Below are 113,646 nucleotides of genomic sequence, written 5' to 3'. Positions count from 1 at the left end.
GCAGGGTTTCGTTCAGGCATGGCAGGAGGCATCACATGCGTTCACTTCTTTTGCTGCTGATCGGGTTGGCCTGCGCACCCGCGCTGCTGGCGGCGCCGAGCGCGGAGCTGTCGGAGCCGGTGGGCGGCTGGCGCTATCACGGGCTGCTCGATCGCACGGAAAACCCGCAAGTCGCCTATCCCACGCCGCCGATCGATCGCGGCATCCAGCGCAATCGCACGATGATTGAAGGCCAGCTCAAGGCGATCGGCCATTTACGTCCGCCGCACAGCCTGGCGGTGAATGGCAATCCACTGAATCTGTACACCGACGACCAGGGCCGTTTCGCCCGGCCGTATGCGTTCGGCGCCGGTTCCAACAGCGTCGAGGTGATCAGCGCCGACGGCCAGTCGCTCAAGCGCGTTCAATTCTACGAAGCCAACAACCTGCGCACGCCGGCGCGGATCCGCGTGGTGCTCGGTTGGGACGACCCTAAAGCCGAACTCGACCTGCACGTCATTACGCCTGACGGCCAGCATGCCTTCTGGGCGCGTCCGGCGATGAGCAACGGTGGTGGCCTCGATCCGGACGGCGTCGATGGCCCTGGCCCGGAAATGTTCACCATGACCGCGCCGTTGCACGGCACCTATCTGGTTTACGTCAACTATTGGGGCAACTTCGGCAACGGCGGCTATAACTTCGAGGAGACCAGCAACCAGAACGAGGTCATCACCTCGCAGATCACCCTGGTGCTGAACGAAAACACCGTCGACGAAAAACGCGAAACGTTCATCGTACCCCTGCGGGCCATCGGTGATCTGCTGCTGGTCAAGACTTTCAACTATTAAGCATCCCGCACCACGGATGAACTGCCGAGCTTTGGGAACATGAGCGAGAAGATGAGCGATAACACTGCGACCCCGGCTACCGATGCGTTCGCCGCCAAACCTTCCCGGCGCTGGCCGTTGCTGGCGGTCGGGCTGTGCCTGGTGGCCGGCGTGGCGGGCGGGCTCGGCTGGCTGATGCACAAACCGAAGGCGCCGCCGGCGGAACTGGCCAGCGACAAGCTTGGCTTGAGCCGCCCGGACGCACTGCTGGAAACCCGCTCCCTGAGCCAGTTGCCCAAGGACTTGCTGACGGTGCCGTTCCTCAAGGCCACGCTCACTGAGGATTTCGTCTTCTATTACGAAACCCACGCCGACCGTCTCGGGTTGATCGGCAGTCTGCGGCGGATCATCTACGAGCATGACCTGAAGCTGCAGGACAGCCTGATCGAGCAGCTTTTCGACCAACCGGCTGACGTGGCGCTGTGGCGCGGCGCCGACGGTCGGCTGAAGGATTTCCTGCTGGTGATGGATCGCGGCGGGCTGGCCAAGGTGCTGGAGCCGCTGGCGAAAGTCGCGCTGGATGATTCGCAACTGAGCGTGTTCAGCACCCTGAAGGTCGGCGGCGATGAAGTGCCGCTGTATCAGCTGACCTACAACGCCGGCAAATCCCTGCTGTTCGCCTCCCGTGGCGACAAACTGGTGGTGCTGTCCAATCCGGCCAAATTCTACGATCCGGAAAGTGGTGCTTCCGAGGAGTCCGGCCATGTCTCGCCGCAAGCGCTGGCGGCGCTGCTCAACGGCGAAAAACTGTTCCCCGAAGCGTTCGGGCTCACGGCCAAGACACCTGAAACCAAACAGCGCCTGTCGGTCAATTCCAGCGTCTTGGCCATGGGTTACCAGCGTTTCATCCCGAACTTCGCCGGCCTGCGTTTCGACATGGACGACAAGGGCTGGCACAGCTATCTGGCCATGGATGAGCTGGAGAACCAGCCGGACTTCGATTTCAAACCGGTCTGGCAAGCCATGCCGCTGGGCGCCAGCGCCTGCGTGGCCTTGCCGGTGGCGGCCGAGCCGCAGAAACCGTTGCTGGTGAAACTCGGCGCCGAAGAAGCCGTGGCGCAGAAACTCACCGAACACGTGGCCGGCGCGGCGGGCCTGTGCTGGTACGCCGATTCGCGGTTGTACACACCGTTGCTGGTGGCCAGTCTGAACGACGAAGACAACGGCAAACTCGACGCTGATATCGGCACGCTGTTCGATTCGATGGTCGGCGCTTACGAAGGCAAGGTCGACGAGCACGCGTTCCCGGTGGTGGAAAAACAGGAAGGCCAGAGCCACCTCTGGCAGCGTCAGGTCAGTTCCAACTTCGGCCCGTACGCGGCCAAGGATGCCGAGAACCCGGACGCGATCACCGGCCGTGCCTTCATGAAAGTCAGCCTGGCGCGTCATGGTTCGACGCTGCTGTTTTCCCTCGACGACAAACTGGTCGACAAGGCCCTCGGCACCCTCGACAAGCGCTTCCCGCCGATGGCCGATGTGCTGCCGAAAGACGTGCTGATGCCGATCTACTTCGGCCCGGATTCAATGGCGCAACTGATCCAGCAGGAAACCCTCGACAGCCTGCCGCAGGACATGGAGCCGGTGTTCTACAACGCCGCGCAAACCTACCTGATCCCGAAACTGCGCACCCTCGGCGGCATGGGCAAATACGCCCTGACGTTGCCGGAAGGCAGCGAGCCTGACGGTCACTGGCAATGGCTGCCGCTGGAGTGGAAAGCGCTGTGACCGGACTCATTCGCAGCCTTGGCCTTCTGGCGCTGTTGCTCAGCGCCGGTGCCCGAGCCGTTGAGACTCCAGCCCTCGATCCGCAGCAATCCCAGGTGTTTCGCGCCTGGTTCGTGCGCATCGCTCAGGAGCAGTTGAGCAAAGGCCCGAGCCCGCGCTGGTATCAGCAGGACTGCGCCGGGCTGGTGCGGTTTGCCGCCAACGAAGCGCTGAAAGTCCATGACGACAAATGGCTGCGCAGCAATGGCGTGTCCAACCGCTACCTGCCGCCGGAGCTGGACCTGAGCGCCGATCAGCGCAAGCTCGCCCAGCAATGGCAGCAGGGCGGCGGCAAGGTCGGGCCCTACGTCAACGCGATCAAACTGATTCAGTTCAACAGCCATCTGATCGGCCGCGACGTGTCCCAGGCACGGCCCGGCGATCTGATGTTTTTCGATCAGGGCGACGACCAGCACCTGATGATCTGGATGGGCCGCTACATCGCCTATCACACCGGCACGACCACCCCAACCGACAACGGCATGCGTTCGGCAAGCCTGCAGCAACTCATGACATGGAAGGACACCCGATGGATACCCGACGCAGCCAACCCCAACTTCATCGGCGTCTATCGACTGAACTTTCTCTCCCAATGACCGGTGCCCGCATGTTGCGCTTACTGCCTTTTCTGTTGCTGTCAGTCCTGCCGTTTTCGGCCGTGAATGCCGAAGACACCGTCGAGCCGAGCGGCTATACGCCGGTGTCCGGTGAGAGCTTTTTCCTGCTGGCCGACAGCAGTTTCGCCGCCGACGAACAGGCGGTGGTGCGCCTCGAAGCGCCGGGCCGTGACTACCGTCGCTTCCGGATGGAGCCGTACGGCGGCGCCGATATCCGGGTGTACAAGATCGACAAGCCGCTGGACTTCCTCAAGCGCCAGAAAAACCTGCACCGCGTGGTCAGTGACGGCCAGTTCAAGGGCGAAGGCCTGTCGAACACCCTCGCGTACCTGTGGGATAACTGGTACCGCAAATCCCGTCGGGTGATGCAGCGTGCGTTCTCTTACGAGTCGCGCCAGCAAGTCACCGAGGAGGTGCCGGAACTGAAGATGGGCAATGCCATCGCCGCGCCGACCCCTTACGACGCGCAACCGCAATTCGCCCTGATTCCGGGTCTGCCGGTGGTCAGTCAGTTCCGTTATCCGCTGTGGCAGGCCAAACCGATTCAGCCACCGACAGGCGTCAATCTGGCCGGGTCTTCCAGCGAGTTCGTCAGCGTCGCGCCGGGTAACGTCTACATCCCGTTGGGCAATCTGAAACCTGGCCTGTATCTGGTCGAAGCGCTGATCGGCAAGTACCGCGCGACCACCATGGTGTTCGTTTCCAACACCGTGGCGGTGAGCAAGATTGCCGGTGATGAATTGCTGGTGTGGGCCGCACGCAAACACGAAGGCAGCTCGGTGCCGAAGGTCAATGTGCTGTGGACAGACGGCCTCGGCGTGATGAGCAGCGGCGCCACCGACACCGATGGTCTGCTCCGCCTGAAACACGTCAGCCCGGAGCGTTCGTTCGTGATTGGCGAGGACGAAGAGGGTGGCGTATTCGTCTCGGAAAACTTCTATTACGACAGCGAAATCTACGACACCAAACTCTACGCCTTCACCGACCGGCCGCTGTATCGTCCGGGTGATTGGGTGTCGCTGAAAATCGTCGGCCGTGAATTCAGGAACGCGCGGGATTCGGTATTGCCGGGCGCGGCGGACGTCAATGTCAGCGTGCTCGATGCTACCGGCACCGAGTTGCAGCGGCTCGATCTCAAACTCGATTCCAAGGCTGGCACCCAGGGCCGTTTCCAGTTGCCGGACAATGCGGTGGCCGGTGGTTACGAGCTGCGTTTCAACTACAAGGATCAGGCCTACAGCAGCGCGTTCCGGGTGGCGGAGTACATCAAGCCGCACTTCGAAATCTCGCTGAATCTGGCCAAGCAGGATTACCGCACCGGCGAACCGGTGAAGGGCAGCCTGGTGCTGCTTTACCCGGACGGCAAACCGGTGGCGAACGCCAAACTGACCCTGAGCCTGCGCGCCCAGCAACTGTCGATGGTCGACAACGAGCTGCAATACCTCGGGCAATTCCCGGTGGAACTGACCAGCACCGAACTGACTACCGACAGCAAGGGCAACGCGAGCCTCGACCTGCCAGCCGCCGACAAACCGAGCCGCTACATGCTCACCGTGTTTGCCAGCGATGGCGCAGCGTATCGGGTCAAAACCACCAAGGAAATCCTCATCGACCGCGGTGCCGCCAGCTTCCGCCTGACTGCGCCGCAGCGCTTCAGCGCGGTGGGTGACAAGGTCGCGTTCAGCTACGCCAACGAGGGCGGCAGCCAACAGGCGCAGGCCGTTGTGCCGAGCAGCTACAGCTGGGTGCGTCTGGAAGACCAGACCACTGGCGAAGGCAAACTGGCGGCGAAAGACAAAGGCTTCAGCGTGGCGTTTGATCGCCCGGGCACCTACAACCTGTCGCTGAAGGATCAGCACGGCCGAGTGCTGGGTGCGACCGGTCATTCGGTCACCGGCGCCGGCGTCAAGGCAGTGCCGGGCACCGTGGAAATCGTCCTCGACAAACCCGAGTACAAGGCAGGCGACGAAGCGCTGGCGCTGATCACTTTTCCCGAGCCAGTCAGCGATGCACTGCTGTCGCTGGAGCGTGACAAGGTCGAAGCCACCGCGCTGCTGGCCAAGGGTGGCAACTGGCTGAAACTGGAAAAACTCAGCGACACCCAATACCGCGCACGCATTCCGGTGAAGGACAACTTTGCGCCGAACCTGACGTTCTCCGTGCTCTACACCAAAGGCGGTCAGTACAGCTTCCAGAACGCCGGGATCAAGGTTGTTGCGCCGCAGATCGACGTGGCAATCAAAACCGACAAAGAGACCTATCAGCCGGGCGATACCGTGACGGTCGACCTGACCACGCAGTTCGCTGGCAAGGCAGTGCCGGCGCACCTGACGGTCAGCGTCGTGGATGAAATGGTCTACGCGCTGCAACCGGAAGTTGCGCCGACCATCGACCAGTTCTTCTACCACCCGCGCCGCAACAACGTGCGCACCAGCGCCAGCCTGTCGTTCATCAGCTACGACGTGGCGTTGCCGGGCAGCCCCGGCGCGCCGGGCAAGGCCAACCGCAGCGAACGCGGGGTGAAAGTGCTGGAGCGGCCGCGCCGCGAAGACGTCGACACCGCTGCGTGGCAACCGGAATTGCTGACCGATGCCGACGGTAAAACCCGTTTCACCTTCAAGATGCCGGACTCGCTGACCCGCTGGCGCATTACCGCGCGGGCGATTGCCGATGACGGTCAGGTCGGGCAGAAGAAGCAGTTTGTCCGCTCGGAAAAACCGCTGTACCTGAAGTGGAGCGGCCCGAGCAAATTCCGCAAGGGCGATCAGCCGCAACTCGGCGTGTTCGCCTTCAGTCAGGCCGAAAAACCGGTCAAGGCTGAGCTGGTGACGCATTACGCCGGCGCCGAACAGCGCCTGCCGGTGACCCTCAACAACGGCATCAACTACCTGCCGCTACCGGCCTTCGCATTGGCCTCCGGCGAATGGACCGCCGAACTGGTGCAGGACGGCAAGACCGCCGACGCCCTCGCGGTACGCCTGACCGCCACCGGCGAAGGCTGGCAAGTGACGCAGACCCAGAGCCTCGATGTGGCCAGCGGTGACACACCGCTGAGCCTGCCGGCAGACGCCACCGACATTCGCCTGCGTCTGGATGACAGCCCGCAAGCGCTGTTCCGTTCGGCCCTCGACGATCTGCTCAGCTATCCGTACGGCGGCGTCGAACAGACCGCCAGCCGCTTGCTGCCGCTGAGCATCGCCTATCCGTCGCTGGCGTCGAGCCCGCAGATCCGCGACCGCTTGCGTCTGATCATGCAGAACAGCCGTCTGCGCCTGGTGCAAATGGCCGGGCCGTCGGCGAGTTTCACCTGGTGGGGCTTTGATGGTGAGCCGGATGCGTTCCTCACCGCTTACGCCTATTACGCCGACTGGAACGCCAGTCAGGTGCTGGATCTGACCTTGCCGCCGGAGCACTGGCAGCGGGTGCTGGAGGTCTACGCCAAGCAGGCGCCGAACACGCCGTTGCTGCAACGGGCACTGATCCTGTCGTTCGCCAAGCAGATGCATCTGCCGGTCAACACGCTGCTCAGCGGTTTGATGGACGATCTGGCGAAGACCGGGGAAGGCAATGCCGAAAACCTGATAGACGACGGCGAAGACAGTCTGGTGATGGGCGATCCGGATTCGGCGCTGGGTCTGGCGGCGGCGCGGGTCTTGACCGCATCGCTGGCGACCCAGTCGAAAGTTGCTTTGCCGGACGCGTTCAATCGTCAGTTGGGCGCAGCGCAACAGCGCTTGTCGGTCAGCTCCCAGCCGTTTGCCGAAGCGCTGAACCTGTCGCTGCAACCGTTCGATCAGGCTCGTGCGAACGCGCTGCTGCAACGCCTGTTGCCGCAGCAATCGACCCTCGAACGTGCGCTGGCGCTAACCTGGCTGCAACGCAGCATCGCCCAGGCATCGCCGACCATCGCGCTGGCCCCGGGCGAAGGCTGGAAGAAAAACTACGGCGCGACCGGCGAGATGTATTGGACGTGGCAGGGTGCTGCGCCGGTGCCGAGCGTGTTGTCGGTGTCGGGCACTCAGGAGCGTCCGTTGCGTGCCGCGCTGAGCTTCCAGACCCAACAACCGGCGGTCGATCCGATGGCGGTGACCATCACTCGTCGCCTGTCGCGTCTGGTGCCGGGTGACGAAGCCTTTACCTTCAAACTGGAGCCGGTCGGCAGCAAGCCGTTGTCCAGCGACAGCCTGTATCTGGACGAGGTGATCATCACCAGCAAGGCACCAAAACCGCTGCGCTACGGCATGCTCGAAGTACCGCTGCCGCCGGGTGCGGATGTCGAGCGCACCACGTGGGGCATCAAGCTGCAGGGCAAGGACGGCACCGAACCGACTGCGCTGGAAAAAGCACGGTTCGAACCGGGCCAACTGGCCTACGCGGTGCCGGTGGATGCGCTGAGCGGTGAATTGCGTCTGCGGCATCTGGTGCGCTTCTCGCAGAAGGGCCAGTTCAACCTGCCGCCGGTGCGTTTCACTCAGGTCTACGCGCCGCAGCATCAGGCCCGCGAAGCGAAAGCGGCCCTCGGTCAGGTCACGGTCAACTGACATGACCCGGCCGCTGGTCTGGCTGCTGATGTGTGTGATTCCTGCGCTGGCGACGGCGCAGGATGAACCGTTGCGCGTGGCCTACAAGGGCGAATTGCTGTCGCTGAACCCCACGCAACTGACCGCCCGCGAGCCATTGCCTTCGTCGCTTGATACGCCGCTGGGCAGTTTGTGGAAGGTGTTCGTCTACGCGTGGCTGGTGGATACCGGCGCGCAGGAACCGGCTTATGAATGTCGCGGGCAGTCGAAGGAAGAAGTCTATTGCTGCACGGCGGGCGGGAAGATCGAGCGTGATCAGGCGCTGGTAAAATCCTGCGGGCTGTATTTCGAGCCGGCGCGGTTGGGCATAACCGCTGGCGATTGGAGAACCTATTGGCAGGCGCGACAGGCGCCGTCGTGGTTGCTGGATTTGCCATCGGTGCAACCGGCTACTCGGGTGTCCGTGGCTGACTTGTTGAAGGTTTTATCTTGGCTGCCGGCTCAGGATCAAATGCGCCGTGTGCTGCTCGACGTGGTGCTGAACGCGGCGGACGGTAATGTCGTCGGTGAACTCGGCGGGCGCTTGCGGGTGAAAACCTGGAGCTGGCTCGGCGATCAGGATCCGCAATCACGTCAGGGCGGATTCGCTGGCTGGACGGCGGACGGCTCGCCGATCTGGGCCGGTGGCCGGGGCACCAGTCAGATGGTTCTGCGGCATTACGGTTCGGCGTTGGCGACGGTGTTGCCCGCATCATGGCCAGCGGAAGCGGGGCGATGCGTTGAGGTCGGACTGTTCTCGCGTTATCCGGTTTCGCGGGTTCTGGTCGGTGATCGAGTGGTGAGCTCCGGCCCGTTGCAGGGCGATTACCGCGTCGAATTCGTTAATGGCAATACGCTGGATATCCACAGCGATGGCGAGCTGTTTCTGCTCAACGACAAGCTTGTGGCTCGGCTGGATCGCGAAGAGTACGTCGCCCGTGTGCTGGAGCGTGAAGCCAAACCCGAGCCGGCCGAAGCCGCCAAAGCGTTGGCCGTGGCGATCCGCACGTATCTGCTGCAAAACGCCACGCGCAACGGCGAATGCCTGAGCATCGACGACAGCAGCACCCGCCAACGCGTCGCCCCGCGCCCGGCTTCCGCCGAATCCCGCAACATCGCCGCATGGACGTCGGATCTGGTATTGGCCGGCAGCACCGTCACCTATCACTCCGATCAACCTGGCCCCGACAAACTGGCCTGGCAACAAGCCGTCGAGCAAGCCAATGCCGGGCAGCGTTACGACGCGATCCTGCTGCACGCCTATCCACGAGCGAGCCTTAGCCGCTGGGACAACCCGGTGGCGTCCTGCGAAGCACTGCCCGCCGCGCAGGACTGGCTGCAAAAACAGCGGCGCGGCTGGCGTCCCAGGCTGGAAAGCGAAACCGGCTACAACGAAGTCAGCACGTTCGCCGTCTGCAAACTCGCCTTCGGCCGCCCCTTCGTCGACCGCGAACGCCAGCGCATCTATGTGCGCGGCGTGCTGTCCTTGCAGGACCGCCTCGACCTGACTCACGAATACCTGCACCTGGCCTTTGAAGCACATCCCAACGGCCAGGATGAAACCTATATCGAAGGGCTCGCCCGTCACCTTTTGCTGGAATAGACCATGACACTCCGTTATCCACAGGTCTTGCTGTTCCTCTGCGCGCTTAATGCATTGCCAATGGCGATGGCCGCCGACAGCGTCAAACTCGACACCCCGGTCGGCGGCTGGCGCAGCGGCGCACCCGAGGGCGAAGGCGAAAACTTCCGCCAGACCGTCAACTATCCGGCCTCCTCGGTGAATACTCCGCTCGGCCAGGCCAACACCGCGCGCATCAGTGGCGAAATCAAAGCCACCCCGAAAAACAAAGAGCCCGGCCGCCTGATCGTCAACGGCGTCAGCATGCCGCTGAAAATCGACGACAGCGGCCGCTTCGACCGCCCGTTCTCCTTCCCCAACGGCAGCAACAGCGTCGAAGTCCGTAGCCCCGACGGCCAGCAACGGCACCGCACGCAATTTCTCAACACCAGCGGCGGCGCTACTCCGGCGAAACTGCGGGTGTTGCTGGCGTGGGACAGTGACGGCACCGACCTCGACCTGCACCTGATCACACCCGACGGCGCGCACATCTGGTACGGCGATCGCGTCGCGCCCAATGGCGCTGCTCTGGATGTCGACGTGACCACCGGTTACGGCCCGGAAATCTTCGCCATGCCGGCGCCGATCAAGGGTCAGTATCTGGTGTATGTGAATTATTTTGGCGGTGGGTATCGCGGGGATGATGAGGGTGGAGAAGAGGCGGTGCAGCCGTTGACTACCGCGCAGGTGACGGTGATTACGGAGGAGGGGACGCCTAGCGAGAAGATGGAGACTTTCATCGTGCCGATGCGGGCGGTGGGGGAGTTGACGTTGGTGAAGTCGTTTAGTTATCCCTGAGCAGGAGCCTGCTCAGGGTTGCATTAGAAGCCGGGTGGAATGTAGCCGGGCACGAACGGAACGTTGATGCACTTCCCGTGAATGATCTTCCCGTCTTCAATCCTGAACAGCACGATCTTCTTGGCCTTATTGACGGTGGCCTCCAGTTTGCAATCCGAACTGTGACCGACTGTCTCGTAGTACTCGGTGTAAACCATGCCGTTGCCGGTATGGTTCATTGAAGTCCCGGCCGCTTCTGTAGTGGTCCAGCTGGAGGATTTGAACCAGGTGAGAACCGCCAGATTCTCACCGTTGGCACCGGTCTGTTTTTTCATCGAGTCGGGTTTGCCGAACAGGTCGAGTGCTTCCTGGACATCGCGTCCTTCCCATCGAGACTGAGCAATCAGGTGGCAGCCATGCAGCAGCAATAGTGTGGGTGTCAGCAGCACCGCCAGTAACGTTTTAGTCCATTGATTCATCATGCGTTCCGCCGCTTACTTGTTACCGAGGATCGAATCCAGGTTGTCCATCATCTGCCCCTTCTCCTGAATCGGTGCCAGCTTGAAGAACATCTGTTGCATGCCCTGAATCATCTGCAAGGGCTCCATCTTGCCCAGCGCGATCATGTCCTTTTTAGCGGGGGAGCAAACAAACTCGGCGGCGCGCTGTACCCAGAACTCCTTCGGCTGCTGCCATTGGTCGTTAACTTTCAGGTGCCGCATCATGTAGGCAATGCGATCTATGGATTGCCCATTAAGAAAGCGGACCTTGTTCGTCGAGCACTGCACTTCGAGGTTGTAGGCATCGATCATCGGTTTGCCGGGTTCTTCATACACCAGCGTCACGGCCACCAACTTCGCACCCTTGGTATGGTTCGACGGCACCACTGAAGTGCTGTCGGCTACATACATGATGTTCTTGTTGGGAATGCCGTTGCCGTAAATGATCCACCAGTCACCGACGGGGTTCGGTTCTTCTGCCTGCGCGCAAATAGTGGCGGTCAGAAGTGCGGTTGCTAGAACAAGGGATTGATTGAGTTTGAAAAACGACAACATGGTGTTGCTCCATTCCTTGGTGCTTTTGCAATGCACAAAAACAGAATGGAAATTTAGTGGCGAGGTTGGGTGAGGGGCAATTAGGGCAGATGTGCTAATGGCTTATTGCGATGGTTCAATAATCGCCTGAGCCGTCTACTCATTGCACGTGCCAAGCGGACAGGCAAACTCGCATTTATTGTCTGCGTCAGGCCGCTATTTTCGGGCTGAAACTGCTGGAGATCAGGCGATTAATCGCGATTTCAAGAGCTTGATCATCGAATAGTTTATTTTTGCGCACCGCAGCTCCACCCCCGCCGTCCCAGTTTCTCAGTGCTTCACGTACCGCAGAAACGGTCGGAACAACCCCTTCCTTAATCAGCAACCAATCGACGGTCGCGAGTAATTCCATTCCGAAGGGGGATTCAAAGCCATCGATTAATTCAGCTGTGCGCTCTAAAGCTTGGGAATATTCCCTGGCTTCAGTCTTTAGGTAGGTCTGCAAAAAAGCCTTGCGATCTTGATCAAACCAAATCACATCGGTGATTTCCGCATCACTGATACGCTTGTCGCAATGTAGATAGCTACCATCCAGATTGTTGAGCAGATGCTCCAGTCGATTGGCGTATGGCCCGAATTTATGAGCGATAAATTTCAGGTTTAGCGGGTTCTCTGTACTTGGAAGTTTTTCAATTGCCCGCTCAAGAAACCAAGCCAGTTTTTGAATCTCGAGCAGACTGCATTCCATGCCCAACACCCAATAGCGTCGAACCAGTTCAGCGATAAGGGCACGGGCCGGCGTGAGCGTCTCTACACCGTTGCGCTTGGCGACATTCAGATATTGATTGGTCGGCTCGAACACCAGCACGTCGACATCCAGATCCCCCAAAACCTCAACGATCTGTTCGCGGACTTCAGGCCACTTCAATCCACCGTTACCAGCACCCAGTGGCGGGATAGCGACTGATTTCACGTCATTCTCAATTAGAAACCGACGCAGGTCGTGCAGACCTTCTGTTATCCAGGCCATTTGCGAAGGTGAACGCCAGTGACGTTTGGTCGGGAAATTGACGATCCAGCGAGGTCCTTCAAGTTCGTTGGTGGCGGTCACGTGCATCTTGCCGGTTTCAACTTCCTTGGCCTTGCACGCCGCTGCGTAAAGACGATAGTTCTGCGCAAAGCGTTCTTTGAACATCAGCGCGATGCCTTTTCCCATCACGCCCACGGTGTTCACCGTGTTGACGAGGGCTTCGGTCTTGGCTTCCAGCAGGTTGCCTTGGGTAAATCTGATCATTGGAAATACCATTTGGGACGCGCATGGACAGACAACGTCAGGCCTCGAGCGGCGACGTCTTGTTCTATGCGTTCTTTCATTGCATCGGTGTGGCACATGATGCCCAGTAGTCCCGTAATCGGTAAGTGATGGTGGATCAGCGCTTCCGCTTGATAACGCTCTATTTTACGAGGGTCATCAGGATCGCGCTTGAAGTCGCGCCGTTGAAGGATAGTCCAATCGATCTGGTCGAGATTCGCCAGATCGCTGTAATAGTCTGTCCAACTCGGATAGGCATGTGCGTTTGTAAAGACAAACGGTAGGCCGAGCTCTTCAACGCGATGGAGGCTTGAGACCAGAATGACGATCTCGTCATTGCTGCGTTGCTGCACGCTCCACCCGGAGTGGATGTTCTGCATCATCACCGAGAAGGGCGTGAAATAGAAGGGCACGTAGTCGGCCAGGACGCCTTCGGGTGCGATAGGCACCTGACGGGAACGGCGCTTGTCGATCAAGTCGACGTTGCCGATGTTCACGTAATGAGGTGCCTGTACTTCCGAGTTTGCGCAATGCAGGCCGTTGTCCAGAATCCAGGGCAGGTTATCGCGATGGACGATACGCCAAATCAGAGCTTTCTCTGGATTCAGGCTGGTGTAGTTCATTGATAAAACATTCTCTGATTCACGCTGGTCTGCACATTAACATCCGCTGCCTGCAATTTAGCTACGCAAAGTGCATCGACTTCTTCGCTGGGGGTAAAGATTTTGAAGAAGGCCTCAGGTTTAACAACCCCCGGTGCGAGACACTCGGCCATGCAGATGCTTTTGCAATGAGGGTCCAGGTAATCGCGACTGCTCATGACATCCCACTCGATGGCTTCGAAACCCTGTTCGTAATCAAGTAGCTGTATTGAGTCGCCTGCTAACGGGTGGCGTGGAATGATTTTCCAGCCGTATTGCCTGGCCGTTGATCTGTAGACCGAGATCAGTACAAATTGGGCCTCTGGCCTGTTGCGCTGGACGCTTCCGTCAAATGGATTCTTCGCAAACCAGTGGAAGGGCACGTAATTGTCGAGCTGCAGAGCCTGCCGCTTTTTCAGGATTTCAGCATCTGCGACGTCTTTGAAACCCGAGAGGCCAGCGCGAGGTTTCAAACCATCCTTGAAAATTCCATCCAGGTTTTCAACTGAAGTGAGATGGTAGAGAAGCTTCTGATCCTTGATGCTTTTAACGTCCGACATAGTGGTCTCCTTGACCTGCACATCAACCTAAACTGGATTCAGTTCCGGCCTCGCCCCGTGCTGATGTAACCCTCGATCCGTAGGGGTTGGTAGAACAATCGCTGCGATTCTAGTGTGCCATCACTTTTGGCCACAAGCCCACTAAGGAAATTGGTTAGCAGGGTAAAGCAGCAACACGCCCGAACTCACTCTTCATCAAAATAATCGCGATCCAGCGTCGGCAACCGCAACAAACGCGATGTCACGCCCACCTCATGATCCATCATCAGATGCACCAGTCGCGTCCCGTCTACCAGCACAATACCGTCCACCGATTTGGCGAAGTCGACGGCGTGCGCCGTAAAACCAGAGGTGGTAATGAACACACCGCGCTTGGCCTTTTGTCCTGCGAGCGCGCCATAGAACGCCTGTAACTCAGGTCGGCCAACCGTGTTCTGCCAACGCTTGGCCTGTACGTAAACCTTCTCCAACCCCAATTTATCGAGCGAGATAATGCCGTCGATGCCGGCATCACCGGAACCTCCGACACGTTGCAAGTCGTTGCGACTGGCGCCGTAACCCAAGCGATGAAGAACATCCAGCACGATTACTTCAAAACGGTTAGGGCTTACTTGCAGCAAGTTGTCCAAAAGGTCGGCCGCCGTGGCATCGCGTAATTCCTTAAGCGCTCGCTCCAGTCGGTCGTCGGGGCTCTCGGTGGCGGAGGCTAGATCGGGCTCCACATTTGGTTGGTCATCCAGTGGCTCGGCGTCAGGCGCGACTTTCAGCTTCACATTCATGTAGCCGATTGCTAAGTGCTCCACATCCGTGGTCGACAGTGGAAATGCATGCTCCTTGGCGTACTGCACGCCTGCGTCGGTCAACTTCCAATAACCGCGTTTGGCACTGCTGGAAAGACCTGCGCGCTTGAGTCGATCGTGTGCCCAGCCTGATCGGTTCTTGTAGGTAGCCTGACCACTGGCGATCAGTTCTTCGCGCTGAGCTTCACTCAGTTGCAGCATTTTTGCTGCTGATTCATGAGCGTCCCGAGCGATTGCACCCTCGGGTTTTGTGGCGAGAAAGCGAAGGATCGGCTCAATGAACTGATCGTAGGTTGGAACGGACATGGGCGCATCCCTGTGCTGAAAGTGTTTTCGTGCCGATCGGATGGCGATTGTAAATCAACGGTGGATATGGAGGGCTTCGCGACTAAAGCGTCTGCAGGTGAAAGCGTAAGTCGCTATGTCAGTTTCACCATCAATCCGCAAAAACACCGCAAAGCGCATTGCCTTGGTAACCATGAACGATCGGTCCCAACATCATGAATGGGCCGCAAGCGTAGAAAGGGGATGGGACTTTTTGCTGCGAGTCGAGCAGAACGGCTTCGTTTCCGAACTCGTCGTTGCCGAAGGACTGCTCGAAATACGATGTGCACACCGGTAGTTTCAATGGCACCGGAATGATCAGTGCCCAAACGGTGATCCCGCACCATTCCCGTGTAGGCGTCGACGTGACCGTTCTGCTGATTTGCGGTGTGATTGATCGATAGCTTTGCGCTTTGTAAGCGTCTGTCTTGACGGTTGTTTTTTCCGGGAGCGATACGATTGCTCCAACACATCCTGAAAGACAAAGGCACGAGGCGGCTGTCAGGCCAACTGATTTCATGTTTGAAGTGATGGTTTTGGGCATGAATGTTGAACGTCCTTGTGGGGTGACTTGAGCAATCTAAGTTGCCGTCGCTTCCAGCAGGCGGGGCTCTGTTATGCGATGAGTTGTGCAAGCACCATTACACAGCGCTCTGCCCGTAAACCGACCCCCGGCCGGTTTTTCAGCAGGCATTAAAAAGCCGGCTTGTGGCCGGCTTCTCGGGGACTGGCTTGGTTTATTTTTGGTAAACCGCGCCAGCCTTCAAAACGTACATCCGGATCTTGCGTCCGGCTGTGGGACTTGGTCAGACAGTGGTCTGCCGCGTCAGGCGTCATCCGGGCCGCTTGGCGGGCCGATGCGCGAATGTGGGGCGCAGGATACTGAGTTTTGTCGGGGATTCCCAGTCTCAAGTGCGGAATAGAGCGATTTCTGCGGCAGGAAGCAGGGATTTGTACCTTGTATCCGGGCCTCTTCGCGGGCAGCCCCGCTCCCACAGAGTTTTCTGCAGGGGGCGGGAGTGACGGAGGGTCAGAGAAACGGCACCACCGGCCGCCGCTTGCCCAGCGTCGACCACCAGAACACCCACCCCAATACATGAATCCTCTGCTCCTCGATCTGCGCCGCGCGGAAGATCTCGTCCGGGTATTCGGCGCTGTTGTGGCTGCGCAGGCGCAATGCGTTGCCGGGCATGCGGTGCAGGTATTTGATGCGCAGCATGCCGTCGTGTTCGATGGCGTAGATTTCGCCGTCCACCACCTGGGTGAGGCCGCGGTCGATGGCGAGGGTGGAGCCGTCTTCGATTTTCTCGGCCATGCTGTTGCCGATCATGTGGGTGCAGATGGCGTCGGTGTGGCGGATCTCCAGTGTTTCTAGGTGGCTGCGGGGCAGGCGGATGGTTTGTTCCGGGTCTTTGATGACATGGGTTTTGTCGGAGCCGGGGGCGACCGGGGTTTCTTTGTAGAGCGGCAATTCGATGTCGTTGGTTTCGAGCACCGTGTAGACGCCGCGAATGGCATGCGCATCGAGGATGTCGCCCGAGTCCGTATGCAGGTGCGGGGCGTCTTTCGGGCCTTCGCCGGTCTTCAGCCATTGGCTGTTGACGGACAACAGGCGCGCAACTTCTTCCATGCGGTACGCGGGTACGCCCCGGGTGTACCAGTTATGAACGTTTTGGGCTTCCGTGCCCCAGAACTTTGCGAATCCCGTGGTGGTGATGTTCGCAGCTTCCAGGAGTGCCTTGAATCTTGGACCGCTAGTGTTCTTTCTCATAAACACGAGTCTACGACCGGCCTAGAGCGGTTTGAATAAACCTTGCGTTCAAAATCAGGGCAAATTTTGCGACGGGATGTAAGACGTCCTTGTGGGAAATTACACACACCAAAACTTTTCTGTAGGTCGCTATAAACAGGCTGTTTAAGCACTTATCTGGCAGGCACAAAAAACCCCGGATCAACCGGGGTTTTCTTCAAGCGTGTCGCAGGTCGCGAGACTTAGCCTTTGTAGGCAGCAACCGACTTGGTGATCGCGGCGCGGGCAGCGTCAGCGCCGTCCCAGCCTTCGATTTTCACCCATTTGCCTTTTTCGAGATCTTTGTAGTTCGCGAAGAAGTGCTCGATCTGCTGGATCAGCAGGGCTGGCAGGTCGGTGTATTCCTTCACGTCCACGTACAGCTGAGACAGCTTGTCGTGTGGGACTGCGATGACTTTGGCATCGCCGCCGCCGTCGTCGGTCATGTTCAGGATGCCGACTGGACGCGCGCGGATCACCGAACCTGGAGCAACCGGGTAAGGGGTTACGACCAGCACGTCCAGGGGATCACCGTCGTCAGCCAGGGTGTTCGGGATGTAACCGTAGTTGGCCGGGTAGAACATCGGGGTGGCCATGAAACGGTCAACGAACAGGCAATCGCTGTCTTTGTCGATTTCGTATTTGATCGGCGCGTGGTTGGCCGGGATCTCGATCGCGACGTAGATGTCGTTCGGCAGGTCTTTGCCAGCCGGAATCTTGCTGTAGCTCATTGGGCGTTGCCCCCGTTAGTTGACCAAAAACACTTGGCCGGATTGACCAAAAAGTGGCGGCGATTATAGGCATATTCTGCCGTGGACGCCATGTACCGGAAGTCGTGCAGACCTTTACTCGTGAGCCTGATAGACCGGGTCGCTGGCCTGAAGTTGCTTCAGGCGCGCCAACGGATCCTGGCGGTAGAAAAGCCGCAGCTGCGCATACACCTGTGGATAAGCTTCGTGCAGCAGATCCGGAGCGCTGAAGAAGTACTCGCTGGTGACGGCGAAGAACTCGGCCGGGTTCTCGGCGGCATACGGGTCGATGGCGGTTTCGGCGTCGGGATGGCGGTCGAGCTGGCGATTGAGGTCGTCGTACGCCGCCTGCATCACCTCGGCCCAGTCGCTGACCCGCATGTCGGCATGCAGCGGTGGCAGGCCGTTGGCGTCGCCGTTGAGCATATCGAGTTTGTGCGCCAGTTCGTGGATCACCAGGTTGTAGCCTTCCCAGCCACCACTGGCCATCACGCCCGGCCAGGCGAGAATGATCGGCCCTTGCTGCCACGCCTCGCCGCTGTGTTCGCCGTCCCACTCATGCTCGACGCCGCTGGCATCGCGATGGCGCTGGGGGCTGAGGAAGTCGTCGGGGTAGAGGACGATTTCGTGAAAACCCTGATACCAGTTCAGATTGCCGAGATGCAAAAGCGGCAGTTGCGCCTGGGCGGCGAGCAGCAGGCGTTGTTCCTGATGCAATTCGACACCGGGCAGGGCGGTCAGGTGTTTGTCTTCGAGGAACAGCACGCTGGTTTCGCGCAGCCACTGGTCTTCAGCGGCAGTGATGCCATCGAGAAAACTCAGGTGATGGCGCACCCGCTGCCACATATCGTCGGCAATCGGGTACTTCGCCAGAATGCGCCGGCGTCGCCAGGCGCTCAGCGACCACATCGGCTTAGTGCGATTGGGCTTTGGTGCCGCCGAAACGGCTGCGAACCACGCCGATGATCATCGGAATCAGCGACAGCAGAATGATGCCGACCACCAGCAGCGACAGGTTCTTCTTGATGAACGGCACGTTGCCGAAGAAGTAGCCCAGCGTCACCAGACCGCCGACCCACAGGACCGTACCGAACACGCTGAAACCGAAGAACCGCGGGTAAGGCATCTTCGCGACACCGGCGACGAACGGGGCAAAGGTACGGATGATCGGCAGGAAGCGCGCCAGGGTTACAGTCTTGCCACCGTGTTTGTCGTAAAAGTCGTGGGTCTGTTGCAGATAGTCGCGGCGGAAGATCTTCGAATTCGGATTGCTGAACAGTTTTTCACCGGCCGTTCGTCCGATCACGTAGTTGGTGCTGTCGCCGAGGATCGCCGCGAGCATCAGCAAGCCCGCCAGCAATACCGGATCCATACCGCCGCCCGCAGCCACTGCGCCGGCGATGAACAGCAGGGAATCACCCGGCAGGAATGGCATCACCACCAGACCGGTCTCGCAGAAGATCACCAGAAACAGGATGGCGTAGATCCAAGGCCCGTAATTATTCACCAGCAGGTCGAGGTAAACATCGAGATGCAGGATAAGGTCGAGCGGGTTGAAATCCATGGAGGCACCTGTGGTGATGGCCTGACTCGGCAGACCTGTGCGGATGACTTCGTGTAAGCCTACAAGCGGGTGTAGTTTTTCTTACAAGCCGGAAAGATCGGGATTATACGGGCAGAGGGGTGAAAAGCGCGTTGGTTTTGTAGCGGGGGATGTCGGTGTGAATAAATGTCGGGTTGGCATTCATTTTGGGGAGGGAGTCTGCTCCCTCCCCGCAGGGCACCCCGCGATCAGAGTTCTTCGCTGATCGGCAGCACGTAGTTCTTGAACTCGGTGTCTTCCTTGAACCCGATGGATTCGTAGGTTTTCTGCGCCACTTCATTGTCGGCGCTGGTGGAGACGCGCATGCGCACGGCCTGGGTTTCCTTGGCCATTTTCTTCGCGGTGCGGATCAGGTTGTCGGCTACCAATTGGCGGCGGGCGTCCTCGGCGACATAGATGTCGTTGAGAATCCACACGCGCTTGAGCGACAGGGAGGAAAAGCTCGGGTAGAGCTGGCAGAAGCCCATGAGCTTCTTGTCGTCGTCATCGGCCAGGGCCAGGTAGATCACCGATTCCTTGCGTCGCAGGCGCTTTTCGAGAAAGGCCCGGGACGAGTCCGGGTAGGGCAGGGAGCCGTAGAACTCGCGGTACTTAACGAACAACGGGGTCAGCAAATCCAGGTGTTCGAGGGTCGCTTGGATAATCCGCATGGTAGGTCTCGTCCTTCAAGTGGCTGTCTTCACGTGGGGCTGACGGCAACGGAAACCTTGGGCGGCCGTGCGTCGATCCTGCCTCAAACCGGCGCAGAAAGGCAATGCGGAAACGGTTCAGGCTGGGGGCGGATCGAGTAGGAAATTACTCTTCATGTCTGCACCGGCTTCCGATTCCAGCGTCCGAACCTGCGCTTCGTCCTTCAGATTGACGCCCGACAGCTGTCGCCGACAGGCTTCGCGCATCAGGTACAGCAAGCGATGCGCCGCCATGCCGTAACTGAGCCCTTCCAGCCGCACATTGGAGATGCAGTTGCGGTAAGCATCCGTGAGGCCGACCTTTGGATTGTAGGTGAAATATAAACCCAGGCTGTCCGGCGAACTGAGGCCCGGACGCTCTCCAATCAGCATCACGACCATTTTGGCGCCCAGCAACTGGCCGATTTCATCGCCAATCGCCACCCGGCCCTGTTCCACCAGAACCACCGGCGCAGTCGACCATTCGTCGGCGCTCATCTGTTCTTCCAGGCGGGTGAGAAACGGCAGGGTATGCCGATGCACCGCCAGCGCCGACAGACCATCCGCCACCACAATCACCAGATCCACACCGCCCGGATGCGCCTGGGCGTAGTCGCGCAGGGTCTGGGCCGATTGATCGCTCAATTTGCGCCCCAGGTCCGGGCGTTGCAGGTAGCTGTTGCGATCCACCGCCGCGCTGTGCAGCAGCAGGCTGTCGCGCTGGCGCTCGGTCAGTTGGGCGCTGAGCCCGGCGTGATCGAACGGCAAATGCACCGCGTCCCGAGCCTGGGCGTGGGCGAACTGGAAATCCAGCTGTGCACGGGTCGGCAGGCTGGTGCCGGTGCGGCCGAGGGCAATGCGCGCCGGGGTCAGACGACGCAGCTCCAGCCACGGGTTTTGCGGATCGACGGGCGGTTTTTCCATCTGACTCATCCCAGTTGCGCCAAGGCCTGGCGGAAGGCCGGCGGCAGGTTGTTGCCAAAGCGGACCTTGCCGTCCGCCTGGGTGAAGATGCCCATGTTCGCCAGCCACTGTTCGAATTCCGGCGCCGGTTTCAGGCCAAGTGTCTGGCGCGCATAGAGCGCGTCGTGGAACGAGGTGGTCTGGTAGTTGAGCATGATGTCGTCGGAGCCGGGGATGCCCATGATGAAGTTGATCCCGGCCACGCCGAGCAGGGTCAGCAGGGTGTCCATGTCATCCTGGTCGGCTTCGGCGTGGTTGGTGTAGCAGATGTCGCAGCCCATCGGCACGCCGAGCAGCTTGCCGCAGAAGTGGTCTTCGAGGCCCGCGCGGATGATCTGTTTGCCGTTGTACAGGTATTCCGGGCCGATGAATCCTACGACGGTGTTCACCAGAAACGGCTTGAAATGGCGCGCCACGGCGTAGGCCCTTGTCTCGCAGGTCTGTTGATCGACGCCGTGGTGGGCATTGGCCGACAGGGCGCTGCCCTGGCCGGTTTCGAAATACATCAGGTTCTGCCCGAGCGTGCCGCGATTGAGGCTCAGACCCGCTTCATAACCTTCCTGCAAGATGTTCAGGTTGATGCCGAAACTGGCGTTGGCCGCTTCGGTGCCGGCAATCGACTGGAACACCAGATCCAGCGGCACACCACGGTTGACCGCTTCTATAGAGGTGGTGACGTGGGTCAGCACGCAGGCCTGGGTCGGAATGTCGTAGCGCTGGATGATCGCGTCGAGCATTTCCAGCATTGCGCAGATCGAGGCGATGCTGTCGGTGGCCGGGTTGATGCCGATCATGGCGTCGCCGTTGCCGTACAGCAGACCGTCGAGAATGCTCGCCGCGATGCCGGAAGGTTCGTCGGTCGGGTGATTGGGTTGCAGCCTTGTGGATAACCGCCCACGCAGGCCGAGGGTGCCGCGAAATTGGGTGACGACGCGGATCTTCTGCGCCACCAGCACCAGATCCTGCACGCGCATGATCTTCGACACGGCAGCGACCATTTCCGGTGTCAGGCCGGGGGCGAGGGCGCGCAGGCTCTGCTCATCGGCCGCTTCGCTCAGAAGCCAGTCGCGAAAGCCGCCAACCGTGAGATGGCTGACGACTGCGAAGGCCTGTTTGTCATGGCTGTCGATGATCAGTCGGGTGACTTCATCGGATTCGTAGGGGATCAGCGCTTCCTGCAAAAAATGCGTGAGCGGGATGTCGGCCAGCGCCATTTGCGCGGCCACCCGTTCGCCATCGTTGAGCGCGGCGACGCCCGCCAGGAAGTCCCCGGAACGTGCAGGGCTGGCCTTGGCCATCACTTCCTTGAGGCTGTCGAAGCGATAGGTCTGGGCGCCGACGGTATGGGCAAATGCAGCCATGGGGCGCGTTCCTCCTGAATGAATGCTTTTAGTGCGGGCACCGAGCCCGAGGCCCGATGCCGGTGCAGCTCAGTTAGCGTTTAGATACCTTCGAGCATAGCGTCTGCCGGTGCTTCGGAGCGTTGCTTGGCGGTCAACTGGAAGTACAGGTAGCCGGCGGCCATGAAACCCAGGAACACACAGCCGATCAGCGTGTTGAACCAGGCCATCGCCACCAGGCACACCACCGCCAGGAACAGCGCGATGGCCGGCACCACCGGATAGCCCGGTGCGCGGAAGGTGCGCTCCAGATTCGGCTCGGTTTTGCGCAGTTTGAACAGGCTGAGCATGCTGATGATGTACATCACGATGGCGCCGAACACCGACATGGTGATCATCGCCGCCGTCAGGGTCATGCCTTGCAGGTTGACCAGACCGTCGCTGTAGATCGCCGCGATGCCGATCACGCCGCCGGCCAGAATCGCCCGGTGCGGGGTCTGGAAACGCGAGAGTTTGGCCAGGCCTTTCGGCAGATAACCGGCCCGGGCCAGGGCGAAGAACTGCCGCGAGTAGCCGAGGATGATCCCGTGGAAACTCGCTACCAGCCCGAACAGGCCGATCCACACCAGCATGTGCATCCAGGTCGAGTTGTTGCCGACCACCGCTTTCATCGCCTGCGGCAGCGGGTCGTTGATGTTCGACAGTTGGCGCCAGTCGCCGACACCGCCGGCCATCACCATCACGCCGATGGCCAGGAATACCAGGGTCAGGATGCCGCTGACATAGGCCCGTGGAATGGTGCGTTTCGGGTCCTTGGCCTCCTCGGCCGCCATGGCCGCGCCTTCGATGGCGAGGAAGAACCAGATCGCGAAGGGAATCGCCGCGAAAATGCCCGGAATCGAGCCCATCGTGAACTCATTGGCACCCGACCAGCCGTTCAGCACGAAGTTGCTGAAGCTGAAGCCCGGTGCGACCACGCCCATGAACACCAGCAATTCGGCGACGGCGAGCACGGTCACTACCAACTCGAAGGTCGCGGCGATGCTGACGCCAAGGATGTTCAGGGTCATGAACACGAAATACGCGCCGACCGCCGCGAGTTTCGGATCGAGCCCCGGATATTGCACATTAAGATAGGCGCCAATGGCCATGGCGATGGCCGGCGGGGCGAATACGAATTCGATTAGGGTGGCGATGCCGGCGATCAATCCGCCTTTCTCGCCGAACGCCCGACGGCTGTAGGCAAACGGCCCGCCCGCGTGGGGAATCGCGGTGGTCAGTTCGGTGAAACTGAAGATGAAGCAGGTGTACATGGTCGCGACCATCAGGGCCGTGACCAGGAAACCCAGAGTTCCCGCCGTGCCCCAGCCGTAACTCCAGCCGAAGTATTCGCCGGAAATCACCAGGCCGACGGCAATGCCCCAGAGGTGCAGGGTGCCGAGTGTGGGTTTGAGCTGTGTGGTGGAAGTCATAAGTCCTCTCTGTCTTTTTTATTGTTCGATCTGTTGGACTTTCGGGTGCAGCGGTTGAGTGGGTGGATGCTGTTCACGCAGCGGCAGTGTTCACGCAAATCCTGAATGACGGGTACGCAAGGCCCGTGCCAGAGCGGCCAGGCCAGGAAGTGTCATCGGGATTAAAAGGGCGACACCGATATTTCGGTGCCGCCCTTGGTTTTTAGAAGAAGCCCAGCGGATTGATGTCGTAGCTCACCAGCAGGTTTTTGGTCTGCTGGTAGTGGTCGAGCATCATCTTGTGGGTTTCACGGCCGACGCCGGACTTCTTGTACCCGCCGAACGCGGCGTGCGCCGGGTACAGGTGGTAGCAGTTGGTCCACACACGACCGGCCTTGATGGCGCGGCCCATGCGATAGGCGCGGTTGATGTCGCGGGTCCAGAGGCCAGCACCCAGGCCGAACTCGGTGTCGTTGGCGATCGCCAGGGCTTCGGCTTCGTCCTTGAAGGTGGTGATGCTCACCACCGGGCCGAAGATTTCTTCCTGGAACACGCGCATTTTGTTGGTGCCCTTGAGCAGGGTCGGCTGGATGTAATAACCGGAAGCCAGGTTGCCTTCGAGTTTTTCCACCTTGCCGCCGGTCAGCAGTTCGGCACCTTCGCCCTTGGCGATTTCCAGGTACGAAAGGATCTTGTCGAATTGCTGCTCGGACGCTTGGGCGCCGACCATGGTGTCGGTGTCGAGCGGGTCGCCACGTTTGATCTGGCTGACCTTCTTCATCACCGCTTCCATGAACTGCGGATAGATCGATTCCTGAACCAGTGCACGGGACGGGCAGGTGCAGACTTCGCCCTGGTTGAAGAACGCCAGCACCAAGCCTTCGGCGGCCTTTTCAATGAAGCTTGGCTCGGCCTGCATGATGTCTTCGAAGAAGATGTTCGGCGACTTGCCGCCCAGTTCAACGGTGGACGGAATGATGTTTTCGGCGGCGCATTTCATGATGTGCGAGCCGACCGGTGTCGAACCGGTGAAGGCGATCTTGGCGATGCGCTTGCTGGTGGCCAGGGCTTCGCCGGCTTCTTTGCCGAACCCTTGCACCACGTTGAGCACGCCCGGCGGCAGCAGGTCGCCGATCAGTTCCAGCAGCACGCTGATGCCCAGCGGGGTTTGCTCGGCAGGTTTGAGCACCACGCAGTTGCCGGCGGCCAAGGCCGGGGCGAGTTTCCACGCGGCCATCAGGATCGGGAAGTTCCACGGGATGATCTGGCCGACCACGCCCAGCGGTTCATGAATGTGATAGGCCACGGTATTGCCGTCGATCTCGGCGGCGCTGCCTTCCTGGGCGCGCAGGCACCCGGCGAAATAGCGGAAGTGGTCAGCGGCCAGCGGGATGTCGGCGTTGAGGGTTTCGCGGATGGCCTTGCCATTGTCCCAGGTTTCGGTAATCGCCAAAGTTTCGAGGTTCTGTTCGATGCGGTCGGCGATTTTCAGCAGGATCAGCGAACGGGCCTGGGCGGAAGTCGAGCCCCAGGCATCGGCAGCGGCATGGGCGGCGTCCAGGGCCTTTTCGATGTCTTCGGCCGTGGAGCGCGGGAATTCGGCAATGGGCTGGCCATTTACTGGCGAGGTGTTGGTGAAGTACTGACCTTTGACAGGCGCGACGAACTCGCCGCCGATGTAGTTACCGTACTTGCTCTTGAACGAGACTTTGGCGCCTTCAGTACCGGGGTGAGCGTAACGCATGATGTTCTCCTTGGCTGTTGTACTTATCAGAGAGACGCGCATGAGCGCTTGCTATAAGCGTAGAGCAAAGGTCGGGCCACTGCCGTGCAGGTCAGGCAAATCAAGGCTTTGCGAGATTTGTGTCGGACAAGTGGCAAGCGTCTGTGGCGGTATCGGTACAGCCTGGGTGACAGTTTGTACCGCTTCTGGCACAACCCGTGACCGGGCGGTCTTGCCAGCATTGCAAAGACCGGTTGGCTGGAGGATGCTGGGCACCACTTCACGCATGGGCCGATGAGCCTCGGGGAGAATAATAAGAAATGCACGACAACCATTTGAGTCGCCATGCCCAACAGGTTCTCACCGTCACCCAGGGTAAGTCGCACCTGCATGGCCCCGGTGCCGACCCGTCGATTGCCCGCTCGTGGCTGCGTTGTCTTGAGGACTATCACCTCGACCCGGCCCTGACCATGGCGCCGACCGTGCTAGAACACGGTCGTGTCCTCGAAAGCCGCGAACGGCTGCAACAGGTGTTGCAGATCGCCGGCAATGAAATGAGCAGCCTGCATCAACAACTCTCCGGCGCCGGCCACGCGGTGCTGCTGACCGACGCGCGCGGGGTGATCCTCAACTGCGTCACCGCCCCCGCCGAACGCAAGATTTTCGAACGCGCCGGCCTGTGGTTGGGTTCCGACTGGAGCGAGGCCTGCGAAGGCACCAACGGGATCGGCACCTGCCTGGTGGAACGTCAGGCCCTGACGATTCATCAGGACGAACACTTTCGCGGTCGTCACACCGGCCTGACCTGCTCGGCGAGCCCGGTGTTCGACCCGCACGGCGAGCTGCTGGCGGTGCTCGATGTTTCCTCGGCTCGGCATGACGTCTCGCGCCAGAGCCAGTTCCACACCATGGCGCTGGTCAATCTGTCGGCGAAGATGATCGAGAGCTGCTACTTCCTGCGCTGCTTCGATAACCAATGGTTGTTGCGTTTCCACCTTCAGGCTGAGTCCGTCGGGCTGTTTAGCGAAGGGTTGCTGGCGTTTGACGGGGAAGGGCGGATCAGTGCGGTCAATCAGAGTGCATTGAACCTGCTCGGGCACATCCGTGGCGGCTTGCTCGGTAAACCGGTGGAGGCGTTTTTCGATTGTTCGCTGGATGAGTTGCTCGGGCGCGCCAGTGCCAATGCCAGCGCCAGTTGGCCGCTGCGTACTCGCGATGGGCGGCATCTGTTTGCGGTGCTGCGCGGCGAAACCCGTCGGCCGCTGCCAGCAGTACCGGTTCCGGCGCCTTTGGAAGCGCCGCGTCTTGCGGGCATTTGCCTTGGTGATGCGGCGTTGCAGTCGGATTTCCGCAAGTCGCTGCGGGTGTTCGAGCGTGACGTGCCGCTGCTGATCAACGGCGAAACCGGTTCTGGCAAGGAAGCATTCGCCAAGGCTGTGCATAACGCCAGTCAGCGCGCCGGCAAAGCGTTCGTCGCCCTCAACTGCGCGGCAATTCCCGAAAGCCTGATCGAGAGCGAACTGTTCGGTTATCGCGGCGGCAGCTTCACCGGCGCGCGCAAGGACGGCATGCGCGGCAAGCTGCAGCAGGCCGATGGCGGCACGTTGTTCCTCGATGAAATCGGCGACATGCCGCTGGCTCTGCAGACTCGCCTGTTGCGGGTGCTGGAAGACCGGCAGGTGGTGCCGATCGGCGGCGAGCCGGAAGCGGTCAACGTGCGAATCATCAGCGCCACCCACCGCAATTTGCTGGAGCGGGTCGGTGATGGCAGTTTCCGGGAAGACCTTTACTACCGGCTCAACGGGCTGGAAGTGGCGCTGCCGCCGTTGCGCGAGCGCAGTGACAAGTCGCAGCTGCTGGATTTCCTGCTGGCCGAAGAGGCGGGCGGGGAAACGATCCTGATCGACGAACCGGCGCGCCAGGCTTTGCTCGGGTTCAACTGGCCGGGCAATGTGCGGCAGATGCGCAATGTGCTGCGCACGCTGGCGGCGTTGTGCGATGAGGGGCGGATCGGGCTGGATGATCTGCCGGCGATGTTTCGGCATGTGCAGCCGCTGTTGGTGAAAGCCGATGAAACTGCATCCGAACATCCGCTGGAAGATGCCGAGCGGCTGGCCTTGCTCAGTGCGCTGGAGCAAACGCGCTGGCACATGACCCACACGGCGCAGCAACTGGGCGTCAGTCGCAATACGCTCTATAGAAAGTTGCGCAAGCACGGGATTGAGCGGCGTGTCAGTTAAAAGCCCCTCACCCTAGCCCTCTCCCAAAGGGAGAGGGAACTGACCGCGGTGTCTTTTGGCATACATCGACCTGAGCGACCGAGTCGATTATGGATTCGGGCCGGAGTTCACCGTGATGTGTCAGGTCGGCGTACCTCGAGAGAACACGACGGTCGGTTCCCTCTCCCTTGGGAGAGGGCTAGGGTGAGGGGGCGATCTCAAGTCGGACACAAGTTCAGACCTCCACCCTCAATCACCTAAAGAGTGCCATTTCCCCCTCCCTGCGCTAACCTGCGGCCATGTTTTACGAGGTCGACTATGCACATTCATATTCTGGGTATCTGCGGGACTTTCATGGGCTCGATGGCGGTTCTGGCCAAAGAGCTGGGCCATCACGTCACTGGCTCCGATGCCAACGTCTATCCGCCGATGAGCACCCAGCTCGAAGCCCAGGGCATTCAGCTGACCCAGGGTTACGACCCGGCGCAGCTTGATCCGGCACCTGATCTGGTGGTGATCGGCAACGCCATGTCCCGCGGCAATCCGGCAGTGGAATATGTGCTGAACAAAGGCTTGCCGTACGTGTCCGGCCCGCAATGGCTGGCCGACCATGTGCTGCAAGGTCGTTGGGTGCTGGCGGTTGCCGGTACGCACGGCAAGACCACCACCAGCAGCATGCTCGCCTGGGTGCTGGAGTACGCCGGCATGAGCCCGGGTTTCCTGATCGGCGGCGTGCCGCAGAATTTCTCGGTATCGGCGCGTCTGGGCGGCACGCCGTTCTTCGTGATCGAGGCCGATGAATACGACAGCGCGTTCTTCGACAAGCGTTCGAAGTTCGTCCACTACCGTCCGCGCACGGCGATCCTCAACAACCTCGAGTTCGATCACGCTGACATCTTCCCCGATCTGCCGGCCATCGAGCGGCAGTTCCACCACTTGGTGCGCACCATCCCGAGCGAAGGCCTGGTGATTCACCCGACCACCGAACCGGCCTTGCAGCGTGTGATCGAGATGGGTTGCTGGACCCCGGTGCAGACCACCGGTGCCGGCGGTCAATGGCAGGTCAAGTTGCTGAAAGACGATGGCTCGGCGTTCGAAGTGATGTTCGAAGGCGTGTCCCAAGGCGTGGTCGAGTGGGAATTGACTGGCCAACATAACGTTGCCAACGCCCTGGCCACTCTGGCCGCAGCACGTCACGTCGGCGTTGTGCCGTCGATGGGCATTGCCGGATTGAGCGCATTCAAGAGCGTCAAACGCCGGATGGAAAAAGTCGCGGAAGTGCGCGGCATCACCATCTACGATGACTTCGCCCACCACCCGACCGCGATTGCCACCACCCTTGATGGCTTGCGCAAACGTATCGGCGATGCGCCGCTGATCGCGATCATCGAGCCGCGCTCCAACTCGATGAAGCTCGGCGCCCACCGTGACGGTCTGCCGGACAGCGTGGTCGATGCCGATCAGGTGATCTGGTACGCCCCGGCCAACCTCGGCTGGGATCTGGCAGGCACCGCCGCACTTTGCACCGTGCCGTCGATTGTCAGCGATTCGCTGGAAGGCATCATCGAACGCGTGAAGAGCCAGGCTCAGCCCGGTACTCACGTGGTGATCATGAGCAACGGCGGCTTCGGCGGCCTGCACGGCAAACTCGCCGAGGCGCTGAAATGAACACTCGTCTGGCGAGCAATGGCCCGGAACGCATAACGCTGGCGATGACTGGCGCGTCCGGCGCCCAGTACGGCTTGCGCCTGCTGGATTGTCTGGTGCGCGAGGATCGCGAGGTGCATTTCCTGATCTCCAAGGCCGCGCAACTGGTTATGGCCACCGAGACCGACGTGTCGCTGCCGGCCAAGCCACAAATGATGCAGGCGTTCCTCACCGAATACACTGGCGCGTCCGCCGGGCAGATCCGTGTGTACGGCAAGGAAGACTGGATGTCGCCGGTGGCCTCGGGCTCTGGCGCCCCCGCCGCCATGGTGGTGGTGCCGTGCTCGACCGGCACCTTGTCGGCCATTGCCACCGGCGCCTGCAACAACCTGATTGAGCGGGCGGCGGACGTCACCTTGAAGGAGTGTCGCCAGTTGATTCTGGTGCCGCGCGAAGCGCCGTATTCGAGCATTCACCTGGAGCACATGCTCAAGTTGTCGAACATGGGCGTGACCATCCTGCCGGCCTCGCCGGGCTTCTATCACCAGCCGCAGACCATCGATGACCTGATCGATTTCGTGGTGGCGCGGATTCTCAATCTGCTGGGCATTCCCCAAGACATGCTGCCGCGTTGGGGCGAACACCATCTGAGCAGCGATGAATAAGCTGCTGGCGATGCTGCTGATCTTGCAACTGACCGGCTGCGCCACCGTGCGCACGCTCGATGCCGCCAAGTCCGGCGCGCCGGTGGTGTATTCCGGCACGCGGCTGGATCTGTATGCGATGAATGGCGGATGTTGCGCGATGGATCGATTCGGCGCCGAGGCACCGAGCTATCCCGGTGTGGATCTGCCGGCCAGCGCATTGCTCGATACGCTGCTGTTGCCGTTGTCGTTGCTGACGGTCATCGGTGTAGGGTTTCAGGCGACTGGCGGGTTATGAAAATCAATGGCACGACCCCGCAGGGGCGTGCCATTGAAGCTCCCTATAACGTGATCGTTTCGGGCGGAAAGACGATGTCGTCAGAGAATATGTCCTGTCCCGCCGGCAATTCGATAACGCGCTTGCCGGCGTTCGCCACTTCATCGATCAACCCGTCATATTCGTCCCGGTTCAATTCTCCTGCCCGCGTGCGGGACTCAATGGCGTCGGCAGGGTTTTGATCCGATCCCGTGGCGTGCTTCAACGCCTGCAAATGGATATCTTCCACTGTCGCCGCGCGGGTCATGCCCGAGTTGACCAGCCAGACGCGCCTCGACGTGAAACCGATCGACGACATCGAAACATGCCCCTCCATTTTCATGCTCGGGAACCACGTTTTGCCGTCCGCGGGGCTTCGTTCGAGCCGCGTCGGGTTGTAGACGCGATTGTCCTGTCCCGCAACGACTTCCACATTGCGGGTATCGAGCAGGTAGCAAAACCGGATGCGTTGAGCGGGGGGCGTCGAAGTGCCGCTGGTTGTCTGGTGCGCCTCTATGCCTGTCACTCCTCTGGTTTCATTCGCAAAGTCCATGGCGGTCTTCAGGCTGAACATTGCACTGACGGGTGTCTCGCTCGTGGTGCCCACAGCCGATACCACGCGTGGGACCATGGCCCCGGGCCGGGCTATTTCGAAAGGTGTCCGGTCATCCACTTTGAACACGGCAGGAATGTCGGTTCTGTACAGATAATTGTGCGTGTTGCGCTTGAAGCCGCTGAGCCGCAACAGCTCCTGAAAGAAGGGTTCGGTCAGACTCGCCTTCAGCAGGCTGGTGCCTTCTCCCTGATTTCTCAGCTGAATGATTTCAGCATCGATTTCCGGCAGAAACGGTTCGAAGAGTTTTTCGTTGGTTACCAGCCGGGTGCGATCCTGATAGGTCTTGACCCATCCAGGCATTTCATCATTGATCAGGTTCTTGAACTGCCCTGTCGGCGACAGCTCCTTGCACAGTCGTATTAGTTGCTGGACGGAAAGATTGTAGGGCTGGAACCGGGCGAGGATTTGCTCTCGTGTTTTGAGCGGAGAATCAGGGTTGGTCCACAGCCGCAGGTAGTCGAACAGTTGTTCACGCTGGGAAGGGTATTCCCGTTGTTTGACCCAGGCAGGCGGTTTCTGATGGCGCGCAACCTCCCGACGAAAGCGCACGATGTCGGGTCCTTCGATTCTGTAAAGGTTCCAGATGTCGATGTCCCGCCAGAACGGGCGCAGAACATTCTCTTTGTAGATCGGATAATCGGTGGCTTTGACGACAATCAGGCTGGCGCCTTCACGAAACGCCAGTTGGGTGAGAGGTCCATGATTGTCATTCAGGCCAGGCTTGCGCTGCATCTCGACATAACCATGGAAATTCGACTTGTCGAGATCCCAGGTGTAGTGGCGCTGATCACCGTAGGCAATCATGGCGTCCGCTGTCCTGGACGTGTCGGGTGATGATGGGCGTGGAGAGGGCGAGCCGGGTGTTGGCGGGCTTGGCAATGGCGTTTGTGGGCCAGATGGGCTGCGGTGCAAGGTGACGGACTGGAGGTGTTCTGCCCATTGGGCTGGGGTGCGGTTCTGATGGTTCAGGAGGCTGTTGAACAGGTCGCGATCCATGTCCATGCCAGACCAGCGGTACAGCTCGTCAAACAGGTAGGCGTTTTCCATCCGTTGTGTCCGAACGGTAGCCCATAGAGGTTTCTTCCCGGTGCTGTGCGCTTCGCTGCGGAAGCGGGTGATTTCTGCGCCCTGTATCCCGTAGAGATCCCAGATATCGCGGTCTGTCCAGGCTGTTAACAGTTCGGCTGGCTGATCGATTCGCGAAGCGGAAGGCTCGACACTGACAAATGAGCCGCTTTCGTCCATGAATGCATGATGCAGCGGCGGTCCGACCTCTTCGGTCCGGCGCATTTTTCGGTGCAGGACCACATAGCCATGGTGATTGTTGGCCTTCTCGTTCCATACGTAATGTTGGGTATCGACGTAAATCGGTGCAGTGTTCGGCTGCGTCCTGGCCGGTCCCGGCAGGTGGGGCTGTGCTGCGTTATCGTCGGTATTGTCTGCCTGCCGGTGTACCGTGGACTCGAGGGCCTGACTGATAACCCGCGGCTCAGCGACCCGCCAGGTATTGCTTTCGGTGTCGAATTGCAGGACGGGGCCCGACGCCTGCGCTTCCTGTGGGCGCATAGCTCGGTAGGTGCCGAGGCCTTCGTCCCAGGCCACCATGACCGTCGTGGTCGTGGTGTATTGCACCTCGGCATAAATGCGTCCCCTGTGAACCCGCAACCCTTCGGTGTTGACGGCGGGTAATCGCGTTCGCAGTTGCGCCGGTAACTCGTAGTGACGGATCGATCCGCTCGCGTGTGGGTCGCTGGATGAGCTTCCTTGAGTGTCTCCAGCCGGGTGGGTCAGATCCTGAATCTGTATCGCGGGCAATGTGTCACTTGAAGAAAGTGGGGCAGGCGCCTCCGTGGGGCGGCTGGCGCTGTCTGTTTCCGGGGATCGAATCAAACCCGGGAAATCATGACGCTGGGTCGGCGATGTTTCCGGAGTCGACCTGTCGAGGGTGGGTGGCGTTTTGCTGGTGCCTTTCGACGTTTTTGTTTGCGGTGCCATCAAGGAGTCCTTTCATTGATTGCCTGACGTGCTGTGGTGTCATCCCATGGCGGAATGGCCGTAGACGCAGGTGTGCTGGAGGGCACGTTATCCATGAAAGGGAAGGGGCACGTGGTAGATAGCTACGACACGCGGGTTGATTCGATTCACTTTATTTCGAATGTCGGCCAGTTCACGCAAGATCCTCAGGCTTCATTGGAAATGGTTACCCGGGATCCGCGTTGAACCGCTGTGGCGAGTGAGCTTACTTGCCGAGTTTTCTCAGTTCGTCCGACTCGACAATCCGCACACCATCCTGCTCCTCCAGCGCCAGACGCCACATGGCGCGGGCCAGTTGGCAGGCTTCGATGCCACGGTATTTGCCGGGGATCAATTTAGAGAATGGCGCGGCGAGCTGTTCGCCCAGACGGGGCTCGCTGCGTTCGCCGAGCAACAGCGATGGCCGGCAGATGGTCAATTGCGGCCAGTCCTGCGCGCGCAATGCGTATTCCATTTCGCCTTTTACCCGGTTGTAGAACACCGAGGACCGGCGATCGGCCCCCAGGGCGCTGATCACGATCAGGTGCCGTGCTCCCATCTCCCGGGCGCGCTTGGCGAACGCCACCACCATGTCCAGATCCACGGCGCGAAACGCCTCTTCGGAGCCGGCCTGTTTGATCGTGGTGCCGAGACAGCAATAGGCAATGTCGACCCGACCGGCCAGTTGCGGCAGGAAGGTCTGTGGATCGCCGACCGGGTTTTCCAGATGCGGATGTTCAGCCAGCGGCCGGCGTGAGGGGGCAAGGACGCGGCTGATCGTCGGCTCGTTGAGCAGGCGGTCGAGCAGATGTTCACCGGTCAGTCCGGTGGCTCCGGCAAGCAAGACATGCTGAGGCGTCAAGTACATAGTGTCTCTCCCTTGATACTGTTCAGCTTAGTTGCTCTTTATCGCTCCGTCGTTCAACGCAGCACTTTGCAATGCTTTTCTCGCTTGCTGTTTACGCAGCAGTTGCCAGTGCGCCAGCACGGTTTTCGGCGCCCAGATCTGCGGTTCAGAGGCTTCGAAGTTGTCCGCCAGTTCCCGTTCGGCGACGGTGGCCTTGGCCAGTTTGAAGGCTTGCTCCAGGTCGTCGGTCTGGTTCAGCGCCTGGGCAAACAGGGCATCGCCGAAGTAGGTGAAGTTGGCCTCCTCGGAGCAACCGAACGACACGCGATCGGCGCGCGAGGCGGTCATGATCAGCGTGCGCTCGTCCTTCAGCGCCGGAATGAAGCCGCCGGAATAGCACGAAGAGATGACGATGATCTTGTCGCGATTCTTCAGCGGTGCGAGCACGGCGGCGAGTTCGTCGGCGGGCAGGTCGGCCAGTTCCATGCGCGGCTGGTCGAGCACCAGTTCGTGTTCGGCGGTGCCGTGGCTGGTCAGGTAGATGAACACCAGATCTTCCGGGCCGCTGCGTTCGGCCAGGGTCAGGGCTGCGCGGCGCAGGTTCTCGCGGGTGGCCATCGGCCGGTCGCCGAGGTGGTCGCGATGGTTGACCAGGCGAATCTGGCCAAACGCGCCGAAACGGCTGGTGAGCATGTTGGCCACGTAATCGGATTCGCGCAGGAACACGCTCTGCTTGCCGTCGCCGCCGAGGGTCAGGGTGTACAGCTCCACTGCCGGGGTCGAGGCCGGCACATTGGCCAGCGCTTCATCGAGGAGGCGACCCTGGGCCAGCAGGCCGAGTTCTAGGGTGTCCGGCAGCAACTTGCCGTCGGCATCGCGTACCCGCTGGCCGTTGATCCAGGTGCCGCTGAGCACGCTGCCATCGGTGAGCACCAGGGTGCCGCGTCCGGAATAACTGTCGCTGTCGAATCCACCGACGTAGAAGCTGCCATCGGACAGGTTCAGGCGACCCTGACCGCTGAAGCGCCAATCATTGAAGTAACCGATGTAGTGGCTGCCGTCGGCGCCGATCAGTTCGCCCTTGCCGGTCAGCGCGCCTTCCTTGAACTGCCCGAGCCAGACATCGCCATCGGCGTTTTCGTAGCGACCCTTGCCGTGCAGTTGATTGTTCTTGAAGCCGCCGACGTAGATGTCGCCGTCGGCACTGTTGAAGGTGCCGTTGCCTTCGAGCTGGCCGTTGACGAAGTGGCCGGTGAACTGATTGCCGCTGGCATCGCCGCGCTGGCCTTCGCCGTTGGGTTTGCCGTGGGCGAACTGGCCCTGATAGGAACTGCCGTCATCCAGCTCGAGGCGACCGAGCCCGGAATACTGGTCGGCCTTGAATTCGCCGCGATAGGTCATCGCGTTTTCTTTAAGGGTGCCCTCGCCGTCACGTCGGCCCAGCTTGAAACCGCCGGTGTAGCTGCCGGCCGTGGTGGTCAGCGTGCCCTGGCCGTCGAACAGCCCTTGCTGGAAGTTGCCGCGATAGACCTCGCCATTGCTGCCGTGCCATTCGCCCTGACCATGCCATTGCCCCTTGTCGAACGCCCCGGCGTACCAGCTGCCGTTGGGGTAGTCGACCCGGCCCTGGCCTTGCAGCAAACCATCGACCAGTTCACCGCGATAGCGGCCGCCGTCGGGCAGGCGCGCATCCGGCGGCAACAGCGATTCGCCGTCGCCACACGCGGCCAGCAACAGGGTCAAGGCAAGGGGAGCAAGAGGAGCGAATGAGCGCATAGCGGGATCCGGGCAATTAGGCGACCGAGTATGCCGCAGCTATGTGACCTAATACAGCCGGCGGGGAGGAGCGGATGCGAAACAGCGTGAGCCGCTTCGCATCCAGGCGCTTAAACGAAGCAGAGCGACAGCGGTTCGGCGATGTAGGCCGGTTTGTCCGAGCCTTCGATCTCCAGGGTGGCGGTGGCCTTGAGCAGCCACTGGCCAGGTTTTTTCTCGGTCACTTCACCGAGGTCGACCTTGAGCCGGACCTTGGAGTTGACCTTGACCGGCTGGATGAAACGCACGCTGTCCAGGCCGTAGTTGACCACCATCTTCACGCCTTGCGGCAGGATCAGGATGTCTTCCATCAGTTTGGGGATCAGCGACAACGACAGGAAACCGTGTGCAATGGTGCTGCCAAATGGCGTTTGCGCGGCTTTGACCGGGTCGACATGGATGAACTGGTAATCCCCGGTGGCTTCTGCGAACAGGTTGATACGCTCCTGATCGATGGTGAGCCATTCGGAACGTCCGAGTTCCTTGCCGACATAATCTTTGAGCTCTGCAACTGGAACATAGGGCATTGAGACTCTCCTTGGGTTCATCGGTTTTATAGTTTTTCAGGTGGGGGATTTGACCGCCCTGCGAACCACTGTAGATCATCATGGCGATTTGCTCAGGTCAACCGACCATGCTTTTGGCGAATGCCGATCCATAGCGCAGGCGTGCTTATAATGCGGGCGACTTGCGAGGCGAAAAGTAAGACGGAGATGACGGATGTTGCTACGCGGCCTGACCATGCTGGTGCTGTTTCAATTGCTCGGCACGGCCCTCAATCATTTGCTGTTGCCGGTGCTGCCGGGGCCGATCATCGGCCTTTTGCTGTTGCTGGTATTTCTGATCGTGCGCGGTGAAGTCGGCGAGCCGCTGAACCTTGCGGCCGGCAGCCTGCTGCGTTATCTGCCATTGCTGCTGGTGCCGCCGGCGGTGGGCGTGATGGTGTATGCCACGGCGATTGCCGCGGATTTCTGGGCCATTGTCGGTGCGCTGGTGGTCTCGCTGATTCTGTCGATGGCCTTCGCCGGCGTGCTGATGCAACGGCTGGTCAAGCGCCACGCGCCGCATTCGGAGGAGTCCTGATGCTGTTCGACTGGCAAGGTGCCTGGGCTTCGGTGATTCACCATCCCCTGTTCGGCATCGGCATCACCCTCGGTGCCTATCAACTGGTGCTGGCGGCGTTCGAGAAAACCCGCTGGATCTTTCTGCAACCGGTGCTGGTCTCGATGCTGTTGGTGATCGGCGTGCTGGTCGGCTGCGGCCTGACCTACGCCGAGTACCGCAAGAGCACCGAGATCCTCAGTATTCTGCTGGGCCCGGCGACCGTTGCGCTGGCAGTGCCGCTGTATCTGAATCTGCGACGCATCCGGCAATTGTTCTGGCCGATTTTTACTACGCTGGTGATAGGCGGCGTGGTCGCCACGGGCATGGGCGTGGCGCTGGGCTGGTGGTTCGGTGCCGATCACATGATCCTGATGACCATGGCGCCCAAGTCGGTGACCTCACCGATCGCCATGCTGGTGGCCGAACAGATCGGCGGTGTCGCAGCATTGGCGGCGGTGTTCGTGTTGATCACCGGGGTGATCGGCGCGATCTTCGGCCCGGCGTTGCTGACCCGTCTGGGCGTGCACAGCCCGGAGGCGCGCGGCATGGCGCTGGGCATGACGGCACATGCGGTCGGCACCTCGGTGGCGTTGCAGGAAAGCGATGAGTGCGGCGCCTTCGCGGCGCTGGCGATGAGTCTGATGGGCGTGGCCACGGCGGTGTTCCTGCCGTTGGCGGTGTCGATGGTGGTGTAAGGAAATGTCTATGAGTCTGCCGCTTTTTCCGCTGAACACGGTGCTGTTTCCCGGCTGCAATCTGGATCTGCAGATCTTCGAAGCACGCTACCTGGACATGATCGGCCGCTGCATGAAACAGGGCGGCGGGTTCGGCGTGGTGTGCATCCTGGAAGGCAGCGAAGTCGGCGTCGCGCCGGAAGGTTTCGCCATGGTCGGCTGCGAAGCGCGCATCACCGATTTCCAGCAGCAGGACAACGGACTGCTGGGCATCCGGGTGCAGGGCGGGCGGCGCTTCATCGTGCAGAGCACCGACGTGCAGCGCGATCAATTGATCATGGCCGAGGTCGAGTGGCTGGACGAAGAACCCGAGCAACCGCTGCAGGATGAAGACGCCGATCTGGTGGCGCTGCTCAAGGCTCTCGCCGAGCACCCGATGGTCGAGGCGTTGAACATGGGCATCGAAGCGGCGGGGCAGCAATCACTGGCCAATCAGTTGGCGTATCTGCTGCCGTTCGCCGAGGAAGACAAGATCGATTTGCTGCAACTCGACGACCCGCAGCAGCGACTGGATGCGATTCAGGCGCTGCTCGATGAATTGCAGGGCGAGTTGTTCGCTTAAGACTCGACCCGGTTATACGGGCCAGACGATGTCATTGGCGAACCAGTCCCGGCCACCTGGAAATGCAAGGATCGGCTTGCCGGCCCTGGCCACCGCATCGATCAAAGCGTCGTATTCATGTTGATTGGAAATGCCGCTGTGGGTCCGCGCCTCGATGTCATTGCCGATGTAGCTGGTTTGGGCTTGAGCGGCGACATCGTCGACCTTGGCGGCACGCGTGAAGGTCGAGTCGAGCAGCCACAGACGCTCTGATTCGATACCTCGCTTGGACGTTGAAATCAGGGCTTCGAGTTCGTCATCTGGAAACCAGGCATTCTTTTCCCGTGCCGCCAGATTGAGCAAATGGTTCTCTTCGTTGAGGACCACCTCCATCCTTCGGGTATCGATGACGTAAGAGAAGATGAACTGCTGATCGTGGCGGATCGTCGCGTAATTGCGTTCGGTGTCCAGTTCTACGTCCGATGCATCGGACCAGTCGTTGTCGGAGTTCCCTGACTCGTTGTCCGATTCACCCGGTTTTTTGCCGGGATATTTGTTTCTCTGGCTGTTGTAGCGCAGGTACTCCGGATCGGGAGCCTCGGTGCCCCTGGCGCCATATCTCTTGACCAACTGATGGCTGACCGTGGCACTGATCGGTTTTTCGGTCGTGGCGCCGCGCGGGTGTTTCAGGCGAGGCAGCATGCGTCCGTCGTTGTAGAACTCGAAAGGCGTGCGTTCATCGGCCCTGAACAGACCCGGAATATCCGTGCGATACAGGCAGTCGCTGCTGTTGCGCAGGTAACCGAGTCGGGTCAGAAAGGCGTCGAGAAATTCCCGGGTGACGCTTTTGTCGAAGTCGATCAGGTCGCTGCGCAGTGTTCCGTTCCGCACGGGCAGTAGCAGCGGTTCGATTTCTTCATACAGTTGATCGAAGCGGGTCGGATCGTTCTCGTCCCGAGAGCGTAAGTGATGCTGCTCGGCCCACTCCGGCATCACCCAGGGATTGGCGGTCAGATCACTGTGCAACCGGATGTGTTGTCGTGGCGACAGGTTATAGGCGCGCAAAAACTCGACGCGCTGGCCGAGCGTCATCAGTGGATGCATCGTGAGCAACGAGTCGTTCAGCAGTCGGGTGGTGGCTTCATGCGCCGACAAAGGAGAGGTCTGCGCTTGTTTGGCTGGCTCCGGCGTATCAACGTCACTGACCTGGGAATGGGGGCGTTTCGAGGGGGTATGTGAGGCCGGGCTCCAGGTCGATTCACCGGTATTTCTGTAGAGCGCCGGCCCGGGAGACAGCTTTTTGTACAGATCCATGGCCCGAAAGGTGCCCAGGTTCGCATCGAATTCCACATACACCGTGCCGCTGTCTTTCACATCGACGAACGCGCGTCCGACGATGTAGCGCAGACCCTCCTCGTTGACCGGTTGCAGGTTGCGCAGCAATCCGGGGTTCAAACGGTAACTGTCCAGTCCGGTCGCCGTTTCACGGGAGGCGACCGGCAGGTCAGACACTTCGATTTTCGGTGTGTCAGCGAGGGGCGGGGTGTGTCCCGGGTTTCGCGGATGCGCGGCTGTCAGGTCTGGCAACGAATGCGGTAGCTGTGGGTCTGGCGCTTGCGGTCGCAATCGTGGGAGTTCAGCAAGCGAGTCGGCGGGCGTATTACCCTTGGAAAAGCCTGGCGGCGAGGGTGGTTTTGGTCGCATGGTGTCATTCCTTGACGATGATCAGGTGCTCGACAGGTATCGAGCGGGTCGGAGCGGTTTCGCTGCTCCAGACGTTGGTGGCAACGTTGTATGAAATCTTGCCGGCAGCGGTTTCGCTCAGGCGAATGTGGTGAACGGACACTTCGTCGGACTCAAGCTCTTCACGCCGTTGATGCTCACGAATGTCCTGGGCGATGGCCTGAACCGATGGGTAGGCTCGGGCATTGATGGCGCACAGACCGATCACCTCGAACAGTGCATTGATCCGATAACGGTTTCCCGAGGAGACCACGACTTCGATGGTTTCCAGTGGCGTCAGCGGATCGTTGCTGTCCGGCAGTTGAATCCGGATGCTGCCGATTCTGAGCAGGTTGTCCTTGATGGAAAGATCGCGGTGGCTGATCTGCTCTTGCAGATGTTGCGTGTGAATGAACCAGGTGGAAGAGCCCGAGACGTTGGCATCCGCTTCTGCGGTGGACAGCCGGATGGACGTGGCGCTGGCGGGAAACAGTTCATAGCTCGACGATCGTCCCTCCAGCCAATAGGTCGCATTGTGCTCGGCTGCCTGAAAGTCTACCCGCTGCGAGGTTGCCTTCAGCGTGCGCTTCTCGACAGAGGGCCTGACGAAAATATACCGGCCGGCTCGCTCGCGCAGCGAGGTGCGGCTTTGCACTACGGTATAACCCGGGTTCCTTGCGTCGTTTAGATACGTGGGATGCGGAAAGTCGAGGTGATAGGAAATCCCGTCTCGCATGACCAGCGTCATCGGGTGAATCATCTGCCAGCCGGAGGCCAGGATTCCGGCTCCCATGTCGCGTTTCTTGCCCGGATTTTCTCTTGCAGCACCGTGCAACGAGAGCAAGCCACCACTTTCGTGGAACGTGATGGTGTGGTGAATGTCCGTGTAGCTGAGCAGCGTGAATGCGTTTGGCCTGGTTTTGGTAACGGTATAAATCGCCCGCACTTCATCGATTTCCGTGCTGTCGCGGTCGACGTACAGAGTGCTTCGGGTCGGATTTGCGTGTGGTGTTGCCATCAGGATTGCGTGACGGATCTGGCGCGAGATGAAGTAGTACGAGTGCGGTTTGTTGGAAATCCTGCAAGGACGATCATTGACCGGTACCGGCGAGGTTTTCGTCGTGCCGACAGTCAGAACGGTCACTGTCACGGTCAGGTCGGCCAGGTCCGGGGTATCGGCAGGCCACGCGGGCTGCAAGTGGTAGCCGTCCTGTGTAATGAACGTCCATTTGTCGTTGCGCAAGGTGCGTTTGCCATCGACCGTCCGGTACACCGCCTCCAGCACCAGTTCCCGCATGGGCGACCGGATGTCGTCGTCGCGCAGGGATTCAATGACCAGCGCGTCATTGCGCACGTACCAGCGCTGGATGGCTTCGAGCGTCACGCCCAGATAGACCGTGCTCGGTTCCTGACCATCCTCGTGGAGGGAAACCTTGAGGCAGTTCGGGGCAATTTCGTAGGTGTCGCGGCCGCTGCCTCCATCGACGGTGCCACGAAGGCCGCGGACGGCGATGCGGTCATCGCCGGCTCCGGCATCGACGCGGTCATCGCCATTGGCGGCAATGGTGTCGGCGTGGTCGGAACCGGTCACGCGGTTGAGCGCGCCGGCCAGTGTCTCGACCTTTTCGATGGACCTGAAGGTTGAATGCAGCACCGGCGCACGCGCCGGATCGACAGGACGCACCGCCAGCCTGCCTTTTTTCAGGTCGACATCAAAACCGATATGGCGCGGCGGGCTAGCGAGAGGGTCTTCGTTTTTATGTTTGCCTTGCAGCCAGAGCAGGTCGGTGCCGTCACCACCGGACAGCTCACTGACGGTGGTCGGGTCATCAGACAGCGCTTCGGAAGCCGACTGAAACAGAAAGGAGTCATCCTTGTTGCCGCCGTCCAGGGTTTTACGGCCACTGGCATAGCTGAAGAAATTCGGCTTGTCCTCGACGCCTTGCACCGTGTCATGGCCGCCGCCCAGGTTCCAGAAGACCCCTTTCGCCGGGTCGCTTTTCCCACTGGCGATGACAGCGTCGGAGTCGGGTAATCCTTTCCTGGCGTCGTAGGTGTCATCCGTGTCGCTGACGACAGGGCGGTTTTCGCTGGTATAGGGCGTTTCGCCTTTGCTTTCATCCCATTGGAAACGATGGAGGCGAGTGGGCTGCAACGTAACCTCGAAACGGCCATTGACGATCACATCGACGCTTTCCTTGAACTCATTGTCGAGCCAGCCGAGACTGCGCGTCTTCAAGGCTTTGGCGTAGTCGCTTGTGGTCTTGGCGACCAGGTAGCGCTCCATCAGCGCCTTGTCCTGGCTTTGTCCGGTGAACGCGAACCAGCCGGCACGCCAGCGTTCGTGCACGGTCAGTTCGATGTAATCGTCGATGTCGTCGACCATGCGCGCGGCGCCGTAGATTCGGGCACCGACAATCATGATCGCCGCTGCTGCGATCCCCACCGGGCCAGCAGCTTGAAAGCCCATCAGTGCTGCGCAGCCAAGGGCAATCGACAGGGCGCCGCTGAACACGCTCAAGCCGCCGGTGACGTACAGATCCTGAGCTTCCTTGCCCTGGGCCCTGGCCGCATCGTTGAAGGATTTGATGGCGGTGTAGATATCGAAGGGCAACGTCAGCACGCTGGCGATCAGGCCTGCGCCCCGGCACAGCCATTTGCCCATGGTGGTCTTGCCGAATTGTTCGAGGGCCATGGAACCCTCACGGATCATCTGTTCGCCGGTCTTGTTCAGCGCGTATTCGAGGCCCAGTGAAGTGATCTCGGCGAGAGCGCCGCCCACATTGATCAGCACTTCTCCCATCTGACCTTTCTTGAGGCCGTCGATGGCGCCCATGTAGGCGCTGTACAAACCGTAGGCCTGCAGCCCGGCGCCCATACTGGTCATGCCGCGACTCTTGGCCTTGTCTACCCAGCCCGGCAAATGTTCGGGCAGCGGGCTTCTGTGGATATCCAGGTGTTGGGTGGCGGTCAGCAGTTTGCTGATTTTCTGCATGGGGTGCTCAGCATCACTGGCGGATATTTCGCGCAGAAGCGGTGCTGCGTCGGGGGAGCGCAGAGTGACGATTTCGTAGAGTAATTCCGGGACCCGTTGGTGCTCCTGACCATCGACTGACTTGATCCGCTGCTCAACCTGGGCGGGATCGAATTGCAGCCCATCGATAAAGGCCTGATCGGGCTCGGGGAAGTACGTGTTGGCTGCTGTAATGGCCTCGCCGTTGACCCGGGCACCCAGCGCCTGAAGTGTCTGGCGGCTCACGGTCAGTTCGCCAAATCGCAGGGGCCCGAACAGTTTGTCCAGATCGTTCAGGTCCGACATTTTGCCGGACGGTACATCGGTTTCCGCCGTTGCTGAATTTGATGGAGTGATAATGTCGGAAATTGTTATGGGGGCTGTAAGAATAGTTTCAGAGTTGATGTTAAAAGGTTTGGCCAAAATCAATACTCGTTGATGAAGTGTCTGGAGACTTTGGCATGTTGAGCAGGTGTGTTCGGTTGTTATTGTTTTTCCGTTTGTATTGTTGTTTTTTGTATTGTCTTTGAAGTGGTTTGTCGGGTGCTTTTGATTTAGCGTTGAACCCGGCTCGCAGGAAGCGGGTTTCATGAACAAGGAGAACAATGTGACAATTTATGAAGATGAATGGGCGTTCTGGGATGATATTGCCGGGAAGTATATTTTTAAACATGCAGGCGTTGATCTGAATACCGACATTGTCCTCAAGGCCGCCGGCTACTACGCGGATTCCATGGTGCTTGAGCGCCGCAAACGCAGACGTGTGAAGAACGATCCGGCCCAGGCTGCTGGTAAATGAAATCCTGTCTGTTGTTCAGTCCGTTTTTAACAAGAAGAGAACCTTCACATGTCTGATGCCAATAATATTACCTTCACGGGGCAACTGTTCGCGGATGGACTTCCGCTGGTGCTCAATTATCAAGTCATGGAACAACGTTTGAAGCAGCCGCGGATCACCACGGGGCAGAGGTTGAATGCGGAGATTTCCCTGAATGACGAAATCAGTTCGCCAATCGTGACACTCGCGGATCATGATGATGCCGAGCCGCTGTTATTGGAGTTTGTTCCGGATTATCAGGGGCGATATGCCCTTAATGTCAAAACGGCCGGTCGTTACTTTAATTGGCAGCTGCGACTTGATCAAAGTACAAGGCATCTTCTGGCCGCGAAAAGTGGCGGTAGTTACTTTGAGCTGGAAACGTATGCCGGAAAGCTCAAGTCGTTTGGTGACCTGCCGTCCAATCCGGTTTCTGTGGCGCTGTTCAGCGTAGAGAAGAAGATGCGCCTGTTTCAGCATGAGACAAAGGAAGGGCTCACCTACTTCCTGGACAAGAATCCGAACGACACCGGGCACAATGCCTACAACCCTTCGTCGGTGTCGTTCGTCTTGAGGACCAATCCTTCGCTACTGTCTGCCGTCGCCTAGTACGAATAGCGCAGCAAGGTATGCGGTAAGTGTCGCAGCACGAAGAAACCGAACAGGGCGACCAGCGCCGGCAACACCAGCCACCAGACTCTCTGCGGCATGGCGCCGAGCGGTGATTGCCGTTGGCTGAGCCAGAGCCCGGCGGCGCACACGCACGCGGCGAGCATGGCGCCGGCCAGCACATCCGTCGGCCAGTGCGCGCCCAGATACACCCGCGACAGGGCAATCGCCAGTGCCGGAATACAGCCGACCAGCAACCAGGTCAGTCGCAACCTCGGCGGCTGCCCGCGTCCGGCCAGCACAGCCAGAGTCAGGAACAGCGCGAACGATCCGGACGCATGGCCGCTGGGCATGCTGTAACTGGTGAGCGGGTCTGTCAGTACTTCCGGGCGCACCCGGGCGAAGAACATCTTGGTGCCGGTGTTGGCCAAGGCCGTGACGAGCAGGGTGCCGCCCACGAAGATCGCGTGGCGCCACTGGCGGCACAGCAACAGCAGCGCAGTCAGCAGGGCGCTGAAGAGCAGCATGTTGCGGAATTCACCGATCAGGGTGAAAACCACCGCGACTTCATCCAGCGCCGGGCGGCGGTGTTCCTGCACCAGGGTCATGACGCCCTGATCGAGGGCGGTCAGGTACGGGTAACCGATGAACAGGCCGATCAGGATCAACAGGCTCATGCTGCTGATCCAGATCGTCGCCCGCCGATGGCGGCGCAGGCTGCTGTTGGCGCTCAGGCCGACCATCACCGCGATGCTGCCGGCGACAATCCCGGCCTGCAGCCAGAAACCTTCCGGCAACGGCAGGCGAATCGCCGCCCCGGTGGCCCAGCCCGGCAGCAGGTAGGCGAGGCTCCAGCCGGCCGCTGCCAGCAGACTCACGGCCGCGAAGCGCGGGAAGGGCATGTCGCACATCCCGGCGACCATCGGCAGCATCGGCCGCAGCGGGCCGATGAAACGTCCGACCAGCAGGCTGGCGATGCCGTAGCGTTGGAAGTAGGTTTCCGCGCCGGCCATCCATTCCGGGTGATGGCGCAGGCCCGGCAGACGCCGGATGTTCTGGTGGAAGTGGCGGCCGAGGAAATACGAAATCACGTCGCCGAGAATCCCGCCGAGGAAACCCAGCAACAGGGTTTCGCTCAATGACAATGCACCGCTGCCGGCCAGCACCGCCACAGCAAACAGCAGCACCGTGCCGGGCACGATCAAACCGGCAATCGCCAAGCATTCCACGCAGGCCACGACAAACACTGCAGCGGCCAGCCACTGCGGATTGGCGGCCAGCCATCCGGTCACGCTATCGAGCCATGGGCCCATACAAACCACTCCATTTCATTGATGTCCCTGATCGGCGAGCCGAAGGGTGTGCATTCACAGCAAAAAATAATCGCGACCTTCGACCTGACCCCGACGCAGCGGGTTCCGCGTGCACCACTGGGCATAGGCGGCATCGACGAAGCGATACATCAAGTGTTCGTCACGGCCATGGGGAATGCCCAGTCGGGTGGTCTGAATGACGTGGGTCGGAGCCGGTCCGGTATCTTCCACCAGCAGGATTTCATGGTCGAAGCGCTTGGCATCCCACACCGGCACTTTCAGCCCCAGCGCCTTGCACAACAGCGTCTGTCCGGCACAGAGTTTCTGCGACGGACGCGGGCGCCCCTGGGCATCGGGGTTGTTCAGCAGCATCTGCGCCAGACTGGCCGGGCCACTGATCTCGTCGACCCACGGATAGGCCGATTTGATCAGCACTGCATTGCCCGGACCCTGCGCGCTGAAGTTCAGCGAATCGCCGCCACGGGCGTAGTACATATAGATGTGGCCGCCGTCCAGAAACAAAGCCTTACGCTTTTCTGTGTAGCCGAGGGACGCGTGGCTGCCTTTTTCCTCGCGGTAATAGGCCTCGGTTTCGATGATTCGGGCGCTGAGCCACAAATCGCCGACGCGGTGGCGGATGACTTTGCCGAGCAGATCGCGGGCCAGTGTCTGGGCGTCGCGGTCGAAAAAGGCGTCCGCAAGGCCGACAGGCTGGCGCGCGGAGGTGGCGCGAACGGTCAGGTTGGACATGGCAAACAATGTTTATCCAGGCGAAGGAGGTCGTGATGATAACAATTGACGGCTTAATCCCGGCTGAACGTCGGCAAATCGCCGTCCATTTCGACCATCCGCCCGTCACCGCTGTTAGTCCCGGGACGCGACAGCTATAATCTGCCGCTTTCCTCTTTGCCAAGACCCCAGCAGACCATGACTGAGTCCGTTCTTGACTACATGACCCGATTGGGTCGCGCCGCCCGCGAAGCTTCCCGCGTCATCGGCCGTGCCAGCACCGCGCAGAAAAACCGCGCCCTGCTGGCTGCCGCCAATGCCCTGGACGCCGCCCGCGCCGAGCTTGCGGCAGCCAATGAACAGGATCTGGCGGCCGGTCGCGCCAACGGTCTGGAGCCGGCGCTGCTGGAACGTCTGGAACTGACCCCGGCGCGCATCGACGGCATGATCGTCGGTCTGCGTCAGGTCGCAGCGCTGCCGGATCCGGTCGGTGCGATCCGCGACATGAGCTTCCGTCCGTCGGGCATTCAGGTCGGCAAGATGCGCGTACCGCTGGGCGTGATCGGGATCATCTACGAATCCCGTCCCAACGTGACCATCGATGCCGCGAGCCTGTGCCTGAAGTCCGGCAACGCGACCATCCTGCGCGGCGGTTCCGAAGCGATTCATTCCAACCGCGCGATTGCCGCCTGCATCCAGCGCGGTCTGGCTGAAGCCGAACTGCCGGCTGCCGTGGTGCAAGTGGTGGAAACCACCGACCGCGCCGCCGTCGGCGCGCTGATCACCATGCCTGAATACGTCGACGTGATCGTGCCGCGCGGTGGCCGTGGCCTGATCGAGCGCATCAGCCGTGACGCCCGGGTGCCGGTGATCAAGCACCTGGACGGCATCTGCCACGTCTATGTCAGCGAACACGCCGACCTGCCGAAAGCCCAGCGCATCGCCTTCAATGCCAAGACCTATCGCTACGGCATCTGCGGTGCGATGGAGACCCTGCTGGTCGATCAAAGTGTTGCGAAGGATTTCCTGCCGTCGATGGCGAAGCAGTTCCGCGAAAAAGGCGTCGAACTGCGCGGTTGCGAACGCACCCGGGCGATCATCGAGGCCGTAGCGGCAGCGGAGGAAGACTGGAGCACCGAGTACCTGGCGCCGATTCTGTCGATCCGCGTGGTGGATGGCCTGGATCAGGCCATCGAACACATCAACCATTTCGGCTCCCACCACACCGACTCGATCATCAGCGAAAACCTCGCCGACACCCGTCAGTTCGTGGCTCAGGTCGACTCGGCGTCGGTGATGATCAACACCCCGACCTGCTTCGCCGATGGATTCGAATACGGATTGGGTGCCGAGATCGGCATTTCTACTGATAAGCTGCACGCCCGTGGCCCGGTGGGCCTGGAAGGACTGACCTGCGAGAAGTACATCGTGGTCGGTGATGGCCAGTTGCGCGGCCAGGCGACGGTCTGACTTGTCCGACCTCGACCTGAAAGCGCCGAAATCCGGCAAGAAGTCCCGTCCCCGGCGCATTGGCGTACTGGGCGGGACGTTCGATCCGGTGCATGTCGGCCATTTGCGTGGCGCGCTGGAAGTCGCCGAAGCGCTGGGGCTTGATGAGCTGCGCATGATGCCCAGCGCCCGGCCGCCGCACCGCGATACGCCGCAGGTGTCGGCGCAGGACCGGCTGGCAATGGTTGAATGTGCGGTGGCCGGTGTGCCGCCGCTGGTGGTGGACGCCCGCGAATTGCAGCGGGACAAACCGTCCTGGACCATCGATACCCTGGAGTCGCTGCGTGCCGAAATGGCCGCCGAGACCCAGGTTTTTCTGCTTCTGGGCTGGGACGCATTTTGCGGCCTGCCCACTTGGCACCGCTGGGAAGAGTTGCTCCAGCATTGCCACATCCTGGTGCTACAGCGCCCGGACGCCGACAGCGAACCGCCGGATGCCTTGCGCAACCTGCTGGCAGCGCGTTCGGTGAGCGACCCGCTGGCCCTGAAGGGGCCGAGCGGACAGATTGCATTCGTCTGGCAGACACCGCTCGCGGTTTCCGCCACCCAGATCCGTCAACTGCTGGCCAGCGGTAAGTCGGTACGTTTCCTGGTGCCCGACGCGGTCCTGGCCTACATCGATGCGCACGGTCTGTACCGTGCGTCGAACTGAACAAGGCGTGCTTCACTGATACGAATCCACGTGTCGCCAAGCCGCCGAAAATATGAGCAAAACGAGTTTTATATGACTGACAAAGACCAAACCAAAGTAAAGCGCAAAGGCACATTCAAGAGCGCCCCGCTGCCAGAACCGGTCAACACCAACGAACCGCTGAAGGGCGACGAGCTGGTCAAGGTGGCCGTTGCAGCCTTGGAAGACGTTAAGGCCCAGGATATCCAGATCATTGATGTGCGCGACAAGCAGAGCATCACCGACTACATGATCATCGCCACCGGTACTTCCAACCGCCAGATCAACGCGATGCTGGACAAGGTTCGCGAAGAGGTCAAAAAGAACGGCGCCAAGCCGCTGGGCGAAGAAGGCAAGGGCGACAGCGACTGGGTGCTGCTGGACCTGGACCTGGTGATCGTGCACATGATGACCGCCTCGGCACGTCAGTTCTACGACCTGGAGCGCCTGTGGGCCGGTGCCGAGCAAAGCCGTGCGGCGGACGCCAAGCACCACAGCCCGGAAAACACCCACGAGCATTTCACCAAGCTCAACAAAGACCAGCTGTAAGGGATTGCTGTGCGACTGCGACTGATCGCCGTCGGTTCACGCATGCCCAAGTGGGTGGAAGAAGGCTGGCATGAATATGCCAAGCGTCTTCCGTCCGAACTGGCGCTGGAACTGGTGGAAATTCCGCTCAATACCCGTGGCAAGAACGCCGACGTGGCCCGCTTCATCCGTCAGGAAGGCGAAGCCATGCTGGCCAAGGTCGGGCCGAACGAGCGGATCGTCACCCTCGAAGTTCATGGCAAGCCGTGGAGCACCGAGCAACTGGCGGTCGAACTCGATCGCTGGCGCCTGGACTCGCGCACGGTCAACTTCATGGTCGGTGGCCCGGAAGGGCTGGCGCCGGAAGTCTGTGCCCGCGCGGATCAGCGCTGGTCGTTGTCGCCGCTGACGCTGCCGCACCCGCTGGTGCGCATCCTCATCGGCGAGCAGTTGTATCGTGCCTGGACCGTGCTGTCCGGCCACCCTTACCACAAGTAATCCGCCCTCATGTCTCAGCCGATCCGCATCAAGGACCACGAAAAAGACGCCCGTCTGGTGCGTGGTCGCGTCGTGTTCGGCGCAATTGCGGTGGTGGCGCTGATCTGCGTGCTGATTGCGCGGCTGTATTACCTTCAGGTGATTCAGTACGAATATCACTCGACCCTGTCGGAAAACAACCGGGTGCATGTCCAGCCGATCCCGCCGACCCGTGGCCTGATTTTCGACCGCAACGGCGTGGTGGTGGCGGACAACCGTCCGAGCTTCAGCCTGAGCATGACCCGCGAGCGCTCCGGCGACTGGCAGCAGGTGCTCGACGTGATCGTCGAGGTCTTGCAGCTGACGCCGGAAGACCGGGTGATCTTCGAAAAACGCATGCGTCAGGGTCGCCGGCCGTTCGAACCGGTGCCGATCCTGTTCGAGCTGAGCGAAGAGCAGATCGCCCGGATCGCGGTGAACCAGTTCCGTCTGCCGGGCGTCGAGGTGGTCGCGCAACTGGTGCGTCATTACCCGCAGGGCGCGCATTTCGCGCACTCGGTGGGTTACATGGGGCGGATCAACGAGAAAGAGCTGAAGACCCTCGATCCGGTCAACTACAGCGGTACCCACCACATCGGCAAGACCGGCATCGAGCGCTTCTATGAAGCCGAGCTGCACGGTCAGGTGGGTTACGAAGAGGTCGAGACCAACGCCCGTGGCCGCGTCCTGCGCGTGCTCAAGCGTACCGATCCGGTGCCGGGCAAGGACATTGTCCTGAGCCTCGACATCAAGTTGCAGGAAGCTGCCGAGGCTGCTCTGGGCGGTCGACGTGGGGCGGTGGTGGCGCTTGATCCGAAAACCGGCGAAGTGCTGGCGATGGTCAGCCAGCCGAGCTTCGACCCGAACCTGTTCGTCACCGGCATCAGCTTCAAGGCCTACGCCGAGCTGCGCGATTCGATCGACCGGCCGCTGTTCAACCGCGTGCTGCGCGGTCTTTACCCGCCGGGTTCGACGATCAAACCGGCGGTGGCGATTGCCGGTCTCGACGCGGGCGTGGTGACGGCGTCGAGCCGGGTATTCGACCCCGGTTACTACATGCTGCCCAACTACGATCACAAGTACCGCAACTGGAACCGCACCGGGGACGGCTTCGTCGACCTCGACACGGCGATCATGCGTTCCAACGACACCTACTTCTATGACCTGGCACACAAGCTGGGCATCGACCGGTTGTCGGCCTACATGAACAAGTTCGGCATCGGCCAGAAGGTCTCGCTGGACATGTTCGAAGAGTCCCCCGGCCTGATGCCGTCCCGCGAGTGGAAACGCGCGACCCGGCGTCAGGCGTGGTTCCCCGGCGAAACCCTGATTCTCGGGATCGGCCAGGGCTACATGCAATCGACCCCGCTGCAACTGGCCCAGGCCACGGCGCTGGTGGCCAACAAGGGCGTGTGGAACCGCCCGCACCTGGCCAAATCCCTCGAAGGCGTGAAACCGGTGGATGAGAATCCGATGCCGGACATCATCCTGCGCGATCCGTCGGACTGGACCAAGGTCAACCATGGCATGCAACAGGTGATGCACGGTGCACGGGGTACGGCGCGTAAAGCGGCGATCGGCGCGCAATACCGGATCGCCGGCAAGTCCGGTACGGCGCAGGTCGTGGCGATCAAGCAAGGTGAGAAGTACGACCGCTCCAAGGTTCAGGAACGCCACCGCGACCACGCCCTGTTCGTCGGTTTCGCGCCGGCGGATGACCCGAAAATCGTGGTGTCGGTGATGGTCGAGAACGGTGAGTCCGGTTCCGGCGTCGCTGCACCGGTGGTGCGGCAGGTCATGGATGCCTGGCTGCTGGATCAGGACGGACGGTTGAAGGCCGAATACGCCAGCCCTATCAGTGCGGAGGCTACGGCCCGTGATGAATAATTTCGATCGCATGCTCTCCAGCGAGGATGTGATGCGTCGCCGTGCGACGCTGTTGCAACGTTTGCATATCGACGGCCCGTTGCTGGTGCTGCTGCTGATTCTCGCGGCCGGCAGCCTGTTCGTGCTGTATTCGGCCAGCGGCAAGAGCTGGGATCTGCTGGCCAAACAGGCCACGTCGTTCGGCATCGGCCTGGTGTCGATGATCGTCATCGCCCAGTTCGAGCCAAGGTTCATGGCGCGCTGGGTGCCGCTCGGCTACGTGATCGGGGTGGTGCTGCTGCTGGTGGTGGACATCATGGGCCACAACGCCATGGGTGCGACCCGCTGGATCAACATTCCCGGGGTGATCCGCTTCCAGCCCTCGGAATTCATGAAGATCCTGATGCCGGCGACCATCGCCTGGTACCTGTCCAAACGCACGCTGCCGCCGCAGCTCAAGCATGTCGGCATCAGTCTGCTGTTGATCGGCGTGCCGTTCGCCCTGATCGTGCGTCAGCCGGATCTCGGCACTTCGCTGCTGATTCTGGCCGGCGGCGCCTTCGTACTGTTCATGGGCGGGCTGCGCTGGCGCTGGATTCTCAGCGTGCTGGCGGCGGCGATTCCGGTGTCGGTGGCGATGTGGTTCTTCATCATGCACGACTACCAGAAGCAGCGAATCCTGACGTTCCTCGACCCGGAAAGTGATCCACTCGGCACTGGCTGGAACATCATCCAGTCGAAAGCCGCCATCGGTTCCGGCGGCGTATTCGGCAAGGGCTGGCTGCTGGGCACCCAGTCGCACCTGGACTTCCTGCCGGAAAGCCACACCGACTTCATCATCGCCGTGCTCGGCGAAGAGTTCGGCCTGGTGGGCATCTGCGCACTGTTGCTGATCTATCTGTTGCTGATCGGTCGCGGCCTGGTGATTACCGCCCAGGCGCAGACGCTGTTCGGCAAATTGCTTGCCGGCGCTCTGACCATGACGTTTTTTGTTTACGTTTTCGTCAACATCGGTATGGTCAGTGGCCTGTTGCCGGTGGTGGGGGTGCCGTTGCCGTTCATTAGCTACGGCGGAACTTCGCTGGTGACGCTGCTGTCAGCGTTTGGGGTTTTGATGTCGATCCATACCCATCGCAAGTGGATCGCACAGGTTTGAATAAGGTGAAGAGTTCAATGCAAGTAATGCGTGACTGGGCGACACGATACGCACCGTGGCTCGGCCTGGTAGGCATCCTTGGCAGCGCGCAGGAAGCGTTGGCCGGCGATTACGAAGGCTCGCCCCAAGTGGCCGAGTTCGTCGGTGAAATGACCCGCGACTACGGTTTTGCCGGCGAACAGCTGATGGCCGTGTTCCGCGAGGCCCAGCGCAAACAGGCGATTCTCGACGCCATTTCCAAACCCGCCGAACGGGTCAAACAGTGGAAAGAATACCGGCCGATGTTCATCACCGACGCGCGCATCGCCCGCGGTGTGGACTTCTGGCGTCAGCACGAGGCCACACTGGCCCGCGCCGAGCAGGAATACGGCGTTCCGGCCCAGGTGATCGTGTCTATCATCGGTGTTGAGACCTTTTTCGGACGTAATACCGGCAATTACCGGGTGATCGATGCCTTGTCCACGCTGGGTTTCGACTATCCTCCCCGTGCCGAATTTTTCCGCAAGGAGCTGCGTGAGTTCCTGCTGCTGGCGCGCGAAGAGCAGGTCGACCCGCTGACCCTCAAGGGTTCCTACGCCGGGGCGATGGGTCTGCCGCAGTTCATGCCGAGCAGTTTCCGCGCCTATGCGGTGGATTTCGACGGCGACGGCCACATCAATATCTGGAACAACCCGGATGATGCGATCGGCAGCGTTGCCAGCTATTTCAAGCGTCACGGCTGGGTCGCCGGTGAACCGGTGGTCAGTCGCGCGGATGTACGCGGCGAGCAGGTGGATGAAGGCCTGACCACCGGCATCGAGCCGACGAAAACCGTCGGGGAGTTGCGAGCGCTGGGCTGGTCGAGTCATGATGCGCTGCGCGATGACATGCCGGTCACCGCATTCCGCCTGGAAGGCGACAATGGCCCGGAATACTGGATGGGCCTGAAGAATTTCTACGCGATCACGCGTTATAACCGCAGCGTGATGTACGCCATGGCCGTACATCAACTGTCTGAACAGCTGGTACAAGCACGGGGCGTCAAGTAATGCGGGCATTGCCTATCAATAAACCCCTGAAGCTGGTGGCTTTCGCTGCGTTGGCGGTGCTGGTCGCCAGTTGTTCGACCAGCCGTTCGCCGAGCCAGAAGCCGACCACCGCCGTTCGCTCGCAGCCGGGCCTGGACATCAACCGGGCCCACAAGGACGGCGCGCCGTGGTGGGATGTCGACGTATCGCGCATCCCGGATGCCACGCCGACCCTGCACACCGGCCCCTACAAGGCCAACCCGTACACCGTGCTGGGCAAGACCTACTTCCCGTTGCAGGAATCCAAGACGTACGTGGCTTCCGGCACCGCGTCCTGGTACGGCACCAAGTTCCACGGTCAGAACACCGCCAACGGCGAGGTCTACGACCTGTACGGCATGAGTGCCGCCCACAAGACATTACCGCTGCCGAGTTACGTTCGGGTGACCAACCTGGACAACAACAAGAGCGTGATCCTGCGGGTCAATGACCGCGGGCCGTTCTACTCGGACCGGATCATCGACCTGTCCTACGCCGCCGCCAAGAAGCTCGGTTATGCCGAAATCGGTACAGCGCGGGTCAAGGTCGAAGGCATCGACCCGCAACAATGGTGGGCCGCCAAGGGCCGCCCGGCGCCTTTGATGCTCAACGAGCCGCAAGTCGCGCAGAATAGCGCCCCGGTGATCACGGCGTCGGCCGGCACCGTCGAGCAATGGACTCCACCGCCGCAGCAGCACGCCGCGGCCGTCGTGCCAGTTCAGCTCGATGCAAAAAAAAACGCTTCTGCACCAGCGTCTGGCCAGTATCTGCAGGTGGGCGCGTTCGCCAACCCGGACGCTGCAGAACTCCTGAGGTCGAAGCTCAGCGGGATGGTGAGCGCTCCGGTGTTCATCAGCTCGATCGTGCGCAATCAGCAGACCCTGCACCGGGTTCGCCTGGGACCGATCGGTTCGCCGGGTGAAATTGCCCAGGTACAGAACAGCGTGCGCCTGGCCAACCTGGGTTCGCCAAGTGTGGTCACCGAGTAAACGTAGGACTTGATTGACGGTTCACCAGCGATTGGGGGGTGAACCAGGTTGTTGGCTCGTCGAAGAACAAAAGCCCGGCAAGGGTGACTGGAGTGAGCAACTGAACACGCGATGGCCCGTTAGAAAGCCATCTGATTAATTTTGCCCGCAAGGGCAGTTTCCATTAGCGATTTCGAGAGACGGATGAACATCACCACCTTTGCCAAACGCCTGTGTCTGCTAGTCCCGCTGCTCCTCTCGCCTGCCGCGTTCGCGGCCGAGATGATGCCGTCGCCACCACAACTGGCCGCCAAATCCTACGTGCTCATGGATGCCAACAGCGGCAACGTGCTGGTGGAGAACAACGGTGACCAGCGCCTGCCACCGGCCAGCCTGACCAAGCTGATGACTGCGTACATTGCCACGCTGGAAATCCGTCGCGGCCAGATCGGTGAAAACGACCCGGTGACCGTCAGCGAAAACGCCTGGCGCACCGGCGGTTCGCGGATGTTCATCAAGGTCGGCTCACAAGTCACTGTCAGCGACCTGCTGCACGGCATCATCATCCAGTCCGGCAACGACGCCAGCGTCGCGGTGGCTGAACACATCGCCGGCAGCGAAGACGCGTTCGCCGACCTGATGAACAAGACCGTCGCCGATCTGGGCATGACCAATACCCACTTCATGAACCCGACCGGTCTGCCGAACCCTGAGCACTACTCGTCGGCTCACGACATGGCGATCCTGGCGCGCGCGATCATCCACGAAGACCCGGCTCACTACGCGATCTACTCGCAGAAAGAGTTCTTCTGGAACGGCATCAAACAGCCTAACCGCAACCTGCTGCTGTGGCGCGACAAGACCGTCGACGGTCTGAAAACCGGTCACACCGACGAAGCCGGCTACTGCATGGTGTCCTCGGCCGTACGTGACGGCATGCGCCTGATCGCCGTGGTGTTCGGCACCAACAGCGAAGTGGCCCGTGCCGCCGAGACCCAGAAGCTGCTGACCTACGGTTTCCGCTTCTTCGAAACCCAGACCTTCTACCAGAAGGGCACTGAACTGGCTCAGGCCCCGGTGTGGAAAGGCACCACCAGTCAAGTCAAGGCCGGCCTGGCACAAGACCTGACCATGACCCTGCCGAAAGGCCAGCTGAAGAAGCTCGCTGCCAGCATGACCATGAACCCGCAACTGACCGCGCCAATCGCCAAGGGCGACGTGATCGGTAAAGTCGAAGTGAAACTGGACGACAAGGTGGTGCACAGCGCCGACCTGATCGCCCTGGACGCTGTCGAGGAGGGTGGTATCTTCCGCCGCATGTGGGATAGCATCCGTCTATTCTTCTACGGCTTGTTCAACTGATTCGAGTTGACCTGCATGGCCCCGTTCCGGTCCGGAGCGGGGCCTTGTTCGTTACCGGGCTTACGCTTACGAGGCCGTTACGCCATGACCGATACCGAAGTAAAGGCGCCAAAGATCGAATTTCCCCAGGTTGATTATCCGGTTAAGGTGATCAGCGATACGGGCGTCGGCAACAAAGACAAGATCATCGACATCGTCAAGAAACACGCCAAGATCAACGATGAGCGTGTCGACGAGCGTCAAAGCAGCAACGGCAAGTACACCACCATCCAGTTGCACATCGTCGCGACCGACCAGGATCAGCTGTACAACATCAACAGCGAACTGCGGGCCACCGGTTTCGTGCACATGGTGCTGTGATGCCGGGCACGCTGGGCTTTCGCGAGCTTGGCCAGATGGCTTACGAGCCGGTCTGGCAGGCCATGCAACGCTTTACCAACGAGCGTGGCACCACGGCCCCGGACGAAATCTGGCTGGTGGAACACCCGCCGGTGTTCACCCAGGGCCAGGCCGGCAAGGCCGAGCACCTGTTGCTGCCGGGGGATATTCCGGTGGTGCAGGTCGACCGCGGCGGTCAGGTGACCTACCATGGCCCAGGCCAGTTGGTAGCCTATCTGCTGCTGGATGTGCGCCGACTCGGTTTCGGCGTGCGCGATCTGGTCAGCCGCATGGAGCGCTGCCTGATCGAACTGCTGGCCAGCTACGGCGTGACCGCCTTGGCCAAGCCGGATGCTCCCGGCGTCTACGTCGACGGGGCGAAGATCGCTTCTCTGGGTTTGCGGATTCGCCACGGTTGTTCCTTTCATGGCCTGGCCCTGAACGTGGACATGAACCTGGAGCCGTTTCGACGGATTAATCCCTGCGGCTATGCCGGGCTGGCGATGACCCAGCTGAGCGAGCACGCAGGATCGATTGAATTTGCCGAGGTAAGTGCCCGGCTGCGCGCGCAGCTCGTCAAACACCTCGACTATGCTGAGCAGACGACCCTGACGGGCGGAATCGACTGATATGACTACTGATGCAGTGCAAACCATGATCCCGACGCTCGACGTGACCGAGCGCCCGGCCCCGCGTCCCAAGGTTGAAGCCGGCGTCAAGCTGCGCGGCGCCGAGAAGGTTGCACGCATCCCGGTGAAGATCATTCCGACCACCGAACTGCCGAAGAAACCCGACTGGATCCGCGTGCGCATCCCGGTTTCGCCGGAAGTCGACCGCATCAAGAGCCTGCTGCGCAAACACAAGCTGCACAGCGTCTGCGAAGAGGCGTCCTGCCCGAACCTGGGCGAGTGCTTCTCCGGCGGCACCGCGACCTTCATGATCATGGGTGACATCTGCACCCGTCGTTGCCCGTTCTGTGACGTTGGCCACGGTCGTCCGAAGCCACTGGACGTCAACGAGCCGGAAAGCCTGGCCATCGCCATCGCCGACCTGAAACTCAAGTATGTGGTGATCACCTCGGTTGACCGCGACGACCTGCGTGACGGCGGTGCCCAGCACTTTGCCGACTGCATCCGCGAAATCCGCAAACTGTCGCCGAACGTGCAGCTCGAGACCCTGGTCCCGGACTACCGTGGCCGCATGGACATCGCCCTGGAAATCACCGCGGCCGAGCCGCCGGATGTGTTCAACCACAACCTGGAAACCGTACCGCGCCTGTACAAGGCTGCGCGTCCGGGTTCGGACTACCAGTGGTCGCTGACCCTGCTGCAACGCTTCAAGCAGATGATGCCGCACATCCCGACCAAATCCGGCCTGATGCTGGGTCTGGGCGAGACCGACGACGAAGTCATCGAAGTCATGAAGCGCATGCGCGAACACGACATCGACATGCTGACCCTGGGCCAGTACCTGCAACCGTCCCGCAGCCACTTGCCGGTGCAGCGTTTCGTGCACCCGGACACCTTCGCCTGGTTCGCCGAGGAAGGTTACAAGATGGGCTTCAAGAACGTCGCGTCCGGCCCGTTGGTGCGTTCTTCGTACCACGCCGACGAACAGGCGAAACTGGTCAAGGCCGAGCTGCTCGGTTCCTGATTCAACGCTGAATAAAAAATGCCCGCCGGGGTTTATCGCCCGGCGGGCATTTTTTTGCCTGGCTTACACTCGTTACTGACTTTTCCTGCAATTTGCGGCGCGGCCGAGCCTCTTCTGTTTGTCGCCGTTCCTGACTACTGTGTGAGCATGACTTCACACAGGGAGATCCATGGATGACCGTTCGACCGACCCACACCCTTTTTCCGCACAAGCCCGTGCCCGCGCTGCCGTCGGAAGGGCTGATAGGCGTCATTGCGCCCGCCGGCCCCGGCACGCTGGATACCGAAAAGGCCGTTCAGTGGATGCGCGCCCGGGGTTACGGTTTGCGGGTGTTCCCTGGCGTCTACGAGAAGGATGGCTATCTGGCCGGCAGCGACGAGGTGCGGCTCAACGATCTGCACGCGGCGTTCGCTGACGAGGAGGTGGATGCAATCATTTGCCTGCGCGGTGGTTACGGCACGCCAAGGTTGCTGGACCGGATCGACTACGACTTGCTGAGCCGCCATGCCAAGCCCTTCGTCGGTTACAGCGACATCACCGCTCTGCACCTGGCCATCAGTCGCTACGCCGGGTTCGTGACCTTTCATGGGCCGTTATTGAATGCCGATCTGCTGGGTGACAAGGAACCGCCGACGGTGACGTCGTTCTTCGCCATGCTGCGCGGTCAGTTGAAGGCCGGCAGTGTGCTGAGTCATCCGGCGGCTTATCCATTGACCACCGTGGAGCCCGGCATTGCTCACGGGCGTTTGCAGGGTGGCAATCTGGCGATGATCGCCGCGACCCTGGGCACGCCTTACGAAATCGACGTCGAAGGGGTGATTCTGCTGATCGAGGACATCAACGAGCCGCTGTACCGGATCGACCGCTTGCTGACCCAGATGCGTCTGGCGGGCAAGTTGGCCAGATTGCGTGGCGTGCTGGTCGGGGATGTGGCGGGCGTGGATGTCGAGGCCTTGAACCGCTTGCTCAAACAGACCTTTGAACCACTGCGGATTCCGGTGCTGTCCGGCTGGCGCAGCGGACACTGCGATCCGAACCTGACGCTACCGCTGGGGGCGCTGGTTCGACTGGATGCGGGTAAGAAGGAATTGATGCTGGAGCAGGATGTGGTGATTCGCTGAGCGAGTCACAAAAGAAGACCGCCGCCTGAAGAGGCGGCGGTCTTTTTGTTTTTACTGGTTGCGCAGGCTTTCCAGCAGCTTGTGCGTCGGATAACCGTCCGCCGGCCAGCCGAATGACTGCTGCGCAGCGCGAATCGCCTTGCGCGTATTGGCACCGATGATGCCGTCGGCGGTGCCTGCGTCGTAGTTGCGCGCGGTCAGCAGGTTTTGCAGTTCGATCCGTTCGGTGCGGCTCAACGGCAGATCGTCTTTTGGCCAGCTGCCATTGATCAGGCCGGCACCGTTGAAGCGCTCGGACAACAGGCTGACGGCCAGTGCGTAGGACGACGAGTTGTTGTATTTGAGGATCGCCCGGAAGTTATCGAGGATCAGGAACGCCGGGCCGCGGTAGCCGGCCGGCAGCAGCAGGGCGGCGGACAGTTGCTCGGAGCCGGCCGGCACCTGGCCGCCGTTCGGCAGGATCACACCCAGTTGCCGCCATTCGGCGACGCTCTTGCGAATTGCGCCGTCAGCCAGGGTGTAGTTGAAACCGCTCGGCAGCTGCACTTCGAAGCCCCACGGCTGGCCACGCTGCCAGCCGGAGCTTTGCAGGTAATGCGCGGTGGAGGCCAATGCGTCAGCGGGGCTGCCCCAGATGTCGCGGCGACCGTCACCGTCGAAATCCACGGCATGAGTGTTGTAGGTGGTCGGGATGAACTGGGTCTGGCCCATGGCGCCGGCCCAGGAGCCGAGCATTTTCTCCGGCGTGATGTCGCCCTGTTGCAGGATCTGCAGCGCCGCAATCAGCTGCGCATGGGCAAAGCCCGGGCGGCGGCCTTCATAGGCCAGGGTCGCCAGCGAGTTGATCACCGACTTGCTGCCCTGGAACTGGCCGAAGTTGCTTTCCATTCCCCACACCGACACCAGTGCCTGACGATCGACGCCGTAACGCTGTTCGATGCTTTGCAGAATATCGGCGTACTGGCTGATCAGCGCCTGGCCTTTGCGCACGCGCAAGGGCGAAAGCGCGCCGTCCAGGTACTCCCAGACCGGCCGGGCGAATTCCGGCTGGCTGCGGTCGGCGCGAATCACGCTGGCATCGAAGCTGACATTGGCGAACGCGCGGTCGAACAGGTCGGCACGAATGCCGGCAGCCAGAGCTTCCTTGCGGAAACCGGCCTGCCATTCGGCAAAGGTCTGGGTCGGTTGCAGGTCGAGGTTGTCACCGGACGGCACTACCGGCGGGATGACCGCTGGGGCTGTGGCAACGGGAACGGTCTGAAGCGGTTGAGCGTCGGCGGCGGTGGGTTTTTCCGCGCAGGCGACGAGCAGTACGAAGCTGGAGGCAGCGATCAGTTGGCGCAAGGGCCAACGACGGGAAAGACTGAGGGGCATGCACAGGTCCAGGGGATACGAATCAGGTGCAGACCTTAACATGAGGAAGGGGTGCTGTGCTTCAAGCGGCCAGAAAGTAAGAAGCCTCCCAGCTGTCAGACTGGAAGGCTTCGCGGCGGTAGCTGCCCTTACCCTTGGTTGGTCGTTCCTGGCGGCTGCGGAACAGGGGTTGGGCGACGATGGATTTGGCCTTGTTGTGGCCATGTTTCGATGGCTTTTTGCTCATGAGGATTCTCTCGATTGAGTGGGTCTTTGCGCGGCAGATAATCTGCCGATCTCGAACGTCTGTCTATAGGACCGAGGGCGGGATGTTCTGTAGGAAATGGCCTGGATAAAAAACGGGATCGCAGAGCGCGATCCCGGATTTCATTCGGCAGGCAATGTCAGACGCTGACCGGCCATCAGCAGCGCCAACCGGCTCAGGCTCATCCACGGCGAACCGGCCGCCTGGCCCTTGATCTGCGCATCGATGCGCTGGGCTTCGAGCAGCAACTGCGCCCAGCGTTGCGCCGAGTAGCGTTGCAGGGCCTTGCTCATCAGCGGTTTGCGCTTGTCCCAGACCGGCGGCTTGGCCTGACTGAAGCACTTGTCCAGCGGTGTGCCCTGACTGTATTGCAACGAGATGTTGGCCAGCAGGCGCAACTCACGGGCCAGGGCCCAGAGAATCACCGGCGGCTCGACCCCTTCACCGCGCAGCCCTTCGAGCATGCGCAGGGCGTGGGCTGGTTCGCCGTTGAGCACCGCGTCGGTCAGGCCGAACACGTCGAAGCGCGCACTATCGGCCACGGCCGCCTGCACGGTTTCGACGGTAATCTGCCCGCCCTCGGCCATCAGCTTGAGCTTTTCGATCTCTTGCGCAGCGGCCAGCAGGTTGCCTTCGACCCGCGCGGCAATCAGCTCGACCGCGTCCTGGCTGGCTGACAGGCCGGCCTGGGACAGGCGCTGACGAATCCAGCTCGGCAACTGGTTGGCGTCCACCGGCCAGATCTGCACGAACTGGGTCTGCTGACCTTCGACCAGCGCCTTGCCCCACTTGGTTTTCTGCGCGCTACCGTCCAGCTTCGGCAGGCTGATCAACAGCACCGTGTCTTCTGCCGGGCGCGAGCAGTATTCGATGAGGGCGGCCGCGCCCTTGTCACCGGGCTTGCCCGAAGGCAGGCGCAGTTCCAGCAGGCGTTTTTCGGCGAACAGCGACATGCTGGCGCCAGCCTGCAGCAACGTCCCCCAATCGAAATTGGCGTCGGCGGCAAAGACCTGGCGTTCGTCGAATCCTTGCTGACGGGCGGCAGAGCGAATGGCGTCGGCAGCTTCCTGGCACAGCAGCGGGTCATCGCCGCTGATGATGTAGACCGGCGCGAGAGCGCCTTGCAGGTGTTTGCCGAGTTGGGCGGGAGCGAGCTTCATAAGAGAGGGCGAACGGGGCGCCTGAGCGCCCCGAACGTCTTACTGCTGCGGCAGTTCGAGCGGCGACTGGCGCGGGGTTTCCGCTTCAGCCTTCTGTGCCGCTTCGAGGGCGTCGGCTTCTGCCTTGGCCCGTGCATTGGCGGTTTGCTGCAGAGCGTCAAGCTGTGCCGGCGTCAGTTGTTGCAGACGCAGCATCATGCGCTGTACCAGCTCGCGGCGGGTTTCACGGCGGGCATCGTTGGCTTCCTGGTCGGAACCCACCAGGTTGTTGCCGTCGTGGATGAACACTTTCTGCACTTCAAGCTTGTCGCTTTTCAGCAGCAGATCTTTTTCGCCACGGATATCGTAGGTAAGGACGGTGCTGACCTGGTACTCGCCGGTACGACCGGCGCCGGCGTAGCTGAGAATCCGCTGGGATTCCTGCTCATCGGCCAGATACAGCTTGTACGGTGCACCGGTAACGACCTTGACGCCGCTGGACTCCAGCACCTGACGCAGTTGCGTCACGGTTTCGCCGTAGGCGTTGCGGGCGCTCAGGTCGAGCTCCTTGATCGATAGCTCATTGGTGCCGGTGCCACGCAGCTGGAAACCGCAGGCGCTCAACAGGACGGCGAGGCCCATCACCAGCAGATTGCGTTTGATCATTGTGTTGCTCCCCTTGAAACCATGTGGGCCGACTCTGTGGCCCGAAAGGTTTTACTGGGCGTCAGGCACACCTGACGCCCGATCCAATTAGCTGGCGACGATATTGACCAGTTTCCCGGGCACTACGATCACTTTGCGAATCGTCAGGCCGTCAACGAAACGCAGCACGTTTTCGTTGGCGCGCGCTGCCGCTTCGACTTCTTCACGGGTGGCGGCGGCCGGCATTTCGATCTGGCCACGCAGCTTGCCGTTGACCTGGATCACCAGGGTCAGGCTGTCCTGGACCAGCGCGCTTTCGTCCAGCACCGGCCAGCCGGCGTCGATCACCGGATCGGCGTGGCCCAGACGGTTCCACAGCTCGTGGCTGATGTGCGGCGTGATCGGTGCGAGCAGCAGCGTCACGGTTTCCAGACCTTCCTGAACCAGTGCGCGATCCTGTTCGGTCGCTTGCGCGGCTTTTTCCAGCACGTTCATCAGCGTCATCACCTGGGCGATGGCGGTGTTGAATTTGTGGTTCTGGCCGACGTCGTGGCTGGCCTGCTTGATCGCCTGGTGGATCGCACGACGAATGACTTTCTGTTCGTCATTCAGTGCGGCGATGTCCAGTTTGCCCGGCAGACCCTGAGTGACATGGGCCTGAGCCAGACGCCAGACGCGCTTGAGGAAGCGGTGCGAGCCTTCCACGCCGGAGTCCGACCATTCAGCGCTCATGTCAGGTGGCGAGGCGAACATCATGAACAGACGGCAGGTGTCGGCGCCGAACTGGTCGATCATCGACTGAGGGTCGACGCCGTTGTTCTTCGACTTGGCCATCTTCTCGGTGCCGCCGATTTCCACCGGCAGGCCGTCGGCGATCAGCTTGGCGCTGATGACCTTGGCCTTGCTGTCGCGCTCGAGTTCCACGTCCGCCGGGTTGAACCAGGTGTAGGCACCGTTGGCTTCGCGACGATAGTAAGTCTCGGCGACCACCATGCCCTGGGTCAGCAGGTTCTTGAACGGCTCGTTGGAGCTCACCAGGCCTTCGTCGCGCATCAGCTTGTGGAAGAAGCGCGCGTAGAGCAGGTGAAGAATGGCGTGTTCGATACCGCCGATGTACTGATCCACCGGCAACCAGTGGTCGGCCGCGGACTTTTCCACCAGGCCGCCTTCGAAGTGCGGCGAGGCGTAACGGGCGTAGTACCAGGACGACTCGACAAAGGTGTCCATGGTGTCGGTTTCACGCTTGGCAGGCTGACCGCATTTCGGGCAGGCGCACTCGTAGAACTCGGGCATGCGCGCCAGCGGCGAACCGGCGCCGTCCGGCACCACGTCTTCCGGCAGGACGACAGGCAGTTGATCTTCCGGCACCGGCACGTCACCGCAGGCATCGCAGTGGATGATCGGGATCGGGCAACCCCAGTAGCGTTGACGGCTGATGCCCCAGTCGCGCAGGCGGAACTGGGTGCGCGAGGCGCCGAGGTTTTTCTTGATCAGGGCGACTTCCATGGCGTCGAACGCGCCAGCGAAGTCCAGGCCGTCGAACTCGCCGGAGTTGATCAGCGTGCCGTGCTCGCCGTAGGCGTCCTGCCATGGCGCCGGGTTGGTTTCACCGGAGCTGGTGCGCACCACGGATTTGACCGGCAGGTTGTACTTGTGGGCGAATTCGAAATCGCGCTCGTCGTGCGCCGGCACCGCCATGACCGCGCCGTCGCCGTAGTGCATCAGCACGTAGTTGGCGACCCACACCGGCAGTTTTTCGCCGGTCAGCGGGTGCTCGACGAACAGGCCGGTCGGCAGGCCTTTCTTCTCTTGGGTGGCGACGTCGGCTTCGGCGACGCTGCCGCCCTTGCATTCGGCGATGAACGCTTGCAGCTCAGGGTTGTTCTTCGCGGCGAGAGCAGCCAGATGATGCTCGGCGGCCACGGCAACATAGGTTGCGCCCATCAGGGTGTCCGGACGGGTGGTGAAGACTTTCAGGGTGCCGCTTTCGCCGATCGAATCGACGTTGTACGGGAACTGCACTTCCATCCCGCGCGACTTGCCGATCCAGTTGCGCTGCATGGTCTTGACTTGCTCGGGCCAGCCGGTCAGTTCGTCGAGGCTCTCCAGCAGCTCATCCGCGTAAGCGGTGATCTTGAAGTAGTACATCGGGATTTCGCGCTTTTCGATCAGCGCGCCGGAACGCCAGCCGCGACCGTCGATGACCTGCTCGTTAGCCAGAACGGTCTGGTCGATCGGGTCCCAGTTCACGGTGCCGTTCTTGCGGTAGATCACGCCTTTTTCGAACAGGCGAGTGAACAGCCATTGTTCCCAGCGGTAGTAATCCGGTTTGCAGGTGGTGACTTCGCGCGACCAGTCCACCGCCAGGCCCAGGCTGCGCAGCTGGGACTTCATGTAGGCGATGTTTTCATAGGTCCACTTGGCCGGAGCCACGTTGTTCTTCATCGCGGCGTTTTCCGCCGGCATGCCGAAGGCGTCCCAACCCATCGGTTGCAGAACGTTCTTGCCGAGCATGCGCTGGTAGCGGGAGATCACGTCGCCGATGGTGTAGTTGCGCACGTGCCCCATGTGTAGCTTGCCGCTGGGGTAAGGGAACATCGACAGGCAGTAGTAAGTCTCCTTGCCTGGCTGTTCACTGACTTCAAAGGACTTTTGCTCGTCCCAGAAGGACTGGGCGGCGGCTTCGATTTCACGGGGCTGATATTGTTCGTGCATGGCTACTTTTGTACTGGATAGGGGTGGCCTAATCCTCTTCAATGCGACGTTCGGGACGTGCCGAACGAGCTGGAAGTGGAGTTACAGGAAGCGCCGTAGCATACATGACCGCGCTCGGCCTAGGGAAACCCTGATTGCAGCCGTTTGACCGGCTGAAATTGCGGCGAGGGCCGTTGGTCGCGGCGTGCAGCCGGTTTGTGCAGCGAAGCTAAGCTCTAACTGGGGAGTGAGTCTTATCTTCAATGAGGTGAGGGATGGTGGAGTCACAGCAAAAAAACGTTACCAAACCCGAGTTGTACGAGCGGTTGATCGATCGTCTGGGTATGGCCCTGGACGCGGCAAAAACCGCTGGAAGGCTGCGCGACGAGCGCCCCCTGGAGCTGGAATTGCGTGGCTTGAGTCCCGCCGAGTTCAAACTGGTCAAGGCCTATCTGGATCGCAGTGAGCGTGAAACCCACGGATACCTGTCACAAGCCGTGAAACAACTCGATGCAGCCCATACGGCCAAGGTCATCTGGCTCAAGGACAAGGCGCCCGGCAGAGACCCCGTCAAGGTTCGGACTCTGCAGGCCAAGTAAACGCATGGCAGGTCAAAAAGCGGATCTTTTTCAACGGGATCCGACCCTACTGGTTGTCGCGCTGCATCAACCCACTTAGGCTTCGGGCATCTCTGGAGATGCTCGATGCCTTTTCGTTATTTCATTAAACAACTTCTATTGCCGCCCGGCCTTCTTTTGCTGCTGTTGCTGGCGGCCTGGTGGCTGCGTCGCTCGCGGCCACGGCTGGCGGGGCTGTGTTTTGCCCTGGGGTTTGGCGGTTTCTGGCTGATGAGTCTGCCGGTGGTCGTGCAGTGGGGCGCCAAGGCGTTGGAGCGTGAGCCGCCGCTGGCCCGGGAAGCATGGACAAGTCTGGCGCAGCGCGCGGATGCGATTGTGGTGCTGGGCTCCGGTCGCGAACGCGGCGATGTGGCCTGGGGCGAAGATCAGCCGACTGGTGTCGGGCTTGAACGGCAGCGTTACGCGGCGCGACTGGCCAAGGCGTCGGGGTTGCCGATTCTGACCAGCGGTGGCCTGCATTACGGTACGCCGCCGACCGAAGCCAAATTGATGGCCGATTCGCTACGCGATGATTTCGGTGTGACGGTGCGTTGGCAGGAAGGGGAGAGCCGCACCACGTGGGAAAACGCCGAATTCAGCGCCAAAGTGTTGTTGCCGGAAGGCGTCAAACGCATCGTGCTGGTGACCCAGGCCTGGCACATGCCGCGAGCGGTGTGGAGTTATCAACAGGCTGGATTCGAAGTGGTGCCGGCGCCGGTTGGTTTCCTCGGCACGGACAATGCCCGGCCGTTTGGCGGCTGGCTGCCGGAATTCAAGTCGATCTGGCAGAGCGGGCAGTTGATGAACGAGGCGGTGGGGCAAATCGGTTATTCGCTGTTCTATCGAGGGGATGACAGCGCCGATTGATCACTCCCGCGCAGGACGCGGGAGTGAGCAGGTTTTCAGAGCGTCTTGGACATCCGATTGGTCATCAGCGCCCAGCCGAACAGCACCACGCACAGGATGATCAGCGGCCACGAGCGCCATTGCAGATACGGCGTCAGGTTGTGCATCGGCACCACTTCGCCGTACAGCACGCCCTGTTCGAACTGCGGGATACGCTCGGTGATCTGCCCGAACGGGTTGATCAGCCCAGTCACACCGTTGTTGGTCGCACGAATCATCCAGCGTCCGGCCTCAAGCGCGCGCATCTGCGCCATTTGCAGATGTTGCAATGGGCCGATGGACGTACCGAACCAGGTGTCGTTGCTGATCGTCAGCAGCAGATCGCTGCGTGCCGCCAGGCCTGCGGCGAACTCCGGATACACCACTTCGTAGCAGATGAACGGCGCGATCTGATATCCCTTGGCCTGCAACAAGGCCTGATCGGCAGGGCCGCGGGCGAAGTCGGACATCGGCAGGTCGAAGAATGCGATCAGCCCGCGCAGGATGTCCTGCAACGGTACGTACTCGCCGAACGGCACCAGTTTTTGCTTGAGATAGGTGCCATCGCCTTCGCCAACCACGGTGATGCCGTTGTAGAAGCGTCTCTCGTGGTGAACCATTTCGCGGATCGGTACGCCGGTGATCAGCGCCGATTTACGCTCGGCGGCGAAGTTGCCCATCATGGTCAGGTAGCCCTCGGCGGACTCCTTGAGCACCGGGACGGCGGTTTCCGGCCAGATCAGCAGGTCCACCGGTTTGGAGCGGAAACTCAGGTCGCGGTACAGCGCCAGTTGCGCATTGAGTTCGGCCGGGTCCCATTTCATGCTTTGCGCGACGTTGCCCTGAATCGCGGCAACGGTCAGCGGCGCGCCCGCCGGGCTGGTCCAGGCATGGCCCTTGAGCGCAATGCCCGCCGCCCATGGCCCGATCAGCAATACCAGGCCGGCAGCGATGAAGGCTTTGCGGCGGGTTTGCAACAGGCGCGGTGCGTTGTAGATCAGTGCAGCGGTCAGTGCCAGGACGAACGACACCAGCCACATGCCGCCTACTGGCGCGAGCCCGGCCAGCGGGCCGTCGAGCTGGCTGTAACCGGAATACAGCCACGGGAAACCGGTGAGGAACCAGCCACGGAAAGCTTCCTGACCCACCCACAGCGCCGCGAACGCCAGGGCGTCGGCCACCGGCGCTTCATTACGCCGCAACCAGCGCGCCCAGAGCCACGCAGGCAGAGCGAAGAACCAGGCAATGGCCGCCGTGAAGATCAGCATCAGGAACCCGGCCAGCAGCACCGAAGCGCCGCCGAAGTGGTGGATGCTGTAATAGATCCAGCTGGTGCCGGCGCCGAACAGGCCGAAACCGAAGCACCAGCCACGGCCCAGGGCTTGTCGCGGGCTCAGCTCGCGCAGGCCGGCATAGAACAGGCCGACCGCCAGCAAGGCCAGCGGCCAGAGATCGAACGGTGCCAGAGCGAAGGTGGTGATTGCACCGGCCGCCACGGCCAGCAGGTTACCGGGCCAGCCGGGGCGGGTTGTCCAGCGCATTTCAATCCTTAGATTTTTTACCGGGCGATTGGGGTCAGTCGCAGCAAATGAATCCGACGGCTGTCGGCATTCAGGATGCGGAAACGATAGGCGCCGATTTCAGTGATTTCGTTGCGCTTTGGCAAGTGCCCGAACGCGCTCATCACCAGCCCGCCGACGGTGTCGAACTCGTCGTCGGAGAATTCGCTGTCGAAGAACTCGTTGAAGTTCTCGATCGGCGTCAGGGCCTTGATCAGGAAATCACCGCTGGGCAGCGGCTTGATGTAGCTGTCTTCTTCGACGTCGTGCTCGTCTTCAATGTCGCCGACGATTTGTTCAAGCACGTCTTCGATGGTCACCAGACCGGCCACGCCGCCGTATTCGTCGATCACGATGGCCATGTGGTTGTGGTTGGCGCGGAATTCACGCAGCAACACGTTCAGACGCTTGGACTCCGGCACGAACGTGGCCGGGCGCAGCAGGTCCTTGATGTTGAAGCTGTCGCCGTTCTCCTTGAGGATCAGTGGCAGCAGATCCTTGGCCAGCAGCACGCCCATCACGTCGTCATGGCTTTCGCCGATGACCGGGTAGCGCGAGTGGGCCGAGTCGACCACGGCAGGGAGGAATTCGCGGGGTGTCTGGGTCGCCTTGATGCTGATCATCTGCGAGCGCGGCACCATGATGTCGCGAACCTGCAGGTCAGCCACCTGGATGGCGCCTTCGACGATGGCCAGCGCTTCGCTGTCCAGCAGTTTGTTCTGATGTGCATCGCGCAGCAGCTCAAGCAGCTCCTGGCGGTTCTTCGGCTCGTGGGCAAAAGCCTGGGTCAGTTTGCCCAGCCATGACTTTTGCCCGTTGCTCGATCGATCTTCGCTCATAGCGATTACTCTGAATCCTTTGTTGTAACAGTAGGGGATGTTTCGGTTTCGTCGTCCGCGTACGGATCGGGATAACCCAATTCGGCAAGCAACTCGCGTTCCAGTGCTTCCATTTCCTCGGCTTCCTCGTCATCTGTATGGTCGTAACCCAGCAGATGCAAGCAGCCGTGAATGACCAGATGTGCCCAGTGGGCCTTTAGTTCCTTGCCCTGTTCGGCGGCTTCGCGCTCGACCACCGCCACGCAGATCACCAGATCGCCCAGCAGCGGGATGTCTAGGAACTCGTCGGGCACTTCGGCGGGAAAGGACAGGACGTTGGTCGCGTAATCCTTGTGGCGCCAGGTGTGATTCAGTTCGCGGCCTTCTTCCTCGTCGACCAGACGAATGGTCATTTCCGAGTCAGCGGTGCGCTGGCGCAGGGCCAGTTCGCACCATTGGCGGAACTCGGCTTCGGTCGGCGCAGACGCTTCGGTCGCGATTTGCAGGTCAAGCTCAAGCATCGTGGCGGGTGTCCTTTGGCGCTTCATCAGCAACACGCGTCTCGAAGCGCTCGTAGGCTTCGACGATGCGTTGCACCAACGGGTGGCGCACCACGTCTTTGGGCTGGAAGTGGGTGAAGCTGATACCCGGCACATCCTTCAGGACTTCGATGACGTGATGAAGTCCGGATTTGGTGCCGCGCGGCAGGTCAACCTGGGTGATGTCGCCGGTGATCACGGCCGTGGAGCCGAAACCGATCCGGGTCAGGAACATCTTCATCTGCTCGACGGTGGTGTTCTGACTTTCGTCGAGAATGATGAAGCTGTTGTTCAGCGTGCGACCGCGCATGTAGGCCAGCGGCGCGACTTCGATCACCTGACGCTCGATCAGCTTGGCCACGTATTCGAAACCGAGCATCTCGTAGAGCGCGTCGTAGAGCGGGCGCAGGTACGGGTCGATCTTCTGCGACAGATCGCCGGGCAGGAAGCCGAGTTTCTCACCCGCTTCGACCGCCGGACGCACCAGCAGGATGCGACGGATCTGTTCACGCTCCAGCGCATCGACGGCGCAGGCGACAGCCAGATACGTCTTGCCGGTACCGGCCGGGCCGATGCCGAAGTTGATGTCGTTGCCGAGAATTTCCTTCACGTAGCGCAGCTGATTCAAGCCGCGTGGGCGAATCATGCCTTTCTTGGTGCGCAGGGCGACGGAGGCTTCAGCGGGGGCGTGGTTGTCCAGCTGCTCAACGGCCGATTCCTGAAGGAACAGGTGAACCGTATCCGGCGACAGCTCTGAACCCTTGGTTTCCCGGTACAGGCGGCGAATCAGGTTTTCCGCGGAAGTGGTGTGCTTGGGTTCGCCGATCAGCTCGAACTGATTGCCGCGGTTGCGGATCTCGATGGCCAGGCGCTGTTCGATCAGGCGCAGGTGCTCGTCGAACTGCCCGCAAAGATTGGCGAAGCGGCGAGCCTCAAAGGGCTCGAGGATGAAACGATGTGGTTCGATGGGTGCGTTCAAGGTCGTATTTAGCCGCCCTGGGGCAATTAGGATGAAATCAAGGATAACGCCAGCGGCGTGGGTGCGAAAGCTCTTAAATTGATGCCGTTCCTGTGGGAGCGAGCCTGCTCGCGATGGGCATGAATGCGGTTCATCTGAAAAACCGCGTCATCGTTCATCGCGGGCAGGCTCGCTCCCACAGTTGAACAAAGGGTGTTACTGGATCAGCGAGCCGCGCAGCGAGTGCGGTTGCGCCGCGTCGATGTGGACGTCGGCGAACTGGCCGATCAGGGTCGGATTATCGCAGCGGAAGTTGACGATACGGTTATTCTCGGTGCGCCCTTGCAGCTCGCCCGGGTCTTTCTTCGAATAATCGGTCACCAGAATGCGCTGGACCGAACCGACCATTTGTCGGCTGATCTCGAACCCTTGCTGATTCAAACGGTGCTGCAAGGCGTTCAGGCGTTCTTTCTTCAGTTCTTCCGGGGTGTCGTCGGCCAGATCGGCGGCTGGAGTGCCCGGGCGCTGGCTGTAGACGAACGAGTAGGAAAAATCGAAACCGACATCGGCAATCAGCTTCATGGTCTGTTCGAAATCTTTCTCCGTTTCCCCCGGGAAGCCGACGATGAAATCCGAGCTGATGCAGATGCCCGGCACGGCGGCGCGCAGTTTGCGCAGCTTGGATTTGTATTCCAGCGCCGTGTGGTTGCGCTTCATCGCGGCCAAAATCCGGTCCGAACCCGACTGCACCGGCAAGTGCAGGTGCTTGACCAGTTCCGGCACTTCGGCGTGGGCCTGGATCAGGCTGTCGGAGAATTCCAGCGGGTGCGAAGTGGTGTAGCGGATGCGGTCGATGCCATCGACCGCCGCGACGACGCGGATCAGTTCGGCCAGGTCCGCCAGGCGACCGTCGTGGGTCAGCCCGCGATAGCCGTTGACGTTCTGGCCCAGCAGGGTCACTTCACGCACGCCATGTTCGGCCAGGTGGATGATCTCGGCGATCACGTCGTCGAACGGTCGGCTGACTTCTTCGCCGCGGGTGTAGGGCACCACGCAGAACGTGCAGTACTTGCTGCAGCCTTCCATCACCGACACGTAGGCGCTTGGCCCATCGATGCGCGGCTCGGGCAGATGGTCGAATTTTTCGATTTCCGGGAACGAGACGTCGACTTGCGGCAGCTTGCTGATGCGCGCGGCGTCGATCATTTCCGGCAGGCGGTGCAGGGTCTGCGGGCCGAACACCACGTCGACGTACGGGGCGCGATCACGGATCGCCGCGCCCTCCTGGCTGGCCACGCAACCGCCGACGGCGATCACCATGTCCGGGTTGGCCAGTTTCAGTTCGCGCCAGCGGCCGAGCTGGGAATACACCCGGTCCTGGGCGCGTTCGCGGATCGAGCAGGTGTTGAGCAGGATCACGTCGGCATCTTCGGCGCGCGCCGTGACTTCCAGGGCCTGGTGTTCGCCCAGCAGATCGACCATGCGCGAGCTGTCGTACTCGTTCATCTGGCAACCGTGGGTTTCGATGTAAAGCTTCTTGGCCATGGAATAGGGTCGTCACGTGGTTCAAAGAACCGCGCATTATAGGGAACATGTCCCCAGGTTCCTACCGCTGCGCGTCCGGTGGCTATGCTATAGTTCGCGCCCTCATTTTTACCCCGATGTCGTCCGCCCGCCATGACCAAACGCGAAGCTCCAATCTACAAGGTGATTTTCCTCAACCAGGGCCAGGTGTTCGAAATGTACGCCAAGCAGATCTATCAAAGTGATCTGTGGGGTTTCCTGGAAGTGGAAGAGTTCGTCTTTGGCGAGCGCACGCAAGTGGTCGTCGACCCGAGCGAAGAAAAGCTCAAGGCGCAGTTCGAAGGCGTGGTGCGCAGCTTTGTGCCGATGCACTCGATCGTGCGCATCGATGAAGTCGAGCGACTGGGGACGCCAAAGATCAGTGAAGCCCGTGGCGGTGTTGGCAATGTGATGCCGTTTCCGGTGCCGATGCCCGAGAAGTAAAACCGGGTTTTATGGAGGTGATCGTTCCCATGCTCTGCGTGGGAATGCCGCCTTCGACGTTTCGCGTCGGTGACGAAAAGCGCGGGAACTATCGTTAGTCAGGGCAGGGGCGAGAACGGCGTACGCCCGTCGGCGCTCTGCAGTTCCATCAGGTATTTACGGAAAATTTGCCCGAGCACCTGGGTCGCGGTTTCCAGGTCTTCGCGGGACATCTTTTCAGACACTTCGTCGGCGGTGTCGAGCGCGTCTTCGGCGCCGTTGACCGCGGCCATCTTCAGCACGATATAAGCCTGAATGTTGTTGGCCTGCACGCCTTCACCGTGGAAGAACATGGTGCCGAGCTTGAATTGCGCCTGGGCGTGGCCTTGCAGCGAGGCCTTTTCGAAATAGCTCAGGGCTTGATTGAGGTCGCGCGGCGCATTCTTGCCGTCGTAGTAGAACTCACCCAACTCGTATTGCGCTTGCGCATCCCCCTCATCCGCTGCCTTTTGGCAGGCGGCGAGTGCCTGCGTGACATCTTGCGGCTGAGTATTGAGGGTGCAGCGACCCATCGCCGGGATCAACAACGAGTTGCCGCCTGCTTGTGCATGTGCGAGCAGCGGCTGAAGGAGCAACAGGCAGCCCAAGGCAAGGGTGCGGCCGGTGCGGTTCATGGGAATCGACTTACCTCTGAAGGGCGCGCGGACCCGTCGAGGGATCCAATAAGCGCGCATTATGAAATAAGCAGGGCCATCCTTACAAAGTCTTTACTCGATTTTCTGCTGCGCGGGAAATATATCGCCCACTTTATGGGGGATTTTTGGCAGGCGTGTCGGAAAAGACGTGCGGATGTAGGAGAACGCTGACGCTGGCAATGGCCAACGTCAGCGGCGGGGCGTTTTACTTCAATTTGGCGAAGGCGCGCTCAGCGGCGTCGAGGGTCAGTTTCAGCTCGGCTTCGCCATGGGCGATCGAGGTGAATCCGGCTTCGAAGGCGCTCGGTGCCAGGTACACGCCACCTTCCAGCATCAGGTGGAAGAAGCGGCCGAACAGCGCCGCATCGCTGGCCATCACGTCTTCAAAAGTAACAATGTCGTCGGCACCGCTGAAGTACAGACCGAACATGCCGCCCGCCTGGGTGGTCACGAACGGAATGCCGGCGGCATCGGCGCGCTGTTGCAGGCCGTCGAGCAGACGGGTGGTGTAGTCGGTCAGCTCGGCGTGGAAACCCGGACGGCTGATCAGGCGCAGGGTGGTCAGGCCGGCGGCCATCGCCAGTGGGTTACCCGACAAGGTGCCTGCCTGATAGACCGGGCCCAGCGGCGCGATGCGCTCCATGATCGAGCGCTTGCCGCCGAAGCAGCCGACCGGCATGCCGCCGCCGATGATCTTGCCGAAGGTGGTCAGGTCCGGGGTTACGCCGTAGTAAGCCTGGGCACCGCCGAGGGCGACGCGGAAACCGGTCATCACTTCGTCGAAAATCAGCACCACGCCGTGCTTGTCGCACAGGCTGCGCAGGCCTTCGAGGAAACCCGGCGCCGGCGGCACGCAGTTCATGTTGCCGGCCACTGGCTCGACAATGATGCACGCGACGTCCTGGCCGACTTCGGCGAGCATTTTTTCAACCGCGTCGATGTCGTTGAACGGCAGGGTCAGGGTGTGTTTGGCGAATGCCGCCGGTACGCCGGCCGAGCTTGGTACGCCCTGGGTCAGTGCGCCGGAACCGGCCTTGACCAGCAGACTGTCGGAGTGGCCGTGGTAGCAGCCTTCGAACTTGATGATGCTGTCACGGCCGGTGAAGCCACGGGCCAGACGGATCGCGCTCATGGTCGCTTCGGTGCCGGAGCTGACCATGCGCACCATCTCCATCGACGGCACCAGCGAGCAGACCAGATCGGCCATCTCGGTTTCCATCGCGGTCGGCGCGCCGTAGGACAGGCCGTGTTGCAACTGGTTGCGCACGGCGTCCAGTACGTCCGGGTGGCTGTGGCCGAGGATCATCGGCCCCCAGGAGCCCACGTAATCCACATAACGCTTGTCGTCTTCGTCAGTGACGTAGGCGCCTTCGGCGTGCTTGAAGAACAGCGGCGTGCCGCCAACGCTCTTGAACGCGCGCACCGGCGAGTTCACGCCACCGGGAATGTGTTTCTGGGCGTTGGCAAACAGGGTTTCGGAACGAGACATGATCGGGCTCTCAGACTTTTAGTAATTCATTGAAGGCGCGGGCGCGGCGGGTCACTTCGGCGGTGCTGTCGGCGCCGAACAGGCCATGGACCACGGCCAGCAGATCGACACCGTGGGCCACCAGTGGCGCGGCGTTGTCGAGGGTGATGCCGCCGATCGCGCAGATCGGCAGGTGCAGGGTACGTTTGGCCTCGTCGAGCAGATCGAGGCTGCAACTCGGTGCACCGGGTTTGGTACTGGAATTGAAGAAGCGACCGAAGGCGACGTAACTCGCGCCTTCTTTGGCGGCCTGTTCGGCCAGTTCAAGCTGTGCGTGGCAGGTCGAGCCGATGATCGCCTTGGAGCCGAGCAGGGCGCGGGTCGGCGACAGCGGGCCGTCGGTCTGGCCCAGGTGCACGCCGACGTTCAGGCGCGCGGCCAGTTCGGCGTCATCGTTGATGATCAGTTGCGTCTTGTAGCGTTCGCATAGATCGCGCAGGGCTTCGGCCTCACGCAGACGGCGGGCCTCGTCGCTGCTCTTGTCACGGTATTGCAGCAGGGTGACGCCGCCTTCCAGCGCCGCCTCCACGTAGGACAGAAACTTGCCGGCCAGCAACTGGCTGTCGGTGATGGCATACAGGCCACGTAGTTTCATCGCGCAGACCTCAGGCTCGAAACATCAGGAACAGAAATCCAGCGGCAGGCGACGCGGCACGAACTGGCCTTTGCCCAGCTGTTCGGCATCGCGCAGGGTGCGCCAGGTGTAATCCAGCGCAGTACGCACCGCGCTCGCAAGGTTTTCGCCCAGTGCCAGGCGACCGGCGAGGGTGCTGGCCAGGGTGCAGCCCGAACCGTGATAGCTGCCCGGCAGGCGCTGGCACTTGAAGGTTTCGCGCAGCCCATCACGGCTGTACAGGCGGTTGTGGATTTCAGTTTCGTCGCCGTGACCGCCGGTGATCAGCAGGTTCTTGATGAACGGCAGAAGTTTTTCAGCGCACTCGTCTGCGGTGCCTTCTGGCAGTTCGGCGAGGATCCGGGCTTCGGGAAGGTTGGGGGTGGCGATGATCGACAGCGGCAGCAGGCGTTCGCGCATGGCGTAGCCGACTTCGTCCTTGCCCAGGCGTCCGCCGCCGCCGGCACGCAGCACCGGATCGCAGACCACTGGCAAGTGCGGGTGCGCCTGAAGCAGTTCGACGACGGTGTCGACCATTTCCAGAGAACCGAGCATGCCCAGTTTCACTGCCGCGACTTCGGAGTCGTTGAGCACGGCATTGGCCTGGGCCAGTACCCACTCACGGTCGAGGACGCGAAAGTCAGTGACGTTGACCGTGTCTTGCACGGTCAGGGCGGTGACGGCCGGAGCCGCATGGCAACCCTGAGCGAGCAGGGCTTCGATATCTGCCTGCAGGCCGGCGCCACCACTGGGGTCGTGGCCGGAGAGACAGAGGACAACGGGGCGTGAGCTGTAGATATTCATGGTGCGCGAGCTTACCACCAAACCTGTTTTGCGGGTGTTGTGGCGCAGCGCGCGGCCGATAACCCGGGTAGCGAGATCCACAGCGCTTGTCACAATCTGACCGAGCCAACAGCTCTAGCCCGGTGTTTTGCTCTGGAACGCCCGTTCTAGAGCCTTCCTTGGAAAAATTTCCATGGTGCTCAATGGCCATCAACGGCTATGCTAGAGTGGATCCAAACCAATAACAGGTAATACCGGTTTTACGTCATCTCAAAGGGAATGGGGGGCTTCCTGACACAACCGGCCAAGCCACGCTGGGGCTTCAATGCGCTATTTGTTGATGTTGCTGTTCTGCTTGCCCCTGCTGGCAAGCGCCGTCGAGTTCGACGAGTTCACCCAGAGCCTCCCGCTGGGTCGATCCCTGCAAGTGTTCGAAGACCCGAGCGGTCTGGCGAGCATTGCTGACGTCCGCGCGCAAGCCGCCGCTGGAAACTTCAAACCCCATGACAAAGCCACGCTCAATGCCGGTTATTCGCGCTCGGCGTTCTGGCTGAAGATCGACCTGCATTACCGCCCGACCAATCCGTCGGCGCAGCGCAGCTGGTTGCTGGAGCTGGCGTATCCGCCGCTCGATCATCTCGACCTGTATCTGCCCGATGCCGCCGGCGACTACCGTCTGGTGCGGCAGACCGGCGACGCTTTGCCGTTCGCCAGTCGCGAGATCCGCCAGAACAATTACCTGTTCGACCTGGCGTTCAAGCCGGATCAGCAACGAACCGTTTATCTGCGGTTGTCCAGCGAAGGCTCGATCCAGGCGCCGGTGACGTTGTGGTCGAGCACCGCGTACCTCGAAGACCAACCGGTGCGCCTCTACGTGCTGGGGATCATTTATGGCGTGCTGCTGGGGATGCTGGTCTACAACCTGTTCATCTACCTCAGCGTGCGCGACACCAGTTACCTCTATTACATCTTCTATATCGCCTCGTTCGGCCTTTATCAGCTGTCGGTCAATGGCGCGGCGGTCGAGTATTTCTGGCCGGACAACCCGTGGTGGGCCAACGCCGCCACGCCGTTCTTCATCGGTTGCGCGGGGCTCTTCGGCAGCCAGTTCGCCCGCAGTTTCCTGCAGACGAAGAACCACAGCCGTTGGCTCGATCGTCTGTTGATCGCCCTGATTGTTTTTGGCGCCGTGGTGATCGGTCTGTCGTTGATGACCAGTTATGGCCTGGCCCTGCGTCTGGCGACGACCCTGGCACTGACCTTCACCGTGGTGATCTTCGCCGCCGGGATCCTCGCTTGGTGGCGCGGCCTGCGGGTGGCGCGCTATTTCATCATTGCCTGGTCGGCGTTCCTGATCGGCGGCATCGTCAACACCATGATGGTGCTGGGCCTGCTGCCGAATGTGTTCCTGACCATGTACGCCAGCCAGATCGGCTCGGCCATCGAAGTGGCGCTGCTGTCGCTGGCCCTGGCCGACCGCATCAACGCGATGCGCGAACAACAGGCGCAGACCCTGTTCGACGCCGGCCAGAAACTTGAAGTGCTGAACCAGCAACTGGCCCACAGCAACAAGCTCAAGGACGAATTCCTCGCGACCCTGACCCACGAACTGCGCACGCCCATGAACGGGGTGATCGGTTCGCTCGAGTTGATGCAGACCGTCGAACTCGATCCGGAACTGGAGCAATACCAGCAGACTGCCGCCGGTTCGGCGCGGGACATGATGCGCATGGTCAACGGCATCCTGACCCTGACCGAATTGCAGGCCGGCAAGCTCAAGGCGACGCCGGGCAGTTTCAGCCTGCGCGGGGTGGTCGAGGCGTTGCGGATTCAGTTCGATGGCAACGCTTCGAGCAAGTCGCTGGACTTCAAGGTCGACGTGCTGCCGACCCTGCCGGATCGCCTGCATGGCGACAGCGCCAAACTCGCGCAATGCCTGGAGTGCCTGCTGGACAATGCGATCAAGTTCACCCGCGTCGGCGGTCTGGCATTGCGGGTGACGGGCAAACCGTCGACGGACAATCGGCTGGCGCTGTCCTTTGCGGTGATCGACACCGGCATCGGTTTTACCGATCTGGGCGAGGCGACGATGTATCAGCGCTTCTTCCAGCTCGACGGTTCGATGACCCGCGAATACGGCGGGCTGGGCGTCGGTCTGGCGATCTGCCGTCAATTGGTGGAGTTGCTCGGTGGCAAGCTCACACACCGCTCCGAACCGGGGAGTGGCAGCCGCTTTCAACTGGATGTCGAGTTTGAGTTGCCGGAAGTGGAAACCGTGCCCGCGTTCAGCCGCGACACCGTGCGTGCGCCGCAGGATTGCACCGTGCTGCTGGTGGACGACAACAGCGTCAACCAACTGGTGATGCGCGGCATGTTGCTCAAGCTCGGTTTCCGCGTGCGCACCGCCGACCACGGCGCGGCGGCGCTCGACTGTTTGCAGCGCGAGCGCTTCGATGCCGTGCTGATCGACTGCCAGTTGCCGCCGCTCGATGGGGCATCGCTGTGTTGCCAGATTCGTGACCTGCCGGGATGCGCCCATCTGCCGGTGTTCATGATCGCGCTGGGGGCGGATCGCGAGCATTGCGCGTCGGGTGGCTCGATCGATTATCTGAGCAAACCGGTGAAATTCGAGGATCTGCAGGTTGCGATGCAGCGGCGGGTGTTGAGTTGCTGATAGGGTGAAAGCGCCGGTATTTAGGCCGATATGACACTTTGATCGGTTCGGGGGCGGTGCTTAACTGAAGCTCTGGCCGATCAAGGAGCCCCGTCATGAACCTGCATCAGTTCGCCGAAACTCACGAAGTCACCAACCAGCCACCGTCGCTGGACGGCACCAATCTATACCGCATCGACCTGCCGTTGCAGGAGTGGTCGCGGCGGTTCGGTGCCGGCTGGGCCGAGTCGCGGATCGACGCCTACGGCGCGCTGGCCGGCGGGCCGCTGATGGAGGCCGGGTTCCTCGCCAACCAGAACAAACCGGTGTTCGCCAGTCATGACCGCTATGGACATCGCATCGACCTGGTGGAGTTTCATCCGGCGTATCACGAGCTGATGCGCATCGCCATTGAACATGGCTTGACGTCGTTGCCCTGGGCTCATCCACAGGACGGCGCCCATGTCGCCCGCGCTTCCATGTCCTATCTGCACAGTCAGGCCGAAGCCGGCAGTGGTTGCCCGCTGACCATGACCTTCGCCAGTGTCCCCGCGATGCGTTTGCAGCCGAATCTGGCTGAGCAATGGCTGCCGAAAATCCTCGCCACCGAATACGACCCGCGCAATGTCGGCATGGCCCACAAGGCGGGCGTCACCATTGGCATGGCGATGACCGAGAAACAGGGCGGCACCGACGTGCGTGCCAACACCACCAAAGCTTATCCGGTCGGCGCCAGCGGCCCGGGCCAGGCCTATGAACTGGTGGGGCACAAGTGGTTCTGTTCGGCGCCGATGTGCGATGCGTTCCTGACGCTGGCGCAAACCGACAAGGGCTTGAGCTGCTTCCTGCTGCCGCGCCATCGCCCGGACGACACGCGCAATCAGTTCTACATCCAGCGCCTGAAAAACAAGCTCGGCAACCAGTCCAACGCTTCCAGCGAAGTGGAATTCCGAGGCGCGCTGGCGTGGATGGTCGGCGATGAAGGGCGCGGCGTGCCGACCATCATCGAGATGGTGGCCATGACCCGTTTCGATTGCATGGTCGGCTCCAGCTCGCTGATGCGTCAGGCGCTGACCCAGGCCAGCCATCACTGCGCCCATCGCAAGGTCGGTGGCAAACTGCTCAGTGAACAACCGCTGATGCAGAACGTGCTGGCCGATCTGGCGCTGGAAAGCGAAGCCGCGCTGGCGCTGAGCCTGCGCATGGGCAAGGCGCTGGATCATCTCGATGAACGCCATGAAGCGCAGTTCGCCCGGTTGGTAACAGCGGTGGGCAAGTACTGGATCTGCAAACGCGCGCCGGGGATGATCAACGAAGCCGCCGAGTGCATGGGCGGTGCTGGCTATGTCGAGGAGAGCATCCTGCCGCGGCTTTACCGCGAAGCGCCGGTGAACTCGACGTGGGAAGGCTCCGGCAACGTGCAATGCCTCGACGTGCTGCGGGCGTTGTCGAAAGAGCCGGGCGTGCTTGATGTGTTGTTCAGCGAGTTGGGTGATGGCCATGGTGACAAGCGACTGGCTGCGCACATCCAGCAATTGCAGGCGTCGTTCAAGGACACCGGTGACATTCAGTACCGCGCTCGGCAACTGACTGAAGACATTGCTCTGGGACTGCAAGCGAAGTTGCTGCTGGAGGCCGGGAATTCGGCGGTCAGCGATGCGTTCATCGCCAGTCGTCTGAACGGAGGCGGGCGGGCCTACGGCGCGTTGCCGCGTGGACTGGATGTCGAAGCCATCGTCGCCCGCTCTACGCCGCAAGGTTTCTGAAGGGGGAGCGCGACAAAGCCACAACGCCACTGTTTCCGTGACGCCACGATGCAGGCAAGATGAAGCTCTGCAAGTCAGAACACAGGAAGCTGATCGTGACCGAAGCGTTTATTGTCGTTCAAACCGCCGAACAGGCCGTGGATCGTCTCGCCGAGCTGCATGAGCGGGCCACCACGGCGCTGAACTCGGCGCTCAAGCGTTATCTCAAGGATCGCGTCGAGCCCGACGCCGAGCAACGTGCCCTGTTCCGTTATCCCGAACTGCGTCTGACCTACCACTGCCAGGGCGAAGTCCCGCAGACCACCCGCGCTTACGCCAAGGTGCAGTTGCCGGGCACCTACAGCGTGACCGTTACTCACCCAGCGGCGTTTCGCAAATACCTGCTGGAACAGCTCACGCCGCTGATGCACGACTTCACCGTGACCGTCGAAGTCGGGGTCAGCGAGCAGAACATTCCGTACCCGTACGTGGTCGAGCAGGGTGATGAACTGGCCGGATCCGGTGTCACCGCCGCCGTGCTGGCGCGGGTGTTCCCGAGTACCGACCTGTCCGCCGCCACCGATGGCATCGCCGACGGTCTATACGACTGGGAAAACACCGATCCGCTGCCGCTGGCGCTGTTTGACGCCGCGCGCGTCGACTTCTCGCTGCGTCGTCTGGTGCACTACACCGGCAGCGACTGGCGCCATGTGCAGCCGTGGATTCTGCTGACCAACTACCACCGTTATGTCGACCAGTTCATCGTCCATGGCCTGGAACAACTGCGCCGCGACCCGCGTTTCGTACGCATGGTCTTGCCGGGCAACGTGATCATCGAAAAGGGCATGGATCACGGCGAAGCCTCGGCGATTGCGGCCGGTGTGGTCTGGCACCGTTACCAGATGCCGGCCTATCACCTCATCGCCAGTGATGGCCACGGCGTGACCTTGGTGAACATCGGCGTCGGCCCGTCCAACGCCAAGAACATCACTGACCACCTGGCCGTGCTGCGTCCGCATTGCTGGCTGATGATCGGCCACTGCGGCGGCCTGCGTCAGTCGCAGACCATCGGCGACTACGTGCTGGCTCACGCCTACATGCGTCGCGACGGGATTCTCGACCGGGTGGTGCCGCCGAACATTCCGATTCCGGCCCTGGCCGAAGTGCAACTGGCGCTGCAACAAGCGGCGGCCAACATCACCGGCGAAAAAGGCGAAGAGCTGAAGAAGCGCCTGCGCACCGGCACTGTGCTGACCTACGATGACCGTAACTGGGAATTGCGCTGGGCTCAGGAACGACCGCTGATCAACCTGTCCCGCGCCGTGGCCGTGGACATGGAAAGCGGCACCATCGCCGCCCAGGGTTATCGCCTGCGGGTGCCGTACGGCACGTTGCTGTGTGTATCGGACAAGCCGCTGCACAGCGAAATCAAGCTGCCGGGTTCGGCCAACGCGTTCTACGAGCGTGCGGTCAGCCAGCACTTGAAGATCGGCATTGAAGCGGTGGATCTGCTGCGCACCGAACTCAATTCGCTGCACTCGCGCAAACTGCGCAGCTTCGACGAGCCGCCGTTCCGCTAACGGTTTGTCGTGGTCATTTGGCGGTCGGGGCACTAGCATTGTCAGCCCTGATCGCTAAATGTCTGCTCTCTTATGTCCTGTCCTCAACGTCCACCTTCCCGCCGCCACGGCGCGAAGCCAGCTTCTTCAGCCCCGCGCCGGGTCGCCAAGGCACCACCGGCCGAACCGAAGCTGATCCTGTTCAACAAACCGTTCGATGTGCTGACCCAATTCAGCGACGGCGAAGGGCGGGCGACGCTCAAGGATTACATCGACATTCCGGGCATTTATCCGGCCGGACGGCTGGACCGCGACAGCGAAGGTTTGCTGCTGCTGACCAACGACGGCCAGTTGCAGGCGCGGATCGCCGACCCCAAGCACAAACTGGCGAAAACCTATTGGGTACAGGTCGAAGGCGTGCCGACAGCCGAGCAGTTGCAGCGCCTGCGTGACGGCGTCGAGTTGAATGACGGCATGACCTTGCCCGCCGAAGCGCGGCAACTGGATGAGCCCGAGCTGTGGCCGCGCAAGCCACCGGTGCGCTTTCGCGCGACCATTCCGACAACTTGGCTGGAACTGGTGATTCGCGAAGGACGCAACCGCCAGGTGCGGCGGATGACGGCGGCGGTCGGGCTGCCGACGTTGCGGCTGGTGCGGGTCAGGATTGGTGACTGGACGATCGAAGGGCTCGATCAGGGACAGTGGAAAGAAGTGCCGGCGCGCTTATAAAGCGCCGGATTCAATCAGGCCGATCACCACGCTCTTGATGATGAATGCCGCCACGCCAAGGCCCAGCACGAAGAACAGAATGAACGAGCCAAAGCGCCCGGCCTTGGACTTCTTCGCCAGATCCCAGACGATGAAACCCATGAAAATGATCAGGATGCTGACCAGACCGGTCATCATCCATTCTTCAAATACTGCTGGATCCATCGGGTTCTCCGGCACGCACGGGGCTAAAAGGGCGCGGCGAGTATACGCCAAGGGGGGCGGGGTGGCATTGATCTGGGTCTGATCCGACGACTGGCCCTCACCCTAACCCTCTCCCGGGGGGAGAGGGGACTGACCGAGGTGTCTGGCGTCATACATCGACCTGAAATTTCCAGTCGATTATGGATTCACAGCAGGGCGTTCAGGTCGGCGTACTTCTCGAGCAACCCACCGTCGGCCCCCCTCTCCCTACGGGAGAGGGCTGGGCGGGCGGCGTTCCGATGAGGGCAGCTCTTGATCAGCTACGCAGATGCGTGAGAGGCAATTCGGTGCTATTGAGCACCTGATTCAGCACAAAGCTCGAGCGCACACTGGTTACGCCTTCGATCCGGGTCAGATGCCCCAGCAGCAGCTTCTGATAGTGATCCATGTCCGGCACCACCACTTTCAGCTGATAGTCGGCATCCACCCCGGTCACCAGACTGCATTCCAGCACTTGCGGCAAGGTGCGGATCGCCGCTTCGAAGTTCTCGAAACGCTCCGGCGTGTGCCGGTCCATGCCGATCAGCACGTAGGCGGTCAGGCTCAGGCCGAGCATCTTGCGATCAAGTAGGGCGACCTGACGCGAGATATAGCCGTCGTCCTCCAGTTGCTTGACCCGGCGCGAGCACGGGGAGGGCGACAGACCGATGCGCTCGGCCAGTTCCTGGTTGGAGATGCGGGCGTCGCGCTGCAATTCCGCCAAAATACTGAGGTCGTAACGGTCGAGTTTGCTCATCAAACGGTCCTTTGTCTTAACTATTGCGGCGGATTATCTATCCAGGGTTAAAAATTGCGCAAGTGATGTTTATTTGAGCAATCTTCGCAATCATCTGTCGCGCCGCCGAGCCTATTCTTATCACCAGAATCACTGCTCGGTAACACAGTCCACGCGGCCCGCCCAATCCGGCCTGCCGCGGCCGCCACCCCCACCGGGGTTGTGCCGGCCCCCGAGCTGCACACTGTCCAGAAGACGGCGTGAGGTGAGCCGACGTCAAAAGCGTCGAGCCAGGACGAAGTTCTCTAGAAGGGAGGCCGACGGGTCTCCCTTTTTTCTTGCCCGCGATTTGACTCTTCTCGCTCAATAAATAAATGACGTGACTGATAACCTGTAGCAGAACCCGGTGTACTCATCCCCGGTCTTAGCTACACGCCCTCTTAATTTCAGGCTCTAGTCCGCAGTGAGGAATTTCATGAAGTCGCGCATCTGGCGTCTGGCCAGTGTTGGTTTGCTGTGTGTGAGTGTCGGTGCGCAAGCGCTGGCGGATGAACCGCAGAATCGCGGCCCCGACGGCGGCGGACGCGGGCCGGAGCATCAGGGCAACAATCAGGGCCATGGCGGCGGCAATCAGCAGCACGGCCAAGATAATCCGCAGCGGCAGAACAACGACATCATTCGTGGCGACAACAGCCGCCAGTTCGAGCACAACGGCCAGCAGAATCACGGCCAACCGAACAACGGCCAGTGGCAGAACCAGAACCAGCCACGTCCGGCCTACAACCCCAACCCGGTGCGCCAGCCGCCACCGCCGCCGCAACTGCCGGCCAATGACCTGCCGATCCAGCCGCGCCCCGACACCGTGCGCCAGACCCAGGAACCCCGTCAGGGTTACTACCGCGACGAGCGCCCGCAGAACGGCTATCACCAGAACTGGCAGACCGGCAACCGCCCCAACGACAATCGCTGGCCGGGTCGCCCGGACGGGCATGGCAACGGCTGGGGCCCGGGTCCGCAATACCGGCCGGGTCATGTGATCGACCGTTTCCCGGATCGGGATTACCGTGTGCCGTATCGCGGCCAGGACTATTTCTACTCCGGCGGCTACTGGTATCGCCCGCAAGGCCCGCGCTACATCGTGGTTCAGCCGCCGCGCGGGATTCGCATCCAGTACCTGCCGGATTACGCTCGGGAAGTGTGGATCGGCGGTTCGCTGCTGTTCCTCGCTGCTGGCTCGTACTACGCGTATCAGGAAGCGACCCAGGATTACGTGGTGGTCGAGCCGCCGGTGCAGCAGCCACCGCAGCCGACCGGCAATGGCTATGACGTGGAAGCCTATCCGGCCAACGGTCAGTCACCGGAGCAGGTTCAACGCGACGGGTACGAGTGTTATCAGTACGCGGTGCAGCAGAGCGGCTTCAATCCGCGCACCGCGACTTATCAACCGGCACCCGAAGTGGTGCAGGCCTACCGTCAGGCCCAGGGCAATTGCCTGAGCAGTCGCGGTTATCAGGTCAACTACTGAGCCCGAGCGGCTTTGACCACTTCCTGCGGGTCGGCGTGCACCAGCACTTCGGCCCGTGGGTAGGCTTTGTGAATCGCATCCGCCGCCTGATCGCTGATGCCATGGGCGACTGACAGCGTCAGCTCCCCCGGCAATTCCAGGTGCAACTGCACGAACCAGTGATTGCCGGAAATACGCGTGCGCAAATCATGCGCACCCAAAACGCCTGGCACGCCGCACGCCAGTTCGAGCATGTGCTGACTGACATCCGTCGGCAGCTCTTCATCCATCAGCACCGAAAAACTTTCCCGGGCGATCTGAATCGCGCTCCACAAAATGTACGCCGCAATTCCCAGACCGAACCACGCATCCAGCTGATCGAACCCCAATCCGGCCAACACCAGCGCAATCAGAATGCTGCCGTTGAGCAACAGGTCCGAACGGTAATGCAGCGAATCCGCCCGCACCGCGTTGGACCCGGTCTGCTTGATGACCCGATGCTGCAGCATCAACAGCGCGACAGTCAGCAGCAGGGAAAACACGATCACACCAATGCTCAGCCACGGCGCGCCGAGCGGCTCCGGATTTTTCAAACGCTCATAAGCCTGAAACGCGATCAGCACCGCACTGCCACCAATGAATAACGCCTGTGCCATGCCCGCCAGAGACTCGGCCTTGCCGTGCCCATAACGGTGATCATCATCCGCCGGGCGCAGCGCGTAATGCACCGCCAGCAGATTGAGCAACGAAGTGACGCCATCGAGGGCCGAGTCGGTGAGGCCGGCGAGCATGCTCACCGAACCGCTCAGCCACCAGGCGATGGCTTTGGCGATGATCAGCGTACAGGCCACCGCCACCGAGGCGCGGGTCGCCAGCCGCAGCAGGCGGGCGTGTTCGGTGCTTGTGGTCATGGGTGCGTCTATTCCTTAAGCGGCAGGTTGCAGGCCGAACATCGCCAGTTGCTGGGTGCTGCCCTTGTGCTGGATCAGGCGCGGGTCGTCCAGCGGCAGATTGCGGCCCAGCTCCGTTTCGAGAATAGCCTGCAACTTCAAGTTATCGACCTGACCGTCCGGGCCGATGGCTTGCTTGAGCTTGGCCGGATCGACCTGCGCCGTGTGGCCCGGTTCGAAGTAGATCGCGCCGGTGGCGAAGTCCACGGCAAACGCGATCACGCCGGGAAGGATATAGAACAACAGGCCCACGGCATCGAGCACGGCAATCGCCGGGTCGATCTTGCCGTCGATCTGGCCGCGCCGGTCTGGGTAGAAAATCGAACCGCACGCGGTGATCTGAGTGAGCAGGGTGGCAACCAGTACACCGCCGATCAGGCGAAAAGGTAAGCGCATGGGAATCTCCTGAGTCATCTGTTAACGAAGCGTCATCGTGTGAAGTTAAGACCCTGACGAACGCGTGGCAGTTCGCCGTTATACTCGCCGCTCTGTTTGGGAGCCAGCATGATTTCTTTGCCGATCGACGAAGTTTTACCCGCCCTGCGTGAAGCGTTGGCGACACGCCACGAAGCCGTGCTCGAAGCACCGCCCGGCGCCGGTAAAACCACCCGCGTGCCCTTGGCCCTGCTCAATGAAGCGTGGCTGAACGGGCAGACCATCCTCATGCTCGAACCGCGTCGACTGGCGGCGCGTGCAGCGGCGGAGCGGCTGGCCAGCGAGCTGGGCGAGAAGGTCGGTGAAACCGTCGGTTACCGCATCCGCCTCGACAGCAAGGTCGGCCCCAACACACGCATCGAAGTCGTCACCGAAGGCATCCTCACCCGGCGTCTGCAGGACGACCCGGCGCTGGAAGGCGTGGGCCTGCTGATCTTCGACGAATTTCACGAACGCAGTCTCGACGCCGATCTGGCGCTGGCCCTCAGTCTGAACGGTCGCGAGCTGTTTCGAGCTGAACAACCGCTGAAGATTCTGCTGATGTCCGCCACCCTTGAAGGCGAACGTCTGGCCGGGTTGCTCGACGACGCGCCGATCCTGCGCAGCGAAGGCCGGATGTTCCCGGTGACGATGCGCTGGGGTCGGCCATTCCAGCCCGGCGAATACATCGATCAACGCGTCACGCAAACGGTGCTCGAAGCGCTGCACGATGAAACCGGCAGCCTGTTGGTGTTTCTGCCGGGGCAGGCGGAAATCCGGCGGGTTCATCAGCAACTGGCGGACGTCATCGGTGAGCGCAGCGACGTGATGCTCTGCCCGTTGCACGGCGAACTCGACCTGAATGCCCAGCGTGCCGCCATCGACCCGGCGCCGGCAGGTCAACGCAAAGTGGTGCTGGCCACCAACATCGCTGAGACCAGTCTGACCATCAACGGTGTACGCGTGGTGATCGACGCCGGGCTGGCGCGAGTGCCGCGTTTCGATCCGGGCAGCGGCATGACCCGCCTCGACACTCAGCGCATCTCCAAAGCCAGTGCCACCCAGCGCGCGGGTCGGGCCGGGCGTCTGGAGCCGGGCGTGTGTTATCGGCTGTGGTCGCAGGATCAGCATGAACAGCTGGCGGCTTATGGCAGCGCGGAAATTCTGTCGGCGGATCTGGCTGGGCTGGCTTTGCAACTCGGTCGCTGGGGCGTGGCGCCGAGTGATCTGATCTGGCTGGACGTGCCGCCGGCCGCCGCTTATGCACAGGCTCAGGATTTGTTGCAGCGCCTCGGTGCGCTGGACGGTGAAAGCCTGAATCGCCATGGACAGGCCATGGCCGAATTGCCGGCGCACCCGCGCGTCGCTCATTTGCTGTTGCGCGGTCAGGCACTGGGGCTGGCGAACATGGCGTGCGACGTCGCTGCATTGCTCGGCGAACGGGATATTTTGCGCGGTGCGGGGGCTGATCTGCACAGTCGTCTGGTGCTGCTGTCCGGTGAAGAACGCGCGGCGCGCGGTGCCCAGGGCGGCGTGCAGCGCGCCCGGCAACTGGCGCGGCAATATCGCGGCTATCTGCGCGGCAAGGCCAGCGAACCAGTTGCCGATCCGGATCACCCGCGCTGGCTCGGCGCCTTGCTGGCGCTGGCCTACCCGGACCGCGTCGCTCAGCAGCGGCGTGCCGGTGGTGCCGAATATCGTCTGGCCAACGGCCGCGCGGCGCTGTTCGCCGAAGCCGACAGCCTGATGAAGGAACCGTGGATCGTCATCGCCGACCTTGGCAGCCGTCAGGGCCAGCGTGAGGAACGGATTTATCTGGCGGCAGATTTCGATCCGGCGCTGTTCGATTCGGTGCTGGCCGAACAAGTGCACAACGTCGATCAACTGGATTGGGACGAACGCGAAGGCGTGTTGCGCGCCGAGCGCCAACGCAAGGTCGGCGAACTGATCCTCAGCCGCGAACCGCTGACCGGTCTCGACGAAAACGCCCGCAGCCAGGCGCTGGTCAATCTGGTACGGCGCAAAGGTCTGGAACTGCTGCCGTGGACTCCGGAACTGCGCCAGTGGCAGGCGCGAGTCGCCTTGCTGCGCCAGCTCGACCTTGACGCCAAGGGCGACAGCCAATGGCCGGATGTCAGCGACGCCACCCTGCTGAAAACCCTCGAAGACTGGCTGATGCCGTACCTGGGCAAGGTCTCGCGCCTCAGTCATTTCGCCAACCTCGACCTGTCGAGCATCGTGCGCAATCTGCTGCCATGGCCACTGCCGCAACAGCTCGATGAACAGGCACCGCATCACCTGAGCGTGCCGTCGGGCTCGTCGATTCGACTCGACTACAGCGAACAGCCACCGATTCTCGCCGTGCGCTTGCAGGAGCTGTTCGGCCTCGCCGACACACCGCGCATCGCCGGCGGCCGGCAGGTGGTCAAGCTGCACCTGCTGTCGCCCGCACGGCGTCCGGTGCAGGTGACGCAGGATCTGGGCAACTTCTGGCGCAGCACCTATGCCGAGGTGAAGAAGGATCTGAAGGGGCGGTATCCGAAGCACTATTGGCCGGATGATCCGCTGGTGGCTGAAGCCACCGCCCGGGCCAAGCCGCGCGGTACGTGAGGGTCAGCGACTGGCCTTCGCGGTCAGCTGCTCCCGACAATAATCGGCAAACAACTGCGCCGGTTTGGTCAACTGTCCGCGTTTGAGCCATGCGGCCACGAGGCCTGAGCCGGTGACGTCTTCGACGATGTCCACGCACACGACTTTCTTGCCGTCGTAGGTGCATTCCGAGTGCGGGCGGGTCACCAGGATCGAGAAGCCGAAACCCTGGCCGACCATGCCGCGCACCATTTCGATCGACGGCGAGCTGAAATCGATGCGTGGCGACAGCCCGAGTTCTTCGAACAGGCTGACGAAGTAGGTGCGGCTCGGTTGCACGTCGAGCAGGATCATCGGTTCCAGGCACAAGTCCCGCAGCGAAACCTGCTTGAGCTGGGCGAAGCGGTGATCTGCCGGGAGCAGGGCGTAAGGCCGTTGGGCCGGCATCAGGGGTTCGGTTTCGATGGTGGCGTCGAGGTCGTGTTTGTAGAGGATTGCCAGGTCGAAGGTGCCCGAGGTCAGGCCTTGCACCAGTTCCTGTTGTTCGCCGTCGCGGATGCGGATCTTCACCCCCGGATACAGCGCCGAGAAGCCGGCAATCAGTTGCGGCAGGTACAGCGGCGCCACCGTTTCAAAACAGCCGATATCGATCTGCCCGGCCACCACGTCGTTGTCGGCGAGGGCGTTCTGTTCGAACTCCTTGGCCATGCGCAGCAGTTCCTGGGCCTTGCGGAAGAACCGCGCGCCGCTAGGCGTTAGCGACACGCCTTGGGCGTGATGGCGGATCAGCAGTTGCACGCCGAAGCTGTCTTCCAGCCCCTTGATCGCCGTGGAAATCGCCGGTTGCGCGATGTACAGCTTGCGCGACGCTTCGGCGACGCTGCCGCATTCGACGGTGGTGATGAAGTATTTCAACTGACGCAGGTTGTAAGCGGCCACGGTGAACCTCAAAGCGAACGGATTTCACATCCAAGCAATTTGTAAGCCGCCGGCCTCCGTTCTGTCGGCGGTTTTTTTGTCCCTGAACAATAGCCCCATACGCGCGCGAAGGGGCCACCGGCTGGTTACCTTTTTTATTGTCTGCGAAGACATTTTTACTGGTTTTAGCTCGCACGGGCCTGAGCGACTATCGACTGCGCAGTGTTCGCAAAAGAATAAAAGTCCAAGGAGCAACCACCGTGTTCGAGCTTGCAGACTGGCAGCGCAAGGCCGCTGAATTGAGCTATCCGTACCAGGCCGTGATCAACGGCAAACTGCGTGCGGCGCAGTCGGGGCAGACCTTTGCCGCGATCAACCCGGCCACCGGCCAGCTGCTGGCAAACGTCGCCGCGTGCGGTGAAGAGGACGTCGACGCGGCGGTGCAGAATGCGCGGCAGGTGTTCGAGGCAGGCACCTGGGCCGGGCGTTCACCGACCGAACGCAAGCAAGTGCTGCTGCGGCTGGCGGATCTGATTCTGGCCCATCGCGAAGAGCTGGCGCTGCTCGATTCGCTGAACATGGGCAAGCCGGTGATGGACGCTTACAACATCGACGTCCCGGGCGCCGCCGGGGTGTTTCGCTGGTACGCCGAAAGCCTCGACAAACTCTACGATCAGGTCGCGCCGAGCGCCTCGAATGTACTGGCGACCATCACCCGCGAAGCGCTGGGCGTGGTCGCCGCCGTGGTGCCGTGGAATTTCCCGCTGGACATGGCCGCGTGGAAACTCGCACCGGCGCTGGCGGCGGGCAACTCGGTGATCCTCAAACCCGCCGAGCAATCACCGTTCTCCGCATTGCGTCTGGCCGAGCTGGCGCTGGAAGCCGGGCTGCCGGCCGGTGTGCTGAACGTGCTGCCGGGGCTTGGAGAGCAGGCCGGCAAAGCTTTGGGCCTGCACCCGGATGTCGATTGTCTGGTGTTCACCGGCTCGACTCAGGTCGGCAAATATTTCATGCAGTACTCCGCGCAGTCGAACCTCAAGCAGGTATGGCTGGAGTGCGGCGGCAAGAGCGCCAATCTGGTGTTCGCCGACTGCAAGGATCTGGATCTGGCGGCGCAGAAGGCCGCGTTCGGGATCTTCTTCAATCAGGGCGAAGTTTGCTCGGCCAACTCGCGGTTGCTGGTGGAGCGCTCGATTCATGATCAGTTCGTCGAGCGCCTGAAGGCTCAGGCCGAACGTTGGCAGCCGGGCGATCCGCTGGACCCGGCGAGTGCGGCCGGGGCAATCGTCGATACTCGTCAGACCGAAAGCATTCTGCGCTTCATCCATCAGGCTGAGCGTGAAGGCGCGACCCGCGTCTGCGGAGGTCGGCAACTAAGTTTCAACGGTTCGGGCAACTTCATTCAGCCCACGATTTTCACCGACGTGCAGCCGCACATGACCCTGTTTCGTGAAGAAGTGTTCGGCCCGGTGCTGGCGGTGATTCCGTTCGATGACGAGGCCCACGCCCTGCAACTGGCCAACGACAGCGTCTACGGTCTGGCGGCGTCGCTGTGGACCGATGATCTGCACCGCGCGCACCGGGTGGCGCGGCAATTGCGAGCCGGTACGGTGTCGGTCAACAGCGTCGATGCGCTGGACGTGACCGTGCCGTTCGGCGGTGGCAAGCAGTCCGGTTTCGGCCGCGATCTGTCGCTGCACTCGTTCGACAAATACACCCAGTTGAAAACCACCTGGTTTCAACTGCGCTCATGACAGCCGCTCACAACAAGAAAGGAGATCCGGCGATGACCACCTCACGTGAAACCCGCGACTACCAGGCCGCCGATGCAGCGCACCACATTCATGCGTTCGTCGACCAGAAGGCCCTCAACGACGAAGGCCCACGGGTGATGGTGCGCGGTGACCGCCTGCATCTGTGGGACAACGATGGTCGGCGTTACCTCGACGGCATGTCCGGGCTGTGGTGCACCAACCTCGGCTACGGGCGCAAGGATCTGAACGCCGCGGCGAGCCGGCAACTGGAGCAGTTGCCGTACTACAACATGTTTTTCCACACCACCCACCCGCAGGTGATCGAGCTCTCCGAGCTGCTGTTCAGCCTGCTGCCGGGGCACTACAGCCACGCGATCTACACCAACTCCGGCTCCGAGGCCAACGAGGTGCTGATCCGTACCGTGCGCCGTTACTGGCAGGTGCTGGGCAAGCCCGAGAAGAAAATCATGATCGGCCGCTGGAACGGTTATCACGGTTCGACCCTGGCGGCGACGGCCCTCGGCGGCATGAAGTTCATGCACGAAATGGGCGGGATGATTCCCGACATCGCGCACATCGACGAGCCGTACTTCTTCGCCCACGAAGGCAACCTGACCCCGGCTGAATTCGGCCTGCGGGCGGCACAGCAACTGGAAGCGAAGATCCTCGAGCTGGGTGCCGACAAGGTCGCCGGGTTCATCGCCGAACCGTTCCAGGGTGCGGGCGGGATGATCTTCCCGCCGGAAAGCTACTGGCCGGAAATCCAGCGCATCTGCCGCAAATACGACGTGCTGTTGTGTGCTGATGAAGTGATCGGCGGCTTCGGTCGCACCGGCGAATGGTTCGCCCACGAATACTTCGGTTTCGAGCCGGATACCTTGTCTATCGCCAAGGGTTTGACCTCCGGTTATATCCCGATGGGTGGTTTGATCCTGTCGAAGAAAATGGCCGACGTGCTGGTGGAGCAGGGCGGTGTGTTCGCCCACGGCCTGACCTATTCCGGGCACCCGGTGGCGGCGGCGGTGGCGATTGCCAACCTCAAGGCCTTGCGCGATGAAGGCGTGGTGACGCGGGTCAAGGATGACATCGGCCCGTACCTGCAACAGTGCCTGCGCGAGGTGTTCGGCAATCACCCGCTGGTGGGCGATATCCAGGGCACGGGCATGGTCGCGGCGTTGCAACTGGCCGAAGACAAGGCCACGCGCAAGCGCTTCGCCAATGAGAACGACATCGCCTGGCGCTGCCGCACGATCGGTTTTGAAGAGGGGGTGATCATTCGCTCGACCTTGGGGCGGATGATCATGGCGCCGGCGCTGATTGCCAGTCGTGAAGAGATTGACGAGTTGGTGGGTAAGACGTTGAAAGCGCTGGATCGTACGGCGCAGGAATACGGCCGGCTCTAACTCCCCCGATCGCTCGTTCCGTGTCCTGATCGTTCCCACGCTCTGCGTGGGAATGCCTCAAGGGACGCTCCGCGTTCCAGCTCTCGAATGGGACGCAGAGCGTCTTGGGCTGCACTCCCACGCAGAGCGTGGGAACGATCTCCGCCAGACTTTTTCCCAATCTGCACCCACCTCGGGCACCCCCGCTCGACGCGCCCTTTCGCGGTGCGCACTACCCAGTTTTTTCATCGTTCGCGTCTAACTATTTCCTCGTTTTCCTGACGCCAAGCCTGGGTCAACATCGATTTCGCCAGCCAAGGCATTGCCCGCCAGAGTCCAGCAGAGACCGCAGCGTGCAATCGCGACACCACGGCTGGCCGTACTGCCCATGACAACTAAATCAACAGCGTTGGGAGTGCTCCATGAACAAATCCTTGTTTACCCGTCTTGCAGGTCCTCTGGCGATTTCCGCCCTTTGCGTCACCGCCGCTCAGGCCGGCACCTTGTCGATCGGCCACACCACGTGGGTCGGTTACGGCACCCTGTATCTGGCTCAGGATCTGGGCTACTTCAAGGAAAACGGCCTGACCGTCGAATTGCCGGTGGTCGAAGAGGCGTCGATGTACATGGCCGCCCAGGCGTCCGGGCAATTGTCCGGCTCGGCCTCGACCATCGACGAAGTGCTCAAGTACCGCCCGCAGTTCTGCTTCAAAGCCGTGGCCGCGCTGGATGACAGCCATGGCGGCGACGGTGTGCTGGTCGGTAAAAACGTGAAGAGCCTGCAGGAACTCAAGGGCCAGGCCGTGGCCGTCAACGAAGGCTCGACCTCGCAGTTCTGGCTGTCGTACCTGCTGAAAAAGAACGGCATGAGCATGAGCGACATTACCGTGCAGAACATGACCGCCGACGATGCCGCTACCGCGTTCATTGCCGGTCGCGTGCCGGCCGCCGTGACCTGGGAGCCGCATCTGTCGATGGTGCGCGACAAGCAGCAGGGCAAGGTGCTGATCGACAGCAGCAGTACGCCTGGCGTGATCGTCGATGTGGTGGCGCTCAATTGCTCGGTGATCGAGAAGCAGCCGGAAGACGTCAAGGCGCTGGTCGCCGGCCTCTACAAAGCCGTGCAGTTCACCAAGGACCATCCACAGAAAGCCTACGAAATCATGGCCAAGGGCGTCGGCGGTTACCTGTCCGATCCGAAGGAACTGGCCGTCGCCGCGCAGGGCGTGCGTTTCTACGATCAGGCCATGAGCGAAAAACTCCTTGGCTCGCCGGGCAAGCCGGGTGACAGCGCACCGCTGATCAAACTGGCCAACGAAACCGCCAGCGAATTGCAGGGCAAGCCCTACAACGTCAGCAACGACGATCTGGTGGATAACCGTTTCGTCAGCCCGCTCTAGGAGACTGGTCATGTTCAAGCGCAATTCATGGCTGAGCCGCTGCATCACGCCGAAGACCGGATTGCCGGTGCCGGTGGTGTGGAGCGCCAGCGGTCTGGCCTGGGTGTTGCTGGTCGGCCTGTGGGCCGGGTTGTCCTACGGCGGCATCGTGCCGGGGATGTTCCTGCCGACGCCCGGCGCGGTGGTCGAAGCGGCGGTGCGCCTGAGCCGCGACGGCACCCTTGGCCAGCATGTCTGGGCCAGTGTCGAAGTGGTGATGGTCGGTTTCATTGTGTCGTCGCTGGTGGCGGTGCCGTTGGGCTTGCTGATGGGCAGCTTTCGCATCGTCCAGGCGTTCCTCGAACCGCTGGTCAACTTCATCCGCTATCTGCCGGTGACCTCGTTCGTGCCGCTGTTCATCCTGTGGATCGGCATCGGTCTGGAACAGCGAGTGTCGGTGATCATTTTCGGCGTGTTCTTCCAGCAACTGGTGATGATCGCCGACGTGTCCAAAGGCATCTCCAAGGATTTGATCAACGCCTCCTACACCCTCGGCTCCAACCGGCGTGACGCGGTGCTGCACGTGATCGCCCCGGCGTCGTTGCCCGGCGTGCTCGACACCTTGCGGGTGACCATGGGCTGGGCCTGGACGTATCTGGTGGTCGCCGAACTGGTCGCCGCATCGAGCGGCCTCGGTTACTTGAGCCTCAAGGCCATGCGCGGCTTTCAGGTCGACGTGATTTTTCTCGCCATCGCGATCATCGGCCTGCTCGGCCTGGTCACCGATCAACTGTTCCGCTTCTTGCGTTTGAGGATTGCCGCATGGGCTCAGTAACCGCTGCCAACCGTCGTTTCATCGAGCCGGTCGCCGCACCGGCCCACGCCGCGCCAAGGTTGCAGGTGGACAAGGTCAGCCTGCGCTACAGCAAACCCGGCGGCGGTACGTTTACCGCGCTGGAAGAAGTGTCGTTCGAGGTGCCGGACCAGCAGTTCGCGGTACTGGTCGGGCCGTCCGGTTGCGGCAAGTCGAGCCTGCTGTACCTTACCGCCGGGCTGGCCGAGCCGACCTCCGGCGATATCTACGTTGGCGGTCAGCAAGTGCAGGGCCCCGGCGCGGATCGCGGGATGGTGTTTCAGAGCTACACGCTGTTCCCGTGGCTGACCGTGCGGCAGAACGTCGAGTTCGGCCTCAAGCGCCGGGGCATGCCGGCGGCGCGGCGCAAGGAAATCGTCGATCACTATGTGCATGAAGTCGGCTTGTCCGGGTTTGCCGACAACTACGCCAAGCAGTTGTCCGGCGGCATGATGCAACGGGTGGCGATTGCCCGGGCGCTGGCCAACGATCCGCAGATCCTGCTGATGGACGAACCCTTCGGTGCCCTGGACAGCCAGACCCGCCTGCAAATGCAGCAGCTGTTATTGCGGGTGTGGGGCAACAGCAAGAAGACCGTGTTGTTCGTCACCCACGACATCGACGAAGCGATCCTGCTCGGCGATCGGGTGTATGTGATGGGCGCCAGGCCGGGGCGGATCAAGCAGATTCTCGATGTGCCGATCGAACGCCCGCGCACGCTGGACATGGTCATGGAGCGCTCGTTCATCGACATGAAGCGGCAGATCTTCGGGCTGTTGCACGATGATCTCGAAGAGTCCCATTGAGGTCAGTTGGGTGGCAGGAGGAACTTCGCAATCACCGGTAAATGATCGGAGATGCGCAAGGTGTCGTCCTGCCGCACCGTGGCTTCGACCCGTTTGATCTTCGGGCTGTAGAACAGGTAATCGACCGTGCGGTCCGGGCCGTTGAGGCCGGGGTCGTTGGGGTAATGGGTCAGCCACTTGGCGCGGTCGATGCCGCTGGCTTCGTTGTTGGTCGGGATCATCGGGTACTTGTCCCACAGCACATGCAGCGCACTGTCGGCGGAGTAGGGCGTGCGCTGCTCGGTGGGCAGGCGCCGGTACTGGCCGAGCGGCAACAGGTTGAAGTCGCCGCCGATCAGCCACGGCGTGCCGTGGCTTTCGTGTTTGTCGAGGACCTTGGCCACCGCTGTCACCTGCGCCTGCAAGGTGTCGTCCGGCTGGGTGGCGCGATCCAGATGGGTGTTGAACACCACCAGTTGCCCGCCATCGCTGAGCGGCAGGGTGGTGGCGAGCAGGGCATCTTTCGGCTGGAACTGACGGCTGATGAGGTTCGCCGGCTGCACCGGCAATTGCAGGCGCTCGGCGTGTTCGATGCGGTAGCGGCTGAGGGTGGCGAGTTGCCGGCCGACGCTGCCGAAGATGTGCGGATCCGGGACGAAATCGGCCTTCCAGTCGAAGGCGTGGGCGCTGCACGGGTAGAGGTCGGTCAGACGCTCCTGCAACAGCTTGAGCTGGTTCTGGTAGTCGCTGGCCTTGGCGCCGTCATCCAGTTCCTGCAACAGCACCACGTCGGGCTGTTCGTCGCGGATCACTCGCGCGACTTCATCGAGGCTGAAGGCCATGTCTTCCGGAGTCGGGGCTTCGTCGTCGCCTTGCGCCAGGTCATTCCAGAACACGTAGCGCTTGCCGGCCAGGTATTGCACGTTCCAGGTCATGACCTTCAGAGCCTGACCGGGGACCAGCATCGGCGGTTGCCCGGTGCAACTGACCGGCAGGGTTTCCCGGGCGTCGGGGCGCCAGGTCAGGCTGTAGATCAGCGTGCCGATCAGGGCGAGGACGAACAGTGCGGGCAACAGGATGTAGCGCAGTAGACGGGTCATGGCTCGGCTTATAGCGATACGGAAGTGGTCCCGAGCATACCCGAGACCCATCCATCAGCCCAAGCTCGGTGCAGTCAGACTATTCCGTCACGTTTGTCGGGCAATTCGCTAATCAGCATGAACAGGCGGAACAGCACCACGCTAGTGAACAGTTGCAGGAAGCTGTGGCCACTGTCGATCAGCACCGCAATCAAAGGATTCTGCGGATCGGGATAGACCTGCAAAGTCAGGCCCTTGAGCAGCCACAGCGGCCCCATCACACACAGGATGCACACCAGAATCCGCAGAAAATGCCCACGACTCAGGCGCAGGCTTTCCTTCATCGCCTGCAGCGGACCGTAACCGCGCAGCACCAGCAGGTATTCACCGAAGGCCAGAGTGACCATCAGCCACAGCCCCGGCAGGAAATACAGGGACAGACCGAGCAGGATCAACAGCGTGTTCAGCGCTGTCAGCAGGGCAAAGCGCGGCCACAGACGAGCGGCCATCGCCAGCAGATCGCGGGTTTGCGGGGATTCGCCGCGGGTGCGGGCATCGAGAAACAGAATCAGCGCGGCGGTGTACAGCGGATACACCAGCAGGCCGACGATCACGCTGATGGCCGAGTAACCGTCCGGGTCGCTGGCATGGTCGACCACCTGTTGCAGCACGGCTTCGACAATCACCAGCGGCAGGCACAACTGGACGATCCGGCCCAGATTGCGTTTGAAGAAATACAGGGAGTCGCGCAGCACATCGAAGGCATTCATCAGTCGGTATCGCAGGTCAAAAACAGTGGCCCACTTTAACCGATGATCCGTTTCGCTGCGCAAACGTAAACGTTCGGTAAAGGTCATTGAAACATTCTGTTGCTGCCTCCATTACAGAGGTGCACCTTCTCCGACGTGGAGGAGGGCAACGTTATCCCCGGCAATCTACGAGGTCGCCATGAACAGCGAAGAACAAACCCTGATCGATGGACTGTTTTCCCGGCTGCAACAGGCCGAAACGGAGGCAGCCCCGCGCGACGCCCAGGCCGAGGCGCGGATCAAGGAACACCTGACGCGCCAGCCGGCCGCAGGTTATTTCATGACCCAGGCGATTCTGGTGCAGGAGGCTGCCCTCAAGAGCCTCGACGAACAGAACAAACAACTGACTCAACAGGTCAAGCAATTGCAGGCCGAACTGCAATCGGCCAAGGCGCAAAGCGCGCCGCCGGCCTCCAGCGGCGGTGGCTTCCTGTCGAGCATTTTTGGTGGCAGCAGCTCGCGCCCCGCACCGACCCAGAGCGCCCCGACCTCCACTGGCGGCTGGCGTGAACCGGCACCTCAGCAGAACTTCGGTGCGCCTGCGCCGCAACAGAACTTCGGCGCGCCACCACCGGGTTATGGCCAGCAACAAGCGGCCCCGGCGGCCGGCAGCAGCTTCCTCGGCGGCGCCCTGAAAACCGCCGCCGGTGTGGCCGGTGGCGTGATGCTGGCACAAGGCATCAGCAGCCTGTTCCATCACAACCAGCAGCCGGAAGAAATCGTCGAAGTCATCAAGGAAGAGCCAGCTCAGGTCAACGACCAGAGCAACAACGGCTGGGGCGATGACCAGCGCATGGCCAACAACGATTCCTACGGTAATGATCAGGGCGGCTTCACCGACACCGACTACAGCGATGACAACTCATCGTTCTTCGATGACGACGATTCCTTCGTCTGATTCACCATTCGTCCGGGGCGCCTGATCGCCCCGGGCCGATTATTCGCGGAACCTTCCTTCGGGCTGGCATACTGAGCGCCTTTTTCGGGCCTGGTGCCTGATCCGGCTCATGCGCGTCAGCGCTCACAGGAACTCCGGTGAAAAAAATCGCAGTGTTCGCCGATGTGCAGAACCTCTACTACACCGTGCGTCAGGCCTATGGTTGCCACTTCAACTACGCGGCGCTGTGGGCGGATGTCAGCCAGCACGGGCAGATCGTCGAGGCCTACGCCTACGCGATCGACCGGGGCGACAGCAAACAGCAGCAGTTCCAGCAGATCCTGCGCAACCTCGGTTTCACCGTGAAACTCAAACCCTACATCCAGCGCAGCGACGGCTCGGCCAAGGGCGACTGGGACGTGGGCATCACCCTCGACATCATGGACGCCGCCGACCACGTCGACGAAATCGTCCTGGCCTCCGGTGATGGCGACTTCGACATGCTGCTCGAACGCATTATCAACAAACACGGCGTGCAAGCGGTGGCCTACGGCGTTCCCGGTCTGACCGCCAACTCGCTGATCCGCGCCGCCAGCCGTTATGTGCCGATCGAAGGCGCACTGCTGTTGAAAAATTGAGCCCTGCTCAAGAATTGATTTGGACGGAGTACCACCCGGTTTGGAACGCATTGCAGTCATCGACTTTGAAACCACCGGCATCTCGCCGAGCAGCAGCTGCCGGGCCACGGAAATCGCCGTGGTCATGCTGGAAAACGGCCGCATCGTCGAGCGTTACCAGAGCCTGATGAACGCCGGCGTACGCGTCCCGGCCTTCATCGAACAACTCACCGGCATCAGCAACGCCATGCTGCGCACCGCGCCGTCGGCCGAGCGGGTGATGAACGAAGTCAACGAATTCGTCGGCTGCACACCCCTGCTGGCGCACAACGCCGCCTTCGACCAGAAGTTCTGGGACTTCGAACTGGGGCGGATCAAACGTACCCGTTTGCAGAATTTCGCTTGCTCGCTTTTGTTGGCCCGCCGTTTGATGCCGGCGGCGCCGAACCACAAGCTCGGTACGCTCACTACCTTCGCCCAATTGCCGCACACCGGCCAGGCGCACAGGGCGATGGCGGATGCGGAGATGGCGGCGAATTTGCTGGCGCATCTGGCGGATGAACTGCGGCACAAGCATGGGGTGCGGGAGCTATCGCACGACTTGCTGTGCAAATTGCAGAAAGTCCCGGCCGCTAAAGTTGGGGAGCATCTTCAGCGGTATCGTGGGCTATAAACTGTAAGCGTAAAATCTAGCTTTAAACAGAAGGTTTTTTCGTTGTAATTTATAAACTATCGATTTTTTCTGCTTGAATCGTGCTGTCAATTCTTAGATACTCGATCGGCATTTAATCGCTGCTCGATGATAGAGAGCTAAATATGCTTACCAAACTTGAAGCGCATGGTTTCAAAAATCTTCTTGATTTCTCTGTGTCCTTTGGTCCCTTCAATTGTATTGCGGGTCTGAATGGAGTCGGGAAATCAAATATATTCGATGCTATAAAGTTTCTTTCTTTGTTAAGTGATAAGACAATTGTAGAAGCCGCGCTAGCTGTCAGAGATTCTGAGTCTACTGATCCACTTGATGTCTTCTGGACGAACGGTGACTATCGTGTAGAGAGTTTAAAGCTTGCGGTTGAAATGATAGTGCCATTGGATATAGTCGACGACTTCGGTCGTAAAGCTCAAGCAACGTCAACCTTTTTACGATATGAAGTTGAGATCGCAAGAGACCCATCAGAAGAGAAGTCAGGCTCTTTGGGACTGTATTTGGCGCGTGAAACTCTCGTCCATATTAATAAGGGTGAAGCTACTAACCTGTTGCATTTTCCGTTGAGTGTTTCTCAATTTCGTGATCAGGTTGTATTGAATAAAAGAAAGGGTGCGGGGTTTATCTCTACTCAGAAGGTAGATGATGGCGTTGTAGAAATACATCTGCATCAAGATGGTGGGAGCAGTGGGCAGCCTCAAAAAATTCCGGCCAGATATATACCAAAGACAGTAGTTGCAAATACCAATAGTGCGGTGTGGCCAACTATTTTGGCTGCTAGGCGAGAAATGCAGTCGTGGAGATTTCTGTCGTTGGAGCCGAGCGCTATGAGGCGTTCGAATAAGATGCATGAAGAAACCAGCGTGGGTGCTGATGGTGGGAAGCTGGCGGCTGCTTTGCACAAACTTTATCGTAAAGATGCAAATGTTTATTCCCGAATTGCCAGTCGTTTGTCCGAGATTGTACCAACGTCAGATGTGAGAGTTGATGTCGATCAAGTTCGGCAGCTATTGACTGTTGAAGTAAAAGAACGCTCGGGTGCGTTCTTGCCAGCGCGTGCTCTTTCAGATGGTACGCTGAGATTTATGGCTTTGTGCATCATGGCTGAAGATCCTGACTTTAAGGGACTGCTGTGTTTCGAAGAACCTGAGAATGGTATTCATCCAGCAAAAATGGGGGCGATGTTATCACTGTTGAAAGAATTGGCAGTCGATACGGCCTATCCGGTTGGAGAGGATAATCCTATGCGTCAGATATTGATTGCGACGCACTCGCCCGTATTGGTAAAGCTTGAGTCTCCAGATGATTTGATTTATGCAGATGTAGTCAAAGTTCGGGGGCCCGATGGAATGCCGGCCTCAACGATTCGCTGTAAGAGCTTGCGTGAAAGCTGGCGATTTAAGTCTGGTTCTGAATGCATCGATAAGGGATCGATTATTGCTTATTTAGCACTCCCGCCAGATAGCCAGATCTCAATGGAATTCGACGAATAAGTCCAAAGGGCGCCAATGCATGAAAATAAGATTTGTTCTTACTGGAGAAGGCTCTTCTGATCTTCGTTTAGTTGAGCATATACAAACCATTTTGATTGGCGAAGGTTTTTCTGAAGTAAGCGGTGAGGTACCAGATTTAGGTATGTTTTCTCCGCCGGTGGGGCGTTCGGTTCGAGAAAAGCTACAGGCTCTAGTGAGATATTATCCTCATGCTGATGTGATATTTGTCCATCGAGATGCTGATAATGTTGGTGCGGATATTCGCGAACAAGAAATAGCTGAAGCTAGCGATGGAGTTGTGCCCTTGTCTAGAGTCGTTCCGGTCATCCCGGTTACGATGTTGGAAACTTGGTTGCTTGCAGATGTTGATGCTATAAAACTGGTTGCGGGTAATTCAAGCTTTCGTGGAGCCTTGAACAGTGTACCTGCTATGCGTCGACTCGAATCAACTCGTGATACGAAGCAACTTTTGATGGACGCTCTTTGCGAAGCAAGCGAAACACAAGGTGCTCGTTTAGCAAAATTTAAAAAGCGATTTTCTGAAATGCGAGCGAGATTAACTATAGACTTGAATCCGGAAGGGCCCGTTAAGGGATTGGCGTCCTATCAGGATTTTCGACGAAAAGTTAGTTCTTTCTCCCAAGCATTTCTCAATTCGTAATAACTTGTTGGACTGTTCCCGTTTACGAAAGCGAAACGGGACAGTTACTGCTTTTTATTTATACAGTCTTCTAATTTCCCCAATGGCACCCGCTTCTCTATCGCACTCGACAACACGATCGACGTCTTGCTGAACCCGAATTTCGCCACCCGGTTGATCAGCTCTTCCAGCTCGGTCATCGAACCTACCGCGGCCTTCATAATCACGCACGGATCGCCCGTCACTCGAAAGCACTCGGTCAGTTGCGGAATTTTCACCATTTCGTCGTAGACCTTTTGACTGCCGTTCTGGTGGAGGCGCAATTCGATCACGCACTGGATCGGCAAGCCGATTTTCGACAGGTCGATGTTCGCCTGATACCCGGTAATTACTCCGGCCGCCTCAAGTTTGGCCACGCGCTCGGCGACGGCGGGGGCGGAGAGGTTCACTTTGCGGGCGAGGTCGGCGTAGGACGCGCGACCGTTTTCGAGCAGGGCGCTGAGCAGCATGCGGTCGTATTTGTCCAAGGTCGGACTCCTGAAAATGCCAGACTTTCGAAATCGCGGTTCATGCCGTCGATCTCCGTGTTTTCGAAAGTGTACCGGCGCTATAAACAGGTTTTGTAACTTATTTTTAGCGGTTGGCCTTTCTAGAATAATCAATCCCCTGAGTCTGACTTTCGAGCTGCCCATGTCTGCCTTGCGCCGTTTTTCCTTGCCCTTGATCGCCGCGTTTTTTGCGTTGTACGTGATTTGGGGATCGACCTATCTGGTGATCCGCATCGGCGTCGAGTACTGGCCGCCGCTGATGCTCGGCGGCGTGCGCTTCGTGATTGCCGGCACTCTGATGTACGCGTTCCTGCGCTGGCGCGGTGCACCGGCGCCGACCTGGGCGCAGTGGAAGGCGGCGGGGATCATCGGGATTCTGTTGCTCAGTTTCGGTAACGGCGCGGTGACGCTGGCCGAGCACAGTGGCGTGGCCTCGGGTGTCGCGGCGTTGGCGGTGGCGACGGTGCCGCTGTTCACTTTGCTCTGCGGTTATCTCTGGGGGGCGCGCAACACCCGCCTGGAGTGGGCCGGGGTGGTGATGGGGATTATCGGCATCGCGATGCTCAACATGGGCTCCAACCTGCAATCGAGTCCGCTGGGCGCGGCGTTGCTGATTTTCGCGGCAGCGAGCTGGGCGTTCGGTTCGGTGTGGAGCAAACACCTGCCGCTGCCTCAGGGCGCAATGGCCAGTGCCGTGGAAATGCTGGTTGGTGGCGTGGTGCTGTTGATCGGCAGCGCGGCCAGCGGTGAACACCTGCAGGCTATGCCGCCGCTGGAAGGCTGGCTGGCGCTGGCGTACCTGATCTTCTTTGGCTCGATCATCGCTTTCAACGCTTACATGTATCTGTTGAAAAACGTTCGTCCGGCGGCAGCCACCAGTTATGCCTACGTCAACCCGGCGGTGGCGGTGTTGCTGGGGATCGTGTTTGTCGGCGAGACCATCGGCATCGAAGAAGCGCTGGCAATGCTGGTGATCATCGGCGCGGTGGTGCTGATCAGTCTGCCACAGTGGCGGCGTCCGGCGCGGTCGCCGGTGGTCAGCGAGCCGGCTGCCGCAGCGAAGGTCATAGCGACGGAGCAGCGTGCGAATTAGGGTAAACTGCGCGCCATCGCATACTCGTTTTGCACAATCTGCTCTGATTTTTCCTACGGTACTCCCATGACTTTCGCCACCCTTGGCCTGATCGAACCCTTGCTGCGCTCCCTCGAGAAGCTCGGCTACCAGACCCCGACGCCGGTGCAGGCGCAGGCCATTCCGGCCGTGCTGGCCGGTCGCGACCTGATGGCCGCGGCCCAGACCGGCACCGGCAAGACAGCCGGTTTCGCCTTGCCGCTGTTGCAACTGCTGGCGATGGAAGGGCCGAAAGTCACCGCCAACTCGGTGCGTGCGCTGATTCTGGTGCCGACCCGCGAGCTGGCCGAACAAGTCCACGAAGCCGTGCGCCAGTACGCTGAAAACCTGCCGCTGCGCACTTATGCAGTGTACGGCGGCGTCAGCATCAACCCGCAAATGATGAAGCTGCGTGGCGGCGTCGATCTGCTGGTGGCGACTCCGGGCCGTCTGCTCGATCTGTTCCGCCAGAACGCGCTGAAGTTCAACCAGCTGCAAACTCTGGTGCTGGACGAAGCCGACCGCATGCTCGACCTGGGCTTTTCCGAGGAGCTGGCGAACATTTACCGCGCGCTGCCGAAGAAACGTCAGACGTTGCTGTTCTCCGCAACCTTCTCCGATGACATCCGCCTGCTGGCCGGGCAGATGCTCAACGATCCGCTGAGCATCGAAGTCAGCCCGCGCAACGTGGCCGCCAACACCGTCAAGCAGTGGGTGGTGACGGTGGACAAGAAGCGCAAGCCGGAACTGTTCGTGCACCTGATGCGCAAGAACAAGTGGAAGCAGGTGCTGGTGTTCGCCAAGACCCGTAATGGTGTGGACGCGCTGGTCGAGAAACTTCAGGGCCTGGGCGTGAACGCCGACGGTATCCACGGCGACAAGCCGCAAGCGACCCGGCAGCGGGCGCTGGATCGGTTCAAGCTGAGCGAAGTGCAGATTCTGGTGGCCACTGATGTTGCTGCCCGTGGTCTGGATATCGAAGATTTGCCGCTGGTGGTCAACTTTGATCTGCCGATCGTGGCCGAGGATTACATTCACCGTATCGGCCGGACTGGCCGCGCGGGTTCGACCGGTGAGGCGATCTCGCTGGTGTGCGCTGATGAAGTGAACATGTTGTCGGCGATTGAAATGCTGACTCGCAGCACGTTGAAGCGTGAGGTTGAGCCGGACTTCGTGCCGGAGCACCGCGTGCCGGACACCGATGCCAGTGGCCAGGTGATCAAGAAGCCGAAGAAACCGAAGAAGCCGAAAGCTTCCGGTGGTGGCGGTGGCAAGCGCAATCTGGGCAAGTGGGTGGACAGCGGCGAGACTCAGGCGCCGGAGCCTTCGATCAAGCCTGTGCGCAAGGTGCCGGTGTTCAATACCGGGCCGCGTAAGCGTAAGCCTTAAAGATTGCCTTAAAGATCAAAAGCCCCCTCACCCTAGCCCTCTCCCGGGGGGAGAGGGGACTGATCGAGTTGTTTTTGCGAGTTACGTCGACCTGAAATATCGAGTCGAACTCAAGTTATGAAAAACACTTGATCGATAAATCCATAAACGACTCGGTCTTTCAGGTCGATGTATGACGCCAGACACCGCGGTCTGCTCCCTCTCCCTCCGGGAGAGGGCTGGGGTGAGGGGAAAGGGGCGACCCGATCTCAGCGTCGTAACCAGTCCAGCATCCCCAACCCCGCCGCCCGGCCACTGGCAAAGCACGCCGTCAGCAGATACCCGCCCGTCGGCGCTTCCCAATCCAGCATCTCCCCCGCACAAAACACCCCCGGCAACGCCTTGAGCATCATCCGCTCGTCCATCGCCTCGAACGTCACCCCGCCGGCACTACTGATCGCCTCGTCCAGCGGACGGGTTTTCACCAGCGTCAGCGGCAAAGCCTTGATCGCCCGGGCCAACATTGCCGGATCAGCAAACGTCGCTGCATCAGTGAGTTCTCGCAGAAGCGCCGCTTTCACCCCATCAATCCCGACCTGACTGTGCAGGTGCTTGGCCATCGAGCGCGAACCCCGTGGTTTGCTCAACGCCGCCTGCAATTTATCCACAGGTCGGCCGGGCAGCAGGTCGATGTGAATGGTCGCGGCACCGTGCAGATTGATCGCCTCACGAATCGGCGCTGACAGCGCGTAGATCAGGCTGCCCTCGATGCCGGTCGCGGTAATTACGCATTCACCCAGACGCGGAACATCGTCGTTCAAACCGATGGCGATATTTTTCAGCGGCGCGCCGGCGAATTTGCTGACCATCACTTCGCTCCAGGCCTGCACCTCGAAGCCGCAATTGCTCGGCTGCAACGGCGCCAGGCCTACACCGCGCTGCTCCAGCGGCAGCATCCACGCGCCGTCGGAGCCAAGCCGCGACCAGCTGCCGCCGCCGAGGGCGAGCAAGGTGGCGTCGGGGTTGAGGGTTTTCTCGCCTTCCGGGCTGTCGATGCGCAGCGCGCCGTTTTCGTCCCAGCCGAGCCAGCGGTGGCGGGTGTGGATAACCACGCCGCTGTCGCGCAGGCGCTTGAGCCAGGCGCGCAGCAATGGCGCGGCTTTCATGTCGGTGGGGAACACCCGGCCGGAGCTGCCGATAAAGGTTTCGATGCCCAGCTCGTGGATCCAGCGGCACAGTGCGTCGGCGTCGAACGCGCGCAGCAGCGGGGCGATGTTCGGGGCGCGTTCGGCATAGCGCGAGAGGAAGGCCGGGTAGGCTTCGGAGTGAGTGATGTTCATGCCGCCAACCCCGGCCAGCAAGAACTTGCGGCCCACCGAGGGCATGCCGTCGTACAGATCGACGCGGACTCCGCCCTGGCTCAGCACTTCGGCGGCCATCAGGCCGGCGGGGCCACCGCCGATGATGGCGACGTGAGCGGGAAGGGCGGCAGAAGTCTGGGTCATGGCAGCGGCAATAGCGTGGCGGAATAAGCCGCGCATTCTAGCAGCAGCGACCATCGTCAGGCCTGATCAAAAAACAACCAGCGCGCTGCAAGCCATGTTCAGCGTGGGCTGTAGTCCCTTTCGCTCAGGTTATCCACAGGCCGTTCCACAGCCACTGTGGGTAACGCAGCACAACTCAATGACAACCCGATGACTGCCAGACGCGCTGCGCACTGTGATGCAAGATGCCGTGGCGGCGGGCCAGGGCCTGGCGATCCTTGCTGTATCCGCCGCCGATCACGCCGACCACCGGTATGTCGCGGCCCAGGCAGTGGCGCATCACGCTTTCATCGCGGGCGGCGACGCCTTCGTCAGTCAGTTGCAGATAACCGAGGGCGTCGTCCTTGTGCACGTCGACGCCGGCGTCGTACAGCACCAGATCAGGCTGATACAGCGGCAGCAGATAGTTGAGCGCGTCGTCGACGACTTTCAGGTAATCGGCATCGCCCATGCCGTTGGGCAGCGGAATGTCCCAGTCGCTTTCGGCCTTGCGTGCAGGAAAGTTCTTTTCGCAGTGCAGGGAAACGGTGATTGCTTCCGGGGTGTTGTGCAGAATCCGTGCAGTGCCGTCGCCCTGATGCACGTCGCAGTCGAAGATCAGCACCCGGTTCACCCGGCCGCTTTGCAGCAGGTAGTGGCTGATGATCGCCAGGTCATTGAAGATGCAGAAGCCGGCGGGGTAATCGTAGTGGGCGTGATGGGTGCCACCGGCGAGGTGACAGGCCAGGCCATGTTCCAGGGCTTTCTCTGCCGCGAGAATCGAACCGCCGACCGCCCGCACCGTGCGTCGGGCCAGGGCTTCGTTCCACGGCAGACCGAGGCGCCGCTGGTCTTCGCGGGACAACTCGCCACTCATGTAGCGTTCGATATAACCGCGGTCATGGGCCAGGGCGAGAATGTCGGCGGGGCACAGTTCAGGGCGCAGCAGGTCTTCGTCGCGGGTCAGGCCGCTGTCCACCAGGTGATCGCGCAGCAGGCGGAACTTGTCCATGGGGAAGCGGTGTTCCGCCGGGAATTCCGGGCTGTAGTCTTCGTGGTAGATCAGCGGCAACGGCATGGTGGACTATTCATAAAGGCTGCAGGAAAGAGTGCAAAGCCTAACAGCGATGTAGACTGACGGCATCAAGCGGAGGGGCGGGATGGAACCGATACTGGAGCTGGAAAGCGCAAGGCTGCTGATGCGCCAATGGCAGGACGAGGATTTGCCGGCGTTCGCGGCAATGTGCGCCGACCCGCAGGTGATGCGCTACTTCCCCGCGCCCTTGAGCCGGCTGGAAAGCGCCGCGTTGATCGGCCGGGTGCGCGGGCATTTTGCCGAACACGGTTATGGCCTGTGGGCGCTGGAGCGCAAGGACAGCGGCGAGTTCATCGGTTTTACCGGGCTCGGCGTGGTCGGTTTCGACGCGCCGTTCACCCCGGCGGTGGAAATCGGCTGGCGGCTGGCCAAGGAACACTGGGGCCTCGGTTATGCCAGCGAGGCGGCGTGGACTGCGCTGCGCTGCGGTTTTGACCGGTTGGCCCTGAAGGAAATCGTGTCCTTTACTGCGCAGAGCAATCTGCCGTCGGAAAAAGTCATGCAGGCGATCGGCATGCATCACGATCCAGCCGACGATTTTGATCACCCGAAACTGGCGGTCGACCATCCGTTGCGTCGACACGTGTTGTACCGCATCACCCGGGAGCAATGGCTGCAGACCCTGCATGGCTAAGCCGACACGGACGTTTACAATGGCGCGATCAGTGGCTCGCGCCAGAATCTGAATTGGCCGTCGCAGTCAGGACTGCGCGGCATAGCGTTGTGTGAGGAGAGTCTGAATGAGCCAAGTGTTGGAAGATCTGGTGGATCTGCTGACCCTCGAACCGATCGAGGAAAACCTGTTCCGTGGTCGCAGTCAGGATCTGGGCTTTCGCCAGTTGTTCGGCGGCCAGGTATTGGGCCAGTCGCTGTCGGCGGCCAGTCAGACCGTTGAAGAAGCGCGTCATGTGCATTCGATGCACGGTTATTTTCTGCGTCCGGGCGATGCCAAGTTGCCGGTGGTCTACTCGGTGGACCGCGTGCGGGACGGCGGCAGTTTCAGCACCCGCCGCGTGACCGCGATCCAGAAGGGCCACCCGATTTTCACTTGCAGCGCGTCGTTTCAGTACGACGAAGAAGGCTTCGAACACCAGAGCCAGATGCCGCAAGTGGTCGGCCCGGAAAACCTGCCGTCGGAGCTGGAACTGACCCAGCAACGCGCGCACCTGATCCCGGAACACATGCGCGAAAAGCTGCTGTGCCCGAAGCCGATCGAAGTGCGCCCGGTCACCGAAAAAGACCCGTACAACCCGCAACCGGCGGATCCGGTCAAGTACGTGTGGTTCCGCGCCGACGGCGCCTTGGCCGACATCCCGGCGCTGCACAAATATCTGCTGGCCTACGCCTCGGACTTCGGTCTGCTGACCACCTCGATGCTGCCTCACGGCAAATCGGTCTGGCAGAAAGACATGCAGGTCGCCAGCCTTGACCACGCGCTGTGGTTCCACAATGACCTGCGTGCCGATGACTGGTTGCTCTACGCCATGGACAGCCCGTGGGCCGGCAACTCGCGCGGGTTCTCCCGGGGCAGCGTGTTCAACCGCGCCGGGCAACTGGTGGCGTCGGTGACCCAGGAAGGCCTGATCCGTCATCGCAAGGACTGGGCATGAGTCTGGCGGATGTGCGGCACTGGGTGTTCGACATGGACGGCACCCTGACCGTCGCCGTGCACGACTTCGCGGCGATCCGCGTGGCGCTGGCGATCCCGCCGGAGGACGACATCCTCACCCACCTCGCGGCATTGCCCGCCGAGGAAGCAGCGGCGAAACATGCGTGGCTGCTGGAGCATGAGCGCGATCTGGCGCTCGGCTCGACCCCGGCGGTCGGCGCGGTGGAGCTGGTGCGCGAACTGCACGCGCGGGGTTATCGCCTGGGCATCCTGACCCGCAATGCGCGCGAGCTGGCCCATGTGACGCTGGAAGCCATCGGCCTGGCCGACTGCTTTGCGGTGGAGGATGTGCTGGGTCGCGAGGAAGCGCCGCCGAAACCGCATCCGGGCGGTTTGCTGAAACTGGCCGAAGCCTGGCAAGTGCCGGCGAGCGAGATGGTGATGGTCGGAGATTACCGCTTCGACCTCGACTGCGGTCGGGCAGCGGGTACGCACACGGTGCTGGTGAACCTGCCGGATAATCCGTGGCCGGAGGTGACCGATTGGCATGCGAAGGATTGTGTGGAGTTGTGGCGAATGTTGTTCGCTTGAAAAAAAAACGGGGGCTTCGGCCCCCGTTTTTTATTGCTCGAACAGTGCTTTCTGGCCTTCCGGCGAGGTCAGCATGCCGTCGCCGTTATGCCCGACCCCGGGCACTTCGACCAGGCGCTGATTGACCCCTTCAGGGTGACGACGCAACAAGTAACCGAAAAACAGCTTCCCGCGCTCCAGTCGATAAGCCCCTTGGGCTTTGGCGGCGCAGCTCTTGTCCAGCGCCGGGTGCTGCGGGTCGGTGTCCTGCTGGCCCAGCAGATAAATCACCTCGCGTTTGACGTAACGCCCTTCAAGCTGCGCGGGCGTTTGCCCACCCGAGTAGATCGGTGGATCCACCAGACCGTACTTCCAGCGGTTGAAACCCGGGCACTTGGCATGATCGAAGGCCACCGGACGTTGCTCATTGAAGTAGGCGTAGGACGATGGGTTGGCGACTACATAACGCAAGCGAATGCCTTCGGTCTTGAGCGCCGGCTGTTCCTGGGCCAGCAGCGCATAACGCTGCACCACCTGGGCACCGCCGGAGTGACCGAAGATCACGATCTGCTTCACGTCCGGAAACTGCTTGCGATCGCTCAGCCTTCCGACGATTTCGTCCAGTGCGGCGTAGGAACTGAGCGGGTTCGGCCTTGTGGATAACCCGCCGCCCATCCAGTCGTTGCCTTGCCAGCGCAGCACACTGGCGGGTAACGAGTAGAGCGACACATCGCTTTCGTTGAGAAACTGTGGAGCGATCACCAGGGTGTTGGCGGTTTGCCCGGCCAGTTCCGCCGCGACTTCACCGCTTTTGCGATAGGTCTCGGCGTTGCGCAGGCGGCCATGAATCACGATCAGCACGCGCTCGATTTTCGCCGGCGCCGGGCCGATGCCCACCGCCATTTCGCCGGCCTGCAATTGCAGGCGCCCGGGACTGATTGCGTCGACGCCGGCCGCTTGGGCGGTGCCGCCGATGAACAGTAAAGCCAACAGCCATTTATGCATTTACAGGTTTTTCGCCGCAAAGGTATCGCACTGGCCGACCTGGCCCTGGGCGAATCCGGTTTTAAACCAGCGCACCCTTTGCGCCGACGTACCGTGAGTAAACGAGTCCGGTACCACACGGCCCTGACCCTGTTGTTGCAGGCGATCATCACCGATGGCGTTCGCCGCGTTCAAGGCTTCTTCGATGTCACCCGGTTCCAGCCAGTTCAGACGTTTCTGCGCGTTGTAGGCCCAGACCCCGGCCAGACAATCGGCTTGCAGTTCCTGACGCACCAGCAGCCCGCCGTCACCTTCCATCTGCCGGCCTTGCTGGCGGGCTGTCTGAATTTTCGCCGAGACGCCGAGCAGCGTCTGCACATGGTGTCCGACTTCGTGAGCGATCACGTAGGCCTGGGCGAAGTCGCCGGCAGCCTTGAAGCGCTGGGCCATTTCCTGGAAGAACGCCATGTCCAGATAGACTTTCTGGTCTGCCGGGCAGTAGAACGGGCCGGTGGCCGAGGTCGCCAGACCGCAGGCGGAATTGACCCGGTTGCTGAACAGCACCAGGGTCGGATCCTTATATTGCCGGCCGGCCTGCTGGAAGATCGCGCCCCAGGTGTCTTCGGTGTCGCCGAGGATCGAACGCACGAATTCGGCCTGTTCATCGTTGGCCGGCGGTGCCTGACGGGTTTGCGAAGTGGGGGCCGATTGTTCGGTCATCTGCCCGGTGAGCTGGCCGAGGATCTGCAGCGGGTCCTGGCCGGTGATCCAGCCGATGCCGACGATCAGCAGGATCGCCCCGAGGCTCAGGCCCTTGCCGCCGCCGAAGCGCATACCGCCACCACCGCCCATGTCATCGCCACGGGCATCGACGACGTTGTCACTGCGTCGGCCTTTTTTCCATAGCATGTGGGAATCCTCTGTCTGATCGTGGTGATGAGTGTTGCTGGTGTGTGAGTGTGGCGCCAGTCCGGTCGTCCGTCTATTCGTACACACGCACAAAGGCCCGGCCTCGGGGTGACGAGGTCGGGCCTGTTATTGACGAGCGCGAGCGCCGGGAATTCAATCCGCCGGCGGATTTCTTTCGCCGGGTCAGATATCAGCGGTCGAAGGCATCCCACACCGGCGCGAAATCCGGGCTGACCTGACGTTCGCGCTTGGACAACGCGGCGATCAGCGCCCGGTCGTCATCATCCAGTTCGACATTCAGCGAGACCAGGTTGGCCAGTTGATTGGTCTTGCTGCTGGCCTTGGGAATCGCCGCCACGTTGTCCTGATCCAGCAGCCACTTCAGCGCCACTTGAGTCGGCAGCACGCCGTGTTTTTCGGCGATCTGCTGAATCTGTGGAATCTCCGAGACCTTGTTACGCGCCAGTGGCGTGTAGGCCGTGAGCGCCAGATCATGTTGACGGGCGTAGTCGAGCAGGGCGTTTTGTCCGAGCAGGACGTGGTACTCGACCTGAATGGCTGACAGAGGGATGCCGTATTCCTCGACGACTTTGCGCAGCAGCGGCAGCGGAAAATTCGCTACACCGATGTTGCGAGCCAAACCTTGCTCCTTGAACGACGCGAGGGTCTCAAGGGTGCGCGGCAGGTCCCAGTCGGTGGTCGGCCAATGAATCATGAACAGGTCGACGTACTCGCTGCGCAAGGCCTTGAGGCTGCGATCCAGCGAATGACGCATGGCATCCGGTTGCAACTGGTCCCACCAGACCTTGGTGGTGACGTGAATCTGCTCGCGGGGTGTCGGCGTATTCGCCAGGGCCTGTCCGACTGCATCTTCGTTGTTGTAGGCCGCTGCCGTGTCGATGTGCCGGTAACCGAGTTCCAGCGCTTGCTCCACGGCGCGGGTGCATTCGTCGCCGAGCATCGGCCAGGTGCCGAGGCCGAGTTTTGGCAGGTTCAGTCCTTGTCTGTTAACGATGTGCTGCATGGTCGATCTCCTGTTCGAAAGCCGTGACGCCCGCCATGTGCCGGGCTGCGATGTAACCGAAAGTCAGGGCCGGGCCGAGGTTGATCCCGCCCGCCGGATAATGCCCGCCCATGATGCTGGCCATGTCGCCACCGGCGGCGTAGAGACCGGCGATGGGCCAGTCTTCGGCGTCGAGCACTTGCGCATGCGGGTTGACCTTGAGCCCGGCGAAGGTGCCGAAGCAGCCCGGCTGCACCTTCACCGCGTAGAACGGGCCGTGTTCGATAGGAGCGACGCACGGATTGGGCTGTTGCGCCGGATCACCCTGTTTGCGGTTGTACGGGGTCGAGCCGCGACCGAACAGCGGGTCTTCGCCGTGCCGGGCATGGTGGTTGTAATCATCGACGGTGGCGCGTAAACCCTTCGCGTCGATGCCGCATGCGCTGGCCAATTCCTCCAGGGTATCGCCGGTTTTCAGATAACCGCTGCGGATAAAACCTGACACCGGCACCGGAAACGGCCGAGACATGCCGAGCCCGTAACGGCGCTGGAACGCGCGGGTGCAGATCAGCCAGGACGCGACCTCTTCGCCCTCGGGGGCGGCGGCGACCATGGCGCTGACGTAGTCGTAATAGCCGTTGGCTTCGTTGACGAAGCGCTGGCCGTTGCGCAGCACGCCGATGACGCCCGGTTTGCCGCGTTCGATGATGTGTGGGAAATGGCCGATGCTGCCGTCGGAATGTGGCACCTGCGAGACCGGTGCCCACGCCACGGGCGAGGCCACATCGGTGTTGACCCGGGCTCCGACGGTTTCACCCAGTC

At 61.0% G+C, this 113,646-nt stretch carries 104 protein-coding genes (1 of these 104 cut by a window edge); 52 read left to right on the top strand and 52 right to left on the bottom strand.

The annotated features are described in order from the left end of the window. The first annotated feature begins 35 nt into the window (after nucleotides 1-35). The 6 genes from ABFB52_RS25905 to ABFB52_RS25880 are packed head-to-tail and all read left to right on the top strand — an operon-like array spanning nucleotide 36 to nucleotide 10,225. Complete coding sequence (locus ABFB52_RS25905; protein ID WP_102716662.1) at nucleotides 36-827, top strand: DUF2135 domain-containing protein; 792 nt, start codon at nucleotides 36-38, stop codon at nucleotides 825-827. A 51-nt stretch (nucleotides 828-878) separates the two neighbouring features. Further along, nucleotides 879-2,591 (top strand): DUF2138 domain-containing protein, encoded by a 1,713-nt coding sequence (locus ABFB52_RS25900; protein ID WP_129972504.1) that lies wholly within the window; start codon nucleotides 879-881, stop codon nucleotides 2,589-2,591. Next, nucleotides 2,561-3,226, top strand: a complete 666-nt coding sequence (locus ABFB52_RS25895; RefSeq protein ID WP_041475438.1) for a DUF1175 family protein — start codon at nucleotides 2,561-2,563, stop codon at nucleotides 3,224-3,226. Before ABFB52_RS25900 ends, ABFB52_RS25895 begins: the two co-directional genes overlap by 31 nt. After that, complete coding sequence (locus tag ABFB52_RS25890) at nucleotides 3,223-7,788, top strand: alpha-2-macroglobulin (RefSeq protein ID WP_129972503.1); 4,566 nt, start codon at nucleotides 3,223-3,225, stop codon at nucleotides 7,786-7,788. Before ABFB52_RS25895 ends, ABFB52_RS25890 begins: the two co-directional genes overlap by 4 nt. A gap of 1 nt (nucleotide 7,789) precedes the next feature. Beyond that, on the top strand, nucleotides 7,790-9,409 hold the full coding sequence (locus ABFB52_RS25885) for a DUF2300 domain-containing protein (RefSeq protein WP_129972502.1): 1,620 nt from the start codon (nucleotides 7,790-7,792) through the stop codon (nucleotides 9,407-9,409). A gap of 3 nt (nucleotides 9,410-9,412) precedes the next feature. Further along, nucleotides 9,413-10,225, top strand: coding sequence for a DUF2135 domain-containing protein (locus tag ABFB52_RS25880; RefSeq protein WP_102716658.1), 813 nt, complete (start codon nucleotides 9,413-9,415; stop codon nucleotides 10,223-10,225). 23 nt (nucleotides 10,226-10,248) lie between these two features. Here ABFB52_RS25880 and ABFB52_RS25875 read toward each other — a convergent pair whose 3' ends face one another. The 16 genes from ABFB52_RS25875 to ABFB52_RS25800 all read right to left on the bottom strand — a co-directional run bounded on the left by ABFB52_RS25875 (nucleotide 10,249) and on the right by ABFB52_RS25800 (nucleotide 25,182). Then, a complete protein-coding gene (locus ABFB52_RS25875; RefSeq protein ID WP_039772002.1) occupies nucleotides 10,249-10,683 on the bottom strand; it encodes a hypothetical protein in 435 nt (144 codons plus the stop codon). 15 nt (nucleotides 10,684-10,698) lie between these two features. Then, complete coding sequence (locus ABFB52_RS25870; protein WP_129972501.1) at nucleotides 10,699-11,259, bottom strand: hypothetical protein; 561 nt, start codon at nucleotides 11,257-11,259, stop codon at nucleotides 10,699-10,701. A 187-nt stretch (nucleotides 11,260-11,446) separates the two neighbouring features. Then, nucleotides 11,447-12,532, bottom strand: coding sequence for a macro domain-containing protein (locus ABFB52_RS25865; protein ID WP_085747631.1), 1,086 nt, complete (start codon nucleotides 12,530-12,532; stop codon nucleotides 11,447-11,449). Then, complete coding sequence (locus ABFB52_RS25860) at nucleotides 12,529-13,173, bottom strand: DUF4433 domain-containing protein (protein WP_074691609.1); 645 nt, start codon at nucleotides 13,171-13,173, stop codon at nucleotides 12,529-12,531. The genes ABFB52_RS25865 and ABFB52_RS25860 overlap by 4 nt, the downstream gene beginning before the upstream one ends. Then, the gene (locus tag ABFB52_RS25855; RefSeq protein WP_085747632.1) at nucleotides 13,170-13,751 is read right to left on the bottom strand and encodes a DarT ssDNA thymidine ADP-ribosyltransferase family protein; all 582 of its coding nucleotides are present in this window, start codon (nucleotides 13,749-13,751) and stop codon (nucleotides 13,170-13,172) included. Before ABFB52_RS25855 ends, ABFB52_RS25860 begins: the two co-directional genes overlap by 4 nt. Nucleotides 13,752-13,936: 185 nt before the next feature. After that, nucleotides 13,937-14,857, bottom strand: coding sequence for a restriction endonuclease (locus tag ABFB52_RS25850; RefSeq protein WP_085747633.1), 921 nt, complete (start codon nucleotides 14,855-14,857; stop codon nucleotides 13,937-13,939). Nucleotides 14,858-14,987: 130 nt separating this feature from the next. Beyond that, the gene (locus tag ABFB52_RS25845) at nucleotides 14,988-15,419 is read right to left on the bottom strand and encodes a hypothetical protein (protein ID WP_080770657.1); all 432 of its coding nucleotides are present in this window, start codon (nucleotides 15,417-15,419) and stop codon (nucleotides 14,988-14,990) included. Nucleotides 15,420-15,905: 486 nt separating this feature from the next. Further along, nucleotides 15,906-16,646: a S24 family peptidase gene (locus ABFB52_RS25840; protein ID WP_085747634.1), complete on the bottom strand. Its 741-nt coding sequence runs from the start codon at nucleotides 16,644-16,646 to the stop codon at nucleotides 15,906-15,908. A gap of 221 nt (nucleotides 16,647-16,867) precedes the next feature. Continuing rightward, entirely contained in the window at nucleotides 16,868-17,395 is a 528-nt protein-coding gene (ppa, locus tag ABFB52_RS25835; RefSeq protein WP_007933577.1) for an inorganic diphosphatase, read from the bottom strand. Nucleotides 17,396-17,509: 114 nt separating this feature from the next. Continuing rightward, nucleotides 17,510-18,322 carry a zinc-dependent peptidase gene (locus tag ABFB52_RS25830; RefSeq protein WP_129972500.1) on the bottom strand — a complete coding sequence of 271 codons (813 nt, stop codon included), beginning with the start codon at nucleotides 18,320-18,322 and terminating at the stop codon, nucleotides 17,510-17,512. 4 nt (nucleotides 18,323-18,326) lie between these two features. Next, nucleotides 18,327-18,977: a DedA family protein gene (locus tag ABFB52_RS25825; RefSeq protein WP_011336118.1), complete on the bottom strand. Its 651-nt coding sequence runs from the start codon at nucleotides 18,975-18,977 to the stop codon at nucleotides 18,327-18,329. 227 nt (nucleotides 18,978-19,204) lie between these two features. Next, nucleotides 19,205-19,666 carry a GNAT family N-acetyltransferase gene (locus ABFB52_RS25820; protein WP_074691599.1) on the bottom strand — a complete coding sequence of 154 codons (462 nt, stop codon included), beginning with the start codon at nucleotides 19,664-19,666 and terminating at the stop codon, nucleotides 19,205-19,207. 117 nt (nucleotides 19,667-19,783) lie between these two features. Next, nucleotides 19,784-20,608, bottom strand: coding sequence for an ethanolamine ammonia-lyase subunit EutC (gene eutC, locus ABFB52_RS25815; protein WP_129972499.1), 825 nt, complete (start codon nucleotides 20,606-20,608; stop codon nucleotides 19,784-19,786). Between the two features lie 5 nt (nucleotides 20,609-20,613). Then, the gene (locus ABFB52_RS25810; RefSeq protein WP_102686377.1) at nucleotides 20,614-22,008 is read right to left on the bottom strand and encodes an ethanolamine ammonia-lyase subunit EutB; all 1,395 of its coding nucleotides are present in this window, start codon (nucleotides 22,006-22,008) and stop codon (nucleotides 20,614-20,616) included. 80 nt (nucleotides 22,009-22,088) lie between these two features. Next, nucleotides 22,089-23,459 carry an ethanolamine permease gene (eat, locus tag ABFB52_RS25805; RefSeq protein ID WP_085608773.1) on the bottom strand — a complete coding sequence of 457 codons (1,371 nt, stop codon included), beginning with the start codon at nucleotides 23,457-23,459 and terminating at the stop codon, nucleotides 22,089-22,091. 202 nt (nucleotides 23,460-23,661) lie between these two features. Continuing rightward, entirely contained in the window at nucleotides 23,662-25,182 is a 1,521-nt protein-coding gene (locus tag ABFB52_RS25800; RefSeq protein WP_007958625.1) for an aldehyde dehydrogenase family protein, read from the bottom strand. A gap of 299 nt (nucleotides 25,183-25,481) precedes the next feature. On the opposite strand from ABFB52_RS25800, the gene ABFB52_RS25795 reads away from it, so the two are divergent. From ABFB52_RS25795 to ABFB52_RS25780, 4 genes are all read left to right on the top strand, one after another. Next, nucleotides 25,482-27,401, top strand: a complete 1,920-nt coding sequence (locus tag ABFB52_RS25795) for a sigma-54-dependent Fis family transcriptional regulator (protein WP_129972498.1) — start codon at nucleotides 25,482-25,484, stop codon at nucleotides 27,399-27,401. Between the two features lie 297 nt (nucleotides 27,402-27,698). Continuing rightward, nucleotides 27,699-29,048 (top strand): UDP-N-acetylmuramate:L-alanyl-gamma-D-glutamyl-meso-diaminopimelate ligase, encoded by a 1,350-nt coding sequence (gene mpl, locus ABFB52_RS25790; protein ID WP_085747640.1) that lies wholly within the window; start codon nucleotides 27,699-27,701, stop codon nucleotides 29,046-29,048. Next, nucleotides 29,045-29,692, top strand: a complete 648-nt coding sequence (gene ubiX / locus ABFB52_RS25785) for a flavin prenyltransferase UbiX (protein ID WP_129972497.1) — start codon at nucleotides 29,045-29,047, stop codon at nucleotides 29,690-29,692. The genes mpl and ubiX overlap by 4 nt, the downstream gene beginning before the upstream one ends. After that, entirely contained in the window at nucleotides 29,685-29,969 is a 285-nt protein-coding gene (locus ABFB52_RS25780) for a YceK/YidQ family lipoprotein (protein ID WP_085747641.1), read from the top strand. The genes ubiX and ABFB52_RS25780 overlap by 8 nt, the downstream gene beginning before the upstream one ends. Before the next feature lie 43 nt (nucleotides 29,970-30,012). On the opposite strand, the gene ABFB52_RS25775 is transcribed toward ABFB52_RS25780, so the two are convergent. From ABFB52_RS25775 to ABFB52_RS25760, 4 genes are all read right to left on the bottom strand, one after another. Further along, nucleotides 30,013-32,598: a hypothetical protein gene (locus ABFB52_RS25775; protein ID WP_129972496.1), complete on the bottom strand. Its 2,586-nt coding sequence runs from the start codon at nucleotides 32,596-32,598 to the stop codon at nucleotides 30,013-30,015. 244 nt (nucleotides 32,599-32,842) lie between these two features. Further along, nucleotides 32,843-33,484 carry an oxidoreductase gene (locus ABFB52_RS25770; protein ID WP_007958634.1) on the bottom strand — a complete coding sequence of 214 codons (642 nt, stop codon included), beginning with the start codon at nucleotides 33,482-33,484 and terminating at the stop codon, nucleotides 32,843-32,845. A gap of 27 nt (nucleotides 33,485-33,511) precedes the next feature. Then, on the bottom strand, nucleotides 33,512-35,239 hold the full coding sequence (locus ABFB52_RS25765; protein ID WP_102686371.1) for a C13 family peptidase: 1,728 nt from the start codon (nucleotides 35,237-35,239) through the stop codon (nucleotides 33,512-33,514). Nucleotides 35,240-35,349: 110 nt separating this feature from the next. After that, nucleotides 35,350-35,805 (bottom strand): MaoC family dehydratase, encoded by a 456-nt coding sequence (locus ABFB52_RS25760; RefSeq protein WP_007909575.1) that lies wholly within the window; start codon nucleotides 35,803-35,805, stop codon nucleotides 35,350-35,352. A 193-nt stretch (nucleotides 35,806-35,998) separates the two neighbouring features. Here ABFB52_RS25760 and ABFB52_RS25755 point away from each other — a divergent pair, with 193 nt between their 5' ends. From ABFB52_RS25755 to ABFB52_RS25745, 3 genes are read left to right on the top strand one after another with little or no spacing between them, the layout of a single operon-like run. Beyond that, nucleotides 35,999-36,361: a CidA/LrgA family protein gene (locus ABFB52_RS25755; RefSeq protein WP_007958636.1), complete on the top strand. Its 363-nt coding sequence runs from the start codon at nucleotides 35,999-36,001 to the stop codon at nucleotides 36,359-36,361. Beyond that, entirely contained in the window at nucleotides 36,361-37,077 is a 717-nt protein-coding gene (locus tag ABFB52_RS25750; RefSeq protein WP_007958637.1) for an LrgB family protein, read from the top strand. Before ABFB52_RS25755 ends, ABFB52_RS25750 begins: the two co-directional genes overlap by 1 nt. Before the next feature lie 10 nt (nucleotides 37,078-37,087). After that, nucleotides 37,088-37,678: an LON peptidase substrate-binding domain-containing protein gene (locus tag ABFB52_RS25745; protein ID WP_085747646.1), complete on the top strand. Its 591-nt coding sequence runs from the start codon at nucleotides 37,088-37,090 to the stop codon at nucleotides 37,676-37,678. 12 nt (nucleotides 37,679-37,690) lie between these two features. Here ABFB52_RS25745 and ABFB52_RS25740 read toward each other — a convergent pair whose 3' ends face one another. Beyond that, nucleotides 37,691-39,169 (bottom strand): hypothetical protein, encoded by a 1,479-nt coding sequence (locus tag ABFB52_RS25740; protein WP_256656670.1) that lies wholly within the window; start codon nucleotides 39,167-39,169, stop codon nucleotides 37,691-37,693. A gap of 196 nt (nucleotides 39,170-39,365) precedes the next feature. Continuing rightward, nucleotides 39,366-42,983, bottom strand: a complete 3,618-nt coding sequence (locus ABFB52_RS25735; protein WP_346836110.1) for a calcium-binding protein — start codon at nucleotides 42,981-42,983, stop codon at nucleotides 39,366-39,368. On the opposite strand from ABFB52_RS25735, the gene ABFB52_RS25730 reads away from it, so the two are divergent. After that, the gene (locus tag ABFB52_RS25730) at nucleotides 42,982-43,191 is read left to right on the top strand and encodes a hypothetical protein (protein WP_219733473.1); all 210 of its coding nucleotides are present in this window, start codon (nucleotides 42,982-42,984) and stop codon (nucleotides 43,189-43,191) included. The two genes, ABFB52_RS25735 and ABFB52_RS25730, sit on opposite strands and share 2 nt — an antisense overlap. Before the next feature lie 48 nt (nucleotides 43,192-43,239). Further along, nucleotides 43,240-43,818, top strand: a complete 579-nt coding sequence (locus ABFB52_RS25725; protein ID WP_085747648.1) for a hypothetical protein — start codon at nucleotides 43,240-43,242, stop codon at nucleotides 43,816-43,818. Here ABFB52_RS25725 and ABFB52_RS25720 read toward each other — a convergent pair. Then, nucleotides 43,815-45,131 (bottom strand): bifunctional DedA family/phosphatase PAP2 family protein, encoded by a 1,317-nt coding sequence (locus ABFB52_RS25720; RefSeq protein WP_129972494.1) that lies wholly within the window; start codon nucleotides 45,129-45,131, stop codon nucleotides 43,815-43,817. The genes ABFB52_RS25725 and ABFB52_RS25720 overlap by 4 nt on opposite strands. 54 nt (nucleotides 45,132-45,185) lie before the next feature. Next, on the bottom strand, nucleotides 45,186-45,881 hold the full coding sequence (locus ABFB52_RS25715; protein WP_129972493.1) for a DNA-3-methyladenine glycosylase: 696 nt from the start codon (nucleotides 45,879-45,881) through the stop codon (nucleotides 45,186-45,188). A gap of 177 nt (nucleotides 45,882-46,058) precedes the next feature. Here ABFB52_RS25715 and ABFB52_RS25710 point away from each other — a divergent pair, with 177 nt between their 5' ends. The 13 genes from ABFB52_RS25710 to ABFB52_RS25650 all read left to right on the top strand — a co-directional run bounded on the left by ABFB52_RS25710 (nucleotide 46,059) and on the right by ABFB52_RS25650 (nucleotide 58,633). Beyond that, the gene (locus tag ABFB52_RS25710) at nucleotides 46,059-47,330 is read left to right on the top strand and encodes a glutamate-5-semialdehyde dehydrogenase (protein WP_129972492.1); all 1,272 of its coding nucleotides are present in this window, start codon (nucleotides 46,059-46,061) and stop codon (nucleotides 47,328-47,330) included. After that, nucleotides 47,299-48,021: a nicotinate-nucleotide adenylyltransferase gene (nadD, locus tag ABFB52_RS25705; protein WP_129972491.1), complete on the top strand. Its 723-nt coding sequence runs from the start codon at nucleotides 47,299-47,301 to the stop codon at nucleotides 48,019-48,021. The genes ABFB52_RS25710 and nadD overlap by 32 nt, the downstream gene beginning before the upstream one ends. Before the next feature lie 72 nt (nucleotides 48,022-48,093). Next, the gene (gene rsfS / locus ABFB52_RS25700; protein ID WP_007958654.1) at nucleotides 48,094-48,588 is read left to right on the top strand and encodes a ribosome silencing factor; all 495 of its coding nucleotides are present in this window, start codon (nucleotides 48,094-48,096) and stop codon (nucleotides 48,586-48,588) included. Between the two features lie 9 nt (nucleotides 48,589-48,597). After that, nucleotides 48,598-49,065 carry a 23S rRNA (pseudouridine(1915)-N(3))-methyltransferase RlmH gene (gene rlmH / locus ABFB52_RS25695; protein WP_003185785.1) on the top strand — a complete coding sequence of 156 codons (468 nt, stop codon included), beginning with the start codon at nucleotides 48,598-48,600 and terminating at the stop codon, nucleotides 49,063-49,065. 9 nt (nucleotides 49,066-49,074) lie between these two features. Then, on the top strand, nucleotides 49,075-50,970 hold the full coding sequence (gene mrdA / locus ABFB52_RS25690; protein WP_007958656.1) for a penicillin-binding protein 2: 1,896 nt from the start codon (nucleotides 49,075-49,077) through the stop codon (nucleotides 50,968-50,970). A gap of 31 nt (nucleotides 50,971-51,001) precedes the next feature. After that, a complete protein-coding gene (rodA, locus tag ABFB52_RS25685; protein WP_052026248.1) occupies nucleotides 51,002-52,105 on the top strand; it encodes a rod shape-determining protein RodA in 1,104 nt (367 codons plus the stop codon). A 17-nt stretch (nucleotides 52,106-52,122) separates the two neighbouring features. Then, a complete protein-coding gene (gene mltB / locus ABFB52_RS25680; protein ID WP_007958658.1) occupies nucleotides 52,123-53,133 on the top strand; it encodes a lytic murein transglycosylase B in 1,011 nt (336 codons plus the stop codon). Continuing rightward, nucleotides 53,133-54,140 carry a septal ring lytic transglycosylase RlpA family protein gene (locus ABFB52_RS25675; protein ID WP_011336096.1) on the top strand — a complete coding sequence of 336 codons (1,008 nt, stop codon included), beginning with the start codon at nucleotides 53,133-53,135 and terminating at the stop codon, nucleotides 54,138-54,140. The genes mltB and ABFB52_RS25675 overlap by 1 nt, the downstream gene beginning before the upstream one ends. A gap of 183 nt (nucleotides 54,141-54,323) precedes the next feature. Then, nucleotides 54,324-55,481: a D-alanyl-D-alanine carboxypeptidase family protein gene (locus ABFB52_RS25670; RefSeq protein WP_011336095.1), complete on the top strand. Its 1,158-nt coding sequence runs from the start codon at nucleotides 54,324-54,326 to the stop codon at nucleotides 55,479-55,481. Between the two features lie 84 nt (nucleotides 55,482-55,565). Next, nucleotides 55,566-55,841, top strand: coding sequence for a DUF493 domain-containing protein (locus tag ABFB52_RS25665; RefSeq protein ID WP_007958664.1), 276 nt, complete (start codon nucleotides 55,566-55,568; stop codon nucleotides 55,839-55,841). After that, the gene (gene lipB, locus ABFB52_RS25660) at nucleotides 55,841-56,488 is read left to right on the top strand and encodes a lipoyl(octanoyl) transferase LipB (RefSeq protein ID WP_129972490.1); all 648 of its coding nucleotides are present in this window, start codon (nucleotides 55,841-55,843) and stop codon (nucleotides 56,486-56,488) included. Before ABFB52_RS25665 ends, lipB begins: the two co-directional genes overlap by 1 nt. Before the next feature lie 25 nt (nucleotides 56,489-56,513). Further along, entirely contained in the window at nucleotides 56,514-57,512 is a 999-nt protein-coding gene (gene lipA / locus ABFB52_RS25655; protein ID WP_162130488.1) for a lipoyl synthase, read from the top strand. Nucleotides 57,513-57,685: 173 nt separating this feature from the next. Continuing rightward, on the top strand, nucleotides 57,686-58,633 hold the full coding sequence (locus ABFB52_RS25650) for an LD-carboxypeptidase (RefSeq protein ID WP_102716653.1): 948 nt from the start codon (nucleotides 57,686-57,688) through the stop codon (nucleotides 58,631-58,633). Nucleotides 58,634-58,684: 51 nt separating this feature from the next. On the opposite strand, the gene ABFB52_RS25645 is transcribed toward ABFB52_RS25650, so the two are convergent. From ABFB52_RS25645 to leuS, 5 genes are all read right to left on the bottom strand, one after another. Beyond that, nucleotides 58,685-60,007, bottom strand: coding sequence for a lytic murein transglycosylase (locus ABFB52_RS25645; RefSeq protein WP_102716652.1), 1,323 nt, complete (start codon nucleotides 60,005-60,007; stop codon nucleotides 58,685-58,687). A gap of 61 nt (nucleotides 60,008-60,068) precedes the next feature. Then, nucleotides 60,069-60,233 carry an alternative ribosome rescue factor ArfA gene (arfA, locus tag ABFB52_RS25640; protein WP_007958672.1) on the bottom strand — a complete coding sequence of 55 codons (165 nt, stop codon included), beginning with the start codon at nucleotides 60,231-60,233 and terminating at the stop codon, nucleotides 60,069-60,071. Between the two features lie 140 nt (nucleotides 60,234-60,373). Further along, a complete protein-coding gene (gene holA, locus ABFB52_RS25635; RefSeq protein WP_007958673.1) occupies nucleotides 60,374-61,411 on the bottom strand; it encodes a DNA polymerase III subunit delta in 1,038 nt (345 codons plus the stop codon). A 39-nt stretch (nucleotides 61,412-61,450) separates the two neighbouring features. Next, entirely contained in the window at nucleotides 61,451-62,056 is a 606-nt protein-coding gene (lptE, locus tag ABFB52_RS25630) for an LPS assembly lipoprotein LptE (RefSeq protein WP_085747653.1), read from the bottom strand. Between the two features lie 87 nt (nucleotides 62,057-62,143). Further along, complete coding sequence (leuS, locus tag ABFB52_RS25625) at nucleotides 62,144-64,750, bottom strand: leucine--tRNA ligase (RefSeq protein ID WP_102716651.1); 2,607 nt, start codon at nucleotides 64,748-64,750, stop codon at nucleotides 62,144-62,146. A 254-nt stretch (nucleotides 64,751-65,004) separates the two neighbouring features. Between leuS and ABFB52_RS25620 the strand changes: the two genes are divergently transcribed. Further along, a complete protein-coding gene (locus ABFB52_RS25620) occupies nucleotides 65,005-65,328 on the top strand; it encodes a hypothetical protein (RefSeq protein ID WP_129972489.1) in 324 nt (107 codons plus the stop codon). Nucleotides 65,329-65,433: 105 nt separating this feature from the next. Then, nucleotides 65,434-66,213, top strand: coding sequence for a YdcF family protein (locus ABFB52_RS25615; RefSeq protein WP_129972488.1), 780 nt, complete (start codon nucleotides 65,434-65,436; stop codon nucleotides 66,211-66,213). A 35-nt stretch (nucleotides 66,214-66,248) separates the two neighbouring features. On the opposite strand, the gene lnt is transcribed toward ABFB52_RS25615, so the two are convergent. From lnt to miaB, 5 genes are all read right to left on the bottom strand, one after another. Continuing rightward, nucleotides 66,249-67,772, bottom strand: coding sequence for an apolipoprotein N-acyltransferase (gene lnt / locus ABFB52_RS25610; protein WP_102716649.1), 1,524 nt, complete (start codon nucleotides 67,770-67,772; stop codon nucleotides 66,249-66,251). Nucleotides 67,773-67,789: 17 nt separating this feature from the next. Then, complete coding sequence (locus ABFB52_RS25605) at nucleotides 67,790-68,629, bottom strand: HlyC/CorC family transporter (RefSeq protein ID WP_007909641.1); 840 nt, start codon at nucleotides 68,627-68,629, stop codon at nucleotides 67,790-67,792. 5 nt (nucleotides 68,630-68,634) lie between these two features. Beyond that, the gene (ybeY, locus tag ABFB52_RS25600) at nucleotides 68,635-69,129 is read right to left on the bottom strand and encodes an rRNA maturation RNase YbeY (protein ID WP_129972487.1); all 495 of its coding nucleotides are present in this window, start codon (nucleotides 69,127-69,129) and stop codon (nucleotides 68,635-68,637) included. Beyond that, complete coding sequence (locus ABFB52_RS25595) at nucleotides 69,122-70,126, bottom strand: PhoH family protein (RefSeq protein ID WP_085608754.1); 1,005 nt, start codon at nucleotides 70,124-70,126, stop codon at nucleotides 69,122-69,124. Before ABFB52_RS25595 ends, ybeY begins: the two co-directional genes overlap by 8 nt. Nucleotides 70,127-70,321: 195 nt before the next feature. Continuing rightward, nucleotides 70,322-71,650 carry a tRNA (N6-isopentenyl adenosine(37)-C2)-methylthiotransferase MiaB gene (miaB, locus tag ABFB52_RS25590; RefSeq protein ID WP_074691567.1) on the bottom strand — a complete coding sequence of 443 codons (1,329 nt, stop codon included), beginning with the start codon at nucleotides 71,648-71,650 and terminating at the stop codon, nucleotides 70,322-70,324. A 132-nt stretch (nucleotides 71,651-71,782) separates the two neighbouring features. On the opposite strand from miaB, the gene ABFB52_RS25585 reads away from it, so the two are divergent. Further along, entirely contained in the window at nucleotides 71,783-72,112 is a 330-nt protein-coding gene (locus ABFB52_RS25585) for a DUF1820 family protein (RefSeq protein ID WP_007958692.1), read from the top strand. 98 nt (nucleotides 72,113-72,210) lie between these two features. Here ABFB52_RS25585 and ABFB52_RS25580 read toward each other — a convergent pair whose 3' ends face one another. From ABFB52_RS25580 to ABFB52_RS25565, 4 genes are all read right to left on the bottom strand, one after another. Further along, nucleotides 72,211-72,765: a tetratricopeptide repeat protein gene (locus ABFB52_RS25580; protein ID WP_003228518.1), complete on the bottom strand. Its 555-nt coding sequence runs from the start codon at nucleotides 72,763-72,765 to the stop codon at nucleotides 72,211-72,213. Between the two features lie 226 nt (nucleotides 72,766-72,991). After that, a complete protein-coding gene (gene hemL, locus ABFB52_RS25575) occupies nucleotides 72,992-74,275 on the bottom strand; it encodes a glutamate-1-semialdehyde 2,1-aminomutase (RefSeq protein WP_064599654.1) in 1,284 nt (427 codons plus the stop codon). A gap of 10 nt (nucleotides 74,276-74,285) precedes the next feature. Then, nucleotides 74,286-74,909 carry a thiamine phosphate synthase gene (gene thiE / locus ABFB52_RS25570; protein WP_007958698.1) on the bottom strand — a complete coding sequence of 208 codons (624 nt, stop codon included), beginning with the start codon at nucleotides 74,907-74,909 and terminating at the stop codon, nucleotides 74,286-74,288. A 24-nt stretch (nucleotides 74,910-74,933) separates the two neighbouring features. Continuing rightward, entirely contained in the window at nucleotides 74,934-75,731 is a 798-nt protein-coding gene (locus ABFB52_RS25565; protein ID WP_039771996.1) for a hydroxymethylpyrimidine/phosphomethylpyrimidine kinase, read from the bottom strand. Between the two features lie 304 nt (nucleotides 75,732-76,035). Between ABFB52_RS25565 and ABFB52_RS25560 the strand changes: the two genes are divergently transcribed. From ABFB52_RS25560 to ABFB52_RS25545, 4 genes are all read left to right on the top strand, one after another. Further along, nucleotides 76,036-78,384, top strand: coding sequence for a hybrid sensor histidine kinase/response regulator (locus ABFB52_RS25560; protein WP_102686361.1), 2,349 nt, complete (start codon nucleotides 76,036-76,038; stop codon nucleotides 78,382-78,384). Nucleotides 78,385-78,479: 95 nt separating this feature from the next. Further along, complete coding sequence (locus ABFB52_RS25555) at nucleotides 78,480-80,129, top strand: acyl-CoA dehydrogenase family protein (RefSeq protein ID WP_129972486.1); 1,650 nt, start codon at nucleotides 78,480-78,482, stop codon at nucleotides 80,127-80,129. Nucleotides 80,130-80,188: 59 nt separating this feature from the next. Further along, nucleotides 80,189-81,688: an AMP nucleosidase gene (gene amn / locus ABFB52_RS25550; protein ID WP_162130486.1), complete on the top strand. Its 1,500-nt coding sequence runs from the start codon at nucleotides 80,189-80,191 to the stop codon at nucleotides 81,686-81,688. A 72-nt stretch (nucleotides 81,689-81,760) separates the two neighbouring features. Next, entirely contained in the window at nucleotides 81,761-82,396 is a 636-nt protein-coding gene (locus ABFB52_RS25545; RefSeq protein WP_129972485.1) for a pseudouridine synthase, read from the top strand. Here ABFB52_RS25545 and ABFB52_RS25540 read toward each other — a convergent pair. Together ABFB52_RS25540 and ABFB52_RS25535 are read right to left on the bottom strand one after the other, a co-directional pair. Beyond that, on the bottom strand, nucleotides 82,391-82,600 hold the full coding sequence (locus ABFB52_RS25540; RefSeq protein WP_003228500.1) for a DUF2788 domain-containing protein: 210 nt from the start codon (nucleotides 82,598-82,600) through the stop codon (nucleotides 82,391-82,393). The two genes, ABFB52_RS25545 and ABFB52_RS25540, sit on opposite strands and share 6 nt — an antisense overlap. Nucleotides 82,601-82,895: 295 nt before the next feature. Then, nucleotides 82,896-83,375, bottom strand: a complete 480-nt coding sequence (locus tag ABFB52_RS25535; RefSeq protein WP_007909658.1) for an Lrp/AsnC family transcriptional regulator — start codon at nucleotides 83,373-83,375, stop codon at nucleotides 82,896-82,898. A 454-nt stretch (nucleotides 83,376-83,829) separates the two neighbouring features. Here ABFB52_RS25535 and ABFB52_RS25530 point away from each other — a divergent pair, with 454 nt between their 5' ends. Continuing rightward, nucleotides 83,830-84,879, top strand: a complete 1,050-nt coding sequence (locus tag ABFB52_RS25530; protein WP_102686359.1) for a DUF6515 family protein — start codon at nucleotides 83,830-83,832, stop codon at nucleotides 84,877-84,879. Here the strand turns inward: ABFB52_RS25530 and ABFB52_RS25525 are convergent. Then, nucleotides 84,873-85,769, bottom strand: coding sequence for a cation diffusion facilitator family transporter (locus ABFB52_RS25525; protein WP_102686358.1), 897 nt, complete (start codon nucleotides 85,767-85,769; stop codon nucleotides 84,873-84,875). The two genes, ABFB52_RS25530 and ABFB52_RS25525, sit on opposite strands and share 7 nt — an antisense overlap. Before the next feature lie 15 nt (nucleotides 85,770-85,784). Beyond that, nucleotides 85,785-86,204 carry a hypothetical protein gene (locus ABFB52_RS25520; RefSeq protein ID WP_039771823.1) on the bottom strand — a complete coding sequence of 140 codons (420 nt, stop codon included), beginning with the start codon at nucleotides 86,202-86,204 and terminating at the stop codon, nucleotides 85,785-85,787. Nucleotides 86,205-86,312: 108 nt separating this feature from the next. On the opposite strand from ABFB52_RS25520, the gene hrpB reads away from it, so the two are divergent. After that, nucleotides 86,313-88,832 carry an ATP-dependent helicase HrpB gene (hrpB, locus tag ABFB52_RS25515; RefSeq protein WP_129972484.1) on the top strand — a complete coding sequence of 840 codons (2,520 nt, stop codon included), beginning with the start codon at nucleotides 86,313-86,315 and terminating at the stop codon, nucleotides 88,830-88,832. Nucleotides 88,833-88,835: 3 nt separating this feature from the next. Here the strand turns inward: hrpB and ABFB52_RS25510 are convergent, their stop codons facing one another. Beyond that, nucleotides 88,836-89,750, bottom strand: a complete 915-nt coding sequence (locus tag ABFB52_RS25510) for a LysR substrate-binding domain-containing protein (protein ID WP_085747763.1) — start codon at nucleotides 89,748-89,750, stop codon at nucleotides 88,836-88,838. A 239-nt stretch (nucleotides 89,751-89,989) separates the two neighbouring features. On the opposite strand from ABFB52_RS25510, the gene ABFB52_RS25505 reads away from it, so the two are divergent. From ABFB52_RS25505 to ABFB52_RS25485, 5 genes are all read left to right on the top strand, one after another. Further along, nucleotides 89,990-91,483, top strand: coding sequence for an aldehyde dehydrogenase (locus tag ABFB52_RS25505; protein ID WP_129972483.1), 1,494 nt, complete (start codon nucleotides 89,990-89,992; stop codon nucleotides 91,481-91,483). A 32-nt stretch (nucleotides 91,484-91,515) separates the two neighbouring features. Then, complete coding sequence (locus ABFB52_RS25500) at nucleotides 91,516-92,886, top strand: aspartate aminotransferase family protein (RefSeq protein WP_085703122.1); 1,371 nt, start codon at nucleotides 91,516-91,518, stop codon at nucleotides 92,884-92,886. A 401-nt stretch (nucleotides 92,887-93,287) separates the two neighbouring features. Next, entirely contained in the window at nucleotides 93,288-94,265 is a 978-nt protein-coding gene (locus ABFB52_RS25495; protein ID WP_129972481.1) for an ABC transporter substrate-binding protein, read from the top strand. Nucleotides 94,266-94,275: 10 nt separating this feature from the next. Beyond that, a complete protein-coding gene (locus tag ABFB52_RS25490) occupies nucleotides 94,276-95,079 on the top strand; it encodes an ABC transporter permease (RefSeq protein ID WP_007958721.1) in 804 nt (267 codons plus the stop codon). Continuing rightward, a complete protein-coding gene (locus tag ABFB52_RS25485; protein ID WP_129972480.1) occupies nucleotides 95,067-95,903 on the top strand; it encodes an ABC transporter ATP-binding protein in 837 nt (278 codons plus the stop codon). Before ABFB52_RS25490 ends, ABFB52_RS25485 begins: the two co-directional genes overlap by 13 nt. Nucleotides 95,904-95,905: 2 nt before the next feature. Here ABFB52_RS25485 and ABFB52_RS25480 read toward each other — a convergent pair whose 3' ends face one another. Next, on the bottom strand, nucleotides 95,906-96,982 hold the full coding sequence (locus tag ABFB52_RS25480; protein WP_085747669.1) for an endonuclease/exonuclease/phosphatase family protein: 1,077 nt from the start codon (nucleotides 96,980-96,982) through the stop codon (nucleotides 95,906-95,908). A gap of 74 nt (nucleotides 96,983-97,056) precedes the next feature. Then, the gene (locus ABFB52_RS25475) at nucleotides 97,057-97,731 is read right to left on the bottom strand and encodes a YciC family protein (RefSeq protein ID WP_218189661.1); all 675 of its coding nucleotides are present in this window, start codon (nucleotides 97,729-97,731) and stop codon (nucleotides 97,057-97,059) included. 178 nt (nucleotides 97,732-97,909) lie between these two features. Here ABFB52_RS25475 and ABFB52_RS25470 point away from each other — a divergent pair, with 178 nt between their 5' ends. The 5 genes from ABFB52_RS25470 to ABFB52_RS25450 all read left to right on the top strand — a co-directional run bounded on the left by ABFB52_RS25470 (nucleotide 97,910) and on the right by ABFB52_RS25450 (nucleotide 102,124). Beyond that, complete coding sequence (locus tag ABFB52_RS25470) at nucleotides 97,910-98,668, top strand: DUF2076 domain-containing protein (RefSeq protein WP_129972479.1); 759 nt, start codon at nucleotides 97,910-97,912, stop codon at nucleotides 98,666-98,668. Between the two features lie 137 nt (nucleotides 98,669-98,805). After that, nucleotides 98,806-99,285, top strand: coding sequence for an NYN domain-containing protein (locus ABFB52_RS25465; protein ID WP_007958730.1), 480 nt, complete (start codon nucleotides 98,806-98,808; stop codon nucleotides 99,283-99,285). 40 nt (nucleotides 99,286-99,325) lie between these two features. After that, entirely contained in the window at nucleotides 99,326-99,937 is a 612-nt protein-coding gene (locus ABFB52_RS25460) for a 3'-5' exonuclease (RefSeq protein ID WP_129972478.1), read from the top strand. Between the two features lie 143 nt (nucleotides 99,938-100,080). Next, complete coding sequence (locus ABFB52_RS25455; protein ID WP_085747672.1) at nucleotides 100,081-101,463, top strand: AAA family ATPase; 1,383 nt, start codon at nucleotides 100,081-100,083, stop codon at nucleotides 101,461-101,463. A 19-nt stretch (nucleotides 101,464-101,482) separates the two neighbouring features. Beyond that, complete coding sequence (locus ABFB52_RS25450; protein ID WP_129972477.1) at nucleotides 101,483-102,124, top strand: hypothetical protein; 642 nt, start codon at nucleotides 101,483-101,485, stop codon at nucleotides 102,122-102,124. 44 nt (nucleotides 102,125-102,168) lie between these two features. On the opposite strand, the gene ABFB52_RS25445 is transcribed toward ABFB52_RS25450, so the two are convergent. Further along, nucleotides 102,169-102,630, bottom strand: coding sequence for an Lrp/AsnC family transcriptional regulator (locus ABFB52_RS25445; RefSeq protein WP_085747673.1), 462 nt, complete (start codon nucleotides 102,628-102,630; stop codon nucleotides 102,169-102,171). A 163-nt stretch (nucleotides 102,631-102,793) separates the two neighbouring features. Here ABFB52_RS25445 and yedA point away from each other — a divergent pair, with 163 nt between their 5' ends. Both yedA and ABFB52_RS25435 read left to right on the top strand, forming a co-directional pair. After that, the gene (yedA, locus tag ABFB52_RS25440; protein WP_085747674.1) at nucleotides 102,794-103,744 is read left to right on the top strand and encodes a drug/metabolite exporter YedA; all 951 of its coding nucleotides are present in this window, start codon (nucleotides 102,794-102,796) and stop codon (nucleotides 103,742-103,744) included. 66 nt (nucleotides 103,745-103,810) lie between these two features. Continuing rightward, the gene (locus tag ABFB52_RS25435) at nucleotides 103,811-105,151 is read left to right on the top strand and encodes a DEAD/DEAH box helicase (RefSeq protein WP_085747675.1); all 1,341 of its coding nucleotides are present in this window, start codon (nucleotides 103,811-103,813) and stop codon (nucleotides 105,149-105,151) included. Between the two features lie 248 nt (nucleotides 105,152-105,399). On the opposite strand, the gene ABFB52_RS25430 is transcribed toward ABFB52_RS25435, so the two are convergent. Next, nucleotides 105,400-106,635 carry a TIGR03862 family flavoprotein gene (locus ABFB52_RS25430; RefSeq protein WP_129972794.1) on the bottom strand — a complete coding sequence of 412 codons (1,236 nt, stop codon included), beginning with the start codon at nucleotides 106,633-106,635 and terminating at the stop codon, nucleotides 105,400-105,402. 175 nt (nucleotides 106,636-106,810) lie between these two features. Continuing rightward, nucleotides 106,811-107,731, bottom strand: a complete 921-nt coding sequence (locus ABFB52_RS25425) for a histone deacetylase (RefSeq protein ID WP_102716637.1) — start codon at nucleotides 107,729-107,731, stop codon at nucleotides 106,811-106,813. An 82-nt stretch (nucleotides 107,732-107,813) separates the two neighbouring features. On the opposite strand from ABFB52_RS25425, the gene ABFB52_RS25420 reads away from it, so the two are divergent. The 3 genes from ABFB52_RS25420 (at nucleotide 107,814) to ABFB52_RS25410 (ending at nucleotide 109,949) form a co-directional block, all read left to right on the top strand. Next, a complete protein-coding gene (locus tag ABFB52_RS25420; protein WP_064382143.1) occupies nucleotides 107,814-108,383 on the top strand; it encodes a GNAT family N-acetyltransferase in 570 nt (189 codons plus the stop codon). Between the two features lie 106 nt (nucleotides 108,384-108,489). Next, nucleotides 108,490-109,359, top strand: coding sequence for an acyl-CoA thioesterase II (tesB, locus tag ABFB52_RS25415; RefSeq protein ID WP_007958750.1), 870 nt, complete (start codon nucleotides 108,490-108,492; stop codon nucleotides 109,357-109,359). Further along, a complete protein-coding gene (locus tag ABFB52_RS25410; protein ID WP_129972795.1) occupies nucleotides 109,356-109,949 on the top strand; it encodes an HAD family hydrolase in 594 nt (197 codons plus the stop codon). Before tesB ends, ABFB52_RS25410 begins: the two co-directional genes overlap by 4 nt. A gap of 30 nt (nucleotides 109,950-109,979) precedes the next feature. Here the strand turns inward: ABFB52_RS25410 and ABFB52_RS25405 are convergent, their stop codons facing one another. The 4 genes from ABFB52_RS25405 to ABFB52_RS25390 form a co-directional block, all read right to left on the bottom strand. Continuing rightward, entirely contained in the window at nucleotides 109,980-110,933 is a 954-nt protein-coding gene (locus ABFB52_RS25405) for an alpha/beta hydrolase (protein WP_129972796.1), read from the bottom strand. Next, nucleotides 110,934-111,821 carry a neutral zinc metallopeptidase gene (locus ABFB52_RS25400; protein ID WP_039771788.1) on the bottom strand — a complete coding sequence of 296 codons (888 nt, stop codon included), beginning with the start codon at nucleotides 111,819-111,821 and terminating at the stop codon, nucleotides 110,934-110,936. A gap of 190 nt (nucleotides 111,822-112,011) precedes the next feature. Then, nucleotides 112,012-112,845, bottom strand: a complete 834-nt coding sequence (locus tag ABFB52_RS25395; protein WP_129972797.1) for an aldo/keto reductase — start codon at nucleotides 112,843-112,845, stop codon at nucleotides 112,012-112,014. Continuing rightward, nucleotides 112,829-113,646, bottom strand: partial view of an FAD-dependent oxidoreductase gene (locus ABFB52_RS25390; RefSeq protein ID WP_178082620.1) — the end only. Its footprint extends 919 nt past the window's final position; 818 of the gene's 1,737 nt are visible here — the last part of the coding sequence; its start codon lies off the right edge, out of view; its stop codon occupies nucleotides 112,829-112,831. The genes ABFB52_RS25395 and ABFB52_RS25390 overlap by 17 nt, the downstream gene beginning before the upstream one ends.

The sequence above is a fragment of the Pseudomonas sp. 9.2(2024) genome (genome assembly GCF_039695385.1).
In the GTDB taxonomy this organism is placed as follows: domain Bacteria; phylum Pseudomonadota; class Gammaproteobacteria; order Pseudomonadales; family Pseudomonadaceae; genus Aquipseudomonas; species Aquipseudomonas paraglycinae.
This window is presented reverse-complemented; position numbering and strand designations above follow the sequence as displayed.

Bases quoted from the DNA above. Each gene is read 5' to 3' on its own strand.
- ABFB52_RS25555 (WP_129972486.1), top strand. From the start codon at position 78,480: ATGAACCTGCATCAGTTCGCCGAAACTCACGAAGTCACCAACCAGCCA.
- ABFB52_RS25520 (WP_039771823.1), bottom strand. From the start codon at position 86,204: ATGCGCTTACCTTTTCGCCTGATCGGCGGTGTACTGGTTGCCACCCTG.
- ABFB52_RS25455 (WP_085747672.1), top strand. From the start codon at position 100,081: ATGCTTACCAAACTTGAAGCGCATGGTTTCAAAAATCTTCTTGATTTC.
- mpl (WP_085747640.1), top strand. From the start codon at position 27,699: ATGCACATTCATATTCTGGGTATCTGCGGGACTTTCATGGGCTCGATG.
- ABFB52_RS25745 (WP_085747646.1), top strand. From the start codon at position 37,088: ATGAGTCTGCCGCTTTTTCCGCTGAACACGGTGCTGTTTCCCGGCTGC.
- ABFB52_RS25810 (WP_102686377.1), bottom strand. From the start codon at position 22,008: ATGGCTGCATTTGCCCATACCGTCGGCGCCCAGACCTATCGCTTCGAC.
- leuS (WP_102716651.1), bottom strand. From the start codon at position 64,750: ATGCACGAACAATATCAGCCCCGTGAAATCGAAGCCGCCGCCCAGTCC.
- ABFB52_RS25580 (WP_003228518.1), bottom strand. From the start codon at position 72,765: ATGAACCGCACCGGCCGCACCCTTGCCTTGGGCTGCCTGTTGCTCCTT.
- ABFB52_RS25820 (WP_074691599.1), bottom strand. From the start codon at position 19,666: ATGCGGATTATCCAAGCGACCCTCGAACACCTGGATTTGCTGACCCCG.
- ABFB52_RS25430 (WP_129972794.1), bottom strand. From the start codon at position 106,635: ATGACCCAGACTTCTGCCGCCCTTCCCGCTCACGTCGCCATCATCGGC.
- ABFB52_RS25880 (WP_102716658.1), top strand. From the start codon at position 9,413: ATGACACTCCGTTATCCACAGGTCTTGCTGTTCCTCTGCGCGCTTAAT.
- ABFB52_RS25755 (WP_007958636.1), top strand. From the start codon at position 35,999: ATGTTGCTACGCGGCCTGACCATGCTGGTGCTGTTTCAATTGCTCGGC.
- ABFB52_RS25840 (WP_085747634.1), bottom strand. From the start codon at position 16,646: ATGAGAAAGAACACTAGCGGTCCAAGATTCAAGGCACTCCTGGAAGCT.
- ABFB52_RS25715 (WP_129972493.1), bottom strand. From the start codon at position 45,881: ATGTCCAACCTGACCGTTCGCGCCACCTCCGCGCGCCAGCCTGTCGGC.
- ABFB52_RS25450 (WP_129972477.1), top strand. From the start codon at position 101,483: ATGAAAATAAGATTTGTTCTTACTGGAGAAGGCTCTTCTGATCTTCGT.
- ABFB52_RS25875 (WP_039772002.1), bottom strand. From the start codon at position 10,683: ATGAATCAATGGACTAAAACGTTACTGGCGGTGCTGCTGACACCCACA.
- ABFB52_RS25895 (WP_041475438.1), top strand. From the start codon at position 2,561: ATGGCTGCCGCTGGAGTGGAAAGCGCTGTGACCGGACTCATTCGCAGC.
- hrpB (WP_129972484.1), top strand. From the start codon at position 86,313: ATGATTTCTTTGCCGATCGACGAAGTTTTACCCGCCCTGCGTGAAGCG.
- ABFB52_RS25500 (WP_085703122.1), top strand. From the start codon at position 91,516: ATGACCACCTCACGTGAAACCCGCGACTACCAGGCCGCCGATGCAGCG.
- lnt (WP_102716649.1), bottom strand. From the start codon at position 67,772: ATGCGCTGGACAACCCGCCCCGGCTGGCCCGGTAACCTGCTGGCCGTG.
- ABFB52_RS25395 (WP_129972797.1), bottom strand. From the start codon at position 112,845: ATGCAGCACATCGTTAACAGACAAGGACTGAACCTGCCAAAACTCGGC.
- rsfS (WP_007958654.1), top strand. From the start codon at position 48,094: ATGACTGACAAAGACCAAACCAAAGTAAAGCGCAAAGGCACATTCAAG.
- ABFB52_RS25825 (WP_011336118.1), bottom strand. From the start codon at position 18,977: ATGGATTTCAACCCGCTCGACCTTATCCTGCATCTCGATGTTTACCTC.
- rodA (WP_052026248.1), top strand. From the start codon at position 51,002: ATGCGTCGCCGTGCGACGCTGTTGCAACGTTTGCATATCGACGGCCCG.
- arfA (WP_007958672.1), bottom strand. From the start codon at position 60,233: ATGAGCAAAAAGCCATCGAAACATGGCCACAACAAGGCCAAATCCATC.
- ABFB52_RS25560 (WP_102686361.1), top strand. From the start codon at position 76,036: ATGCGCTATTTGTTGATGTTGCTGTTCTGCTTGCCCCTGCTGGCAAGC.
- ABFB52_RS25490 (WP_007958721.1), top strand. From the start codon at position 94,276: ATGTTCAAGCGCAATTCATGGCTGAGCCGCTGCATCACGCCGAAGACC.
- ABFB52_RS25905 (WP_102716662.1), top strand. From the start codon at position 36: ATGCGTTCACTTCTTTTGCTGCTGATCGGGTTGGCCTGCGCACCCGCG.
- eat (WP_085608773.1), bottom strand. From the start codon at position 23,459: ATGACTTCCACCACACAGCTCAAACCCACACTCGGCACCCTGCACCTC.
- lipB (WP_129972490.1), top strand. From the start codon at position 55,841: ATGCCGGGCACGCTGGGCTTTCGCGAGCTTGGCCAGATGGCTTACGAG.
- yedA (WP_085747674.1), top strand. From the start codon at position 102,794: ATGTCTGCCTTGCGCCGTTTTTCCTTGCCCTTGATCGCCGCGTTTTTT.
- ABFB52_RS25775 (WP_129972496.1), bottom strand. From the start codon at position 32,598: ATGGCACCGCAAACAAAAACGTCGAAAGGCACCAGCAAAACGCCACCC.
- lipA (WP_162130488.1), top strand. From the start codon at position 56,514: ATGATCCCGACGCTCGACGTGACCGAGCGCCCGGCCCCGCGTCCCAAG.
- ABFB52_RS25425 (WP_102716637.1), bottom strand. From the start codon at position 107,731: ATGCCGTTGCCGCTGATCTACCACGAAGACTACAGCCCGGAATTCCCG.
- ABFB52_RS25645 (WP_102716652.1), bottom strand. From the start codon at position 60,007: ATGCCCCTCAGTCTTTCCCGTCGTTGGCCCTTGCGCCAACTGATCGCT.
- ABFB52_RS25855 (WP_085747632.1), bottom strand. From the start codon at position 13,751: ATGTCGGACGTTAAAAGCATCAAGGATCAGAAGCTTCTCTACCATCTC.
- eutC (WP_129972499.1), bottom strand. From the start codon at position 20,608: ATGGAAAAACCGCCCGTCGATCCGCAAAACCCGTGGCTGGAGCTGCGT.
- ABFB52_RS25730 (WP_219733473.1), top strand. From the start codon at position 42,982: ATGAACAAGGAGAACAATGTGACAATTTATGAAGATGAATGGGCGTTC.
- hemL (WP_064599654.1), bottom strand. From the start codon at position 74,275: ATGTCTCGTTCCGAAACCCTGTTTGCCAACGCCCAGAAACACATTCCC.
- ABFB52_RS25800 (WP_007958625.1), bottom strand. From the start codon at position 25,182: ATGCGTTACGCTCACCCCGGTACTGAAGGCGCCAAAGTCTCGTTCAAG.
- ABFB52_RS25870 (WP_129972501.1), bottom strand. From the start codon at position 11,259: ATGTTGTCGTTTTTCAAACTCAATCAATCCCTTGTTCTAGCAACCGCA.
- ABFB52_RS25720 (WP_129972494.1), bottom strand. From the start codon at position 45,131: ATGGGCCCATGGCTCGATAGCGTGACCGGATGGCTGGCCGCCAATCCG.
- ABFB52_RS25405 (WP_129972796.1), bottom strand. From the start codon at position 110,933: ATGCATAAATGGCTGTTGGCTTTACTGTTCATCGGCGGCACCGCCCAA.
- ABFB52_RS25615 (WP_129972488.1), top strand. From the start codon at position 65,434: ATGCCTTTTCGTTATTTCATTAAACAACTTCTATTGCCGCCCGGCCTT.
- ABFB52_RS25760 (WP_007909575.1), bottom strand. From the start codon at position 35,805: ATGCCCTATGTTCCAGTTGCAGAGCTCAAAGATTATGTCGGCAAGGAA.
- ABFB52_RS25665 (WP_007958664.1), top strand. From the start codon at position 55,566: ATGACCGATACCGAAGTAAAGGCGCCAAAGATCGAATTTCCCCAGGTT.
- ABFB52_RS25525 (WP_102686358.1), bottom strand. From the start codon at position 85,769: ATGACCACAAGCACCGAACACGCCCGCCTGCTGCGGCTGGCGACCCGC.
- ABFB52_RS25400 (WP_039771788.1), bottom strand. From the start codon at position 111,821: ATGCTATGGAAAAAAGGCCGACGCAGTGACAACGTCGTCGATGCCCGT.
- ABFB52_RS25470 (WP_129972479.1), top strand. From the start codon at position 97,910: ATGAACAGCGAAGAACAAACCCTGATCGATGGACTGTTTTCCCGGCTG.
- lptE (WP_085747653.1), bottom strand. From the start codon at position 62,056: ATGATCAAACGCAATCTGCTGGTGATGGGCCTCGCCGTCCTGTTGAGC.
- ABFB52_RS25435 (WP_085747675.1), top strand. From the start codon at position 103,811: ATGACTTTCGCCACCCTTGGCCTGATCGAACCCTTGCTGCGCTCCCTC.
- ABFB52_RS25535 (WP_007909658.1), bottom strand. From the start codon at position 83,375: ATGAGCAAACTCGACCGTTACGACCTCAGTATTTTGGCGGAATTGCAG.
- ABFB52_RS25890 (WP_129972503.1), top strand. From the start codon at position 3,223: ATGACCGGTGCCCGCATGTTGCGCTTACTGCCTTTTCTGTTGCTGTCA.
- ABFB52_RS25675 (WP_011336096.1), top strand. From the start codon at position 53,133: ATGCGGGCATTGCCTATCAATAAACCCCTGAAGCTGGTGGCTTTCGCT.
- ABFB52_RS25670 (WP_011336095.1), top strand. From the start codon at position 54,324: ATGAACATCACCACCTTTGCCAAACGCCTGTGTCTGCTAGTCCCGCTG.
- ppa (WP_007933577.1), bottom strand. From the start codon at position 17,395: ATGAGCTACAGCAAGATTCCGGCTGGCAAAGACCTGCCGAACGACATC.
- ABFB52_RS25495 (WP_129972481.1), top strand. From the start codon at position 93,288: ATGAACAAATCCTTGTTTACCCGTCTTGCAGGTCCTCTGGCGATTTCC.
- ABFB52_RS25750 (WP_007958637.1), top strand. From the start codon at position 36,361: ATGCTGTTCGACTGGCAAGGTGCCTGGGCTTCGGTGATTCACCATCCC.
- ubiX (WP_129972497.1), top strand. From the start codon at position 29,045: ATGAACACTCGTCTGGCGAGCAATGGCCCGGAACGCATAACGCTGGCG.
- mrdA (WP_007958656.1), top strand. From the start codon at position 49,075: ATGTCTCAGCCGATCCGCATCAAGGACCACGAAAAAGACGCCCGTCTG.
- ABFB52_RS25545 (WP_129972485.1), top strand. From the start codon at position 81,761: ATGTCCTGTCCTCAACGTCCACCTTCCCGCCGCCACGGCGCGAAGCCA.
- ABFB52_RS25420 (WP_064382143.1), top strand. From the start codon at position 107,814: ATGGAACCGATACTGGAGCTGGAAAGCGCAAGGCTGCTGATGCGCCAA.
- tesB (WP_007958750.1), top strand. From the start codon at position 108,490: ATGAGCCAAGTGTTGGAAGATCTGGTGGATCTGCTGACCCTCGAACCG.
- ABFB52_RS25585 (WP_007958692.1), top strand. From the start codon at position 71,783: ATGACCAAACGCGAAGCTCCAATCTACAAGGTGATTTTCCTCAACCAG.
- ABFB52_RS25865 (WP_085747631.1), bottom strand. From the start codon at position 12,532: ATGATCAGATTTACCCAAGGCAACCTGCTGGAAGCCAAGACCGAAGCC.
- ABFB52_RS25780 (WP_085747641.1), top strand. From the start codon at position 29,685: ATGAATAAGCTGCTGGCGATGCTGCTGATCTTGCAACTGACCGGCTGC.
- ABFB52_RS25860 (WP_074691609.1), bottom strand. From the start codon at position 13,173: ATGAACTACACCAGCCTGAATCCAGAGAAAGCTCTGATTTGGCGTATC.
- nadD (WP_129972491.1), top strand. From the start codon at position 47,299: ATGGCCAGTTGCGCGGCCAGGCGACGGTCTGACTTGTCCGACCTCGAC.
- ABFB52_RS25845 (WP_080770657.1), bottom strand. From the start codon at position 15,419: ATGCCCAAAACCATCACTTCAAACATGAAATCAGTTGGCCTGACAGCC.
- ABFB52_RS25795 (WP_129972498.1), top strand. From the start codon at position 25,482: ATGCACGACAACCATTTGAGTCGCCATGCCCAACAGGTTCTCACCGTC.
- ABFB52_RS25410 (WP_129972795.1), top strand. From the start codon at position 109,356: ATGAGTCTGGCGGATGTGCGGCACTGGGTGTTCGACATGGACGGCACC.
- mltB (WP_007958658.1), top strand. From the start codon at position 52,123: ATGCAAGTAATGCGTGACTGGGCGACACGATACGCACCGTGGCTCGGC.
- ABFB52_RS25485 (WP_129972480.1), top strand. From the start codon at position 95,067: ATGGGCTCAGTAACCGCTGCCAACCGTCGTTTCATCGAGCCGGTCGCC.
- ABFB52_RS25540 (WP_003228500.1), bottom strand. From the start codon at position 82,600: ATGGATCCAGCAGTATTTGAAGAATGGATGATGACCGGTCTGGTCAGC.
- ABFB52_RS25650 (WP_102716653.1), top strand. From the start codon at position 57,686: ATGACCGTTCGACCGACCCACACCCTTTTTCCGCACAAGCCCGTGCCC.
- ABFB52_RS25830 (WP_129972500.1), bottom strand. From the start codon at position 18,322: ATGTGGTCGCTGAGCGCCTGGCGACGCCGGCGCATTCTGGCGAAGTAC.
- miaB (WP_074691567.1), bottom strand. From the start codon at position 71,650: ATGGCCAAGAAGCTTTACATCGAAACCCACGGTTGCCAGATGAACGAG.
- ABFB52_RS25565 (WP_039771996.1), bottom strand. From the start codon at position 75,731: ATGAATATCTACAGCTCACGCCCCGTTGTCCTCTGTCTCTCCGGCCAC.
- thiE (WP_007958698.1), bottom strand. From the start codon at position 74,909: ATGAAACTACGTGGCCTGTATGCCATCACCGACAGCCAGTTGCTGGCC.
- ABFB52_RS25885 (WP_129972502.1), top strand. From the start codon at position 7,790: ATGACCCGGCCGCTGGTCTGGCTGCTGATGTGTGTGATTCCTGCGCTG.
- holA (WP_007958673.1), bottom strand. From the start codon at position 61,411: ATGAAGCTCGCTCCCGCCCAACTCGGCAAACACCTGCAAGGCGCTCTC.
- ABFB52_RS25710 (WP_129972492.1), top strand. From the start codon at position 46,059: ATGACTGAGTCCGTTCTTGACTACATGACCCGATTGGGTCGCGCCGCC.
- ABFB52_RS25725 (WP_085747648.1), top strand. From the start codon at position 43,240: ATGTCTGATGCCAATAATATTACCTTCACGGGGCAACTGTTCGCGGAT.
- ABFB52_RS25735 (WP_346836110.1), bottom strand. From the start codon at position 42,983: ATGAAACCCGCTTCCTGCGAGCCGGGTTCAACGCTAAATCAAAAGCAC.
- ABFB52_RS25475 (WP_218189661.1), bottom strand. From the start codon at position 97,731: ATGAATGCCTTCGATGTGCTGCGCGACTCCCTGTATTTCTTCAAACGC.
- ABFB52_RS25620 (WP_129972489.1), top strand. From the start codon at position 65,005: ATGGTGGAGTCACAGCAAAAAAACGTTACCAAACCCGAGTTGTACGAG.
- ABFB52_RS25900 (WP_129972504.1), top strand. From the start codon at position 879: ATGAGCGATAACACTGCGACCCCGGCTACCGATGCGTTCGCCGCCAAA.
- ABFB52_RS25850 (WP_085747633.1), bottom strand. From the start codon at position 14,857: ATGTCCGTTCCAACCTACGATCAGTTCATTGAGCCGATCCTTCGCTTT.
- ABFB52_RS25530 (WP_102686359.1), top strand. From the start codon at position 83,830: ATGAAGTCGCGCATCTGGCGTCTGGCCAGTGTTGGTTTGCTGTGTGTG.
- ABFB52_RS25770 (WP_007958634.1), bottom strand. From the start codon at position 33,484: ATGTACTTGACGCCTCAGCATGTCTTGCTTGCCGGAGCCACCGGACTG.
- amn (WP_162130486.1), top strand. From the start codon at position 80,189: ATGAAGCTCTGCAAGTCAGAACACAGGAAGCTGATCGTGACCGAAGCG.
- ABFB52_RS25605 (WP_007909641.1), bottom strand. From the start codon at position 68,629: ATGAGCGAAGATCGATCGAGCAACGGGCAAAAGTCATGGCTGGGCAAA.
- ABFB52_RS25480 (WP_085747669.1), bottom strand. From the start codon at position 96,982: ATGACCCGTCTACTGCGCTACATCCTGTTGCCCGCACTGTTCGTCCTC.
- ABFB52_RS25765 (WP_102686371.1), bottom strand. From the start codon at position 35,239: ATGCGCTCATTCGCTCCTCTTGCTCCCCTTGCCTTGACCCTGTTGCTG.
- ybeY (WP_129972487.1), bottom strand. From the start codon at position 69,129: ATGCTTGAGCTTGACCTGCAAATCGCGACCGAAGCGTCTGCGCCGACC.